The sequence below is a fragment of the Duganella lactea genome (assembly GCF_009857505.1).
Taxonomy (GTDB): Bacteria; Pseudomonadota; Gammaproteobacteria; order Burkholderiales; family Burkholderiaceae_D; genus Rugamonas; species Rugamonas lactea.
In genome coordinates this window covers 111,622-220,168 of record NZ_WWCP01000003.1, presented here as the reverse complement: position 1 = coordinate 220,168, position 108,547 = coordinate 111,622, and the positions used below count along the sequence as shown (strand labels likewise).

Genomic DNA, 108,547 nt, shown 5'->3' with positions numbered 1-108,547 from the left:
GCCGCGGCACCAGCCGCACCAGCCGCACCAGCCGCACCAGCCGCACCAGCGCCGGCGGCGGCACCCGCACCGGCCGCACCAGCCGCACCAGCCGCCGCGCCAACCCCGGCTGCCGCACCAGCACCGCGCAGCGCCTACGCCATTGTGCGGGGCGGTAACGACAGCATGACCGTGTCCGCCACCACGCAGGACATCCGCAACGTCGCGCAACTGCGCCAAAGCCTGAAGCGCGACTTCCTGTGGTTCCGCGACGGCGACAAAACCTATCTGGTCAGCGATCCTTCCTTGCTGGCCCGCATCGACGCGGCGTGGACGCCGGTCAACCGCCTCGACGCGCAGATGAACGAGCAGGGCAAGAAAATCGACGCGCAAGGCAAGATCGTGAACGCCCTCGGCGAGCAGATCAACACTGCCGCCAACCAGTTCAGCAAGCAAGCCGAGCGCGATGTCGCTGTCCAACAGCGCCAGATGGAGCAAGTGGCGCTGGCGCAGCAAAAAGTCGCCCGCCGCATGGAGCTGGCCGCGCGTGACATTGCCGCTGACAACACGCCTGAAAAAGCGCGTGAATTCGCTAAAAAAATGGCGCTTCTGCAAGCGGAAATGGCGCCGTTGCAAAAACAGATGGCCGAGTATCAGCGCGAGCTGTCGGCCAAGACGGCCGAGCTGTACCAACAGCATCAGCCGATGAAAGCGCTGAATCAGAAGATGGTCGAGGCCAGCCGTCCCATGGGCGAGCTGAATGTGCGCATGGGCGAGCTCAGCTTGAAACACACTGACGCCGTGCGCGAAGCGGAGCGCGTGCTGAAATCGCTGATGCAAGAGAGCTTGCAAAACGGCAAAGCCACCCCCGCGCCAACGGCCTAGGCCGGTACACATGGAACGCATGCGCCCCAGGGATCCCCGCCTGCGCGGGGATGACCACGTATAATCATGGGATGCACAATCTTCTTCACAATCTCAACGAGGAACAGCTCGCCGCTGTGACCTTGCCCGCGCAGAGCGCGCTGATTCTGGCCGGCGCCGGCTCTGGTAAAACCCGTGTTCTGACCACCCGTATCGCCTGGCTGATCCAGACCGGCCAGGTGTCGCCTTCCGGCATCCTGGCGGTGACCTTTACCAACAAGGCCTCCAAGGAGATGCTGACCCGCTTGTCGGCGATGCTGCCGATTAACACGCGCGGCATGTGGGTCGGCACCTTCCACGGCTTGTGCAACCGCCTGCTGCGCACCCATCACCGCGACGCCGCGCTGCCGCAAACCTTCCAGATCCTCGATTCGCAGGACCAGCTGTCGGCCATCAAGCGTCTGCTCAAGGCTCAAAACGTGGATGACGAGAAGTTCCCGCCGAAGGACATCATCTACTTCATCAACAACGCGAAAGATTCCGGCCTGCGCGCCGACAAGATCGATCCGTACAACGCGGATGAACGCAAGAAGGTGGAGCTGTACCAGCTCTACGACGACCAATGCCAGCGCGAAGGCGTGGTCGATTTCGCCGAGCTGCTGCTGCGCACCTATGAACTGCTGAGCCGCAACCAGCCGCTGCGCGAACATTACCAGCAGCGCTTCCAGCACATCCTGGTCGATGAGTTCCAGGATACCAATGACCTGCAGTACAAATGGCTGAAACTGATCTCCGGCCAAGGCACGCAGAGCCAAAGCGCGCTGTTCGCGGTCGGCGACGATGACCAGTCGATCTATGCCTTCCGCGGCGCCAACGTCGGCAATATGAGCGCCTTCGAGCGCGAGTTCCACGTCAAGAATCTGATCAAGCTGGAGCAGAACTACCGCTCGCACGGTCACATCCTGGACGCGGCCAACGTGCTGATCGCCAATAACAGCAAGCGCTTGGGCAAGAATCTGCGCACCGACGCCGGTCACGGCGAGCAGGTGCGTGTCTACGAGGCCAACTCCGACCTGTCGGAAGCCGCGTGGATTATCGAAGAGACCAAGAACCTGATCCACGACGGCGCCTCGCGCAGCGAAATCGCCGTGCTGTACCGCTCCAACGCGCAGTCGCGTGTGATCGAGCATGCGCTGTTCTCGGCCGGTATTCCTTACCACGTCTACGGCGGTCTGCGCTACTTCCAGCGCGCCGAGGTCAAGCACGCCATCGCCTATCTGCAACTGATGGACAACCCGCATAACGATTCGGCTTTCCTGCGCGTGGTCAACTTCCCGGCGCGCGGGATCGGCGTGCGTTCGATCGAGACTTTACAGGCGGCCGCCGACCAGTACCGCATTTCGCTGTACGCGGCGGTGCCGCACGTCACCGGTAAGGCCGGCACCTTGCTGGGCGGCTTCGTCAAGCTGATCGAGGGCACGCGCTTTGAAACGCAGCAGATGGCCTTGCCGGAACTGGTGCGCGTGGTGCTGGAGCAATCGACGCTGCTGACCCACTACGCCACCGAGAAGGAAGGCGCCGACCGCATCGAGAATCTGGAGCAGATGGTCAGCGCCGCCACGCAGTTCGTGTCGGAAGAGGGCTACGGCCAGGGCGCGCCGGCGCACCTGGGGCCGCAGGCGCAGGCGGCGTCCGGCGCGGCGGTGATCAACGAGGATGGCTTCGAGATTCTCGACGCCGACGCGCCATTGTCCGCCGTGATGTCGCCGCTGTCGGCCTTCCTGTCGCACGCCTCGCTGGAGGCCGGCGACAACCAGGCCACCATCGGCCAGGAAGCGGTGCAGATGATGACGGTGCACTCGGCCAAGGGGCTGGAGTTCAACAACGTCTTCATCACCGGTCTGGAAGAGGGCTTGTTCCCGCACGAGAGCAGTTCGCGCGAGCACGACGGTGTAGAAGAGGAGCGCCGCCTGATGTACGTGGCGATCACCCGCGCCCGTCAGCGCCTGTACCTGAGCTTCGCGCAGACCCGCATGCTGCACGGCCAGACCCGCTACAACATGAAATCACGCTTCTTTGATGAGTTGCCGGAAGACGCGCTGAAGTGGCTGACGCCGAAAGTCCAGCCGAACTGGTTCGGCGCCAGGAAGTCGGCCTGGGACGAGGCGCCGCTGGTCGGCTCGGACAACGCGCTGGCGCAAAAGATGATCGCCAACAAAGCCATTGGCGCCGGCGCCGGCTGGCGTCTCGGCCAGTCGGTCGCCCACGCCAAGTTTGGCGAGGGCGTGATTGTCAATATCGAGGGGAGCGGCAATAACGCCCGGGCTCAGATCAACTTCGGCGCCGCCGGCATGAAGGTGCTGGACCTGAGCATCGCCAAGCTGGAAAAGCTTTAAGGCTTTTTCAGATCGACGGCCGTCGGCGTCACCGGCGGCGTGCCGAAGATCTGGCGGTAGGCGGCGTACAGCGTGCAGTGCATCAGCACGATCATCAGCAGCATCACGGTGAAGATCCCCGTCACCTCGGCTTGCGCCGAGCTGAACAGGATGACCGGGATCGCGGTCAGTACCTGGAACATCAGGAACAACAGCACCGACGTCATCAGGAACGCCTTGATGTCGCGCGTGACCGTCACCACGCTGTAGAACAGCGCCTTGCCGATCGGCATGCTCTGCCAGTAGATCAGCGGCGCCGCCAGGCAGCTCAGCATCCAGCCGATCATGTACAGCGTCGAGGAAATGAACAGCGCGCCGCGCGAGTTCTCGATCAGGTCCTGGTCCATCGGCATCTGGCGCGTGGCCATTTTCATCAGCACGCCGTCGTCCAGCATCGACAGCACGGCGATCGACAGCAGCATCACCAGCAGATACAGGCCGCCCAGCAACAGCAGCGGCTTGCGCGCCGGCTTGCGGAAGCCGATGAACACCAGATGCGGCATCGCCCGCTTGCCCTGGTCGACATCGGCGCAACCCTGCAGCAGCGCCACTGTGAACAGCGGCGCAAGCACGATCGGCGCCATGCCGCCGATCAGCGGAATGAACAGCGACACCATGCACAGGAACATGCAACTGAAGAACAGGGCCATCAGCGCGCCCGGTTGTTTGCGGAACACCTCCAGGCCCTGCTTGACCCATTGCCAGCCGGCGCGTGCGGGGAGCTTTTCCATCAGAGCAGTCCCGGCGCCGGCGTGGCGATGCGTTGACGCAGAATCCGTTCGAAGTGCCCCGGATCGTGCGGCGTCAGCATTTCCGCCTCGCGCGGACGGTAGAAGTCATACAGGCGCGACAGCCAGAAGCGCAGCGCGCCGGCGCGCAGCATCGCCTGCCAGGCGTGCTGCTCGGCCTCGGTGAACGGCCGCACGGCGTGGTAGGCATCCAGCAGGGCGCGTACACGGGCGTGATCCAGCGCGCCGGTGCCGAGGTCGATGCACCAGTCGTTGACGGTGACGGCGACGTCGAACAGCCAGGCGTCGCAGCCGGCGAAGTAGAAGTCGAAGAAGCCGGTCAGGCGCTCGCCGTCGAACATCACGTTGTTGCGGAACAGGTCGGCGTGTACGGGCCCCACTTGCAACTGCTGGTAGGTCTGGCAGGCGGCGAAGGTTTCCTGGTAGTGCACTTCCGCCTTCAGCAGGTGCGCCTTGTCTTCCGGAATGTAGGGCAGCACCAGCGGCGTGGTTTCATGCCACCACGCCAGGCCGCGCAGGTTGGGCTGGCGCAGCGGGAAGTCGCGGCCGGCCAGATGCATGTTGGCCAGCATGGCGCCGACGGCGGCGCAATGCACCGGCAGCGGCGCCATCTGCGAACTGCCTTCGAGCTTGGTGACGATGGCCGCCGGCTTGCCGTGCAGCGCGCTGACCAGTTCGCCCTGATCGTTGGCGATCGGGGCTGGGACCAATACGCCGCGCTCGGCCAGGTGGCGCATCAGGTTGAGGTAAAACGGCAGTTGTTCAAACGACAGGTTCTCGAAGAGGGTCAGCACGTACTGCTGTACCTGCCCATCGCGCTCGGTCGTCAGAAAGAAGTTGCTGTTCTCGATGCCGGAACTGATGCCTTTGAGCTCAAGCGCTTTGCCGAGCGGAAATTGGGTGATCCACTGGGAGACATCTTCCAGCGATACCGGGGTAAAGACTGCCATGTGCGAGTGTGTTGGTGGGTTGGAGTTTTAACGGGCAGGTGGCGGTGGTGGTGGCGGCACGTTGTCGGTCGCCTCTTCTTCCGCCGCTTTCTTTTTCTTCTGGCCGAGGTCGAATTCCATCACCGTCCATTGCGCGCCGCGCAGCGGGCCGGCGGTGCGGTCGCCGGGCAGGGCGGTGCCGGTCGGCTGCTTGTTGCTCAGGGTGTAGGTGCTGGGCCCGCTTTTGACGGTGGTTTCGACCACATTGCCGCTGTTGTCGCGGCGTTCGGTGATCTGGGTTCCGGACTTTTGCTGTTGCTGCTGTTTGGAGGTGATGGTCACCGCGTCATCCGCGACTTCTTCGATCTTTTCCAGTTTTGGCGGGGCCTGGCCCGGCGTCGACTGGGCCAGCGCCGTGTGGGCGCTCAGGGTCAGGAGCAGGGCAGGCCAGAGAGGAGAGATGCGCTTCATGATATTGCCTTTAACAGAGAAAAAGCCGCGGAATTTTTTGTGTATGATCCATTGTAACACCTGCGATAATGTTGCATTCACGCCTAAGCATCCTCACATCGTACCTATGCAAAATACCCTGTTGTTAGTAGACGGCTCCAGCTATCTTTACCGCGCGTTCCACGCGCTGCCCGACCTGCGCAGCCCGGACGGTCACCCGACCGGCGCCATGCACGGCATGGTCAATATGCTACGCCGTCTGCGCGCCGATTTTCCGGCCGCCTACATCGCCTGCGTCTTCGACGCCAAGGGTAAAACTTTCCGTGATGACATGTATCCGGAGTACAAGGCCACCCGCGCCGCGATGCCGGACGACCTGCGGCTGCAGATCGAGCCGATCCACGAGGCGGTCAAGGCCATGGGCTGGCCGATCCTGATGGTCGACGGCGTGGAGGCGGACGACGTGATCGGCACGCTGTCGGTCGAGGCGGTCAAGGCCGGCATGAACGTGGTGGTGTCCACCGGCGACAAGGATCTGGCGCAACTGGTCAACGACAAGGTCATGCTGATCAACACCATGACCAACGAGAAAATGGACGAGGCCGGCGTGCTGGCCAAGTTCGGCGTGCCGCCGAACCGCATCATCGACTACCTGACCCTGATCGGCGACACCGTCGACAACGTGCCGGGCGTGAACAAGTGCGGCCCGAAGACGGCGCTCAAATGGCTGAGCGCCTACGACTCGCTGGACGGCATCATCGCCAACGCCGATCACATCAGCGGCGCGGTCGGCCAGAACCTGCGCGACGCGCTGGCATGGCTGCCGAAGGGCCGCGAGCTGATCACCGTCAAGCTGGACTGCGACCTCGCCGGCCACATGACGTCGATCAGCGAATCGCTGGTGGCGCGCGAGGAAGACAAGGAGGGCCTGCTGGCCTTCTTCGCCCAATACGGTTTCAAGACCTTGCTGCGCGACCTGGGCGCGGCCGCCGGCGCGCCGGCCTCGACCGTTAAGGTGTCGCTGGACGCGCCGGTGGGCGGCGCCGCATCGATGAATGGCGACCTGTTCGCCGAGCCGGTGATCGCCACCTACGAAACGGTCACCACCGACGAGCAGCTGGACCAGTGGCTGGAGCGCATCAACGCCGCCGAACTGACCGCCGTCGATACCGAAACCACGTCGCTGGAGCCGATGCTGGCGCAACTGGTCGGCATTTCGCTGTCGGTCAAGGCCGGCGAGGCTTGCTATATTCCGGTCGCCCACGCGTATCAGGGGGTGTCGCCGCAGCTGGAGCGCGACCATGTGCTGGCCAAGCTCAAGCCTTGGCTGGAAGACGCCGCCAAGCTGAAAGTCGGCCAGAACCTGAAGTACGACAGCCACATCTTCGCCAACCACGGCGTGTCGCTGCAGGGCATCCATCACGATACGCTGCTGGAATCGTATGTGTTCGAATCGCACCGTTCGCACGATATGGACAGCCTGGCGCTGCGCCACCTGAACCACACCACGATTCCGTTCGTGGACGTGTGCGGCAAGGGCGTCAACATGATCACCTTTGACAAGGTGGAGATCGGCCGCGCCACCGAGTATGCGGCGGAGGATGCCGACATCACGCTGCGCCTGCACCAGAACATGATCGGCGAGGTGGAGAAGGACGAGAAGCTGAACTTCATCTACCGTAACATCGAACTGCCGACCGCCGTGGTGTTGCAGAAGATCGAGCGCAACGGCGTGCAGATCGACGCCGACCTGCTGGCGCGGCAGTCGTCCGAACTGGGCGCGCGCATCGCCGAGCTGGAGGCCAAGGCGCACGAGCTGGCCGAGCAACCGTTCAACCTCGGCTCGCCGAAGCAGATCGGCGAAATCTTCTTCGAGAAGCTGAAACTGCCGGTGGTGAAGAAAACCCCGAGCGGCGCGCCATCCACCGACGAGGAAGTGCTGCAAAAGCTGGCCGAGGACTATCCACTGCCGAAAGTGCTGCTGGAATACCGCAGCCTGTCCAAGCTGAAATCGACCTACACCGACAAGCTGCCGAAGGGCATCAATCCGCAAACCGGCCGCGTGCACACCAACTACGCGCAGGCGGTGGCGGTGACCGGCCGCCTGGCGTCCAACGACCCCAATTTGCAGAACATTCCGATCCGCACCAAGGAAGGCCGCCGCATCCGCGAAGCCTTCGTGGCGCCGGCCGGTTCGCACCTCGTCTCGGCCGACTATTCGCAGATTGAGCTGCGCATCATGGCGCACATCTCGGAAGACGCCAATATGCTGCGCGCCTTCGCCGAAGGGGTGGACATTCACCGCGCCACCGCCGCTGAAATCTTCGGCATCGATCCGCAGGCCGTGGAAAGCGAGCAGCGCCGCTACGCCAAGGTCATCAACTTCGGCCTGATCTATGGCATGAGCGCGTTCGGCCTGGCCGGCAACCTCGGCATCGAGCGCGGCGCGGCGCAGAACTATATCGACCGTTACTTCGCGCGCTTCTCGGGCGTCAAGCAGTACATGGACGACACGCGCCTGCAGGCGAAGGCGCGCGGCTACGTGGAGACGGTGTTCGGCCGCCGCCTGTGGCTGCCGGAGATCAATTCGCCGAACGGTCCGCGCCGCCAGGGCGCCGAGCGGGCCGCGATCAACGCGCCGATGCAGGGCACGGCGGCCGATCTGATCAAGCTGGCCATGATCGCGGTGCAGGACTGGCTGGAGGCCGGGAAGCTGGGCACGCGCATGATCATGCAGGTGCACGACGAACTGGTGCTGGAAGTGCCGGACGCCGAGCTGGAACTGATCAAGCGCAAATTGCCGGAGCTGATGGCCGGCGTGGCGCAATTGAAAGTGCCGCTGATCGCCGAAGTCGGCGTTGGCGCGAACTGGGAGGAAGCACATTGAGTATGTGCTTCCGCACATGAATTCGTCGCTCCCGCCGGCGCGGGAGTGACGGTATCTTACGGAGGATTTCGATGGACGATTTGACGCGTGATGCGGAAAGTTTGCTGGCTAAAACCCCTTTGTCGGACGGCGTCGACCGCCGCGGCTTCCTGAAAACCGCGCTGGGCACCGGCTTTGCCGCCGCCACGCTGCCGGTGATGGCGCAAAACGTCATCAAGACCGACACCGCCGGGCTCACCGCCGGCACCATCCAGATCAACGTCAACGGCCAGAACGTCCCCGTCTACCGCGCCCAGCCGGAAGGCAAGACCAACCTGCCGGTGGTCCTGGTGATCTCGGAAATCTTCGGCGTTCACGAGTACATCGCCGATGTCGCCCGCCGCTTCGCCAAGCAAGGCTACCTGGCGCTGGCGCCGGACCTGTTCATCCGCCAGGGCGACCCGACCAAGGCCGCCTCGATCGCCGACCTGCAGCGCGACATCATCGCCAAGACGCCGGACGCCCAGGTGTTCACCGACCTCGACGCCGTGGTCGACTGGGCCAAGGTCAACGGCGGCAATGGCGACAAGATCGCCATCACCGGTTTCTGCTGGGGCGGCCGCATCACCTGGATGTACGCCGCCCACAATCCATCGATCAAGGCGGGCGTGGCCTGGTATGGCCGCCTGAAAGGGGACCTGAGCGCCAATTTTCCCAGGCACCCAATCGATGTTGCTGGCACTCTGACCGTGCCCGTCCTGGGCCTGTACGGCGCCAAGGACAGCGGCATCCCGCTGGAGACGGTGGAGATGATGAAAGCCGGGCTGGCCAAGGGGCCGAACAAGTCCACCTTTGTCATCTATCCGAACTCCGGCCACGCCTTCCACGCCGACTACCGGCCGAGCTACAACGAGGCCGACGCCAAGGATGGCTGGGGCCGCGCGCTGGCCTGGTTCAAGCAAAACGGGGTGGTGTGAACGGTTTTTAAGCAGAAATGCATGCCGAGGAGTAAAATAACGGCCCGGCAGGCACACGGACGCCTGCCGCTTCAGTATCAGAGGCTATAACATCGATCCCGTACTCGTTTCAATCATACTGGCAACCACACTGGCTGGCGTAGTGAGCATCACTGCGGCGGCCGTGTTGTCGTTTACGTTGCTGTCCAAGGTGGTCGAGCGGATGGTCAGCCTGTCGGTCGGCCTGATGCTGTCGACCTCGCTGCTGCACGCCCTGCCGGAAGCGTTCGAATCGCACGCCAGCCCGCGCCATCTGTTCGCCACCTTGCTGGCGGGACTGCTGGCGTTCTTCCTGCTGGAAAAGCTGGCCATCTTGCGCCATTCGCACCATCACGAGCACGACGGCCACCATCACCATCACGGCCACGACAAGCACGAGGCGGGCAAGGCCGGCTGGATGATTCTGGTCGGCGACGGCATGCACAACTTCACCGACGGCATCCTGATCGCCGCCGCTTTCCTGGCCGATCCGCAACTGGGGCTGATCACCGGCCTGGCCATCATCGCCCACGAAATTCCGCAGGAAATCGGCGACTTCATCGTGCTGCTGAATGCCGGTTTCTCGCGCACGCGGGCGTATGTGTACAACCTGCTGTGCAGCATGTTGTCGATCGCCGGCGGCTTGCTGGGCTACTACATGCTGGACCGCGCCAGCGAATTTATTCCCTACGTGCTGGTGTTCGCCTCGTCCGGCTTCATCTACATCGCCGTCAGCGATCTGATGCCGCAGATGCAGCGCCGCGCCACCTTGCGCGAGTCGGTGCCGCAAGTGCTGCTGATCGCGGCGGGCGTCGCCATCGTCGTGTTCCTGGTCGGCGCCCGCCACTAAGTCAGCAAGTCTCGCTCCGGCGGGTAGGTGATGCGCAGGCCTTCAAGGCCAGCGATGCGATAGCTGATCCTGGTCAAATTGCGGATTGTGGCGCGACTTCGGCACGGTGCGGATGTCCAGCACAAAGTCGATGCCGTTCTGCTGCGGCAGTCCGATAAAGTCCTCGATGGAGCGATTTGAGTGACCGATGGTGCAGACGGTTTCCATGGCGGCATTTTGCCACGCTCATCCCAAGCGCCGCGTGCCGTTGGTGGCGCCTCAACCGCCCGTTGTGATCGCGAGGAGTATGATGGCGTAATGAACTCCAGACTGAAAAAGCAAGCAGAAGCGCTCGCGGCCCTTAACGCCGAGGACCGGGCTCGACTTGACCGGCTTGCCGCGTTGGCGCAACTTGCTGCGGACGAAATTTGGCCGGAGGTTTGGCAGTACGGCTTTGATGGTGCGGAGGAAAGTGTTCAGGCTGATCTGGCGTCAGAGGAGTATTTCAAAGCGAATCCAGGTATCGATAATATTGATGTGATGCAAAAGGCGCGTGTACTGGTGGCCGCTTATGGCAAGCCAAAACGTCAAACCGGATAGCTTGCCGGTTCGCTGGCCACCGCACGCGGAGGCTGCCTACTTGGAGTTGTTGAGAATTCGGATCAAGCGCTGGGCGCGCCATATCCGCAATCTTAGCTGCCGGTCGCCACCGGGCGGTTGGGATCACCCACCCATTCGCTCCACGAGCCGGGGTAGAGCGCGGCGCCCGGCAGGCCGGCGACTTCCAGGGCCAGCAGATTGTGGCAGGCGGTCACGCCGGAGCCGCATTGCATGATGGCTTTCGACGGTTCGTCGAACAACGGCGCGAATTCGGCCTTCAGTTGCGCGGCGTCCTTGAAGCGGCCATCGGGCGTCAGATTGTCTTTGAAGAAGCGGTTTTTGGCGCCCGGAATATGGCCGCCGACCGGATCGATGGTTTCGTTCTCGCCGCGATAGCGGTCGGCCGCGCGCGCATCGACCACCGTGCGTGCGTGCGTCGACAGGTTGGCCAGCACATCGTCCACCGCCACCGTCGACACCAGCGACGCGCGTTCGCTGATCGCGCCCGGTGTGCGGCGCTCGGCGTGCGTCACCATCGGCAGGCCGGCCGCCTGCCAGGCCACTAGGCCGCCATCGAGCACCGCCACCGCCGGATGGCCGACCCAGCGCAGCAGCCACCACAGCCGCGCGGCGAACATGCCGCCGTGGGCATCGTAAGCCACCACTTGCGTATCGTCGTTGATGCCGAAGCCGCGCAGCGTCTCGATCAGGGCCGCGCGTCCCGGCAGCGGGTGACGGCCGAGAAACTTGCCGTCCGCCGCGCTCTTCGCGCCGGACAAGTCCGTATCCACATTGGCAAACTGCGCGCCGGCGATGTGGCCGATGGCAAAGCTGTCGTGCCCCGCGTGCGGATGTATCAGATCATGGCGGCAATCGAGGATGACCCACCGCGGGTCGTCCAGATGTCGGGACAGGGTGGCGGCGTCGATCAGGGTGGTGTGCATGGACGGTTTCCTTATTCCTTATACTTCGCTGGCGATCGGATCGGTGTTCGAAATGGCCTTGCCTTTATCGGTATTGCGGGTATTGTAGAACGTCGCGGCCATGCCGGACAAAAGAATGATGGCGATGCCCGCCCAGCTGTGCCAGTCGAACACATCGCCGAACACCAGCACGCCCCAGATACTGGAGAACACGATGCCGGTGTATTGCAGATTGGCCACCACCAGCGTGTTGCCCAGGCTATAGGCGCGCGTCATGGCGACCTGCGCGCTGGTGGCGCACACGCCGACGGCCAGCAACAGCAAGCCGCTGCGCCAGGAGGTGATGGGATGCCATTCGGGGCCGTTGGCGCCGCCGGTCAGGTACACACCGGCCAGGCCGGCCACCAGGTTCATCACCGTGAAATAGAAGACCACGCGGTTTTCCGGCTCGCCCGCGATGCCCAACTTGCGCACCTGCATATACGCCATCGCCGTCAGCATCGACGAGCCGAGCGCGATCAGCGCCGGCGTCAGCTGGTTGGCGTCGAAGGCCGGGCGCAGCAGCAGCGTGACGCCGACGAAGCTGGCCACCACCGCCACGATCAGCGGCCATTTGACATCGCCCTTGGCGTGCCACCAGCCCATGGCGAACAGCCACACGGCGATCCAGATCGGCGACAGGTAGTTGAGGGTCATCGCCGTGGCCAGCGGCAACTCGCCGATCGAGTAATACCACAGCCACAGCGAAATCACGCCGATGACGCTGCGCCACAGGTGGGCGCCCGGCATCGTCGTGCGGAAGGAGCCGCCCTGCAGCCTGATCATGCCGCCGAGGACGATGACGCCGACCACGCCGCGATACATCACCAGTTCGGAGGTTGAGAACTCGGTGGACGCCAGTTTGACGCAGACCCCCATGACCGCAAACATGAAACTGGCAAACAACATCCAAAGTGACTGCATCGCGCCTGTGCCTTACACGTTAAACTTGCTGCGGTACCACTCGTGGAAATGCTGCATGCCGTCTTCCATTGGTGACTGGTAGGGGCCGCCGTCGTTCTCGCCGCGGTCGAGCAGCGCCTTGCGGCCGGCGTCCATGCGCTGGCCGATCTCGTCGTCCTCGATGCAGGTTTCCATGTAGGCGGCGCGCTCGGCCTCGATGAACTCGCGCTCGAACAGCACGATTTCCTCCGGGTAGTAGAACTCCACCACGTTTTTGGTGCGCTGCGGGCCTTCCGGCCACAGCGTCGAGACGATCAGCACGTGCGGATACCACTCGACCATGATGTTCGGATACAAGGTCAGCCAGATGGCGCCGTACGGTGGCGGCTCGCCGCCACGGAACTTCAGCACCTGCTCTTGCCAGCGCTGGTAAATTTCCGAACCGGATTTCTGCAGGCCCTTGTGCACGCCCACCGTCTGCACGCTGAACTCCTTGCCGAACTCCCAGCGCAGATCGTCGCAGCTGACGAAGTTGCCCAGGCCCGGATGGAATGGCTCGACGTGGTAATCCTCCAGGTAGACCTCGATGAAGGTCTTCCAGTTGTAATTGCACTCGTGCACTTCCACGTGGTCCAGCATGTAGCCGCTGAAATCCAGGTCCTTGGTGACCGACAGCTGGTTCAGCGCTGCCATGACGTTGTAGCCATTCTGCTCGAACAGCAGGCCATTCCAGTTTTGCAACGGGACCTTCGGCAGGTTCAGGCACGGCGTTTCAGGGAAATGCGGCGCGCCGATCAGTTCACCCTTGAGGTCGTACGTCCAGCGGTGCAATGGGCAAACGATATTGTTCGTATTGCCACGGCCGTTGAGCATCAGCGCCTGACGGTGGCGGCAGACGTTGGACACCAGCTCCACCCCCTGCGCGTTACGCACCAGCATACGGCCCTCGTTTTCGGCGGCAAGCGTCGCATAGTCGCCGACATTCGGCACCATCAACTCGTGCCCGACGTAGCGGGGACCAGCCTTGAAAAGTTGCTGCATTTCACGCTGCAGTAGCGTTTCGTCAAAATAGACGTTGACCGGAAGTTGCGCAGTTGGCCGCGCTAATTTGGCGTGGGTACCCAGATCGGACATCCAAACCCCCCTTAATTAAAAATCAAACCAAGAAGAGACAGAATCCGTAAAGACAACCCGCATAACTTGAATGCGTTGAGGTGGTATTTAGGACAGAACCGGCGATTATACCGTGTTTTACTCTCGTGAGGCAGCCCGATCTGCGCGTTTACTGTGCGAAAACTTGCAATTCCTGCATGCTGGTACGGCAAATGGGGACGATTGCGCTAAAATCCAGCGCTGGCCGCTAATGTTCCACGAGATGCGGTGGTTTGCTCTAAAATATCGGGCTACACTGCGCAGGCATTGGATTGTTGTGCCAAAGATAACCGAGTGATTATGTCAAAGAAACTAACTGCCGACGCGACTGCCGCCGCTCCCGTCTCGTTTGAAGAAGCGATGGCGGAACTGGCACAACTGGTTGCACAAATGGAGGCGGGCCAACTGCCGCTGGAAGCGTCGGTGGCCGCCTATGCGCGCGGCACCGAGCTGGTGAAGTTCTGCGCCGTCCAACTGGAAAAAGTCGAATCCCAGGTCAAGGTGCTGGAAGGCGAGATGCTCAAGCCCTTCGTCGCCACCGGCGAGGGCGAACCATGAACGCCGCGTTCGAGGACTGGATGAAAACCGTGCAGGCCGGATCGGAAAACGATTTATCCGGTTTCCTGCCCGCCGCCGATGTGATCCCGTCCAGGCTGCACGAGGCGATGCGCTATGCGCTGCTCGGCGGCGGCAAGCGTGTGCGCCCGCTGCTGGTGTACGCCGCCGGCGCGCTGTTCGGCGCCGACGCCGCCACGTTGAGTCGCGCCGCCGCCGCCGTGGAAATGATCCACGCCTACTCGCTGGTGCATGACGACATGCCCTGCATGGACGACGACGCGCTGCGCCGCGGCAAACCGACCGTGCATGTGGCCTACGACGAGGCGACCGCGCTGCTGGTCGGCGACGCGCTGCAATCGCAGGCCTTCATGGTGCTGTCGCAAGCGGCCGACGTGCCGCCGGCGCGCTTGCTGGCCATGGTGCGCCTGCTGGCCACCGCGTCCGGCTCGGCTGGCATGTGCGGCGGCCAGGCGATCGACCTCGATAGCGTTGGCATCAGTCTCACGCTGGAACAGCTGGAGCAGATGCACCAGTTGAAGACCGGCGCGCTGCTGCGCGCCTCGGTGGTGCTGGGCGCGCTGGCCGGCAAGGATCTGACGGACGACGAATTGGGCGCGCTGAATGTCTACGCGCGCGCCATCGGCCTGGCGTTCCAGGTGGTGGACGATGTGCTCGACGCGACGGCCGATTCGGCCACGCTGGGCAAAACCGCCGGCAAGGACGCCGCCGATAACAAGCCGACCTATGTATCCATTCTGGGTCTGGAACCATCGCGCGCGCTGGCGGAAAAATTGCGGCTCGAAGCGCATGCAGCGCTCGCGTCGTTTGGAGAAAAAGCCCTGCGATTACGCGAACTCGCGGATCTGATCGTGCAGCGGAAGGCATAAATGAACTTGCTCGAAAAAATACATTCCCCGGCCGATGTACGCAAGCTGTCGTACAGCCAACTGACGCCGCTGGCGCATGAACTGCGCGCCTACCTGCTCGACTCCGTGTCCAAGACCGGCGGCCATCTGTCGTCCAATCTGGGCACGGTGGAGCTGACGCTGGCGCTGCACTACGTGTTCAACACGCCGCACGACCGCATCGTCTGGGACGTGGGCCACCAGACCTACTCGCACAAGATCCTCACCGGCCGGCGCGACAAGATGCACACGCTGCGCCAGCTGGGCGGCATTTCGGGCTTCCCGAAACGCGACGAATCGGAATACGACACCTTCGGCACCGCGCACTCGTCGACCTCGATCTCGGCGGCGCTGGGTATGGCGCAGGCGGCCAAGATCAAGGGCGAGCATCGCCACGCCATCGCCGTCATCGGCGACGGCTCGATGACCGCCGGCATGGCGTTCGAGGCGCTGAACAACGCCGGCGTGCAGGAAGACGTGAACCTGCTGGTGATCCTCAACGATAACGACATGTCGATCTCGCCGCCGGTGGGCGCGCTGAATCGCTATCTGGCGCGGCTGATGTCGGGCCAGTTCTACGCCGCCGCCAAGAATGTCGGCAAGTCGGTGCTGCCCGGCCCTGTGCTGGAGCTGGCGAAGAAGCTGGAGGAACACGCCAAGGGCATGGTGGTGCCGGCCACGATGTTCGAGGAATTCGGTTTCAACTACATCGGCCCGATCGACGGCCATGATCTGGATTCGCTGATCCCCACGCTGCAGAACATCAAGAACCTGAAGGGCCCGCAGTTCCTGCACGTGGTGACCAAGAAGGGCCAGGGCTACAAGCTGGCCGAGGCCGAGCCTATCCTGTACCACGGCACCGGCAAGTTCAATCCCGCCGAGGGCATCAAGCCCGCCACCGCGCCTTCCAAGAAAACCTACACCGAAGTGTTCGGCGACTGGCTGTGCGACATGGCGGCCGCCGACCAGAAACTGGTCGGCATCACGCCGGCCATGCGCGAAGGCTCGGGCATGGTGCGCTTCAACCAGGAATACCCTGACCGTTACTTCGACGTCGGCATCGCCGAGCAGCATTCGGTGACCTTCGGCGCCGGCCTGGCCTGCGAAGGCCTGAAGCCGGTGGTGGCGATCTACTCCACCTTCCTGCAGCGCGCCTACGATCAGTTGATCCACGACGTGGCGCTGCAAAACCTCGACGTGACCTTCGCGCTGGACCGCGCGGGCCTGGTGGGCGCCGATGGCGCCACCCATGCCGGCAACTACGATCTGGCCTATCTGCGCTGCATTCCGAACATGGTGGTCATGGCCGCCTCGGACGAAAACGAATGCCGTCAGATGCTGACCACCGGCTACCACTACAACGGGCCGGCGGCGATCCGCTATCCACGCGGCGCCGGTGTTGGCGCGGCCATCCAGCCGGAGCTGACGACGATAGCAATCGGCCAGGGCGAGATCAAGCGCCAGGGCCAGAAGATCGCCATCCTGGCGTTTGGCTCGATGGTGGCGCCGTCGGTGGCCGCCGGCGAGACGCTGAACGCCACTGTCGCCAATATGCGTTTCGTCAAGCCGCTGGATGTGGCGCTGGTGAAGCAGCTGGCGGCCAGCCACGATTACTTCGTGACGGTGGAAGAGGGCTGCATCATGGGTGGTGCTGGCGCGGCCGTGGCGGAAGCGCTGGCGGCGGAAGGCATCGTCAAGCCGGTGCTGATGCTTGGCCTGCCGGACAAATTCATCGACCATGGCGACCCGGCCAAACTGCTGGCCGGCGTGGGGCTGGATGCCGCCGGCATCACCGCCACCATCAAACAGCGCTACCTCGGCGAAGAGCCGCGGCTGGTCGTCAACAACGGCTGATAGGGCTGATTGAGCGCGTCAGCCGCGCTGGCGTTCGTGCTGCCACAGCACGTCGCTGCCGCCGGCGTGACGGTTCAACACGCGCGACAACACAAACAGCAGGTCCGACAGGCGGTTGACATACTGGCGCGGCAGCGCGTGGATGGTCTCCGCCTTGCCCAGCGTGACGATGCTGCGCTCGGCGCGGCGGCACACGGTGCGGCACACATGCGCCTGCGCCGCCGCGCGCGAGCCGGCCGGCAGAATGAATTCCGTCAGCGGCGGCAGCGTGGCGTTGTAGCTTGCCAGCAGCGCGTCCAGCCGCTCGACATGCGCGTCCTTGATCATCTGGAAGCCGGGAATGCACAGCTCTCCGCCCAGATCGAACAGGTCGTGCTGGATGGTGACCAGTTCCTCGCGCAGATCGGCCGGCATGTCTTCGCACAGTAGCAGGCCCAGATGCGAATTCAGTTCATCCACCTCGCCGATGGCGGTGATGCGCGCGCTGTCCTTGTCGGTGCGGCTGCCGTCACCCAGGCCGGTGGTGCCGCCGTCGCCGGTGCGGGTGGCGATTTTCGAAAGTCGGTTGCCCATGTCTTATCCTTGAAGCGCCAGATTGGCGCGGCGTGGGTTGTACGGATCGAAGCCGGGTGTGTTCCAGAAGTTCTGGACGCCCTGTGATTCATACAGGCTGATTTCTTCCGGATACAGCGGAAACAGACCGGCCAGGAAGATGGTGCGGTCCTTCAGTTCGAACTTGATCTGCTCGTTGTTCAGAAACGCTGGACGGTGAACGAAACAGGCGTTCATCGCGCTGTCGCCCGACATCGGCTGCTGCATGGCGAATGACGACTCGTAGCCGAACGGCTTCTGGTTAAAGAACACTTGCGCCAGATAGCCGGCCGCGGTGCCCCACTTGCTGTCGCTGGTGTTCAGCGCGAAGCACAGCTCGGGCTTGCCGTATTGCCAGTCGGGGTGGCTGGCGCTGGACAGGCCCGCAGTGACCGCGGTCAGCATGCCCTTGGCCGGAAAATCCTGGAAATAGTAGATCAGCATGCGCGGCTGGTTCTCCAGCGTGATCTGCGCGATCGTCGCCTCCACGCCAAATCGTTTTTCCAGTGCCAGGAGCCATTCCCGTTCAAACTCTTTGTTCATATTCCGTTCCAGTGTGTGATGTAGCAGCGCTCCGAAGAATACAACAAATCGGCGGCGGATCTCGCCTCGCGACGGCGTTTGTGCTTACAATGGTCACATGAACAACGTTGCGGAGATGGGCGCTCGTCGGGCGCAGGTGGCTGCGGCGCTGCAGCAGGTGCTGCCGGCGCGCGCCGTGCTGTCCGCGCCGGAGGATACGCGGCCGTATGAATGCGACGGCCTGGCCGCCTATCGCCAGTTGCCGATGATCGTGGTGCTGCCCGACAGCGAGGCGCAGGTGCTGGCGGTGCTCAAGGTGTGCCGCGAACTGGGCGTGCCGGTCGTGCCGCGCGGCGCCGGCACCGGCCTGTCCGGCGGCGCGATGCCGATCGCGGCCGGCGTGGTGCTGTCGACCGCGCGCCTGAACCGCATCGTCCGCATGGATGCGTATGCGCGTACGGCGGTGGTGCAGCCGGGCGTGCGCAACCTGGCGATTTCGGAGGCGGCGGCGCCGCATGGCCTGTACTATGCGCCGGACCCGTCGTCGCAGATCGCCTGCACCATCGGCGGCAATGTGGCGGAGAATTCGGGCGGCGTGCATTGCCTCAAATACGGCCTGACCGTGCACAATGTGCTCCGCGTGCGGGTGGCCACCATCGACGGCGAGCTGGTGGAGCTGGGCGGCGAGGCGCTCGACGCGCCGGGGCTGGATTTGCTGTCGGTGTTTATCGGCTCCGAGGGCATGCTCGGCATCGTCACCGAAGTCACGGTCAAGCTGGTGCCCAAGCCGGCCGTCGCGCGCGTGATCATGGCGTCGTTCGACGAGGTGCTAAAGAGCTGTCACGCGGTGGCGGCGCTGATCGCCGCCGGCATCATTCCGGCCGGGCTGGAGATGATGGACCAGACCTCGTCGCGCATGGTGGAGCCGTTCGTCAAGGCCGGCTACGACACCGAGGCCGCCGCCATCCTGCTGTGCGAGGCCGATGGCACCGAGGAGGAAGTGGAAGAGGACATCGCGCGCATGACGGCGGTGTTGAATACGGCGGGCGCGATCGCCATCGCCGTGTCGCGCTCGGAGGCGGAACGGCTGAAGTTCTGGTCCGGCCGCAAGAATGCGTTCCCGGCCGCCGGCCGCATCTCGCCCGACTACTACTGCATGGACGGCACGATTCCGCGCAAGCGGCTGGGGCAGGTGTTGGCCGGTATCGCGGCGATGGAGGCCAAGTACGGCCTGCGCTGCGCCAATGTGTTCCATGCCGGCGATGGGAATTTGCATCCGCTGATCCTGTTCAACGCCAATATCCCGGACGAGTTTCACCGCGCCGAAGCCTTCGGCGCCGAGATCCTGGCGCTGTGCGTGGAAGTGGGCGGCACCATCACCGGCGAGCATGGCGTCGGCATCGAGAAGATCGATTCGATGTGCGTGCAGTTCGCGCCGGCGGAGTTGGAGGCGTTCTTCTCGGTCAAGCGCGGCTTCGATCCGCATGGCTTGCTCAATCCCGACAAGGCGATTCCCACGCTGCACCGCTGTGCCGAATTCGGCAAGCTGCGCGTCAGCGGCGGCGCCTTGCCGTTCCCTCACCTTGAGCGTTTTTGACGATGACCTCCATCGCCGACTTTTCCGACCGCATCCGCGCCGCCAGCGCCGCCCACGCGCCATTGCGCCTGCGCGGCGGCGGCACCAAGGACTGGTATGGCCAGTCGCTGAACGGCGAGGTGCTCGATACGCGCGGCTACAGCGGCATCATCTCCTATGAACCGACGGAGCTGGTGATCACCGCGCGTTGCGGCACGCCGCTGGCGGAGATCGAGGCTTTGCTGGCGCAACACCAGCAGATGCTGGCGTTTGAGCCGCCGCGCTTCGCCGGCGCCACCATCGGCGGCGTGGTGGCGAGCGCGCTGTCCGGCCCGCGCCGTGCCAGCGCCGGCGCGGTGCGCGATTTCGTGCTCGGCGCGGTGTTGATGGACGGTCGCGGGGAGGTGCTGCGCTTCGGCGGCCAGGTGATGAAGAACGTCGCCGGCTACGATGTCTCGCGCCTGCTGGCCGGCTCGCTCGGCACACTGGGCCTGATACTCGAAGTCTCGCTGAAAGTGCTGCCGGTGCCGGTGCGCGAAGCGAGCCTGCGTTTCGACATGAGCGAGATCGACGCACTGTCGCGGCTCAACACGTGGGCCGTGCAACCGCTGCCGGTATCCGCCAGTTGCTGGCATCAGGGTGTGCTGTCGCTGCGGCTGTCGGGCGCGGAGGCGGCGGTGACGGCGGCGCGGCGCCGGCTGGGCGGCGAGGCCGGCGACGACGCCTTGTGGGCGTCGCTGCGCGATCAGACCCACCCTTACTTCAGCGGAGGCGGCTTGTGGCGCATGTCGCTGCCGTCGCACGCCAGCGCGATCATTTTGCGCGGCGAACAACTGATCGAGTGGGGCGGCGCGCAGCGCTGGCTGAAGACCGATGACGCCGCGCAGGTGGACAGCATCCGCCGCACGGTGGCGGCGAGCGGCGGCCACGCGACGCTGTTCCGTGGCGGCGACAAGGGCGTGGGCGTATTTCATCCGCTGGCGCCGGCGGTGGCGAAGATCCATGCGCGCTTGAAGCAATCGTTCGATCCCGCCGGGATCTTCAATCCGGGGCGCATGTATGCAAACTAATCTGGCCGATTTCATCAAGCACACGCCCGAAGGCGAGGAGGCTGAGGCGATCCTGCGCGCCTGCGTGCATTGCGGCTTTTGCACGGCCACCTGTCCGACCTATCAGCTGCTGGGCGACGAACTGGATGGCCCGCGCGGCCGCATCTATCTGATCAAACAGGTGCTGGAAGGCTCGGCGGTCTCGGCCAGCACGCAGCTGCATCTGGACCGCTGCCTGACCTGTCGCAACTGCGAGACCACTTGCCCGTCCGGCGTGCGCTATGCACGGCTGGCCGATATCGGCCGCAAGGTGGTGGAGCAGCGCGTGGCGCGGCCGCTGGCGGAGCGCGTCAAGCGCAAGCTGCTGATCGAGGGGCTGACGCGCAAGACGGTGTTCGCCGCCGCGCTGCGCGTCGGGCAGATTTTCCGGCCGCTGCTGTCGCCCGCGTTGCAGGACAAGATCCCGCGCCGGCAGAACGCCGGCGCCTGGCCCGCGCGCGCGCATGCGCGCAAGATGCTGGCGCTGGAAGGTTGCGCGCAGCCGGCCATGGCGCCCAACATCAACGCCGCCACCGCACGTGTGCTCGACGCGCTGGGCGTGCAGCTGATCGTCGCGCCCAGGGCCGGCTGCTGCGGCGCGCTGCGGCATCATATGAACCAGCAGGAGGCGGCACTGGACGACATGCGCCGCAACATCGACGCGTGGTGGTCCTACGTGGAGAGCGGCGAGGTGGAGGCGATCGTCATGACCGCCTCGGGCTGCGGCGCGACGGTGAAGGAGTACGGCCATCTGCTGGCGCGCGATCCGGCCTACGCCGCCAAGGCGGAGCGGATCGCGGCGCTGACGCGCGACCTCAGTGAAATCATGCCGCAGTTCGAGCAGACGTTGGCGGAGCGCGCGCGGCCCGCCGTGGAAGGGCGGGTGGCATATCACCCGCCATGCACGCTGCAACACGGCCAGCAGATTCGCGGCAAAGTCGAAGGCGTGCTGCGCGCCGCCGGCATCGACGTGGTGCTGTGCGCCGACAGCCATCTGTGTTGCGGCTCGGCCGGCAGCTACTCGCTGCTGCAACCGGAGCTGTCGCTGCAACTGCGCGACCGCAAGCTGGAAAACCTGCGCGACACCGGCGCGGCGACCATCGTCTCGGCCAACGTCGGCTGCACCGCGCATCTGCAGTCGGGAACCGACACACCGGTGCTGCACTGGATAGAACTGATCGACCGCGCGCTACACTGACGCCAGCTCGTTGTGCAGGCTGACGATCGGTGGCAGGGCGGCGGCGGCCTGCCATACCGGCGCCGTGACAAAGCCCTCCACCCACGCCAGTACATCATGCGCCGGCATCGGCCGCGCGATGCCATAGCCCTGCACCAGATCGCAACCGAGGCGCATCAGCATCGCGCCATGCTCGATGGTTTCCACGCCCTCGGCGATCACGCCGCGGCCGAACGAGCGCGCCAGGCCGATCACCGCGCTGACCAGGTGCAGGTCGTCGCGGTCCACCAGCATGTTGCGCACGAAGCTCTGGTCGATCTTCAGCACGTCCGCCGGCAAGCGCTTGAGGTAGGACATCGACGAATAGCCGGTGCCGAAATCGTCCAGCGCAAAACTGATGCCCAGCGCCTGGCAATTGAGCATGATGCCGCGCACGTGGGCGATGTCGCTCAGCGCCGACGACTCCAGTATCTCCAGCTCCAGCCTGTGCGGCGGCACGTCGGGGAACTCGGCCAGGATCGCGGTGAGCCGCTCGACGAAATCGTGACGCTGGAAATGGCGCGCCGCGATGTTCACGCTGATCACCCAGTCAACGTCGAAGGCGCGCCACGACTGCAACTGCCGCAGCGCCTCGCGCAGCACCCATTCGCCGATATCGATAATGACGTCGGTGTGCTCGACGATGGGCAGGAACTCCATCGGCCCGACCACGCCGCGCGTCGGATGGTTCCAGCGCAGCAGCGCCTCCATGCCGACGATGCGGCCCTTGCGCATATCCAGCTTGGGCTGATAGTACAGCAGCAGCTCATTGCCGCGCACCGCGTTGCGCACCTCGGTGCGGCGGTTGTGGTGCGTGCGCACCTGTTCATCCAGGTCGGCGTCAAAGAAATGATGGCGATTGCGGCCGGTGATCTTGGCCTGGTACAGCGCCTGATCGGCGTGGCGCAGCAGGCTGTCGGCGCTGATGTCGTTGCCGGTGTAGACGGCGATGCCGACGCTGGCCGACATGCTCACCGCCTTGCCGTCGCAGAGGTAGTCGCGCGCCAGCGCGGCCATCAGCCGGCCCATCGCGTACTCGATGGCGGCGCGGTCGTTCAGCTCCGGCAGCAGCAGCACGAATTCGTCGCCGCCCAGGCGCGCCACGTAGTGACGCTGGCCGGCGAAGTCGTGCAGACGGCTGGCGGCCTGCTTGAGGATCTCGTCGCCCACCGCCTGGCCCAGGGTCTGGTTCACATGCTGGAAGTGGTCAAGGTCGAACAGGCACACGGCCAGCAGATGGCCGTGCTGCCGCGCGCGTTCCACCTCCTGCTCGAAACGCTGGGCCAGCGCGGCGCGGTTGGGCAGGCCGGTGAGAATATCGTGGTTGCTCTGCCACGAAATCTGCTGCATCAGCTGGCGGCGTTCGGTCAGGTCGCGGAACACCAGCACCGCGCCTTGCACCTTGCCCCCCGGCGTGCGGATGGCGTTGGCGGTGTACTCCACGGTGCAGGTCTGGCCCAGGCTGTTGCGCAGGCTCTGGTTGCCGGCCTTGACCGCTTCGCCGCCGGCATAAATCTGCTTCATCGCCTTCAAGAGCGCGTGCTGGCCGAAGTTATTCGCCAGCACAAACACCTGATGCAGCTCCATGCCGCGCGCGCGCTCCTCGGGCCAGCCGGTCAGCTGCTGCGCCACGTCGTTGATGGTGTCGATCTTGCCATGCAAATCGCTGGTGATGACGGCGTCGCCGATGGATGCCAGCGTCACCTCGATGCGGTCCTTCTCCACCTGCAGTTGCTGTTGGGCGAGCAGGGTGCGCGTCAGCTGCGCGCTCAGATCGTTCTGGCTTTGCTGCAGCTTATGCACCAGCGCCTGCACCCGCTGCGCCATGTGGTTGAAGGTGGTGGCCAGCACGCGCGCCTCCAGCGTGCCGCCGACCGGCAGGCGCACGGCGTGCTCGCCGCGTTGAAAGCGGTTGGTGGCGTCGGTCACGCGGCGCAGCATGCGCTGGTTGGCGAAGATCAGCCAGCCCAGCATGAGGTAGATAATGCCGACGTTGACCGCCGAGATCAACGCCTGCTGACGCACGTTGCGCCACACGCCGTTGAGCGGCTGCACCGGCTCGAAGCGCAAGGCCAGCCTGGCGTGGTTGAGGTCGACGGTGCGCTGGATGACGGCGAGCGGCGCGATTTGCGGGAACCACGCCGGGTACTGCTGCCCGGCGGGCCGGTCGCGCAGCGCTTCGAGATGGTCGCCGCCGTAGTCGAGCCGGGCGGCGATCAGGTCGGCGTTGAGCAGCAGCGCGCCGGCCAGGGCGGCGTTCAGGCTGGCGCGGTCCGGCGCCGCCAGCAGCGGCGTCAGCGTCTTGCGCAAATGCGCGGCCAGTTCGCCGGCATCGTGTTGATAGCGGGCGTTGGCGCAGGCGGTCTCGGCCTCCAGCATCAGATGGTAGCGCACGCTCACCACCATCGCGATGATCAGGAACACGGGCACAAACAACCTGGAGTATGTTCCCATGCGCAGCCAGGGCGACAGGATTTTTCCCATTAAGGACATAGCGACGGATTCGATTAGCAATGGCTGAAGGCCATTATTACCGAAAAGTTAACCGAAGGCATGTTTTTTAAAAAGCGTTTACGCTATTTAACCTTTGTGCTGGACATTCTGTTGCCGAAATCACTCAGCCAATAGCTTTTCGATATCGGCGATCAGCGCCTCCGGCTTGGTCGCAGGGGCGTAGCGGTTGTAGACGGTGCCGTTCTTGCGGATCAGGAACTTGGTGAAGTTCCATTTGATGCGCTCGGTGCCGAGGATGCCCGGCGCGTCCCGCTTGAGTTTCTGGAACAACGGATGGGCATGCTCGCCATTGACGTCGATCTTGGCGAACAGCGGGAAGCTGACGCCGTAGTTCTTTTCGCAGAAGGCGCCGATCTCGCCGGCGTCGCCCGGCTCCTGCGCGCCGAACTGGTTGCAGGGGAAGCCCAGCACCTCCACGCCGCGCTCGCGGAACTGCTGGTAGACCGCCTCCAGCCCCTGGTACTGCGGCGTGAAGCCGCACTTGCTGGCGGTGTTGACGATCAGCAGCACCTTGCCCCTGTACCGGGCCAGGCTGACCGGTTGGCCGTCGAGGCGGTCGGCGGCGATATCGAAAATAGTGTTCATCAGATCAGTCCCAAATGTGTGGTGCCGGCGGCCAGGTCGCGCTGCTGCGCGGCTTTGCCCTCCAGCTTGATGGCCAGGCGCAGGTCGTTGACCGAGTCGGCGTTGCGCAGCGCGTCCTCGTAGGTAATCAGGTCGGCCTCGTGCAGGTCGAACAGCGACTGGTCGAAGGTCTGCATGCCCAGCTCGCGAGATTTCTTCATCAGCTCCTTGATCTCGTGCACCTGGCCCTTGAAGATCAGGTCGGAGATCAGCGGCGAGTTCAGCAGAATTTCGATGGCGACCACGCGGCCCTTGTCGTCCTTCTTCGGAATCAGCCGCTGCGAAATCATGCCCTTGAGGTTCAGTGACAGGTCCATCAGCAACTGCTGGCGGCGCTCCTCGGGGAAGAAGTTGATGATGCGATCGAGCGCCTGGTTGGCGCTGTTGGCGTGCAGCGTGGCCAGGCACAGGTGGCCGGTCTCGGCGAAGGCGATCGCGTGGTCCATGGTGGCGCGGTCGCGGATCTCGCCGATCTGGATCACATCCGGCGCCTGGCGCAGCGTGTTCTTCAGCGCGGTCTCCCAGTCGTCGGTGTCGACGCCGACCTCGCGCTGGGTGACGATGCAGTTGTGGTGCGGGTGGACATACTCGACCGGGTCCTCGATGGTGATGATGTGGCCGTAGCTGTGCTCGTTGCGGTGGCCGACCATGGCCGCCAGCGTGGTCGACTTGCCGGAGCCGGTGGCGCCGACCATGATCACCAGGCCGCGCTTGGCCATCACCACGTCCTTGAGCACCGCCGGCAGGCCGAGGTCCGCCAGTTTCGGGATCTCCGAGGTGATGGTGCGCACCACCATGCCGACCGAGCTCATCTGCACAAACGCCGACACGCGGAAGCGGCCGATATCGCCGGGGCTGATGGCGAAGTTGGCCTCCTTGGTCTGCTCGAAGCCGGCGGCCTGCTTGTCGCTCATGATGGCGCGCGCCAGATCGAGCGTATGGGACGCGGTCAGCACCTGCGACGACACCGGCGTCAGCTTGCCATCGATCTTGATCGCCGGCGGGAAGCCGGCGGTGATGAACAAGTCCGAGCCCTGCCTGGCCAGCATCAGGCGCAGCAGGTCGAACATGAATTTAGAAGCCTGATCGCGTTCCATCGTGAGTCCTTAAGTACGGTGTCAGGTCTGACATTCGCACACGGGCTCAACTGCTCCGCAGTTGAGCCCGTGTGCGAATGTCAGACCTGACACCGGGTTTTTAGCCGGGGAAGTTGTCCGGTGATTTGGCGGCGGCGCGGGCGACGCTGCCGCTGATGAGGTTGCGGCGGACCAGGTCGGTCAGGTTCTGGTCCAGCGTCTGCATGCCGACGCTGCTGCCGGTCTGGATCGCCGAGTACATCTGCGCCACCTTCGCTTCGCGGATCAGGTTGCGGATCGCCGGCGTCGCCACCATGATTTCGTGCGCCGCCACGCGGCCCATGCCGTCCTTGGTTTTCAGCAGCGTTTGCGAGATCACCGCCTGCAGCGATTCGGACAGCATCGCCCGCACCATTTCCTTTTCATCGGCCGGGAACACGTCGACGATGCGGTCGATGGTTTTCGCCGCCGACGAGGTGTGCAGCGTGCCGAACACCAGGTGGCCGGTCTCGGCCGCCGACAGGGCCAGACGGATGGTTTCCAGGTCGCGCAGCTCGCCGACCAGGATGCAATCCGGATCTTCGCGCAGCGCCGAACGCAGCGCGTTGTTGAACGACAGCGTGTGCGGTCCCACTTCGCGCTGGTTGATCAGGCATTTCTTGGATTCGTGGACGAACTCAATCGGGTCCTCGATGGTCAGGATGTGGCCGTATTCGTTTTCGTTGAGGTGGTTGACCATCGCCGCCAGCGTTGTCGATTTGCCCGAGCCGGTCGGCCCGGTCACCAGCACCAGCCCGCGTGGCTTCAGCGCGAATTCGGCGAAGATCTTCGGCGCCTTCAGGTCTTCCAGGCTGAGGATGGTCGATGGAATCGTCCGCAGCACCGCCGAGGCGCCGCGCTCCTGGTTGTAGGCGTTGACCCGGAAACGCGCCAGGCCGGGAATGGCGAACGAGAAGTCGATCTCCAGCATTTCCTCGTAGAGCTTGCGCTGGCTGTCGTTCATGATGTCATAGATCATGCCGTGCACATCCTTGTGCGCCAGCGGCGGCAGATTGATGCGCCGCACGTCGCCATGCACCCGTATCATCGGCGGCAGGCCGGCCGACAGGTGCAGGTCCGACGCCTGGCTCTTGACCGAGAATGCGAGTAATTCTGAGATGTCCATTTATAATCCCTGTGCCCACCGCCCTAGGTGGTCTGTGATAACGACCTTACTCGATGATTATGTCCCCGATCCGCCAGAACTTGCAAGCCGTCACCGCCACAATTGTTGCCGCCACTCAAGAATCGGGACGCGCCCCGGATGCCGTGCGTTTGCTGGCCGTGTCCAAGACCTTCGGCCCGGAGGCGGTGCTGGCGGCGGTGGCGGCCGGCCAGCGCGCCTTCGGCGAGAATTATCTGCAGGAGGGGCTGGACAAGATCCGCGCCGTGCGGCAGGCCGGCGCCCCGGCGCTGGCGTGGCATTTCATCGGCCCGATCCAGAGCAACAAGACGCGCCCGATCGCCGAGCATTTCGATTGGGTGCACACGGTCGAGCGCGAGAAGATCGCGCAGCGGCTGTCCGAGCAGCGGCCGGCCGGCATGGCGCCGCTGCAGATTTGTCTGCAGGTGAATATCAGCGGCGAGGCCAGCAAGAGTGGCGTCGCGCCGGACGCGGTGGCGGCGTTGGCCCATCAGGTCGCCGCGCTGCCGCGACTGACCTTGCGCGGCCTGATGGCGATCCCCGAGCCGGCCGTCGAGTTTGAACAGCAGCGCGCGGCCTTTGCCCGCCTGCGCGTTTTATATGAGCAATTGCGGGCCGACGGCTTGGCGCTCGATACGCTGTCGATGGGCATGTCGGCCGACCTGCGGGCAGCGGTGTTTGAGGGCGCCACCATGGTGCGCGTCGGCAGCGCGATTTTTGGCGCACGAAACTACAACAAGGTTTGACAATGAACATTGCATTTATCGGCGGCGGCAATATGGCCGCGGCCCTGATCGCGGGGCTGGCCAACAAACTGACGGCCGGGGCCAACATCCATGTGGCCGATCCGAACGCGGCGGCGCTGGCGCGTCTCCAGCAACAATATGGCGTGAGCACGGCGGCGGCGGCCGACGCGGCGCTCGCCGATGCCGATGTGATCGTGCTGGCGGTCAAGCCGCAAAGCATGCGCGAGGTGGCGGCGCAGCTGCTGCCGTTCCTCACCGCTGCCAGGCAGCCACTGATCGTCTCGATCGCCGCCGGCATCCGTGGCGCCGACCTGTCGCGCTGGCTGGGCGGCTATGGCGCCATCGTGCGCTGCATGCCGAACACGCCGGCGCTGATCGGCAAGGGCATCACCGGCATGGTGGCGATGCCGGGCGTGAGCGCGGCGCAGCGCCAGACGGCGGACGCTATCCTGTGCGCCGTCGGCCCCACCGTGTGGCTGGACGATGAGCGCAAGATCGACGCCGTGACGGCGGTGTCCGGCAGCGGCCCGGCCTATGTGTTTTATTTCATCGAGGCGATGCAGCGCGCGGCCGAGGAAATGGGCCTGAGCGCTGAGCAGGGCAAGCAGTTGGCGCTGGCCACCTTCACCGGCGCCGCTGAGCTGGCGCAGCAGTCGAACGAGCCGGTGTCGCTATTGCGCGAGCGCGTCACCTCCAAGGGCGGCACCACTTACGCGGCGCTGACCAGCATGGAGGCCAGCGGCGTCCAGGGCGCCATCATCGCCGCCATGAAAGCCGCCGCCGCGCGCGGCCAGGAACTCGGCGACCAGCTCGGCGCCGCCTGAGCGTAAGCTGCTATTTGCGGGAGATCAGCACACCCAGCAGCAGGCCGGCGGTGGCGCCAATGGTGATGGCTTTCCACGGATTGTCGTGCACAAAGGTGTCGACGCTGTCGGCCGCCTCGCGGCTGTGGGCCAGGATGCTGTCCTCCAGCTTGCGCAGGTCGCTGATGGCGGTGCGCAGCGTGTCGTCGAAGCGGGCGCGGGCGTCGGAGGCGGTGACGCTGACCTCGTCGGCGCTGTCCTCCAGCCATTGTTCGGCGTCGTTGATGGAGCTGCGCAGTCCGTTGACCAGCTTGTCGCGGGTGTTGGCGATGGCGGCCTGGGTGTCGGCAATGTCGGTATGGCTCATGGTGACCTCGTCAATGATGTGTCGGTTGATTCGACAGTATCGGCGAAGTCGCCGCTTGTTGGGCGCGCAATTGCATCCGGTGGATTTAACGCAGCGCGTAGTCCAGCGCCACGCCGGCAAACACCGCGCCGCCCAGCCAGTTGTTGTGGCGGAAGGCGTAGAAGCACGGATCACGCTGGCGGTGGCGGATCAGCGTGTAGTGGTAGCAGGCCATGCCCGCCGCCACCGCCAGACCGGCGACAAACCACCGGCGCAGCCCCATCTGCCAGCCGCACACCAGCAAGATCGCCAGATGCATGGCGTAGCAGAACATGATGATGGCCACGTCGTAGCGGCCGAAGGTGATGGCCGAGGTCTTGATGCCGATCTTCAGGTCGTCGTCGCGGTCGACCATCGCGTATTCGGTGTCGTAGGCCAGGGTCCAGAACACATTGCCGAGCAGCAGCAGCCAGGCCACCGGCGGCACCTGGTTCTGGATGGCGGCGAACGCCATCGGGATGCCGAAGCCGAAGGCGATCCCCAGATAGGCCTGCGGGATCGCGAAGAAGCGCTTGAAGTAGGGATAGGTGCCGGCCAGGATCGCCGCCACCACCGACAGCTGCCTGGTCAGCGTGTTGAGCGGCAGGACCAGGCAGAACGCGAGCAGCGTCAGCACCACGGCGATCGCCACCGCTTCCTTGCCGCTGACGCGGCCGCTGGTGATGGGACGGTTGGCCGTGCGTTTGACGAACTTGTCGATGTCCTGGTCGGCGTAGTCGTTGATCGCGCAGCCGGCCGAGCGCATCAGGAAGGTGCCAAGAATGAAGATCAGCAGCAGACGCCAGTCCGGCACGCCGTCGGCGGCGATCCACAGCGCATACAGCGTCGGCCACAGCAGCAGCACGGTGCCGATCGGTTTGTCGAGGCGGATCAGACGGAGGTAGAGCGCCAGCTTGGTCATAGGTCGGTTCGGGTCACGGGAAAGCGGGGATTATCGCAAATCCCGGGCCCGGGTGTCATGCGTCGGCGCGCAGCGGGGTGATGCCGGGCAGCTCGCACTCGGCCACCACCTCGCACACGGCATCAATGGCCGCCTTGCGGGTGAAGCTTTTGCGCCACACGATGACCACCCGGCGCGACGGCGCCGGCGCCTCGAACGGCCTGAATTGCAACATGCCATCGTTGGCGTTCAGGTCCGGCACCGAGGCGCGCGGCAGCACGGTCAGGCCGATGCCGCTGGCCACCATGTGACGGATGGTTTCCAGCGACGAGCCCTCGAAGGTGCGCTGCATGCCGTTGCCGGGCGTGGAGAAGCGCGCCATCTCGGGGCACACTTCCAGCACCTGGTCGCGGAAGCAGTGGCCGTTACCCAGCAACAGCATGTTCTCGGTCTTGAGGTCGTCGGCGGGGATGCTCTTGCGTTGGCTCCACGGATGCGCCGCCGGCATGGCGACCACGAACGGCTCGTCATACAGCACCTGCATGGCCATGCCGTGTTCCGGCAGCGGCAACGCCATGATGGCCGCGTCCAGCTCGCCCTGGCGCAGCATCTCCAACAGCTTGACGGTGAAGTTTTCCTGCAGGATCAGCGGCATCTGCGGCACTTTGTCGATCATGCCCTTGACCAGCGGCGGCAGCAGGTAGGGGCCGATGGTGTAGATCACGCCCAGGCGCAGTTGGCCGGCCAGCGGGTCTTTGTTCTGCTTGGCCAATTCCTTGATGGCGGCGGTTTGTTCGAGCACGCGCTCGGCCTGGGCGACGATCTGCGCGCCCAGCGGGGTGACGGAGATTTCGGCGCCGCCCCGTTCAAACAGGACCACGCCCAGTTCATCTTCCAGTTTCTTGATGGCGACCGACAGCGTCGGCTGGGCGACGTAACAGGCCTCCGCCGCATGGCCGAAGTGTTTCGCTCTTGCAACGGCGACAATGTATTTCAGTTCGGTCAGTGTCATGAATGTATTTGAGCACAGGCGATGCTGGTATGCAATAAAGGAACGCCAAGATGAGCTATTGTAGCGGAATGCTGTCGATATAATGCAGCGTATCCGGAAACAAATAAAGAAAGTCCCCATGCCCCAATTTGAAGACAAGATCTGCACGCGCGCCGCGCTGGCCGCGCGCGTGGCGGCGCTGCCGAAGCCGGTGGTGCTGACCAACGGCGTATTCGACATCCTGCACCGCGGCCACGTCACCTACCTGGCGCAGGCGCGCGCGCTGGGCGCCTCGCTGGTGGTGGCGGCCAACACCGACGCCTCGGTCAAACGGCTGGGCAAGGGCGACGACCGCCCGCTCAACAGCTGCGCCGACCGCATGGCGGTGCTGGCCGCGCTGGAGTCGGTCAGCCTGGTGGTCGAGTTCGACGAGGACACCGCGCTGGCAGTGGTACAGCAGGCGCGGCCCGAGATCTACGCCAAGGGCGGCGACTACCAGATGGACGCCATCCCCGAAGGCCAGGCGGTATTGGCCTACGGCGGCGAGGCGGTCGCCATCGACTTTGAGCACGACCGTTCGACCACCAAGCTGCTGGCCCGCGTCCGCTCCTTCAAATGAGGATCATCCTGATCCTGGTGGCGGTGCTGGCGTTCCTGCTGGCGCTATGGGGGCCGCCGCTGATGGTGGCGCGCCACTACTGGCTGCGCGGCAATCCCTGGGCCTTCCGCAACCTGCGCTTCGTGCTGCCGGCGCAACTGCTGGCGGCGGTGGTGCTGGCGTTCGCGGCCGAAGTCCACGGCATGCCGAACCCGGCCGCCGTGATGGCCGGCTGCACCATGCTGGTCGGCCTGCTGGGCGCCGGCCTGCTGGCGCTGCTGGCCATCTGGGGCGCCCGCCGCTGAACCTGGTGTCAAACCCCGGTGTCAAACCCCGGTGTCAGGTCTGACATTCGCACACGGGCTCTGCTTTGACGTTACACTGACGGGCATGACTTCGACCGAAATCGATCTGCGCAGTTATGACACGCCGTTCTCGGACGTGCACGACTTCGCCCAGATGGTGCTGCCGCTGCGCGGCAAGCTGACGCTGGACATCAACGGCCACGGCGCGGTGCTGCATCCGCTGCGCGCGGGCTTCATCGCGCCAGGGCTGGTGCACAAGCAATTCTCCGACGCGCCCAACGCCTCACTGATCCTGGATTTCGACCTCGGCGCGGTGTCGCCGCGGACGGCCGGCCTGCTGGCGCAGCGCCCGTTTTTATCGGTGAGCGCGGCCACCGCCAAGCTGATCGACTTCATGAGCATGCTGCAAGGTCAGGGTGCGGCCAGCGCGGCCGTGCTGGCCAACTGGGCGCCGCTGCTGCTGGAATCGCTGACCAGCCAGCCGATACGGCCGGCATCGCGGTTGCAGGCGGCGCTGACGCGCTTTGAGGCGCAGCCCGGCTATCCGTGGAATACCGAGCGCATGGCGGCGGTGGCGTGCCTGAGCGTCAGCCGTCTGCACCGCGTGTTCCGCGAACAGCTGGACAGCACGCCGCAAGCGTGGCTGAGCGCCATGCGCCTGCGTTATGTCTGCCGCCAACTGGTGGAGTCGTCGCTGCCGATCGCGCAGCTGGCCACGCAAGCCGGCTATGCCGACCAGAGTGCGCTGACGCACGCCATGCGGCGCGCGATGGACATCACGCCGCTGGCCTACCGACAGCAGAATCAGACAACAATCCGCTAGTCCCGCACAATCCCCGCATCATTTGCCGCGCCACAATAGGCTTCGAAAGGAGAGTCTATGTGGTATGGCATTGTATGCGGCCTGATGGCCGGAGCATTCTGGGGCACGATTTTTGTGATGCCGCGCTGGCTGGCGGCGTTCTCGCCGATAGAACTGGCGCTGGCGCGTTACCTGGCCTACGGATTGATCACCTTGCTATTGCTGGCGCCGCGCCTCGGTCGCCTGCTGCGACGGCTGACCCGCGATGACTACAAGGTGCTGCTGCGGCACGCGTTGGCGGGCAATCTCGTCTACTACGTGCTGCTGTCGACCGGCGTGCAACTGGCGGGCGTGGCGGCGGCCTCGCTGATTATCGGCCTGCTGCCGCTGAGTGTGACCTTGCTGGGACGGCGTGAGCACGGCGCTTTGCCGTTGCGTCAACTGGCGTGGCCGTTGGGGCTGGTGGCGGCGGGCATCGTCTGCATCAATATCGACGTGTTCACCGATGCGCGTGGCGTCTCGCTGCCGTGGACCAGGGTGGCGCTGGGCATGCTGTGCGCGCTTGGCGCGCTGCTGTGCTGGACCTGGTACGCGGTCGACAATGCGCGCTTCCTCCAGCGCAATCCACAGTTCACAGGCGCCGAATGGTCGGGGCTATACGGCCTCGGCACGGGCGTGGTGGCCTTGCCGCTGGGCGCGGTGATGTGGGCGCTGGGCGGTGTCGGCGATCCGGCGCGCGACTGGCTGCGTTTCTGGACCGTGGTGACGCTGGTGGCGCTGGGGGCCTCGGTGATCGGCAACCAGCTGTGGAATATCGCCAGCCGGCGCGTGCCGGTGACGCTGGCCGGCCAGCTGTTGCTATTCGAAACCTTGTTCGGCCTGCTGTACGGGTTTATTTACCAGCGTCAAATGCCGCGTCCGCTGGAGTGGACGGCGATGGTGTTGCTGATCGCCGGGGTGGCCGGCGCGGTGTGGCTGCACGCGCGCCCGCCCACGGCAACGCTTCAAACGCCGCCGGCGTAGCCGTTCTGGCGCCAGGCCTCGAACACCACCACGGCGACGGTGTTGGACAGATTCATGCTGCGGTTATCCGGGCGCATCGGCAGGCGGATGCGTTGCGCCGGCGGAAAGCTCTCGCGCAGCGCCAGCGGCAGGCCGGCGGTCTCCGAGCCGAACACGAACACGTCGCCCGGCTGGAAGCTGGCCTGCGCAAACGGTGACGAGCCGTGCGTGGTCATGGCGTACATGCGCGATGGCTCGGGCTGGGCCTCGGCCAGAAACGCCGCCCAATCTTTGTGCACTTTCATACGCGCATATTCATGGTAGTCGAGTCCTGCGCGCTTGAGCTTGGCGTCGTCCAGCGGGAAGCCCAGCGGTTCGATCAGATGTAGCTGCGCGCCGGTGTTGGCGCACAGGCGGATGACGTTGCCGGTGTTCGGCGGGATTTCTGGGTGGACCAGGACGACGTGGAACATTTTTCTTCCTTGTTAAAATCAATGCGGCGGTGTGCGGGCGAAGACCAGGTTGCTGACCCGCGCGGCGCCGTGGCGTTTCAGCGTTGCCGCCAGTTCGTTCAGTGTGCGGCCGCTGGTCATGACGTCGTCGACGACGCCGATGTGGCGGCCGGTCACCAGCGCCGCGTCCGCTATCGCGAAGGCGCCGGCGATGTTGGCCTGGCGCTCGGCGGGCGTGACGCTGCTCTGGGCGGCGGTGTCGCGCACCCGCTGCACCAGCCGGGCGTGCAGCGCGATGTCCAGGCCGCGTGCCAGCGGCCGGGCGATTTCCAGCGCCTGGTTGTAGCCGCGCTCGGCCAGCCTGCGCGGCCCCAGCGGCACCGGGCAGAGCAGGGCCGGCAGGGCGACGCCTTGCTGGCGCAGCACGGCGTCGCGCAGCAGGCGGGCGCACAGCGGGGCCAGCGCCAGGCGGTGGCCGAATTTCAGTTGCAGCACCAGTTGGTCGACCGGCAACACGTAGTCGGCGGCGACCAGTGTGCGCTCGAAGGCCGGCGGGTGGCGCAGGCAGACGCCGCATAGCGGCCCGGCCGCCGGCCCCGTCTCGCCGGGGGGCGCGCCACTCGGCAGCGGATTCGCACAGCAAACGCAGCGGGCGATGGCGGCGGCGGGGCCGAAAAACTGCGCCTCGCAGCCGGCGCACAGCGCCTCGCTGCTGTCGCCGCCGCACAGGGCGCAGGCGTTCGGCAGCAGCCGGTCCAGCAGCGCGCGGCCCCAGCGGGCCGCCATCAGCTTGCCTTGCATGCCACGCCTCCCCTGTGAAAACCTGCCCGGCCCCCGTCGCGAACGCGTGCAACCATGTACACTGCCGACATTATCGCATTACAACGACCTATCTTCATGCAAGTCCCTGCCCACCCGCCGAAACTGAGCGCGCCGATCGACCTGGAGCGCGTCCGTCAGCTGTTTTCCCGCCCCGAGCGTATCGCGCCGGCCGATTTCCTGCGCCGTGAAATATCATCGCGCATGTTCGATCGCCTGGAATTGATTAAAATAGCGCCTTCGCGCGTTTTGGACGCCGGCTGCGGCGCCGGCGCCGATCTGCCCCTGTTGCAAAAGTCCTATCCCGCCGCCCAGATCGTGGGCCTGGACGCCGCCGACGCCATGTTGCGCGCCGCGCACGCGCCGGGCGCCAGGCCGTCGTCGCTGAATCACTTGCTGAGCAAGCTGCTGCCGTCGAAGAGCGGCATCGACCTGCTGTGCGGCGATTTCGCCGATTTGCCGCTGGGACCGAACTCCCTGGATTTGATCTGGTCCAATCTGGCGCTGCACTGGCATCCGCAGCCGGACCGCGTGTTCGCCGAGTGGCGCCGCGTGCTGCGCGTGAACAGCCTGCTGATGTTTTCCTGCTTCGGCCCGGATTCGCTGCGCGAACTGCGCGCGGCCTTCGCCGAAGCCGATCTGGCGCCGCATGTGTTGCCCTTCGTCGACATGCACGACTTCGGCGATCAACTGGTCGAAGCCGGCTTTTCGACCCCGGTGCTGGACATGGAAACCATCACGGTGACCTACGACACGCCGCAAGCGTTGTTGTCCGACGTGCGCGCGCTGGGCGGCAATCCGCTGACCACATTGCGTCGCAGCATGATGGGCAAGGCGGCTTGGCGACGCATGCTGGACACGCTGGAAAGCGGCCGCCGCGGCGACGGCAAACTGGGGCTGACCTTTGAGGTTATCTACGGTCACGCCTTCCGTCCGGCGCCGAAGGTCACCGCTAGCGGCGAGGCGATCATCCGCTTCGATCCGCCGCGCAAGTCGCGCTGAGGCGGGTTTCATGTTGCCATGCGGCGTAGAGCCGTATGGCAACAACAATAGTTTATTGCTTGATGTGCCACGTTTTTGTTCTATATAATCAATCACTAACTTTGCCGTCATGGCAAACACGGGTTACATCGAGTACGAACAAGCAGTTGAATTAAGCAGAATCACGCGCCGGCCATGCCGGTGCGATGTGGTTGTTTAAGGAGCGTCGCCGGTTCAGTTCACCGATAGCCGGTAAGACGTTAAAAAAATATATTTTTAATTTCTTGGGCAGTTGGGGAAAACATGACATATGCGAAGCGACTTCAAGCGTTGGTGCCGGGGCTGGCCATGTTGGCAGCCGGCATGCCGGCGTGGGCAGCTGACACCGCAACCGGGACCTACACCGCCGCGACGGGCGGCACCGGCGGACCCACCGACCGTGCATTAAACCTGCAACCTCCCGCCACCGAAATCGCCGCCCAAGTCTACGACCTGCACAACTGGATGATGGTGGTGTGCCTGGTCATCTTCGTGGCCGTGTTCGGGGTCATGTTCTACTCCATCTTCAAGCACCGCAAGTCGCTCGGCCACAAGCCGGCCACCTTCCATGAATCCACCGCCGTCGAGGTGGCCTGGACCATCGTGCCCTTCCTGATCGTCATCGGCATGGCGCTGCCCGCCACCCGCACCGTGGTCGGCATGAAGGACACCACCAACGCCGACATCACCATCAAGGTCACCGGCATGCAGTGGAAGTGGGGCTACGATTACCTGAAGGGCGAGGGCGAGGGCATCAGTTTCCTGTCCAACCTGTCGACCCCGCGGGCGCAGGTCGGCGCGCCGGGCTTCCAGCCGACCGAGGCGCGCGGCGACAACTACCTGATGGAAGTCGACAACGAGGTGGTGGTGCCGGTCAAGCGCAAGATCCGCCTGATCACCACCGCCAACGACGTCATCCATTCGTGGTCGATCCCGGCCTTCGCCGTCAAGCAGGATGCGATTCCGGGCTTCGTGCGCGACACCTGGTTCAAGTCCGAGCACACCGGCACCTTCCGCGGCTACTGCTCGGAGCTGTGCGGCAAGGAGCACGCCTTCATGCCGATCGTGGTGCGGGTGGTCAGCGACGACGAGTACAAGGTCTGGGTCGACACCAAGAAAAAAGAAATGGCGGCGCTGGCCGATGATCCGACCAAGACCTGGACCATCGACGAGCTGAAGACCAAGGGCGAAAAAGTTTACAGCACCAACTGCGTGGCCTGCCACCAGGCCAACGGCCGCGGCACGCCGGGCATGTTCGCCTCGCTGGACGGCTCGCCGGTGGTCAACGGTCCGAAAGCGGAACAAATCAACGTGCTGCTGCACGGTAAGAAGAGTGGGAAATATCCCACCGAGATGCCAGGCTGGAAACAACTGTCGGATACGGATATCGCGGCTGTCATTACTTACACCCGCAATAGCTGGACGAACAAAGCCGAGGAAAACATCGTTCAACCAGCCGAAGTCGTGGCTGCACGTAAGTAATCAGGAGCGTTACAGATGAGCACTACTACTTTGGATCACGGTCACGATCACGACCACGCCCATGACCACCCGCATGGCCCGGCGCGCTGGCTGTTCGCCACCAACCACAAGGATATTGGCACGCTGTACCTGTGGTTCTCCTTCATCATGCTGCTGTCCGGCGGCGTGCTGGCGCTGATGATACGCACCGAGCTGTTCAAGCCCGGCCTGCAATTCTTCCAGCCCGAGTTCTTCAACCAGCTGACCACCATGCACGGTCTGGTGATGGTGTTCGGCGCCATCATGCCGGCCTTCGTCGGCTTCGCCAACTGGATGATCCCGCTGCAGATCGGCGCCTCCGACATGGCGTTCGCGCGCATGAACAACTTCTCGTTCTGGCTGCTGCCGCCGGCCGCGATCCTGCTGGCCACGTCGTTCCTGGTGCCGGGTGGCGCCACCGCCGCCGGCTGGACGCTGTACGCGCCGCTGTCGACGCAGATGGGGCCGGGCATGGACATGGCCATCTTCGCCATGCACCTGATGGGCGCCTCGTCGATCATGGGCTCGATCAACATCATCGTCACCATCCTCAATATGCGCGCGCCGGGCATGACCCTGATGAAGATGCCGATGTTCTGCTGGACCTGGCTGATCACCGCCTACCTGCTGATCGCCGTGATGCCGGTGCTGGCCGGCGCCATCACCATGACGCTGACCGACCGCCACTTCGGCACCACCTTCTTCAACGCCGCCGCCGGCGGCGACCCGGTGATGTACCAGCACATCTTCTGGTTCTTCGGCCACCCCGAGGTGTACATCATGATTTTGCCGGCGTTCGGCATCGTCTCGCAGATCCTGCCGGCGTTCGCCCGCAAGCAGCTGTTCGGCTACGCCTCGATGGTGTACGCCACCGCCTCGATCGCGATCCTGTCGTTCATCGTCTGGGCCCACCACATGTTCACCACCGGCATGCCGGTGACCTCGCAGCTGTTCTTCATGTACGCGACGATGCTGATCGCGGTGCCGACCGGCGTCAAGGTGTTCAACTGGATCGCCACCATGTGGCGCGGTTCGATGACGTTTGAAACGCCGATGCTGTTCGCGGTCGGCTTCATCTTCGTGTTCACCATCGGCGGCTTCACCGGCCTGATCCTGGCGGTGACGCCGATCGACATCCAGCTGCAGGACACCTACTACGTGGTGGCGCACTTCCACTACGTGCTGGTGGCCGGCTCGCTGTTCGCGCTGTTCGCCGGCTTCTACTACTGGTCGCCGAAGTGGACCGGCCACATGTATAACGAGCTGATGGGCAAGATCCACTTCTGGGCCTCGTTGATCACCTTCAACATCACCTTCTTCCCGATGCACTTCCTCGGCCTGGCCGGCATGCCGCGCCGCTACGCCGACTACTCGGCGCAGTTCACCGATTTCAATATGGTCGCCTCGATCGGCGCCTTCGGTTTCGGCCTGTCGCAGGTGTTCTTCCTGTTCTTCGTGATCCTGCCGACGATTCGCGGCGGCAAACAAGCCGACGCCAAGCCGTGGGAAGGCGCCGAGGGCCTGGAGTGGACCGTGCCGTCGCCGGCGCCGTTCCACACGTTCGAAACGCCACCGCAGTTCAAATAATCATGGCTGAACAAAAAAAGCCGAACAACCTGCGCACCGCCCTGATCCTGGGCGGGCTGGCGGTGTTCTTTTTCGCCTCGGTGTTCGTCAAGCGTATCTGGCTGAGCTGAGATGACCGAGAACCGCAAGCTGCTGGGCAAGCTGATCGTCATCGCCACGGTGATGTTCGGCTTCGCCTACGCGCTGAACCCGTTCTACCGCCAGATCTGCGAAGCGCTGGGGCTGAACGTACTGACGCAGAAGGACGGCGTGGTCGCCTACGACAAGAACACCCAGGTCGACACCAGCCGCACCGTCACCATCGAGTTCGACGGCAACGCCCAGGGACCATGGCGCTTTCGTCCGACGCAGGCCAGCATGACGGTCCACCCCGGCGAGCTGAACACGGTGATGTACGAGGTGGTCAACACGCAAAAGCGCGCGATGAACGCGCAGGCCATACCGAGTTACGCGCCGCAGAACGCGACGCCGTATTTCATGAAGGTGGAGTGCTTCTGCTTCCAGCAGCAAACGCTGAAGGCCAGCGAGGCGCGGCAGATGCCGGTGGTGTTCTACATCGACCCGAAACTGCCGCCGGAGGTCAAGACCATCACGCTGTCGTACACCTTCTTTGAGATTGGTGGCGGCCTGGTTAAATCGGCGGCGGTGCAGTGATGGCGGACAAACCCGGCTTCCTGTACTCGTTGAAGGCCGTGCTGTGGTCGTTTGTCGGCCTGCGCCGCAAGCGCGATTTCGATGCCGACGACCGGCAAGGTTTCAACCCGGTCCACGTCATCATCGCCGCCTTGCTGGCGGTGGCCGTGTTCATCGGGGTACTGATAACAATCGTCAAATTTGTAGTAGCCACACAGTGAATAGGGAGATGAAGATGAGTTCAACAGGATCGCATGGCGGCGCCGCGCCGTACTACTTTGTGCCCGGACCGTCGCGCTGGCCGCTGCTGGCCGGCCTGTCGCTGCTGGTGACCATGATCGGTGCCTCGGCGTGGGTCAACGATGTGTCCTGGGGGCCGGCCGCCAACGGCATCGGCATCCTCGGCACGCTGACGGTGCTGTATTTCTGGTTCGGCGACGCCATCAGGGAATCCGAGGGCGGCCTGTACAGTCAGCGCATCGACCACTCCTACCGCTGGTCGATGGGCTGGTTCATCTTCTCCGAGGTGATGTTCTTCGGCGCCTTCTTCGGCGCGCTGTTCTACGCGCGCACCATCACGCTGCCGTGGCTGGGCGACCTCGACCACAAATTCATCTGGCCGGACTTCGCCGCGCAATGGGCCGGCGCCAGCCCGGCCGGCACGGTGGAAGAGTTCAAGACCATGGGCCCGTTCCCGATCCCGACCATTAACACCGCGCTGCTGCTGACCTCGGGTGTGACGCTGACCATCGCCCACCACGCGCTGCGCGCCGGCCACCGCGCGCAGACGGCGTTCTGGCTGTTCGCCACGGTGCTGCTGGGAGCCACCTTCATGGGCTTCCAGGGTTATGAGTACTACCACGCTTACACCGAGCTGAACCTGAAGCTGACCTCGGGCATCTACGGTTCCACCTTCTTCATGCTGACGGGATTCCACGGGTTCCACGTGACGATGGGGGCGATCATGCTGTCGGTGGTGCTGTACCGCGTGCTCAAGGGCCATTTCACGCCGGAGCACCACTTCGCGTTCGAGGGCGCGGCCTGGTACTGGCACTTCGTCGACGTGGTCTGGCTGGGCCTGTACGTGGTGGTGTACTGGCTGTAAGTCGCAGTGCAGGACAAGCCGCACTCCGGTGCGGTTTTTTTTTATCCGTTGCGGATGCCGGTCGGGTGGATGTACCCTAGCTGGTAGGCGAGCAGGATCAGCAGGAACAGGGTGATCGACAGCGCCACGCGCACCGCCAGCGCCCGCACCGTGTTGTTGCTGCGGCCCTTGTCGCGCATCAGGAAGAAGAAGGCCGCCCCCAAACTGCCGATGATCAGCATGAAGGCGATGGCGACGGCAATTTTCATGGCAGGTGGGCGTGTCGACTTTGATTGAGGTTCCATTGTAATGGTGTTCCGCTTTAAATTGATTCCTTTCGTGGCCACGCTGCTGGTGGTGGCCCTGGGTGTACAGCTCGGCAACTGGCAGTCGCGCCGGGCCGAGCAGAAGACCGCCCTGCAGGACAAATTGTCCCAGGGCGCCCACGCAACGCCGTTGGTGCTGGACGGTGCGCCGCTGGCGGCGGACACTGTCGCCTGGCGCCGCGTGACGGTCAGCGGCGTGTTCGTGCGCGACTGGCCGGTGTATCTCGATAACCGTCCGTATCAGGGCCGGGCCGGATTCTATTTGCTGATGCCGTTTAAAATAGCGGGATCGACGATGCACGTGCTGGTGGCGCGCGGCTGGCTGCCGCGCGATCCGCAGGTGCGCGACAAGCTGCCGGCCTACGCCACGCCGGACGGGGTGGTGACGCTGCAGGGCGTGGCGCGGCACAACGCCGGCCATGTGATGGAGCTGGGCGCGGCGCCGCCGCTGGCGCCCAACGCCATCGTGCAGAACGCCGATCCGCTGCAACTGGCCAGGGACAGCGGCCTGACCATGCAGCCGTTCGTGGTGGAGCAGGGCGCGCCGGCGCAACCGGCCGGCGACGACGCGCAACTGGTGCGTGACTGGCCGGCGCCGTCGCTGGGCGTGGAAAAACATCAGGGCTATGCCTTCCAGTGGTACGCACTGTCGGCGATGGCCGTCATCTTTTTTGTCGTGAACGGATTCAGACGTGGAAAAACCAAATAAACCGGGCCGCGGCCGCTGGAAGTTGCTGGGTGTGCTGGCGGTCTGCGCGGCGCCGCTGCTCGCCTCGTACTTCATGTATTACGTCGTCAAGCCGCAGGGCGGGCAAACCAATTACGGCACGCTGATCGATCCGCGTGCTCATCCGATTCCGGCCATGGCCAGCACCACGCTGGACGGCAAGCCGGCGCGGCTGGAGGATTACCAGGGCAAGTGGATCATGCTGAAGGTCGGCCCATCCGATTGCGCCGCCGACTGCCAGGACCAGCTGTTCGCCATGCGCCAGCTGCGCACCATGCAGGGCAAGGAGGCCGACCGCATCGAGCGGGTGTGGCTGATCACCGACGACCAGCCGCTGGACACCATGCTGCTGCGGGTGAACGACGGCACCCACATGCTGCGCGCGCCGGCCGCCGCGCTGGCGCAGTGGCTGCCGCTGGAGCCGGGCGGGGCGGACCGCGCGTCCGACCATGTGTACCTGATCGACCCGCTGGGCAATCTGATGATGCGCTTCCCGACAGGCGCGGTGTCCAGTGACGTGGACAAGGTCAAGCGGGTGCACAAGGACATCGCGAAATTGTTGAAGGCTTCCGCCATAGGTTAACCGTATCATGCATCTGACTCTTGCTCAAATGGCCATCACGGCGCTGCTGATCGCGCTGCTGCCGGCCGCCATCGTCTGGACCTCGTCCGACGTCAACAAGTACCGCAAGCTGGTGTGGGTGTGCGTGTTCATCACCTTCGACCTGATCGTGTTCGGCGCCTTCACCCGCCTGACCGATTCCGGCCTGGGCTGCCCGGACTGGCCGGGCTGCTATGGCGCCGCCAATCCCTTCATCGCCCATGAACAGATCGTCGCGGCCGAGGCGCTGATGCCGCATGGCCCGGTCACCGTGTTCAAGGCCTGGGTCGAGATGATCCACCGCTACCTGGCCATGACCATCGGCGTGTTGATCGTGGCGATGATGGCGCAGGCCTGGTATCAGTGGCGCAAGTCCGGCGGCACGCGCGCCGAGTACGCGCCGTGGATGCCGACCGCGCTGTTCTTCTTCGTCTGCCTGCAGGGCGCGTTCGGCGCGTGGACGGTGACGCTGAAGCTGCAGCCGGTCATCGTCACCATGCATCTGCTGCTGGGCATGGGCCTGCTGGCGATGCTGGTGTGGTACGGCGGCCGTCAGAACCATCTGATCGCGCCGCGCACGGTGGTCAGCGCGGCGCCGCCGGCGATGCGCAAGATCCGCCTGCTGGCGGTGCTGGCGGCGGCGATCCTGCTGGCGCAGCTGGCGCTGGGCGGCTGGGTCAGCACCAATTACGCGACGCTGGCCTGCACCGATTTCCCGCTGTGTAACGGCAAGGTGATCCCGGAGATGGACTTCGCGCATGGCTTCGCGCTGTGGCGCGAGCTGGGCAAGACGGCGGCCGGCCACTATCTGCCATTCTCGGCGCTGACGGCGATCCACTGGGTGCACCGCAATTTCGGTTTCCTCGTGGCGCTCGTGGCCGGCTATGCCGTGTGGCGCGCCTGGGGTCACGACGCCTTGCATAAAACCGCGCGCAATATCGCGCTGGTGCTGGGCGCGCAGATCGTTACCGGGCTGGCGACCATCTACCTGAGCTTCCCGCTGACCATCGCCGTGCTGCACAACGCCGGCGCGGCGCTGCTCGTGTTGTTGCTGACCATGTTAAACTACAAGGCTAAGTACCAGTACGACATTGCAAAAAAGGCAGCATCGGGCTCTGCCCATCCTCCGGCGTCGACGGTACGGCATTGATTAAGTTTCCCTCATGACCACGCAAACCGTAACCACCAAATACCAGAGCCGCGCCGCGCAATTTTGGGCGCTGACCAAGCCGCGCGTCACCATGATGGCGGTGTTCGTCGCCATCATCGGCATGTTCCTCGGCACGGCCGACGGCGTGCCGGCGCTGGATCTGGTGCTGTATGCGACGGTCGGCATCTGGCTGCTGACCGGGGCGGCGTTCGCGGTCAACTGTCTGGCCGAGCGCGAGATCGACGCGCGCATGGCGCGCACGGCGCGCCGTCCCATGGCGCTGGGCAACATCACGGTCGGACAGACGGTGGTGTTTGCGCTGGTGCTCGGCGGCGCCGGCATGTGGGTGCTGTACAGCCTGGTCAATCCGCTGACCATGTGGCTGACCTTTGTGACCTTCCTCGGCTACGCCATCATCTACACGATGATTCTGAAGCCGGCCACGCCGCAGAACATCGTCATCGGCGGTCTGTCGGGCGCGATGCCGCCGGCCCTGGGCTGGGCGGCGGTGGCCAACGACGTGCCGATGGAGGCGTGGCTGCTGGTGATGATCATCTTCGTCTGGACGCCGCCGCACTTCTGGGCGCTGGCGCTGTACCGCCGCGACGACTACGCCAGGTCGGGCTTGCCGATGCTGCCGGTCACGCACGGCATGCAGTTCACGCAGTTTCATGTCTGGTTGTATTCGATCGCGCTGGCGGCGACCACGCTGCTGCCGTATGCGGTGCAGATGAGCGGCCTGATCTATCTGATCAGCGCGGTGATCCTGAACGCCATCTTCCTGCGCCACTCGTGGAAAATCTACCGCCACTACACCGACCTGATCGCCCGCAAAGCCTTCGCCTGGTCGATCATGTACCTTGGCCTGCTGTTCCTCGCCCTGCTGGTTGACCACTACTTTAAAATCTAGTCGGGGATAGAGCCAAGCCGGCAACCAGTTCAACTGAAAGACCACTCTCGATGAAAAAAGTTCTCGCGCTCGCGCTGATCGCTGTTTCCCTGCTGGCCGCCTGCGGCGAGAAAAAGGCCGAGGCGCCCAAGCTGACCTTCCAGAGCACCGACCTGACCGGCGCCGCCTTCGCCAGGGACTTCGCGCTGACCGATCACCACGGCAAACCGCGCACCATGGCCGATTTCAAGGGCAAGGTGGTGGTCATGTTCTTCGGCTATACCCAGTGCCCGGACGTCTGCCCCACCACCATGGCCGAAATGTCGGAGGTGATGAAGCAGCTCGGCCCGCAAGCCGACCAGGTGCAGGTGCTGTTCGTCACCGTCGATCCGGAGCGCGACACGCGGCAACTGCTGGCCGAGTACGTGCCGGCCTTCGACCAGCGCTTCCTCGGCCTCTACGGCACCGCTGACCAGACCGCCGCCGTCGGCAAGGAATTCAAAGTGGTCTACAACAAGGTGCCGGGCAGCACCAAGGACAACTATTCGATCGACCACACCGCCGCCAGCTACGTGTTCGACAAGCAAGGCAAGCTGCGCCTGCTGCTGCGTCCCGGCCAGGGCACCGGGCCGGCCGTGCACGACATCAAGCTGCTGCTGTCCTGAGTGCGCATGAAACAGCGCTTCCAGCCCTTCACCCGCCTGGCCGCCGTCATCCTGCTGGTGATCGGTTGCCTGGTCGTGCTGCGGCCGTTCCTGGCGGCGATCCTGTTCGCCGCCGCCATCACCATCTCCAGCTGGCCGTTGTACCTGCGCCTGCTCGACAAGCTGAACAACCGCCGCACCATCGCCGCGCTGGTGATGAGCGTCGGCCTGACGTTGCTGATCATCGTCCCGCTGACGCTGGTCACCTGGAATATCGCCGACAACGCCACCTCGTATTACGATCAGATCAAGGCCGGCCTCGGCAGCGGCACGCTGAACGCGCCGACCTGGATACGCGATATCCCGCTGGTGGGCGAGGCCATCGAAACCTATGTGAACACGCTGCTGCACAGCCGTGACGAACTGCTGGACGCCGCCCGCAACCTGCTGGAACCGGGACGCCGTCTGCTGCTGGGCGGCGGCATCGTGCTGGGCTCGGGCGTGGCGCAGGTGAGCCTGGCGGTGTTCGTCAGCTTCTTCCTGTACCGCGACGGCCACGCCATCGTCTACGCGCTGGCCTCCGCCATGGACAAGCTGATCGGCGAACCCAGCGTCATCGTCGCCGACACCGTCAGCCGCACCGTGCGCGGCGTGATGTACGGCATCCTCGGCACCGCGCTGGCGCAGGCGGTGGTGGCCGCCATCGGCTTCCTGATCGCCGGCGTGCCGGCGGTGACGCTGATGTCGGTGGCCACCTTCCTGTTCTCGCTGATCCCGGTCGGCCCGCCGCTGATCTGGGGCGGCGCCGTCATCTGGCTGTTCAACCACGGCGAGACCGGCTGGGCCATTTTCATGTTCTTCTGGGGCATGTTCGTCATCAGCGGCGTTGACAACGTGATCAAGCCGCTGCTGATCTCGCGCGGCTCCAGCCTGCCGTTCGCGCTGGTGCTGCTGGGGGTGATGGGCGGCGTGCTGGCGTTCGGCTTTGTCGGCCTGTTCATCGGCCCGACGCTGCTGGCCGTCGGCCTCGGCCTGCTGCGCAAGTGGACCGGCGACGAACTCAAAAGTTAATCAGCCTGGCCGCCAGCTCGGCATCCAGATGCCGTTCAAAGATGCGCTTCAGCGTGCCATCCTCGCGCATGGCGCGGATGGTCTGGCCGAAGCGCGCCGCCTGCGCGTCGTCGACATGCTGGCGTGACAGGATCAGGCCGCCGACCAGCACCTCGCGCGGCGGCGCCCAGTCCATGATCTTGTAGGTGCCCGCCAGTTGCTGCTGCTGGATCAGCGGATACCAGCCGGCGCTGAGCGCCATGACCGCCTGCACCCGCTTCAGCTTGAACAGCCGCAGCAGCGCCGCATAGTCGGGCGCCTCGTACACCCGTCCCTGCGCGCGCAACTGGTCCAGCCAGGCCTCGTAGGCTTTGCCGTGGCGGAAGGATTTGATGACGCCGATCTTGCTGTGGCCGTCGGCCAGGAAATCCGCCATGCTGCGCGCGCCAATCTCCTGATGCAGCAGCACGTAGTTGCGCTCGGCGAGGTAGGGGATGACGTGGACGATTTTCTCGCGCTCCGGTGTCGACATCGCCGACACGGACATATCGAGACTGCCGCCCTTGAGGCCGGCCCAGATGCGCACCCGCGAGTCGGTCGACGGCGCGATGGTGCAGCCCATGCGGCGCGCCACCTCGTCGACCACGTCCTTGTCGATGCCGGTCCAGCGGCCGTCGCCGGCTTTGTAGTAGAGCGCACCATACTCATAGAAGGCGCTGCGCAGCGGGCCGCAATCGGCGCGCGCCGTTGCAGTCAGACACAGCAGGATGGCGCTGAGGATAAGACGGGCTAGCATTGGTGTCCCCCTGGCGCCTCGGGGGACGCCTTTAATCAAGGTCGGCGTTATCCTCGGTGTCATCCTTGGGGATGACCTTGACCAGCAGGATGCGCGGACCATTCATTTTCTTGGCGACGATATCGAAACCGCGGAAGCTGATGCGTTGGCCCTGTTTCGGGATATCGCCCAGTTTCAGCATAATCAGGCCGCCCACCGATTCTACCTCTTCCAGGCCCAGTTCTTCATTTTCTATATCGATGCCCAGCGTGCGCTCCAGCGAGAAGATCGGCAGGCTGGCCTTGCCGATCAGCGTGCCGTCCGGCTGCTTGAGCCAGTCGTTCTCGTTGAGGCGGAACTCGTCGTGGATCTCGCCGACCATGGCGCCGAGCAGATTGTCCAGCGTGATGAAGCCGACCGGGCGCTTGCCTTTCTCGCCGATCAGCGCGAAGTGCGGCGCGCCGTCGCGGAAGCGGCGGAACTGCTCCAGCGCCGGCGTGCGGGCGGAAATCGTCTCCACCGGACGCAGGAAGGGCAGCAAGTCGTTGATCGGGCGGCCGGACTGCATGGCGAAGAACAGGTCTTTCAGATGCACCACGCCGAGTACGGTTTCGCCATCCTTGTCGTAGTAGGGATAGCGGCTGAAGCGGTTGCGCAGCATGGTGTCGAGGTTGACGCTGAGCGAGCGGCCGGCGTGCAGGCTGATCACCTCGTTGATCGGGCGCATCAGGTCCGACACCGACAGGTCGCTGAAGTCCAGCGAATGGGCCAGGATGTTGCGCTCGTCCTGGTTGAATTTTTCGCCGGGCTGGCTGGTGCGCAGGATCAGCTTCAGTTCCTCGACCGAGTAATGGCTGTCGTGCCCGCCTTTACCGGCCAGGCCCGCCGCCCGCAGCACCATGTTGGCGCTGGCGTTGAGCAGGTAGATGAACGGGTACATCAGCCAGTAGAAGCCGTACAAGGGCAGCGCGCTCCACAGGCCGACCACTTCCGGCATGCGGATCGCCAGCGATTTCGGCGCCAGTTCGCCGACCACGATATGCAGGAAGGAAATCACGCCGAAGGCGAACACAAACGCGATGCCGTGGATCAGCTCGGGCGAGGTGACGCCGATGGCGTGCAGTAGCGGCGCCAACAGGCTGGCGAAGGCCGGCTCGCCGACCCAGCCCAGGCCCAGCGAGGCCAGCGTGATACCGAGCTGGCAAGCGGACAGGTAGGCGTCCAGCTCGCCGTGGACCTTGCCGAGGATGCGCCCCTTTAATCCTTGTGTCTTGGCGATGGCGCGGACCCGCGTTTTTCGCAGAGTGACGATGCCGAATTCGGCAGCGACGAAGAAACCGTTCAAAGCAACCAACAACAGGGCGAGAACGACAAGCAGGACGTTTTGCATAGGGGCCGAGCGGCAGGATTGCGTAGTTGAAACCACCATCTTAAACGACTGCGCGATAATTTGCGTAAATTGGAGCGCCTTTACCAGCGTATAGTTAGTGACTTTATTAATGCTGTTACCTTGTATTCGATGATTTTTCGACGATTTTTGATACTGGTTTCATTTTTCGCATGCGCCAGCCCGGCTTGGGCGGTACCCGAGCCAGAAATTGCCGGTCAATTGGAGGCCATGGCGGCGGAAGATCAGGCGCTGCGGGCCCGCTGGACCCGTGATGCGCCGGAAATCCGGGCCGAGGTTCATCGTCTGGACGCGGCGCATGAGGCAGCGCTGCTCGACATCATTCGCCGCAAAGGCTGGCCGGACATCGCCATGGTCGGCAAGCCAGCCGCGCAGGCGGCGTGGCTGGTGGCGCAGCACGGCACGCCTGAATTCCTGAAGCTGTGTTTGCCATACATGAAGGCAGCAGCGGATCGCGGCCAGATGCCGCAATGGGCATTTGCGCTTAGCGTCGACCGGGATTTGATGTACGACGGCAAGCCGCAACGCTATGGCAGCCAGTTCCAGACCGGTAAGGACGGTAAGCCCCACATGTACCCGGTGGAGGACGAGGCGCATCTGGATGAGCGCCGTGCCCAGGTTGGCCTGGAGCCGATTGCAGAGTATCAGGCCTTGATGTCGAAGTAGCCTCGGTCTCACTTTTGTTACGGCAAAAAATTTGCGTGGTGCGGTCGATGATCTACGGACGGAGCGGCGCTTGGCGGCGCTGCCGGTGCAGCCGCCGGAGACGGAGCGCGGCGATTGCCTGGTCGCGCCGCAGCGCCGCGCGCCGTGGGAAGCGCGGGACAGCCTGCGGCGCGGGAGCGTGCACGAATGCACGGCCGGCGCTTAGCGTATCGGATTGAGCAACGCCGGTTGGCCGAACTCCACCAGCCTGGCGTTCGATTTGCTGAAATACCCGGTCCAGAAGCTGTGCAGTGACTGCATGGTTTTCGGGTCACGGTAGCTCTTGCTGTGGTTGGCGTCTTCCACCAGCAGACCGGCGCCCATGACATAGACGCGCGCGCCGCCGAAGTCGGCCAGCAGGCGGTTGTCTTCGACCGCGCGCAACTCCTTGGCCGGCACCACATTGCGCACCGACCGTCCCTGCTCGGCGTAGAAGTTGGCGACCGAGGAATTTTCCAGCATGTCGGAGACGATCAGCACCACCTTGTCCGGCACGGCAGATTGCTTGATGACGCTGGAAATTGCCTTCAGGCTGGCATAGATGTCCGACTTGGCGATGTTGCCGCTGGTGCCTTGGTAGGCCGCGCGCAACGCTTGGCCCACCACTTGCGCGGCTTGCTGCGGCTGGCGCTGCTGGCACAGGTCCAGCTTGGCTAGCACCGGCTTGGCAATATCGTTACGCACTTCGCCCGGCAGCAAGGCGTCGAGCTTGCCCGAAGCCAGCAGGTCGGTATAGTGGCCCTGGGTGTAGGCCGAGAACACGACGATGCTGAAGCGATTGCCTGCGACCAGGAAAGGTTTGATGTGATTAGCCACCGCCTGTTGCAGCGCCGGACTCAGGGGCGTGGTCTGGTCGATCACCACCAGTAATTCGCGCGCGGTATTCGGCAGCGGCGGCAATTGCTTGTCCTGGCAGCTGCGCACCGCGTCGGTATTGCCGGCCAGCGCCGCACCCGCGATGCAAAGTTGCAGTAGCAGAGCGCTCCATTTCACAGCAGATCCTCCAGCTCGGCATTGCGTGCCTGGCGTGCTTTCTCTTCCTTATGCTGCTTGAGCGCGACGACCACCTGCTCGTGCAATTCCGGTGCCAGGCTGTTCAGCAAGGCCAGTTTGGCTTGCTTGTCCTCGCCCATGGCGTTCAGTTGCGACACGATATCGGCGGCGCCAGGCGCGGCCGCTGGCGCGGTGACGGTGACAGGCGCCGGGGCAGGCGTCGGTGCGGCTGGCGCCTCCTGCCGCTTGAAGGTTGCCGCGTGGTCGCGCTCATGTTGACGCTCGGCCTGGTCTGCCACACGGGTTTCCTGCACGTAGTCGCGGAAGGTCTTGCTCAAGTGCTTGCCCGAGGTGCCGACGTTGATGTTCTTGGCCATGATGCGCTGCTGCAGAACGGCCAGGCGCGCCTGTGCGGTATCGGCCACGCGGCGATAGGCTTCGCGCACCGCGCTATAGCTGGAGTAGCGCCCGCCGCCGATGTCGCGGTAAGCTTCCGCGCTGTTCTGGCCGGCAAAGCCCCAGCGGTAGCCGAAGATCACGCCCAGCAACTGCAGGAAGACAAACACAAAGGCCAGCACGATGAAGGTGGCCCAGCCACCGTGGCGGTCGATATCGGCCTCATCGCTGGCGACCTTTTTGTCGGCGTTGTGGTCCGATGCGGCATCGGCATCGGGCAGGCGCAGGCTGGTTTTGCTCATGTCCAGGCTGTCGGTCGCGGCCTGGTTGCCGCTGTCGATCTGCTGACTGGCCTGGGTGACGCGCGCCACCAGTTCTTTTTCCAGCACCTGGCCGCGCACGTAGGTGGCGGCGCCGGCGATCAGCAGCACGATGATCAGCGTGGACACCGACACCACATAAGTGGCATGCGTGCCCACACGGTTGCACAGCTGAGTGTACGGTGGCAGGTCGTCGTCGGCGCTTTGCGGACGGGCCAGCGGGATGGTGCCGGTGGTCAGCTTGAACTCGCATTTGTCGGCCACCCATTCGCGGCGCGCGTTCTTGATGCGGCCGGATTTGTACAGCTCATGGCCGGCAAAGTGAGTGAACGCCACCAAAATCACCGAGATCAGGAAGGCAATGCCGTAGGCGCCGGTTTGTTGCAGGTTCTCGCTGGCGCCGGGAATGGTGTATCCGGCCAGCACGTAGGAGAAGCCCAGTGCCTCGACAAACACCATTGACACCGTCAGCAGCCAGATCCAGCCGGGCGTGTTGCGGCGGCCATTGTCGCCGGCCTTGGTCAGATAGGTGACTTTCTCGTTGAAGTCGTGTTCATCCTGCACGTGGACGAAATTCTTGTACTCCTGGCACAGCGTGCGCTCGCCGGTGTACCAGCCCGGATGCGCCACGTCCACGCTGGCGTCGCGCGACAGGCTGGCGATGCGGCCGAGCAGCGGGAAATTGACCCAGGTGTTGAACCACCACCATTTCAGTTGTTGCCACAAGGTCGCCACGACGACCAGTGCCAGCATGACGCTGACGATGCTCCAGGCCAGCGCCGGATAGGTGGAGATAAATTCCTTCATGAGCACATCCTTTTATTTTTGATTGATGGTAGGTTTGAAGTCGGCCGACATCAGACGCGCGTTGTGCCAATACACCAGGCTGCCCTTGCGGGCGGCCGTGCCGCCGTCAGCGCTGAACACCACGTCGACGCAGGACAGGCCGCCTTTGCCGTTCAGGAACAGGCGGTACAGCAAGCCCCTGTCGCCGAGGTAGGTGTTGACCTCCGGCGTCAGCGACAGCGCCGGTGTGGCGGTGGCGCTGCGGGCCGGGTTGTAATTGGTGTAGACCTTGAACTCCGGCAGGTTGGCGGCGGCGCCGTCGCCGGACAGCACGGCCACCTTGTTCAGCACGACCAGGTGGCCGTTCACCTGGTCGGCCCAGGTTTTACCGTAGAGGCCAGGCAGGTATTCGGCGGTGCGATAGGTCTTGCCGTCGGACAGGGACTTGACACCATGCGCCGCGCGCGGCCGGTCGCGCGAGCAATCGGCGATGACCGGCGGCTCATCCGCGTAGGCGTTGCTGATCAGCGAAAAACCGGTGCGGTTTCTGGCGACCATCTGGCCGATATCGGCCGCGCCGCTGGCCATCATCGGGCGTCCGCCGAAGTCGATGCCGTTGGCCGGTGCCGGCGTGCTGCCGCTGGCCACGGCGGCGGTCGAAGCCGATGGTGACGGCGTCGATGCTGGCGCGGCCTTGCCGCCGGGCTTGGACGCGGCCTGCTTGCCTGCTTGCCGTTTGGTGGTCGCCGGTGCGGCGACGCTGGCTGCGGCCATCACGGGTGCTGCCTGGGTCTCGCCCGGACGGTAGAACTCGTAGCGCGGCTTGCGTTCGGCGAGGAAGCGGTTGAAGGCCTCCGCATCGGCGACCTCGACGATTTCAACCCGGCGGTTCTGTGCCCGCCCCCCTTCCGTGTTGTTGTCGGCGATCGGATAGGCTTCGCCGGCGCCCTGGAAATACAGCGATTCCTGCGCGATACCGCGCTTTTCCATGTAGGCCGCGACCGCGCGCGCGCGCCGCTCCGACAAGTCGGCGTTCAGGCGCGAACTGCCGGTGTCGTCGGTATGGCCGATCAGCAGGATCTTGCGCTTGCTGACCTGGTCGATGTAGTCGGCCTTCTCTTTTGGATCGGCAATATTGTTGGCGCGCAGACGGGTGTTGTAGGAATCGGCAATCGCCGAGAAGTAGCGCTGTGCCTGTTCGGTCAGCTGATCCGAATTGGTTTCAAAATGCCCGCCGCGTCCTGGCTGGTCGCGCACTTCCACCACCATGCCGACCGCGCTCTTCTGGATGGCTTCGGCGTTCGGATTGTTTTTCAGACTGCTGTCGGCGATCACTTGTCCGCTGGCGCTGACAGTGGAGGTTTGCAGTTGCAGGTCGTACTGTTTGGCGATCTTGGAGAGGGCGCAGCGGCGGTCATCCATGTCTTTCCCGATCAGTCCGCCAATGGTGGCGCCGGCCAGCGCGCCGACGATGCGGGCGCGGTCCGAGTGTTGGACCTGATTGGCCAGAATGACGCCGGCAAGCGCCCCGGCAAAGATCCCGATATTGCGCGCGTTGTTGGCGCACGGATCGTCGCTGGCGAAAGTTTCCTTGAACGACGGCTGGCCGGTACGCGGATCGGTGGCGCAGGCGCTGATCAAAGTGGTGCAGACGGCGACCGTCAGAAATTTAACGGCAAACCGGGCGGGCAGCAGGCCCGCAACAGACTGGGTATGAGCGGCTTTCAAGGGGATCTCGCTGGAGGATGGTCGGGAGGGTGCGTTGGGAAACGGTTAAAATTGTTGCTTTAAATAAATATTTTCGCATATTTTAATGAGGGTGATTCTCACCAAAAGTCACTAAGCATGAGATTGCATTCCACCCCGGTCGAGATGGAATGCCATTAATTTTAGGTCGGGTATTACGCCCGGATTTGAGCTGGTGCAGAGTAACCGGAGATTAATCGTGCGAGATCTGCGAGAACAGGCCGCTGTGCACTTCGGTGAGGATGGCTTCGATGGCCGGGTGGGTGATCTTGCGGGCGTTGGAGATGGCGTAGAAGTGTTCGCGCAGTTCCGGCGCGTCGCCGACCAGCACGGCGCCGAACTGGTCTTCGATGTCCGGCGCCAGCGCCGAGGGCGCGAAGAACAGACCCAGGCCATTGCGGCCGAAGGTGTTGAGCATGGCGTTGTCTTCGAACTCGGCGACGATTTCCGGCCACACCTTGCGTTCCAGCAGCCAGGCGTCGATGCGCCCGCGCAGCGCGTTGTTGCGGGTCGGCAGCAGCAGCGGCGCCCCTTGCAGACTAGCGGGAAAGTTGCGGCGGTACTTGCGCGCCAGCTTAGGCGCGCCGAACAGTTTCATGTCGCTTTCGCCCAGCAGGTGGCTGAACACCTTCAGGCTGCCGCCGGCGCGCACCGTGCGGTCAGTCAACACCACGTCCAGCTTGCCCAGCGCCAGATCGGCCAGCAGGTTTTCAAACTCATCCTCCATGCACACCAGGTGCACCCGCGTGTCCATCTGCTGGGTCGCTTGCAGCAGGCGGAAGGCGATCAGCTTCGGCAACGAATCGGAGATGCCGACCGCCAGCCGCATTTTTCCGGTCTCCGCCTCGTCCAGCGCTTCCTGTAGCTGATCGCCCAACGGAAAAATCTGTTCGCAATAGCTGAGCGCGAGACGGCCCGCCTCGGTCGGCACCAGCCGCCGTCCCTGTGGTTCGAGCAACTGCTTGCCGATCGATTTTTCCAGCGAGGCGATCTGCATGCTGATGGTCTGCACCGCCAGTCCCAGCCGCTCGGCGGCGCGCGTGACGCCGCCTTCGCGCGCCACCATCCAGAAGAAATACAAGTGTCTAAAGTTGAGTCCGCTGTTTTTCATGGTTCGGTTTTTGCGAAGCAATACTTCGATTATCTTCTATTTTTCAATTCAATGGTTTTCTTTACACTGCATGCCATCGATTTATAACAACGAAAGCATGGGATGCAACACTTCAGAATTTCTTTCATCGTCAGCTTGCTCTGCCTCGGCTTGTCCGCGTGGTGGGGCTACGAACTGGCGGGCGTCGGCGGCGCGCTATCGGCCTTTGGGATTGCCTTGATCCTGGCGGCGATGGAGGTCTCGCTGTCGTTCGACAACGCGGTGGTCAACGCCTCCGTGCTGAAGAACTGGGATGAGTACTGGCAGAAACTGTTCCTCGGCGTCGGCATCATCATCGCGGTGTTCGGCATGCGGCTGGTGTTCCCGCTGGTGATTGTGGCGGTGGCCGCCGATCTCAGCATTGCCGAGGTGTGGACGCTGGCGCTGAACGATCCAAAGACGTACTCGACGCACCTGACCAATCACCACGCGGAAGTGGCGGCCTTCGGTGGCATGTTCCTGCTGCTGGTGTTCCTGAACTTCCTGCTCGATGAAGACAAGGAAGTGCACTGGCTCGGCAACTTCGAGAAGAAACTTGGCTCGCTGGGCAAGGTCTCATCGATCTCGGTGATGATCGCCATCGGCGTGCTGCTCGGCTGTATGGGGCTGGTGCAGGAAGGCCAGAAACTGGTGGTGCTGATTTCCGGCCTGTGGGGCATCCTGATCTACGTCGGTGTCGATAGCATCAGCAGTCTGCTGGAAAAGGAAGAGGAGGGCGGCGGCAATGTCGGCGACCTGGTCAAGCGTGGCGGTATCGGCGGCTTCCTGTACCTGGAAGTGCTGGACGCTTCGTTCAGCTTCGACGGCGTGATTGGCGCGTTCGCGATCACCACCGACGTCGTGATCATCATGCTGGGCCTGGCGATCGGCGCGATGTTTGTCCGCTCGATGACGATTTACCTGGTGAAGAAAGGCACGCTGGATCAGTTCCTGTATCTGGAGCACGGCGCCCACTACGCGATCGGTATTTTGGCCGCGATCATGTTGGCCAGCATGAAGTTCCATGTGCCGGAGATCTTCACCGGCCTGATTGGTGTGGCGTTCATCGCGGCGTCGGTGTGGTCGTCGGTGCGTCACCGCCGCAAGCACGAGGCGCTGGCCGTCACGGCCTAAAGAATTCGGCGGGCCGTTTATTACGGACAACGGCTCGCCGCCTGTGGTACCAAGTCCGGTTTTCATTTAAGGAGCAACAAAATGGCAATCAGTCTGCAAAAAGGTGGTAACGTCAATCTGAGCAAGGAAGCTCCGGGCCTGACGAAAATCGTGGTGGGTCTGGGCTGGGATGTGCGCAGCACCGACGGCAGCCCGTTCGATCTGGACGGCTCGGCCTTCCTGCTGAAGGTGGATGGCAAAGTGCGCAATGACAGCGACTTCATCTTCTACAACAACCTGAAGTCGGCCGACCAGTCGGTGGCGCACTCGGGCGACAACCGCACCGGCGACGGCGCCGGCGACGACGAAACCGTCACCATCGACCTGACCAAGGTGCCGGCCGATGTCGACCGCATCGCCATCTGCGCCACCATCCACGAGGGCGACGCGCGCCGCCAGAATTTCGGCATGGTGCAGAAGGCTTTCATCCGCACCGTCAACGGCGCCAGCAACGCCGAGATCGCCCGCTACGACCTGTCGGAAGACAGCTCGACCGAGTCGGCCATGATCTTCGGCGAGGTGTACCGCAACAATGGCGACTGGAAGTTCAAGGCCGTCGGCCAGGGCTTCAAGGGCGGCCTCGGTCCGCTGGCCGGCTCGTTCGGCGTCGGCGTTTAATTCCTGAAGGACGCAGTCATCATGCCTGTATTTACGATCACCGGCGACTTCGATCCCTTCCTGCATGTGGCGATGCGCCAGGGCGAAAAAATCTATTGCGAATCGAACGCGATGGTGATGATGGAAGAGGCGCTTGAGCTGAAGGGCAAGATGACCGGCGGCATTGGCGCCGCGCTGATGCGGCGCTTCGCCAACGGCGAGTCCTTCTTCCAGCAGCACATCGAGGCGGTGCGCGGCGACGGCGATTGCCTGCTGGCGCCAACCCTGCCGGGCGCGCTGCAGATTCTCGACGTCGGCCAACACCAGTACATGCTGAGCGATGGCTGCTTCGTCGCCGCCACCGCCAGCGTTGAGCTGAAGGTGCGCACGCAGAACGTCGGCAACGCGCTGTTCGCGCAAAGCGGCGGCTTCTTCATCACCGAGACCAGCGGCGTGGGGCAGGTGGCGGTGTCCGGCTTTGGCGGCATCTCCGAACTGGAGGTGACGCCGGGCCGCGACGTCATCATCGACAACGCGCACGTGGTGGCCTGGGACAGCCGGCTGCGCTACGACATTTCAATGACCACGGGCGGCGGCGGTGGCTTCCTGCGCAATCTGGTGAACAGCCAGACCAGCGGCGAAGGCATGGTGCTGCGTTTTTCGGGCCAGGGCAAGGTGCTGATCTGCTCGCGCAACAGCGCGGCGTTGCAGTCCTTCCTGATGCGCCAGCCCGCACAGTAAAGAACAGGAGCAAGCATGTCAGTTAATTTGAGCAAGGGCCAGAAGATCTCTCTGGAAAAAGAAGCCGGTGGCGCGCTCGGGCGCGTCACCATGGGGCTGGGCTGGGACGCGGTCAAGACCAAGGGCTTCCTCGGCTTCGGTTCCAAGACCGAAGCGGTCGATCTGGACGCCTCGTGCGTGCTGTTCGACGAGGGGCACCGTCCGGTGGACGTGATCTTCTTCCGCCAGCTGCGCAGCAAGGACGGCAGCGTGGTGCACAGCGGCGACAACCGCACCGGCGCCGGCGATGGCGACGATGAGCAGATCAACGTCGACCTGAACGCGGTGCCGTCGAACATCAAGAGTCTGGTGTTCACGGTCAACAGCTTCACCGGCCAGACCTTCGCGCAGGTGGAGAACGCCTATTGCCGCCTGCTGGACGCCGCGAGCGGCCGGGAAGTGGCGCGTTTCAACCTGTCGGTGCAGGGACCGCACTCGGCGCAGATCATGGCCAAGCTGTACCGCCACAATGGCGAATGGAAGATGCACGCCATCGGCGAAAACGGCAATGGCCGCACGTTTGACGACTTGCTGCCGCAAATCGCCACTCACCTCTAACTATAAATTTCAGCTGTAGTCTTTGGGCGGAGCACTGTACCGGCAGTGCTCCGTTTTTTTTCGTCTAGAACGAATGGCGCACGCCGAGACTCAGCATGGTGGTGCGGGCGTCGATGTTTTGGCCGGCGCCGGAGAACAGTGGCACTTCCTGCGTGCCCAGCGGGATCAGGATCGCGCCCGGTCCGCCGGACAGCGGCAGCGGCGTGGCGCTCGACACCACCGTCTTGCCGCGGCTATCCTTGATGCCGCCAGCCCGCAGGTACAGCGCGGTGCGCTTGGAGAAGTTATAGTCCACGCCCAGCATCAAGCCGCGATCCTTGCCCTCGGTGTAATTGGTGAAGCGGGTGTCGAGGAAGATGGCGCTCAGGTCGAACGCGCCGATCGGATGCTTGAGGGTCGCGGTCCAGGTGCGCACTTCCGGATCGGTGTTGCCGCGCAGCGCGAACTTGGCGTTGTGGCCGGCCACGGCGATCGAGGTGCCGATGCCGGGGAAGGTGTATTTCACCGCGCCCATGTAGGAGGTGAATTTCTCGCCGAAGAACAGCGGCACCAGGGTGGTGCCCGACACCACGCCGATCGGCACGTTGTCGAAGTTGTTGCGGTGGTAGGAGGCCAGCGCCACCAGGGACTCGGTGCGGTAGGCCAGCATGGCGCCGGCCGCCTTGCCGCGGCCGCTCGCGGTTTCCGTGCCGGCCGTCTGGCCGCCGACGATCTGGCCGGTGGCGGCGGTGGCGACCGGCGTCGACGACGTGGCCGTCGAGCGCGCCGCGCTGATGCCGGTGCCGATGCCGGCGTTGGTGGCGTAGGAGACGATGGCGGTGATCGGGCCTTGCTTGATGGCGTAGCTGATCTGGTTGTCCTGCCAGGTCTGCACGGTGTTGACCACCAGGCCGGCGCTGAACAGGTCGGTCGAGCCGACCGCTTCCGGCGTCACCAGATAGTAGGAGATCAGCATCGGGCTGGCCTGGCGGCCCATCTTGATTTCGCCGCCCGGCGTGGTCAGGCCCACATAGGCCTGGCGGCCGAACAGACGGTTGTCGTTGGCCAGGCCGCCGTTGTCGATGGTCAAGCCGCCTTCCAGCACGAACAGGCCGCGCCAGCCGTCACCGAGGTCTTCCACGCCCTTGAAACCGATATTGCTCTGGCGCGTATGCGACGGCGTGATGCGCTGGGTGATGGTCTTCGGCGCGGCGACGCTGTTGGGCACCGGCGTGGTGCCGCTGACACCGAACAGCGTGCCCTGCACATTGCCCTGGCTTTTCTCGACGCGGTCGAAACCGACGTCCAGTGTGCCGTAAATGGTGACGGAGGATTGGGCGGCGGCTTGGCCGGCGAACAGGGCGAGTGCGGTCGCGCACGCGACGGATACGGCGGTTCTCTTCATGTGGTTGGTCTCCGATTTTATGGTTGTACTCGGTAGTTGGACTCTATAGCAGTTGCCTGAAAAAGGCACGAGTGTTCAGATCGTTCGTGGTGGGAATAACACACTTGCAAAAGCGTATGCTGCAGTGCCCGGCGCCCGCCCGCCGCGCTGCCAATCCGGCTATAATGTTTCCATGGAAAAACTGAAAGACTTCTCGCAGATCGTCGCCCAGGCGGCGCGCGGCGAACTGGTGTTCCCCACCAGCGTCAACGCGGCGCTGCGCCTGCAGCTGGCGCTGGCCGATCCCGAGTGCGAGATGGATGAGGTGATCCGCAAGGTGCTGGGCGAGCCGCTGCTGGCGGCGCGCACCGTGGCGCTGGCCAACGCGGCGGTGTTCAACCGCGGCGGCATGCCGGTCACCAGCGTGCGCGCGGCGGTGCAGCGTATCGGCTACCGCAATCTGTACACGATGGCGGCGGCGATGGTGGTGCGCCAGTTCGGCGCCCGCCTGCACGACCCGCGGCTGCGCGCCCAGGCCGACCAGCTGTGGCGCCACACGGCGCACGTGGCGGCGCTGGCCCACGTGATCGGCCGGCGGCTCAGTGAAACCGATCCCGACACCGCGCTGTTCGCCGGCATCGTGCATGAAGCCGGCGGCTTCTACCTGCTGTCGCGCGCCGACGAGATGCCCGGCTTGCTCGACGATCCGGCCGGCTGGATGGGCGCGGCGCAGGAAATCATTTCCCGCGAGATGATGAAGAAGCTCTGCATTCCCGAACCGGTCAGCCAGGCCATCGTCTCGCTGCGTGGCGCCACGTTGATGCCGCCGCCGCGCGGCCTGCGCGACACGCTGCTGATCGCCAAGCGCCTGGCGCCGATCGCCTCGCCGTTCGCGCCGGAGCAGCACAATCCGTCGTTGGCCGGCTTCATCGACGATAATGCCTTGCTCGACCAGATCCTGCTGGAATCCGCCGCCGAGGCCGCCTCTATGAGCGCCGCGCTGCTGGTTTGAGCCGCTTATTTGTGGCAAAAATGATGTTAAAGACATACCGCGCGCCAAGTCTGGCAATATGCACATCGTTTTGCGCCGCAATGCGTGTATCCTAATCGTCGTCATACAACAGTTAAACCGTCATGAATCAGTCCGTACCAATGCCGCTTGCCGCCGTGCCCGCCCCAGTGCCCAAAAAGAAGCACCGCAACCTCGCCCAGGGTGTGGTCGAGAGCTTTACCGGCAGCATCCAGGCCGGCACGCTGAAGCCGGGCGAGAAGTTGCCGACCGAGTCCGTCATCATGGAAATGCACGGCGTCAGCCGCACCGTGGTGCGCGAGGCGATCTCGCACCTGCAGGCCGCCGGCCTGGTGCAGACTCGCCACGGCATCGGCACCTTTGTGCTGGCGCCGCAACCGGCCAACATCTTCGCCGCCGACACCATCCGCACCATCGGCGACGTGCTGGCGATCCTGGAGTTGCGCATCAGCCTGGAGACCGAGGCCGCCTGGCTGGCCGCCAGCCGCCGCAGCGACGAGCAGGTGACGGCGATGGACGCCGCGCTCAAACGCATCGTCGCCGCGCCCAACCGCGCGGTGGCGGTGGAGTCCGACAAGGCCTTCCACCTGCTGATCGCGCAGGCCACCGGCAACCGTTATTTCATCGACATTCTCAGCGACCTGGGCAACACCATCATCCCGCGCGCGCGCCTCGATTCCGAGCATCTGGCGCACGACGAGCCGAAGGCCTACCAGGAGCGCGTCAACCGCGAGCATGACGATATCTACCACGCCATCCTGCGCAAGGACGCCGAGGCGGCCCGCGCCGCCATGCGCACCCACCTCAGCAACAGCCGCGAACGCCTGCGACGCGCTCAGCTGGAGGTCGGCGCCTAAGGGCAGGGGCTGAATGGACTGAACGGGCTGAAACGCCACACGGCGGCCGGCGATGGACGCGAATGCGTGAAATCGCTTGCATCGCATCGGATCTGGTTGTACGATGTCATACAACACAGCGCGAGAGCGTTTCCTCACCCCACCAGACGTCAATATTTGGAGACTGTAATGCAACCGAACGACCTGAAAAAAATCCTTTCCTCCGGCCTGCTGTCCTTCCCGATCACCGACTTCGACGCCGAAGGCAACTTCCGCAAGTCGACCTACATTGAACGTCTGGAATGGCTGGCTCCCTACGGCGCCAGCGCGCTGTTCGCCGCCGGCGGCACCGGCGAGTTCTTCTCGCTGACCCCACAGGAATACCCGGAAATCATCAAGACCGCCGTCGACACCTGCCGCGGCCAAGTGCCGATCCTGGCCGGCGTCGGTGGTCCGACCCGCGTTGCCGCCGCTTACGCCAAGGAAGCCGAAAAAGCCGGCGCCCAAGGCCTGCTGCTGCTGCCGCACTACCTGACCGAAGCGTCGCAAGACGGCCTGATCGAACACGTGGCCGAGGTCTGCAAGGCCACCAACCTGGGCGTGGTGGTGTACAACCGCGCCAACTGCCGCCTGAGCCCGACCTCGCTGGCGATCCTGGCCGACCGTTGCCCTAACCTGATCGGCTTCAAGGACGGCATCGGCGACATCGAACTGATGGTCTCGATCTGGCGCAAGCTGGGCGACCGCTTCAGCTACCTGGGCGGCCTGCCAACGGCGGAAGTGTACGCGGCGGCCTACAAGGCGCTGGGCACCCCGGTGTACTCGTCGGCGGTGTTCAACTTCATGCCGAAACTGGCGATGGACTTCTACCACGCCGTCGCGGCCGACAACCACGCCGAACAGAATCGCATAATCGACGAGTTCTTCCTGCCTTATTTGGACATCCGCAACCGCAAGGCCGGCTACGCCGTGTCGATCGTCAAGGCCGGCGCCAAGCTGGCGGGCTACGATGCCGGTCCGGTGCGCGCACCGCTGACCGACCTGAATGCCGAAGAAATGGACATGCTGCACAAACTGATGCTCAAGCAAGGCGCCCAGTAATCGTTTAAGCTAACGGGTAAGCAAAATCAAAGCGCGGCTTCGTCCGCGCTTTTCACACATTAAGGAGTCAATATGCAAGTAGCAGGCGAAATGATCATCGGCCGCAGCGCGGTACTGGGTAAAGAAGGCAGCGTCAAGGCGGTCGATCCTTCCCGCAACGTTGAAATCGAACCGGCGTTCGGTCTGGCCGGCGCCGCCGACCTGCAACGCGCTGTCGAGCTGGCCAACGCCGCGTTCGACGTGTACCGCGAAACCGGCCTGGAAGCGCGCGCCAAATTCCTGGAAACCATCGCCGACCGCATCATGGATCTGGGCCCGACCCTGATCGAACGCGCGATGCAGGAAACCGGCCTGCCGCAAGCCCGTCTCGAAGGCGAGCGCGGCCGTACTTGCACCCAGCTGCGCCTGTTCGCGAAAGTCGTGCGCGACGGCCGTTTCCAGACCGCGACGCTGGACAGCGCGCTGCCGGACCGCGCGCCGGCCCCGCGTCCTGACCTGCGCCTGCGCAAGATCGGCCTGGGCCCGGTCGCCGTGTTCGGCGCCTCGAACTTCCCGCTGGCGTTCTCGGTGGCCGGCGGCGACACCGCCTCGGCACTGGCGGCCGGCTGCCCGGTCATCGTTAAAGCCCACTCGGCTCACCTGGGCACCTCGGAACTGGTCGGCAAAGCCGTGGCCAAAGCCGTGGAAGAATGCAATCTGCCGGAAGGCGTGTTCTCGATGCTGATCGGCTCGGGCCAGACCATCGGCCAGAACCTCGTCGCCCACCCTTACATCAAGGCCGTTGGCTTCACCGGCTCGCGCGCCGGCGGCGTGGCGCTGATGCACACCGCCGCCGCCCGCAAGGAACCGATCCCGGTGTATGCGGAGATGAGCTCGATCAACCCGGTGTTCCTGCTGCCAGGCGCGCTGGATAATCCGAAACTGCCGCAGGCGTTCGCCGATTCGCTGACGCTGGGCGCAGGCCAGTTCTGCACCAACCCTGGCCTGCTGATCGGCCTGAAGTCGGACAAGCTGCAAGCCTTCGTCGACGCGGCCGCCGGCACCGTCGGCGCCAAGCCGGCGCAAACCATGCTGACCCCGGGCATCCACAAGGCCTACACCAGCGGCGTCAAGGGCCTGGCGGGCGTGGATGGCGTGAAACAGGTGGCCATCGGCCAGGCCGGCGATCTGCCGTGCGGCGCGCAAGCGTTCCTGTACCAGGTTGACGCCAAGCGCTTCCTGACCGACCCGGCGCTGGAAGGCGAAATCTTTGGCCCAACCTCGCTGCTGGTGGTGGCCGACAACGAAGCGGAACTGCTGGCCGTGGCCGAGCACCTGGAAGGCCAGCTGACCGGCGCCGTGCACGCCACCGCCGACGACAAGGCGCTGGCCACCAAGCTGCTGCCGATCCTGGAACGCAAGGTCGGCCGTATCCTGTTCAACGGCTTCGGCACCGGCGTGGAAGTGGCGCACGCCATGGTCCACGGCGGTCCGTTCCCGTCGACCTCGGACAGCCGCACCACCTCGGTGGGCGCGTCGGCGATCGACCGTTTCCTGCGTCCGGTGTCCTACCAGGACGTGCCCGCCTACCTGCTGCCTGAGTCGCTGCAGGACGCCAACCCACAGCAGATCCCGCGCGTCGTCAACGGCGATCTGGTATGGAACGCCTAAGATGGAACGCATAAGCGGCGTTTCCTGCACGGTCGGCGAAAGTCCAACCTGGAGCGCCGCCGACAACGCCTGGTTCTGGGTCGATATCCCGGCCAGGCGCGTGTGGCGCATGGATGGCGCCAGCGGCGCCACCCGCTATTGGGACAACGCGGAAATGGTCGCCTGCGTGGCGGCCAAGTCCGGCGGCGGCCTGATCGCGGGCATGGAAACCGGCCTGTTCAGCCTGACGCTGGACGCGGAACCGTCCGCCAGCGCGTTCAAGCTGGCGGCGCCGGCGTCCGGTCTGGGCGACGGGATGCGCTTCAATGACGGTCGTTGCGACCGTCAGGGGCGCTTCTGGGCCGGCACCATGTTCATGGACATGAGCGCGGCGCGCGCGGTCGGCCAGCTGTATCGCTATGACGCGCAGCGCGGCATTTCGGCGCCGTTCGTGTCCGAACTGTTGACGCAGAACGGCACGGCGTTCTCGCCGGACGGCCGCACCATGTACCTGTCGGATTCGCATCCGCAGCGGCGCATGGTGTGGGCCTTCGATTACGACATCGCCGATGGCGTGCCGAGCAACCGCCGCGTGTTCGCCGATATGAGCAGCCACACCGGCCGTCCCGACGGCGCCGCCGTCGATGCCGACGGCTGCTACTGGATCTGCGCCAACGACGGCGGCTGCCTGCTGCGCTTCACGCCGGACGGCAAGCTGGACCGCCGCCTCGATGTGCCAATGCTCAAGCCCTCGATGTGCGCCTTCGGCGGCAAGGATCTCGATACGCTGCTGGTCACCTCCATCGTCTCCGGCAAGCCGGAGGATGCGGAGTGGGGCGGGGCGGTGCTGCTGTTGCGGCCGGGCGTACAAGGCGTTGCCGAAACGCCGTTCGGCGCCTGATCATGGGGTGGATACTATCGCGGTGTCTGCCCTTTTTGTTTGCGGCCTTGCTGGCCGCCTGCGCGACGGGGCCGCGCGACTACACCAATCCTGTGATTCACGCCGACTATTCGGACCCGGACGTGATCCGCGTCGGCGCGACCTATTATCTGGTTTCCTCCAGTTTCAACAACGCGCCGGGACTGCCGCTGCTGCAATCACCGGACATGGTCAACTGGACCCTGGTCGGCCATGCGCTGCCGCAACTGGTGCCGGCGGCGGTCTTCGCCACGCCGCAGCATGGCAAGGGCGTGTGGGCGCCGTGCCTGCGCTACCACGACGGCAAATTCTGGATTTTCTATCCCGATCCGGATTTCGGCATCTATGTGATGACCGCCACGGACTTCGCCGGGCCATGGAGCGCGCCGCGTCTGCTGGCCGCCGGCAAGGGGCTGATCGATCCGACGCCGCTGTGGGACGACGACGGCCAGGCCTACCTGCTGCACGCATGGGCCAGGAGCCGTGCCGGCTTCGCCAATGTGCTGACCCTGCGCCGCATGGCGCCGGACGCCAGTCGTTTGCTGGACGACCAGGGCACGGTCATCATCGACGGTAACAAATTGCCGAAGTACACCACGCTGGAAGGACCGAAATTCTACAAGCGCGACGGCTACTACTATGTGTTCGCGCCCGCCGGCGGCGTGGAAACCGGCTGGCAGTCGGTGTTCCGCTCGCGCAGCATCGGTGGCCCGTATGAGGACCGCATCGTGCTGACGCAGGGCGCCTCGCCGGTGAATGGCCCGCATCAGGGCGCATGGGTACAGACGCCGCAGGGCGAGGACTGGTTCATCCACTTCCAGGACAAGCGTGCCTATGGCCGCGTCGTGCATTTGCAGCCGATGGTGTGGCGCGACGGCTGGCCGCTGATCGGCAAGGATGTCGGCCAGACCGCCGGCGTGCCGGTGGCGCGCTATCGCCTGCCTGTGGCCGGGCAGCCCGCCGCCGCGCCGCCCACCAGCGATGAGTTCAACGGCGACGCGCTCGGCCTGCAATGGCAGTGGAACGCCAACTGGCAACCGGCGTGGTACGCGCTGGGGGAGGGGCGGCTGCGGCTGTTTGGCCAGCCGCGCGGCGGCAACCTGTGGGACGTGCCGTCGCTGTTGCTGCAAAAGCTGCCGGCGGAGGCGTTCACGGTGACGGCCAAGGTCGATGCGTCCGGTCTTGCCGAGAGCGGTGTCGCCGGCCTGGTCATGTATGGTTCCGACTATGCCTGGCTGGGCACGCGCCGCAGCGACGGCCGCACGGCGCTGGCGCTGGTGAGCTGCTACAAGGCGGACGCCAATTGCCACGAGCAGCAGGAGGCTGGCGTCGAGCTGCCGTCGCCGCGGGTGTGGCTGCGCATGCAGGTGCTGGCCGGCGGCGTGACGCAGTTCTCGTACAGCGTGGACGGCGCCAAGTACACGCCGATCGGCGCGCAGTTCACGGCCAGGATGGGCCGCTGGGTCGGCGCACAGATGGGGCTGTTTAGCGCCGGCAACGGCGGTCACGCCGATATCGACTATTTCCGCGTCAGCCCCTGATCCGTTTGGTTTAAATCAAACGGACATCACAAACCCGTGCAGTAAAATGGCCCTCACCATAGGGAGGTGCGCCATGAAGACCATGATGCTGAGTTTGTCGTGCGAGATTGATGACTTTCTCACGGCCGTCGCTTGCGAGCGGGGGATCACCAAGGCCGAGGCCATGCAGGGCGCGGTTGCGTTGCTGAAGATCGCTTACGACCAAAAGCACCGCGGCGACGGTTCATCGCTGGGGCTGGTGCGCCGCATGCCGGACAATTCCCTTGAAGCGGTTGGCGTGGTCACCGGGGTGTGATGGGGGGCGGCTGATCGAAGCGCGGCGCCGTAAGGCCGTGCCGCGCCCGATCAGCATGTCGCCTGTCAGGCGGACAGCGTGGTGTTATGCACCGTGTCGCCGATGGTGACGTTGTTCAGCGTCAGTCCTTTGACGTTGTAGAGGAACCACGGTGCCTCGGTGTTGACCGGCGTGCCGAAATCGCAGTCGGTGATGGTCACGTCGGTGACCGGCACCACCGGCGGCATCGGGCCGGCGCCGTTGTAGTCCGAGGCCACCGGGCCTAGAATCACAATCGCCTGATAGCACGACACCAGCTTGCCGTCCTTGGTCTTCACATTGCCGGTGCGGATGTTGGAGATCTGGATATTGCTGACCACCGGCGGACGGGTCCGCACGTTGTCGCTGATCGGCGTGTAGTCACAATCGAAGGTGACGATGGCGCCGGCGGCGGTGGCCACGGTCTTCGACTGAATCGGCGAGCCCGGCAGCGAAGCGTAGAACGACGGCGTGGTCTGCACGCCATTCGGCACCGTGCAATCGCGCACGTAGAAGTTGCGCAGATAGCCGCCGCGATTCAGGTTGGTCTTCATGCGGATCGCGGTGTTCAGCGGATTGGTTTTCCAGTTGGCGTTTTCAAACACCAGCTTTTGCGCAAACACGTTCTGGATGCCGCCGGCCATCTCGCTGCCCAGCGTCACGCCGCCGTGGCCGCTGTGCATGATGCAGTTCTGGATCACAATGTTCTGCGACGGGCCGTACTGCGTATCGAGGTCCTTGCCGGCCTTGATGGCGATGCAGTCGTCGCCGGTGTCGAAGGTGCAGCCCTCCACCAGCACGTGGTCGCACGCCTCCGGATCGAAGCCGTCGCTGTTGGGGCCGTGGCTGTGGGCATGCACATTGCGGATCACCAGATTGCGGCAGTGGACCGGGTGGTGCATCCAGAAAGGCGTCTGGACCACATGGTAGCCTTCCAGCAGCACATTGGTGCAGCCGATAATCTGGATCATCGGCGGACGCAGATAGTGGCCGACGCCGAATACACGTTTGGACAGCGCCACGCCGGCTTCCGACAGCGCCGGCAGGTATTGCGCGTCCGCGCGCCAGCGCTCGCCTTCGCCCTGGATCAGCACGCGTTCCGCCTCGGTCAGCGCAGGCGCCACCATCGACAGCGATGTCGCGTTCAGCGGATTGACGGTGTTCTCCGACATCTTGCCGGCCTTGAAGTTGGGCGTGGTGCCCTGGCCGACCGAGTTGATGGTTTTCTGTTTGCCCTTCCAGGTCCACCAGCAGTCGCCCTGGTCGTTGAACGGCAGGCCGCCCTGGCCATCCAGCGTCGCGGTCCAGTCCTCGCCGGTCAGCGCGATGTTGTTCTGGCCGTAGGCGTACACCATCGGCGAGTAGTTCAGGCAGTCGTTGCTCTGCCAGCGCGAGATGGTCAGCTTGCCGTGCTTGCCACAGTCGATGTCGCCGTACTTGGCGTAATCGGCCGGGTTGTGCGAGAAGTAGACGTGGGCGTTTTTCGCCAGGTGCACGTGGACGTTCGACAGCAGCACCATCGGGCCGGCGACGAACCAGTTACCCGCCGGGATCACCACGCGGCCGCCGCCGGCGTCGTGGCAGGCCTTGATCGCGGCCTTGATGGCGGCGTAGTTGTCGAACGCGCCGGCGGCCGGGGTGTTGATGTCGTCCTGCTCCTCGTGCGAGATCCAGGCCTTGGCCTTGGTCAGCTGGCACGGCTTGGCGCCGAACTTGGTGATGTTGAAGTCCTGCTTGCGGAACTTCAGCGGTTTGGAGACGTGGTCAATAATGGCCTGGGCCTGCAGCCACGGATCGGGCGCGGTGGCCGCCATCGCTGGAAGACTGAGCGAAATTCCCGCCGCTGGCAGGGCTTTCATCAGGTTGCGGCGCTGGTTGTTGAAGGTCATGCTGTATTCCTTATTCGTCCGAGTTGTTGAATTCACCGAGGAAGATATCGACCGGTGAAGGTGGTTGCGTATAGCCGAGATCCTTGACGGGATCGATGCCGGCGGCGACAAGGTTTTTCCAGTAGTCGTCCGAGTTGTACTGCGCCGGACGGTAGGAGATGCTGCCTTTCTTGTTCCAGTCATGCCATGGTTGCTGGCGGTTGATGTGCGGGCCGATGCGCGAATTGAGCACCACCATCTTGCCCACCGCTTCCAGCGAGCTGCGGGCGATGGTGCCGGTTGGCGCCTGGTAGACATTCACCGCGCCGTAGGTGCAGCGGTAGCCTTCCACCGCGAGCGGCGCATAGGGCGTGCAGCGCGAGCCGGAGAACCACTGGCGCAGCAGGTAAAAGTCGCCGTTCTTCTTGCCCTCGTGCGTGAAGCGCACCTGGTCGAACACGAAGCCGTAGCGGGTCTTCACATGCGTGTTCGGTGCGGCGGCATAGGACACGCCACGGTCGCCCAGCGTGCGCACCTCGCTCTGGTGGAAGTAGGCGGTGCTGTCGCCGAAAATGAAGTCGACATCGCCTTCGATGTAAGACTTGTTGAAGAAGCTGCGCACCGTGCTGCCCACCTGCGGCGACTTCAGGAACAGCGTGTCCTGAAAGCCGATCAGGCGAACGTTCTCGAACTGCGCCTTGTCCACGCCGTCCACGCTCAGCGCCAGCGCCTGATGATGGATGTTGTTGATGTTGGGGAGCGACTCGGCGCGGGCGTTGCCGGTGTCCTTGTTGTAGCCGTTCTCGAAGGTCAGGTTGCGCGCCTGGAAGCCGTTGTTTTTGGCCCAGACGGTTTGCGTGCCGAAGGTGCCGATCTGCGCACGCTCCCTGACGCTGGCGAACATGGCCTGGATCGTCGCCGGCGCGCGGGTGAACTGCGCGCCGTGCGCGGCCGCATAGGCGGCGCCGGTCATCGACGCTTCCAGCCTGGCGGTGATGCGGGTGGCCGCGGCGTCCTTGCCTTCGCCGTACAGCGTGATCGGCGCCGCCTCGGAGGGCAGGTAGACCAGTTCCGCATACACGCCGGGCTTCAGCAGCACATACAGCCGCTTGGCGGGTTGCGCGGCGCTGTCCAGCACCGCGCGGTTGACGGCTTCCTGTACGCTGTTAAAGGTGCGCACGCCGTCGGCCGTCGCCGTCTTGTCGACGATATAGTCCGGCGTGAACGCGGCGCCTTTCGCCAGCGGATCGGCCAGCGGGTCCCATGGATCGATGCGTTCCTTGCCGGCTTCGCCCACGTACTTCAGCACTTCGCTATATGAAAACTGCTTCGCCTGCTCGGGCGTGAGTTGCGGCCGCGGGCTGGCGGCGGCGACCGGGAAGGGCGCGAAGCGGTTGGCGCAGGCGGCGGGGTCGTTGATGCTGACGTTGCGCTGCTCGACCCGCACCGGGTGCTGTTCGTCGTAGCCTTCCACCACCACCCGTCCCGGCGTGACGCTGTGCACATCATCAAAGCGGATGTTGGTGAAGACCGGCAGCAGCGAGCCCCTGGCTTTCTTGTCATAGCGGCCGCTGATATCGATCGGCGTTTTGACGTCGCGCAGGCACACGTTGCGATAGCTGATCTGGTCCACCACGCCGCCGCGCGAGACGTCGCTCTTGATGCGCAGGCCGGAGGTGGTGCCGTCCATGCTCAGGTCCTCGACCAGCACGCGGCGCACGCCGCCATTGGTCTCGCTGCCGATGGACATGCCATGGCCGCTGTAGAAGCGGTTGTGCAGGATGGAGATGTTTTCGGTCGGCCCGTTGTTGCCGGCCTTGATGGCGACGTTGTCGTCGCCGGTGCGGATATGGCTGTAGGCGATGGTGACGTTGCGCGACGAGATCGGATCGATGCCGTCGGTGTTGCGCGCGTCCGCCGGCGTGTCGATGCGCACGCCCCACGCGGTGAAGCCGTCCACCCGGTTCAGCGTAACGTGGAAGTTGGGCGAATTGCGCAGCGTGATCTTGTGCAGCGTGATGTCGCTGGCGTTGGTGATTTCGAGCAGGCGCGGCACGTTCTGGCGCGCGTCTTCCTTTTGCGCGCGGCGGGCGAGCTGCCACCACGATTCGCTGCCGCCGTCGATCACGCGGCCGCCCTGGCCGTCGATCACGCCCTCGCCATAGATGCCGCTGCCTTTGACGTTGTCGAGGGTGATGAAAGGCTTGCAGCCGCGTCCCTGTTTGTCGATGGTGCCGCAAGTGCCGGCGCCGCGGTCATACAGTTTGGGATTGATGCTGGCTCGTAGCGTGGCGCCGCTGTCGAGCAGCAGGCTGACACCGCTGCGCAAGGTCAGCGGGCCGGCGACGAAGCCGCCCGCCGATAGCCGCACCGCCTGGCCGCGCTGGCAGCCGTCGATGGCGGTCTGGATGCGCGCGGTATCGTCCGCGCCCGCGCCGGTCGCCAGCACGGTGCAGGACGGCGGCGGCGCCGGCTCGTTGACGGTGCGGCTGTCCTGGGTATGTGCCGCGCCGGTGGCCAGCAACACTGCCAGGCCGACGGAATAGCGGTAGGTCATCACTGCTCGTTCTCCGGTTTGAATTGGCCGGCCGTTTCCGGCACGGCGCGTTTGAGCTCTTCCATGACCATTCGCGAGAAGTAGGCGGCGCCCTTGGCGCCAAGGTGGGTGCGGTCGAAGGCGGTTTTGGCGGCGCCGGCCACTTCCACCTTGCCGGCGGCGGCCGGCTCGCCGTAGCCGTCCGGACGCGGCACCATGGCCAGCGTATCGGCCTGGTCCTGGCCCATGGCCTGGACGGCGGCGTAGCTGTCGGCGTTCAGGTCCAGCAGCGGCGTGTGCTGCGCGGCGGCGGTGGCGCGCACCACGTCGGCCCACGGCGCCAGGTTGTTTTCGAGCACGCCGGCCTTGAAGGTGCGACGCGTCAGCGGCGTTACCAGCACCGGCACGCCACCGAGCGCCTGCACTTCCTGCGCGTAGCGCGTCATATTGACGGGGAATTCGGTTTGCAGGTCGGTCGAGCGGCCAGGTTTACCCGGCTGATCGTTGTGGCCGAACTGGATCAGCACATAGGTTTTGCGGTAGGCATCGGCGCCGCGTAGCAGGCCCTCCACCTCGGCCCATCGGCCTTCTGCGCGGAAGCTGGCGGAGCTGCGGCCGCCCTTGGCGAGATTGATGCAGGTATTGGCGCGGTTGACGCGCGCGCAAAAGGCGTCGCCGTAGCCGCTGTTGCTGGCCATGGTCGAATCGCCGACCAGGATGAAGCGTACCGGTTTCTCGGCCGCTTGGGTGGCGCCGGCAAACAAGGCCAGCGCGGTGCTCAGGGAAAGTAGAAATTTCATGAAACTATCCTAAAAAAAGGGCGCCGGCCGCGATGCGGTCCGGCGCCCGATACTCAGGCGGCGTGACGCGGTTTATGCCGCCACGCTTTCATCAGAACGTGTAGGTTGCACGCACGTTGTAGGAGCGGCCGATCGGGCTGGCGGCGCTGCTCAGGTAACCGAAGGTATACCCGCTGTGGTTGGTCGCAGGCGGTTCGGCGTTGAACAGGTTGGTGATGCCGGCGGTGATCTGCACGTTCTTGAAGCCGTTGTAAGTGGTGGTCACGTTCCACAGCTTGTACGAGTTGATGTCGCGCCAGTATTGCTTGGCCACCAGGTTCTGGTCGGTGTACTTCGAGTTGTAGTTCTGGGTCAGCGTGCTGTTCCAGTTACCCGAGGCCCAGTTCAGACGCAGCGTGTGCTTCCAGCGGTAGGTGATGATCGGGAAGCTCGACGTGGTGCCGTTGCTGGCCACGCCGAACTGGCCGATGTTGGACACGAACGGGCTGCCGTCGAACAGCTGGTTGTCGAACTGCGTCAGGTAGGTGCCGTCCAGATTCACGCGGAAGGTGCCATACGAGGTTTTCGGGAACACGTAGGACGCGGAAACGTCGATACCGGCCGCCTTCTGGCCACCCAGGTTCATGGTGGTGTTGTTCAGGTAGTTCAGCGTGCCGTCGGCGTTACGCACGAAATAGGCGGCGTACTTGACCGGATCCAGGAAGTACACTTGCTCCGGCAGGTTGGCCAGCATGTCAGTCATGCGGATGTTCCAGTAGTCCAGCGACAGCGTGGCGTCCTTGAACGGTTCCATCACCACACCGAGCGTGTAGCCTTTCGATTTTTCCGGTTTCAGGCCGGCGTTGGAGCCGGTCTGTTTTGGCAGCTGCACGTTGCAGACATTGGCCGCGACCTGGCCGGCCACTGGCGTGCCGGTGCCGGCCACGCCTGGCGTGCCGCCAGGGCACAGCAGCGGGTCATCCCATTTGGCGGCGGTCAGGCCGGTGGCGCCGGGCAGGCGGTAGCCGTAGGCGTCGAACAGCGTCGGCGCGCGGAAGCCGGTGTTGGCCGAGCCGCGGAACATCAGTTGCTTGGCCGGTTCCCAGCGGAAGCTGATCTTCGGATTGACGGTGGTGCCGAAGTCGTTGAAATGGTCGGCGCGCACGGCGCCGTTCAGTTCCAGCGTCTTGGTGACCGGTGCGTTGATCTCGGCGAACAGTGCCGCCACGTTGCGCTGGCCTTCGCCGTGCGATGGGCTGGTGTTGGCGTAGGTGACGTCCGAGACGATGGCCAGCTTGGTGTCTTCGGTGGTGTCGCGGTGCAGGTCGGCGCCGACCGCCAGGGCCAGTGAGCCGCCCGACAGTTCCATCAGCGCCTTGCTGGCGGTGAAGTCGACGCCGGTGAAGGTCGATTTCGACGTGCGGTTCTTGGCGCCGTCGACGCCGATCGAAGCCAGGTAGGCCTTGCCGTCGGCGTCCTGCAGGCCGAACGGGTTGAGCTTGCCGTTTTTCAGGCCGTCGATCAGGCCCTGGCCGATCACGTAACCGGAGTCGTAGTAGTTGTCGCGGTTAGAGATACCGATCACCAGGCCGGCCTTGTAGTCCCAGCCGCCGATGATGCCTTCGTCGGTGACGGCGACGCGCTGGTTCAGCTGCACGTCCTTGGTGGTGGCGGCGCCCAGATCGGCCACCGCCCAGGTCACGGTCAGCGGCGCGTTGTTCAGGCCGGCCACGGCGGGGACGCCGCCGCTGCCACCCGGATACCATTTGCTGGTCGACGGCAGGATCGGCGCCACGCCCTTGACGGCCAGCGCGTTGGTTGGGTTGCGGGTAGCCTTGATGAATTCCTCGCCGCGCGAGTAATCGATGCTGACGGTGTGGTCTTCGCTCAGTTTCAACGTGCCGCGGGCGTAGAAGGTCACCTGCTGGTTGGCGTACAGCGCGTTGCCGTACTCGTTGTTGTCGATGACGCAGGTGCCTTTCTGGCCGGCGATCGAGTAGGGCGCCAGGCAGCCGCGGGTACCATAAGGGTTCTGCGCGGTTTTGTTGGTCGGCGTGGTGAAGTTGGCCGGGGTGGCGTTGCCGCCGGTGCCCAGGGTCGGCGCGCGGCCCAGTTGCGTCAGTTTGTCGACCGAGCTCAGGTAGGCGCGGTCAGAGGCGGCCAGCGCGGTGCGCTGGTGGGCGTCGACGGTGGCGTAGACGTTCCAGCCATCGGTTTGCAGGTTGCCCTTGCCCCAGGTGGCGGTCACGCGCTGCTCGTCGCCGCCGCCTTTTTTCTCCGGCTGCACCGCTTGCGCGGTCAGTTGCAGGCCGTCGAACTGGGTCTTGGTGATGAAGTTGACCACGCCGCCGATGGCGTCCGAGCCGTAGATCGAGGAGGCGCCGTCGCGCAGCACCTCGACGCGCGCGATCGCGCTCATCGGGATCACGTCCAGGTTGGCGTAGCCGTCGGCGATGGCCTCGTTGGCCAGGCGGCGGCCGTTCAGCAGCACCAGGGTACGGTTCACGCCCAGGCCGCGCAGATTGATGTTGGTGCCCGAGCCGGCGTTGGACGGCGCCAGCGAGGCCGATTGCGGCAGCGCCATCATGAAGTCGGCCAGCGTGGTCATGCCCTGCTTGACCATGTCCTCGGCCTTGATGCTGGTGACCGGCAACGATGCCTCGTTGGCGACGCGTTTGATGCTCGAACCGGTCACTTCGACACGGGTCATGTTGGCATCGTCGGATTGCGCGGATGCCTGATTGGTCAACGCCAGCACGGCCAGGCTAATCGCCGACAGCAGCAGGCGTGGTTGGGCGGAACGGTGCTTCACCGGATACTGGGACTTCATGGTACGTCTCCTTCGTCTCTTGAATAAAGTTATACGCAGCGCTGGCGTGCGGTTTGCGTGATTGGAGCACCTCGCGTACTCCGTGCCGCTGTGACGAGGGCCGCTTTGTGCAGACAAAGGGCGGCCGAGGTCGAGCCGGTCGATAACTTGATTGTTTTTTCTTTATTGTCGCGGACCGGCATCGAGGCCGGCCCTGCGTTGCTGCCTATCCTTTCTAGCCGCGCGAGAACGTGCGGGTGACGCGTTCGAGGTGGGCGCGCATGGCCTTGCGCGCCGCCGCCGGATCGTGGGCGGCGATCGCCTCCAGGATGCGGCGGTGGTCCTTCAGCGTTTCCTGACGCAGTTCCTCGGTCTGGAAGTGTTCCTTGAGCTTGTGCCACAGGCGGCCGCGCTGGTCCCACAGATAGTTCAGCGATCCGACCAGCGCGCTGTTGCCGGTGGCGCGCGCGATGGCCAGGTGGAAGTTGCGGTCGGCCTGCTCGTTGCTGGCGTAATGGTCGTGGTTGGTTTCCATCTCGATCACCGCCTGCATGATGGCGTCGATGGCGCTGTCGGTGGCCACGCGGGCGGCGATGGCGGCGATCTCGGATTCGATCAGGCGGCGCGCCGACAGCACCTCGAACGGGCCGGGGCCGGCTTCGGCCAGATCGCTGACCGGCGGCTCGGGCACTTCGCTGACATACACGCCGGAACCGCCGCGCACTTCGATCACGCCGCCCAGTTCCAGCGCGATCAGCGCCTCGCGCAGCGAGGCGCGGCTGACGCTGAGTTTGGTGGCGAGGTCGCGCTCCGACGGCAGGCGCTCGCCGGCGGCGATGTGTTCGTTGCGGATGAGTTCCTGAATGCGGTCCGCCACCACGCGATACAGGCGCGGCTCGTGGGCGGTATCGCCGGCGAATGGGACGGGTTTTTTCAGCATGATGTCTCGTATAATTTTCGTGGCTATTGGTTTGCCATCTGGTCAGGCCATTCTAAGGTGGTCAGACCAAATGTGCAATGTGGACTAGCCAAATTAATCGTAAACTGGCATACTCGATTCATGGAGCAGCCCCCTGGCACCGATGTTTACAGACGCAAACCCCAGTAAACATGCGGTTTTCAGGCTGTGGCGTGCAGACCACAACCTGAAGTCGGCCGACCTATAACAGAAGTGGTCAGACCACTTTAAGAGACCAAAAAACAACGTAGGAATTCTAGATGACAACTCCGACGAGCGCCAACCATACGCCGCGCTACATCCTCATGCACGACAACGATAATGTCGCGATTGTCGTCAACGACGGCGGCCTGCCGGCCGGCGCCGTGTTTCCGAATGGTTTGACCCTGCTGGAAGCGATCCCGCAAGGCCACAAGGTGGCGCTGCGCGACCTGAAGTCCGGCGACCGCGTGATCCGTTACAACGTGACCATCGGCTTTGCCACGCACGACCTGCCGGCCGGCAGCTGGCTGGCCGAGCACAATGTCGCGATGCCGGCCGCGCGCGAGCTGGACGGCCTGCCGATCGCCACCGTCAAGCCGCCGCCAATGGAGCCGCTGGACGGCTACACCTTCCAGGGCTATCGCAATCCGGACGGCAGCGTTGGCACGCGCAACATCCTGGCCATCACCACCACCGTGCAGTGCGTGTCGGGCGTGGTGGAATTCGCCGTCGAGCGCATCAAGCAAGAACTGCTGCCGAAATACCCCAACGTCGACGACGTGGTGGGCCTGGAGCACACCTACGGCTGCGGCGTGGCGATCGATGCGCCGGGCGCGCCGATTCCGATCCGCACCATCCGCAATATCGCGCTCAATCCGAACTTCGGCGGCCAGGCCATGGTGGTCAGCCTGGGCTGCGAGAAGCTGCAGCCGACGCGCCTGTTCCCGAAAGGCTCGATCCCGATCCAGAACGCCGGCGGCGCCGATCCGGGCCTGGTCTGTCTGCAGGACGCGCAGCACGTCGGCTTCATGTCGATGATCGAATCGATCATGAAGCAGGCCGAGAAAAACCTCGCTGAGCTGAACAAGCGCCAGCGCGAAACCGTGCCGGCCTCGGAGCTGGTGGTGGGCGTGCAATGTGGCGGCAGCGACGCCTTCTCCGGCGTCACCGCGAATCCTGCGGTGGGCTTTGCCACCGACCTGCTGGTGCGCGCCGGCGCCACCGTGATGTTCTCGGAAGTGACCGAAGTGCGCGACGGCATCGACCAACTGACCTCGCGCGCAACCACGCCGGAAGTGGCCGACGCCATGATCCGCGAGATGGCCTGGTACGACGAATACCTGACCCGCGGTGGCGTTGACCGCAGCGCTAACACCACGCCGGGCAACAAGAAGGGCGGTTTGTCGAACATCGTCGAGAAGGCCATGGGCTCGATCGTCAAGTCGGGCAGCGCGCCGATTTCGGGCGTGCTGTCGCCAGGCGAGAAGCTGACGCAGAAAGGCCTGATCTACGCCGCCACGCCGGCCAGCGATTTCATTTGCGGCACACTGCAACTGGCGGCCGGCATGAACGTGCATATTTTCACCACCGGTCGCGGCACGCCCTACGGCCTGGCCGAGGTGCCGGTGATTAAAGTCGCCACCCGCAACGATCTGGCCAACCGCTGGCACGATCTGATGGACATCAACGCCGGCCGCATCGCCAGCGGCGAGGCCACCATCGCGGAAGTGGGCTGGGAGATGTTCCACATGCTGCTCGATGTCGCCAGCGGCAAGGAAACCTGGGCAGAAAAATGGAAGCTGCATAACGCGCTCGTTCTGTTCAATCCGGCCCCAGTGACGTAAGCTCAAGATAATCAACAACGGAGATAACATGAGCAAGCCATTCAAACGACTGCTGCTGACCGGCGCCGCCGGCGGCCTCGGTAAAGTTCTGCGCGACCACATCAAGCCTTGGGCGGATGTGGTGGTGCTGTCGGATATCGCCGACATGGGCGAAGCGCGCGAGGGCGAGGAAATCGTCCAGTGCGACCTGGCCGACAAGGCCGCCGTCATGCGGATGATGGAAGGCGTGGACGCGGTGCTGCACTTCGGCGGCATCTCGACCGAGAACACCTTTGAAAACATCATGCACGCCAATATCCTGGGCACCGCCAACGTCTACGAGGCGGCGCACAAGCAAGGCGTCAAACGCATCGTGTTCGCCAGCTCGAACCACACGGTGGGTTTTTACCGCAACACCGACTACATCGATGCCACCGCGCCGACCCGTCCGGATTCGTTCTACGGCGTCAGCAAATGCTTCGGCGAGCAGTTGGCCAGCTACTACTGGGACCGCACCGGCCTGGAAACCGTGAGCCTGCGCATCGGCTCCTCGTTCCCGGAACCGAAGGACCGCCGCATGATGGTCACGTGGCTGAGCTACGACGACCTGGTGGAAGCGCTGCGCCGTTCGCTGTTCGCCACGCGCGTCGGCTTCACCGTGTTATTCGGCATGTCCAACAACGACGTGGCCTGGTGGGACAACAGCAAGGCGTCGCACCTGGGCTACAAGCCGAAAGACAGCTCGTCGCAGTTCGACCACCTGTTCCCGGACAGCGGCGACTACCCGGACAAGAACGCCACGGTGACCTACCACGGCGGCGCGTTCGCGCTGGCCGAAATGCGCTACAAGGATTGAGACGCCAGTTCGTCTATCCACCGCATGAACACGCGCAGCCTGGCGCTGACGTGACGATTCTGCGGATAGGCGAGATATAAAGGCATGGGGGCGAGCTGCCACTCTTCGAACAGGGGAGTGAGCTCGCCCTTTTTTACATGCGGCCCCGCCATGTAGCGCGGTGCGCACAACACGCCCATGCCGGCCACGCCGGCGGCGACATAGGCATTGCCGTCGTCCGCCGCGACGACGTAGCGGCCGTTAACTTCCACCTCTTCCTCCCCGCGCCGCAATTTGATCGGCGCGATGCTGCCGCTGCTCGAACGCAGATAGCCGACGATGTGGTGCGGTTCCTGATCCAGTTCGGCCGGATGCGCCGGCGTGCCGTGCGCGCGCAGATAGTCCGGCGCCGCGTAGACGCCCAGCCGCAGGTCCGCCACGCGCCGCGCCACCAGCGACGGCACGGTGATTTCACCGCCGCGAATCACGCAATCGACGTTCTCGCCGATGACATCCACATTGCGGTCGCTGACACCCATGACGATCTGAATGTCCGGATAGCGTTGATGGAAACCGGGTAGCGCTGGCATCAGGATCAGGCGCGCGAACGGGCTGGGGACGTCGATGCGCAGGCGGCCGCGCGGCGCCGCCAGGTCGCCGGCCAGCACGTCGTCCGCATCCTGCAGGTCACCCAGCAGGCGAGCCACGCGGTCGTAGTAGGCCGCGCCTTCGGGCGTCACCTTCACCTGGCGCGTGGTGCGGTGGAGGAGCTTGACCTGCAAGCGCGCTTCCAGTTGCCGCACCAGTTGCGATACGGTGGTCTTGCTCATGTGCAGCGTCTGCGCGGCCTTGGTGAAGCTGCCGGCTTCCACTACGCGCACGAAGGCCAGCAGGGTGTCGAATCGGTCCATGGGATTGTGCGGGAATGGCAAACAGTCATTGTACGTCTTGCGCGTTGATCGGGCGGCGCAGGCCTTTTAAAGTGGCCGCATCACTTCAAAAAGGACTTCACCATGACTGTACGCGACGTTGTTTTTCCACCGGGCCGCCAGGCGCTGTATGAGCGCAACCGTTATTCGCCGGCGATTCGTTCCAATGGCCTGCTGTTTGTCTCCGGCCAGGTGGGCAGCCGGCCGGATGGTTCGCCGGAACCCGAGCTGGAAGCGCAGGTGCGGCTGGCGTTCCAGAACCTGAACGCGATCCTGGCGGAGGCGGGCCTGACCTTCGATGATGTGATCGACGTGACCGTGTTTATGGTCGATCCTGCCAATATCTTCGAGAGCGCATGGCCCATCGTGCAGGAGTTCTGGGGTGAGGCGCCGCATCCCACGCTGACCGGCGTGGGCGTCACCTGGCTGTACGGCTTCGACTTCGAGATCAAAGTGATCGCGGCTTTGAAGGACTGAAAGTATCTGGCGGCGTGCCGTGGCCGGAGAAGCGGCTGCGGTACTGTCCCGGACTGACGCCCAACTGGCGCTGGAATACGCGCCGCAGATTCTGCTCTTCCACATAGCCGGTGTTGGCCGCGATGGTTTTCAGCGGCAGCGTGGTCTTTTCCAGCGCGCGGCAGGCGGCTTCCAGCCGCATCGCTTCTACCATCTTTGCCGGTGTGCGTCCCAGTTGGCTGGCGTAGCTGCGGGCGAAGGTACGTGGCGTCATGCCGGCTTGTTCGGCCAGCCGCTCGACCGTCAGGATTTCATGCAGGTTGGCCGCGACCCAGGTGTGCAGCTCGTCGAAGCGACCGCCTTCCCGTGATTGCGCCGCTAGCGGCACGCTGAATTGCGATTGGCCGCCGGAGCGTTTGATGAACATCACCATCTGCCGCGCGGTCTCGATGGCCACGTGATGGCCGTAATCTTCCTCGATCAGCGCCAACGCTAGGTCGATGCCGGCGCTAACGCCGGCCGAGGTCCATACCGAACCATCCTTGACGAAGATTTTGTCGGCGTCGATGTCGATTTTCGGGTGGAGCTTCCGTAGACGGTCCGCCCATTCCCAATGCGTTGCGGCGCGCTTGCCTTGCAGTTGTCCGGCTGCCGCCAGCAGGAAGGCGCCGGTGCACACGGAGCACAGCCTGCGGACGCGGGGTGCCTGCTTGACGATCCAGTTGACCAGCGCCGGCGGCGCATAGAATTCCTGTCCCTTGCAGCCGCCCGGCGCTATCAGGGTGTCGATCGGCAGCGCATTCAGCGAAGCGATGGAGGCCGTCATCACAGCCAGGCCCGCGCTGGTGGTGATCAGGCCACCGTCTGCGGAAGCGACGACGATTTCATACAGCGGCTCGGCCTCGCTGCTGTGACGCTTGCTGGCGGTCGCCAGTGCCTGCAACGGACCGCTCAGGTCCAGCAGGTTCATGTCGTCGTAGGCCAGCAGGACAACGCGCAGGGTCGGGTGGGCATTCATCGATAGGAAGGATACTCGAATTCCAGCGCGACGAGGAAGGCGGTGCGATGCCCATAGCGCCGCGCAATGCCTTCCAGCGTGCGGTTCAGCGCTTGTCCGGGCAGGCCGGCAATCGGCGGCAGCACCTGTGGTGCGTCGGCGCCGGCTTGCGTGTAATCGGCCAGGAAGACCAGGCCAGAGCGGGAGACTACCGGAGCGGCGCTGTCGGCAACCGTGTACACCTTGCTGCGCTTGGAGCGCGCCCAGGCATCCGCCGTGAAGGCCAGTGTGATCTCGTCCAGGTTCGGTGTCAGTGCCACGCCGATGCGGTCCGGCGCGTGGAACCATTGATTGGTATAGGCGGTGATATAGGCGCCGAGATTGACGCCCAGCCGTGGCTGGAATACATCGCTATCGTGTTTGCTGCTCCAGTCGCTGACGCCGATTTCGCGCGCGACCGACGCTGCGCGCTCATGGCCGGCGATGGCCTCGACCAGCGCGAGCGCGGTCGGCATGGCGGCGCTGACGCCGGCGCTGGAGATCACGCGGCTGTCGGCGATATAACGCACGTTGGTCAGCCATTCGGTATCCGGATAGTGTTCTTTGCGATAGGCGCCGGTGGCCCAGTGGGCGGTGGCGCGGCGGCCTTTGAACAAGCCGGCGTTGGCCACCACCAGCGCGCCATCGCAAATGCTGACGATGGTCGCGCCCTTGGCGCTTTGCGCCGCGATCCACGCCACCAGCGCGCTGTCATCCGGCTAGCCGACGGCGGACACGATGACGTAATCGGCGCCATCGGGGAAGCGGCGGTCAAATCCCGCGATGGTGTCCTGCGGCTGGATGCGCAATGCGGGCCGCATGGTCAATACGCCGTCCTGCGTGGCCACCGCCAGCACTTGCGCCGCGCCGGAGCGCGCCAGCACGCCGTAGGGAATAGCAAAGTCAGTCAGCTCGGTGCCGGCGTTGTAGCCGACGACCGCGATGACCGGCTGGGCGCGGCCATGCGGGTTCTGATAGTTGGGAATCTCGCCAGCGGTGGCGAGGCGGCAGAGTAAAAGGAGGGGGAGGAGTCGTCGCATGCGGCCATTATCGGCCGCCGGCTGTGCGGCGGAATGACATAAAACAGTCAATTCCCGCCACGTCGTCAGAGCCAGTAATGCGCCGTTAGCACCAAGGCGTTATAGATCGCATGGACCAGCATCGGCGCCAGCAGGGTTTTGCTGCGTTCATAGGTCCATGCGGTGCACAGGCCGAGGATGAACACCGGCAGCATCGATAGCGGCGGGTGCACCACCGCGAAGATGGCGGCGCTCATCAGCATTGCCTGCGGCGCGTTCATCGAGCGCCGCAAGCCGCCGTAGATCAAGCCGCGGAAGATGAATTCTTCGCACAGCGGCGCCGCCACCACGACCAGCGCGAAGAGCCACAGGCTGCCGCCTTTCAGCGTCGGCGCGGACTTCAGCACTTCGGTCCACAGCGACGAATGCTGCAGGGCGATCAGGTAGGCGACGCCGCACGCGCAGGCGACGGCGGCGCCGATGGCGGCGGTGCGCAGCGAGAGCCCCAGGCTGGTGCCGCGCAGGATCACCGGTACGCCGGCCGCCTTGCTGCGCCAGTACATCAGCCGCATCAGCAGGTACACCGTCAGCCCGGAAAGGCCGAAGGCGATGGTGACGCGTTGCGGAGTGACCGTGGGCGCCGTGAGCAGTACCAGCGCTTGCAGGATGAAAAAGGTGGTGGCGGCGATCAGGCCGTCCGCCGCCGATACGCGCGCCGGCGGCGCGGCGGCGGGATCGAGCAGGTAGGGCAGGGCGTCGCGCGCCTTCTGCCAAAGCGCCAGCGCCATCGAGGCGGTCAGCACCATCACCACCAGCTTCTGCGACCACACGCTGGTGTAGATGCAGTAGGTGTAGAAGCTAGCCAGCAGCATGTACAGGTACACGTAGGTCGGCCGCACGCGGTTGCGCGTGTCCACCGCCAGCGGGTCGCAGGCGAATACGCCCAGCGAGACCGCGATCATCGAGTAGATCGGAATGCCGGCCACCACCAGCAGGACCAGCGCCAGCATATGCCATTCAAACCGCTCGGTGTACCAGGCGGTGATACCCAGCACCACGACGGGATAGGCCATGGTCAGCACGCCCCACAGTTTGGCCTTTTCCTTCAACGCGCTTTCGATCGAGCGCGGCACCGTGTACAGCAGCCACAGGACGTTGCCTTCGTTGTTCAGTGTCTGGAAGGCAGACAGCATCAGCACGTAGACGCCGAGACCGAAGGCGATCGAGGCCGCCAGCGTGTGGTGCTCGCCCAGCTCCTCCAGGCTATTGAGCTTGCCGTTGAAGACCATCTGGCTGACGATGATGATGATCGGTAGCAGCAGCGTCTGGAACAGGAAGTTGCGGTCGCGGCTCAGCAAGCGTAGCTCGCGCCGCTGCAGCGGCGTCAGGATGGCGCCGACCGCGTTCGACAGCAGCGCCAGCGGCGTGCGCGACGCGGCCGCGCCGGCCAGCGCAGGCGGCCGGACGGGCCCGCGTGCGCTTTCGCGCGCGCCGGAATTGACCACGCCATGGCGCAACTGGTAGCGCAGCAGCGCCATGCCGGCCCACATCAGCAGCGCCACCTGCGCCAGCAGCAGCGCCACCAGCACCGCGCATTGCGAGGCCTCGCGCGCCTGCAGCGCCTGCAGCGTCAGGCCGGGCGGGGTCCAGTTGAACCACGATGGAAACGTGCGCGCCCAGTTCATCACGAAGCCATTCGCGGCCGGCATGCCGAGCGCCATGACGAAGTAAATCAGCGGCAGGTTGAGCAAACCAGTCAGCGCCTGCAGGTTGCGCAACTGCGACCCGGGTAGCCACATGCGCAGGCCGGTGTCGGCCAGCGTGTAGAGCAGCGCCGCAGGCATCAGCAGCAGTACGGTCGCCAACAGCGCGATCGGCAGCGCAAACCAGGCGTGGCCGGAGTAAAAGGCGATCACGCCGTAGGCCGGTAGCAGCGCGAACCAGCCGGGGAGGTTGCTGACGCTGCGTTCCAGCACCCGGCCCCACAGCAGTACGCCGCGCTCGACCGGCAACGTCACCAGCCATTCCAGATCCCAGTCCGGCTGCGCCATTTCCTTGCTCCCCAACGGCATCAGCACGGCGAGCAGGAACAGCACGGAGACTTCCATCGTCAGACCGTGCATCAGTGGTGACGCGAAGGGCGCGGTGAGCAGTTCCTCGGTCGCCGTGTGCATGTCGTTGTGGTGCTCGCCCTGTTTGTCGATGTAGCGGCATTCGCTGGCCGGGTCGAGGTGGCACTGCATGTTCAGCACCGCGTTGTTGGCCATGCCGGCGAACGACACGCACATCACCACCATCATCATCAGCGACAGTATCCACAGGCTACTGCGCTTGCCGCCGGTGGTGTCGCGCGCCTTCTTCCGTTTGAAGCGGAACAGGTTATTGAACAGCACATTGCGCTGGCGCGTCAGGCGCATGCGCGTCATCAGCCAGATGGTGCGCAGCGCGGTCATTGCGCCGTCTCTTCCGCCGCTTCGCCGGTGATCTTCAGGAATACGTCTTCCAGTGAGCCGGTGGCCGAGGCGTCGGCGCGGATTTGGTCCAGCGTGCCGGTGGCCACCAGGTCGCCGCGATGGATGATGCCGACCCGGTCGCACAGCCTTTCTGCCATGTCCAGCAGGTGGGTCGAGACAAAGATGGTGACGCCGCGCGCGGCCGCCGCCAGCAGGCGCTCCTGCACCTCGCGCGAGGCGCGCGGATCGAGGCCGTTGATCGGCTCATCGAGGATCAGCACCGCCGGATCGTGAATCAGCGCGCAGGCCAGGCCGAGGCGCTTCTTCATGCCCAGTGAGTAGTTGACGGCGTAATCCTCGCCCGCTTCGTCCAGGCCGAATTCGGTCAGCAACCGCGCGCCGCGCCGCGCCGCCTCGGCGCGCGAAAAGCCGTGCATCTCGCCGACGAATTGCAGGATCTCGCGGCCGCGCAGGTAGTCGTAGAAGACCGGTGTGTCGGGCAGGTAGCCGACGCGCCGTTTCACTTCGGCCGGCTCGGTGTGGCAATCGAGGCCGTCGATCAACACCTGGCCGCCGCTGGGCACCAGAATGCCCATCATCATGCGGATGGTGGTGGTCTTGCCGGCGCCGTTGGGGCCGAGGAAGCCGAACACTTCGCCGCGCCGCACGGTCAGCGTCAGCGGTTTGACGGCGTGGAAGCTGCCGTAGACTTTGGACAGGCCTTGAAACTCGATCATGAGGGACACCGGCAATGTTGTGAAATTATCACGCCATCATAACACCGCCGGCGCGCCTACTCCCTGGGATAGAGACTCATGCCGAAACGCTCGGTGCGCGGCATCCAGTTGCCGGTGATGTCGGCCGAGGCCAGCACGCGCTCGGCGCGGCCGATCAGCAGCGCGCGCGGCACCATGCCGATGTAGCGCGAGTCTTCGCTGTTGTCGCGGTTATCGCCCAACATCATGTACTGGCCGGGCGGCACCACGATCGGGCCGAAATCGCGGCGCGCCTGCAACTGCGGCAGGAACTGTACGGCGTGACGGGCATCGCCCAGCTGTTCATCGACGCGCACGGTGGCCAGGTCGCCGACGCCGCGAATGTTCTCGGTGCCATGGCCGAGCGCCGTGTAGCCGGCCGGCTGGCCGTTGATGCGCAGCTGCTCGTTATGCATCTCGACGCGGTCGCCGGGCAGGGCGATCACGCGCTTGATCAGCCGCATGCCATTGACCGGCGAGGAAAACGTGACGATGTCGCCGCGCTGCGGCTCGCCGGTCGGGCTGATGACGATGTCGGTCAGCGGCACTTTGACGTTGTAGGCCAGGCGGTTGACGAACACCACGTCGCCCTCCAGCAGGTTGGGATGCATGGAGGCCGACGGAATCGGATTCCAGTCGGCGACCGCTGTGCGGAAGATGCCGAACAGCGCCAGGAACATCAGGAAGCTTTTGTTGGTGCGCAGCCAGTTCATCATGATCAGGTTTCCGGTAAGTGGTTTTCACGCCTGTTGGCGTGTATCCATAGTGTGGTCAGATTCTTAACCACGGCTTAGCGGCGGAGCTGCTAGTGCGCGCTTTTCTGCACCAGCGCGCTGCCGGCACCATGGCGGCGGGCTTCGCTGACGGCGCTCACCGTGCCGTCGGGATGGAACACCAGCGCGTTGGCGGCGCCGATTTCTTCTGGCGTCTTGCTCCAGCGCTGGCCGGTTTTTTCCAGCGCCCTGGCCTGCGCGCTGTCCGGGAAGCCCGGTTCCACATCGGTGACCATGCCGTTGCGTTCCGACAGTCGCGGCGCGTTCAGCGCATCGGGCATCGACATGCCCAAGTCGACGTAGTTGAAGATGGTCTGCAGCACGGTGGTGATGATGGTCGCGCCACCGGGGCTGCCAATCGAGAAGGCCGGCTTGCCGTTCTTGAAGGCGAGAGTCGGCGCCATGCTGCTGCGCGGCCGCTTGCCGGCTTCCGGCACGTTCGGCGCCGGGCCGGAAAAGTCGAAGTCGGTCATCTCGTTATTCAGCAGGAAGCCGTAGCCCGGCACCACGATGCCGCTGCCGCCCCAGGATTCAATCGTGTAGGTGTAGGAGACGATGTTGCCGTCCTGGTCGGACACGGTCAGGTGGGTGGTGTGCGCGCCTTCCGCGATGAGCTTGTTGGCGTTGGGACGCAGCGGCACGCTGACGTCGTTCTGGAATGGATACGGATCACCGGCCGGCGCGTGTGTGCTGGCTTGCGAGGGATTGATCAGCTCGCGGCGCCGCGCCGCGTATTCCTTGCTCAGCAGGCCGGCCACCGGCGCCTCCACATATTCGGGATCGGCCAGATAGGCGTTGCGGTCGGCGAAGGCGAGGCGGCTCGCTTCCAGATACAGATGCTCGGCGCGGGCGCGCGGCATGGATTTGAGGTCGTAGCCTTCGAGGATGTTGAGCGCCTGCGCCACGGCGATGCCGCCGCTGCTCGGCAAGGGCATGCCGTACAGGTCGTAGCCGCGATAGGTGCTGTGCACCGGCTGGCGCAGGCGCGCTTCGTAGTTGGACAAATCGGCCAGCGTGATGGCGCCGCCGTTGCGGTTGACCGCGTCGACCAGCGCGCGCGCCATCGGGCCGGTGTAGAACACCTTGACGCCGCCGGCCGCCAGTGCGCGGTAGGCCTTGGCCAGGTCCGGATTGCGCAGCGTGGTGCCGGCGGCGATGGCCTTGCCATTCTTCAGATACAGCGCGGCGGTGGCGGGAAATTGCGCGAACTTGGTTTCGTTCTCCCGCAGCAGGCGCGAGAAATTATCGTTGACCTTGAAGCCCTTGCTGGCGACATCGATGGCCGGCGCCAGCACCTGTCTGAAGGACATCGAGCCGTAGCGGTCCAGCGCCTCGTGCCAGCCACGCACCGTGCCCGGCACGCCGACCGAGCGGCCGCTGGCGACCACCTGGTCGAAGTCCATCTCCTTGCCGTTCTGCAGAAACACGCTCGGCGTGACGCTGGCCGGCGCCGTTTCGCGGTGGTCAATGGCGATCACGCGCTTGTCCTTGGCCAGGTAGATCACCATGAAACCGCCGCCGCCGATGCCGCAGCTGAACGGATCGGTCACGCCCAGCGTGGCGGCCGCCGCCACCGCCGCATCGACCGCGTTGCCGCCCTGGTTCAAGATGGTCATGGCGGCCCGCGAGGCCGGTTCGCTGATGGTGGCCACGGCGCCGCCGGTGCCGGTGGCGACCGGGGTCTTGGCGGCGGCGGGCAGTGCCAGGGAGAGGATGATGGAGGAGACGAGAACGGTGCGTGCGGTGGCGGTCATGGGCAAGGTTCAAGGTGGGTTAATGTTGCTCACCTTTAAGCTTACCCGATAATCCGGCGGCGCCTCGGTTTTTGCCGGCAACGCTTTCGGCTCGTAACCGGCCAGTGTGAACGTCAGCCCGGCGCGCTGGACGGTGGCGACGCCATTCGGCATATTGTCCGACAGCACGAAGCTGCTGACCGTGCCGTCCGCTTGGTGCAGCGTGAAGCTGAAGCTGATGTAGCCAGCCCAGACGCACACCGAGCCGGCGCGGCAGCGGCTGTCGTTGACGCGCTCCAGCCGCACCAGCGGCGCGGCCTGGGCGACGCCGGCCATGCCGCCGGCGGCGGCCGGGCCGATGGTCGCGCTGGCGCCCGGGGTCAGCACATAGATGGTGGTGAACGGCGCCGGCGGCGGGCGGACTTTGTTGGCGGAGCCACAGGCATGCAGCGCGGCCATGACGGCCACGAGCAAAGGCAGCACGAATAGCTGCCGTAATATTGTTTTTTTCATGGTGAGCCTCTTGCTTCAATTTAAGGCAAGCTTAGCAAAAAGACCATGCGCGCGGCGCACGAACGGCACGCAGTCAGCGCTAGCGCAAACAGGTGGTAAAAAAAATGCCGCCGGCGCAGGCGCCGGCGGCATTCCGGGAGGGCGAAGATGGCTTACACGTAGGCGGCCAGCGCGCCCTTCATTTTTTTCAGCGCCGCCGCTTCGATCTGGCGGATACGCTCGGCCGATACGCCGAACTCATCTGCCAGCGTGTGCAGCGTGGCGCCGGAACCGTCGTCGTTGGCCAGCCAGCGCGCTTCGATGATGCGGCGCGAACGTGGGTCCAGCTTGCCAAGCGCTTCTTCCAGGCCTTGCGACTGCAGGCGGGTCACCTGTTCGGCTTCCAGCACGCGGGTCGGCTCCGAGGCTTCGGACGACAGGTAGGCGATGGGCGCGAACTTGTCGTCTTCGTCATCGGTCGGCGATTCCAGCGCGATGTCACGGCCGCTCAGGCGCGTTTCCATCTCGATCACTTCCTCGCGCTTGACGTCCAGCGTCTTGGCCAGTTGGTCGATCTGGGTCGGCGTCATCGCGTCCAGCCCGGTCTTGTGGCTGCGCAGGTTGAAGAACAGCTTGCGCTGGGCCTTGGTGGTGGCCACTTTGACCAGGCGCCAGTTCTTCAGGATGTATTCATGCATCTCGGCCTTGATCCAGTGCATCGCATAGGACACCAGGCGCACGCCCTGATCCGGGTCGAAACGCTTGACCGCCTTCATCAGGCCGATATTGCCTTCCTGGATCAGGTCGCCATGCGGCAGGCCATAACCCAGATAACCGCGCGCAATCGACACCACCAGGCGCAGGTGGGACATCACCAGACGCTCGGCGGCGCCCAGGTCGGCTTGTTCCTTGAGGCGTTTGGCCAGGGAAATTTCTTCGTCGTGCGTCAGCATCGGCAGGCGATTGACGGCCGAAATGTAGGCATCCAGGTTGCCCAGGCTGCCACTAAACCCGAGTCCCAGAGCACTGTTTTTCGCAGGTACCACGGACATCATAGTCATTTTCGTTTCCTTCGCTTGAAGATTGCTTATGAGCACTCATGTACTCTCTGGTACATATATTAGCACTCTCTGTCGATGAGTGCCAATCACCCTAAATTAATGGACCTGATAGTAAAAACACTATCGGGAGTCCCGTTATGTTTAGGATGCGTGATGGATCTTAGGAGCGGCTTAACGATGAAAATTAGCGTAGACGCGCGCGCGGACGCGGTCCGTGCGCGGACGCACGGACCGGCAACGGCATGCTTAGCTCAGGCGGGCGGTATGGCGGCGGACCGACAGGCGGGCGCCGATCAGGCCGAGCGAGGCGGACAGCAGCAGCAGCGCGACCAGCATCAGCGGTTGTAGCGGCGTCAGCTGGAATTCCGACGCGTACAGTCTGGCGAATTCGGCGATCGCGGTGTTCAGCGGGCCGAGCGCCAGCGTCACCGCGCCCAGCGCCAGCGCGCCGGCGCACAGGCCCAGCAGCGCGCCGGTGTAGTAAAACGGCCGGTGGATGAAGCTGTCCGTGGCGCCGATCAGCTTGGAGACCAGGATTTCCTCGCGCTGGGTCAGCACCTGCAGGCGGATGGTGTTGAAGATCACCGCCACCACCACCGTGCCCAGCGTGGCCGCCAGCAGCAGCAGCGCCAGGCGCAGAATGTTGATCAGCGCGGCCAGGCGCTTGACCCAGGCCGAATCGACCTGCACCGTGTCGACGCCCGGCAGCGTGCGGATCTGCTCGGCCAACTGGTCGACGTCGCCGCCGGCCTGGGCGTTGCGGAAGGCGTCCAGCTTCAGCACATAGCTGTCCGGCAGCGGGTTGTCGCCCAGCGTGGCCAGCACGTCGGCCAGGCCGTTTTTGTCTTTCAGGCTGTCCAGCGCCTTTTCGCGCGGCGTGAAGATGATCTTGGCCTGCTTGTCGTGCACCGTCTGGCGCAACTGCACCGCCAGTGCCTCGGCCTGCTCGCGCGGCGTGTCCTGCTTGAGGAACACCGAGATTTCCGGATCGACCGACAGCGTTTCCGACATCGGCCGCACATTGTCCAGCAGGGTCACGCCCATGAAGGGCAGGGCCAGCGCGATCGCCACCACTAATATATTGAACAGGAAGCCGCCCGGCGAGCGGCGCAGATGCACCAGCGCCGCGGCCATGGCGTAGCGGTGTTGGCGGAACCAGTACGTCATGCCGCCACCTCCAGTTGGCCGTGGTTCAGATGGATGACGCGCGCGGCGGCGTCCAGCATCACCTCGTCGTGGCTGGAAATCAGGCAGGTCACGCCGACCGAGTTGAAGGCTTTCAGCGCCTCCAATACTTTGTTGGCGCTGGCGCGGTCCAGGTTGGCGGTCGGCTCGTCGGCCAGAATGACTTGCGGGCGGTTGACGATGGCGCGCGCGATCGACACGCGCTGCTGCTCGCCGCCTGACAGGGCCAGCGGTTCGGCGCCGGCGCGGTCGCCAAGGCCGACTTTGTCCAGCGCCGCGCGGGCGCGCTGCTCGGCCTGCGTCTTGGAGGCGCCGGTCACCAGCAGCGGCAGCATGACGTTGGCCAGCACGCTGCGGTCGGTCAGCAGCCGTTGTTGTTGAAAGATCAGGCCGAGGTTGCGCCGCAGGAAGGGCACGGCCACCGGTTTGATGCGGGAAATATCCTGGCCGTTGACGATCACCTGGCCGCTGCTGGGGCGTTCCATGGCGGCGATCATCTTCATCAGCGTGGACTTGCCGGCGCCGGAGGGGCCGGCCAGGAACACCAGTTCGCCTTTTTCAATGGTGAAGGAGATGCCGCGCAGCGCCGTCACATCGGATGTGTATTGTTTGGAGACGTTGCGGAATTCGATCATGGCGGTCGGGAGATTATCCAAGCAGGGCTTCTACAAATTCGGCGGCCACAAACGGCTGCAGGTCGTCGATTTTCTCGCCCACGCCGATGAAGTACACCGGCACCGGACGCACGCGCGCGATCGCCGCCAGCACGCCGCCCTTGGCCGTGCCATCGAGCTTGGTGATCACCAGGCCGGTCAGCTTGAGGGCGTCGTCGAAGGCTTTGACTTGCGCCAGCGCATTTTGCCCGGTATTACCGTCGATCACCAGCAGTGTTTCGTGCGGTGCGCCCTCCATGCCCTTGCCGAGGACGCGCTGGACCTTTTTCAGTTCCTCCATCAGGTGCAGCTGGGTCGGCAGGCGGCCGGCGGTGTCGACCATGACGACGTCGAGCCCCTTGGCCTTGCCGGACTGCACGGCGTCGAACGCCACGGCGGCCGGGTCGCCCGAGGCCTGCGAGATCACGGTGATGTTGTTGCGCTGGCCCCAGACCATCAGCTGCTCGCGGGCGGCGGCGCGGAAGGTGTCGCCGGCGGCCAGCAGCACCGACTGGCCGTGCGTCTGCATGTGCTTGGCCAGCTTGCCGATGGTGGTGGTCTTGCCGGCGCCGTTGACGCCGGCGATCATCATCACGGTCGGCGTGTGGCGGCCCAGCTCAAACGGCCGTTCCAGCGGCGTCAGCAGTTCGAGCAGCAGTTGTTTCAGCGCGGCCTTGACGGCGGCGGCGTCGAGCAGCTTGTCTTCCTTGACCCGGCGCTTGAGCGTGTCGAGCAGATAGGTGGTGGCGTCGACGCCGGCGTCGGACATCAGCAGCGCCGCCTCCAGCTCGTCGTACAGCGCGTCGTCGATCTTGGCGCCGACGAACAGCACCGACAGGTTGTTGGAGGTTTTTGCCAGGCCGGCTTTCAGGCGCGCCATCCACGATTGCTTTTTCTCCGCCGGTTCTTCGATCGGCAGCAGTTCGGCCAGCTCGGGCGATGGGGCGACGGACGGGGCGGGCGTGGGGGCGACGGCAGGGGTCGCGGGCGCTTCGGGAGCGACAGGTTTTTTCTTGAAGAAGCTAAACATGGATCAGTGTTTGGGGGTGCTGGCCAGCACGGGAATGGGTTTATTTTACCAGAGCCCTGAGGCGACCAGCGTCAGCCGACCGCCAGCGCCGCGTGGCGTGCGCGCCAGGCGGCGATGGCGCCGGCCACGTCGGCCAGTCCGAACACCCGCACATACGGCGGGCGGCGGCGTTTCAGCGCGGCGTTGCCGCCGCCGGCCCACAGCTCGGCGGCGCCCGCCAGCCGGACCTGCAGCTCGGCCAGGCCGTCGAGCACCTGGCGCGGATTCATCGCCACCGAGAACGACAGCGCGATGATATCGACCCGTTGCACGCGCGCGGCGTCGACGATGTCCAACAGCGGCGTCTGCACGCCCAGCGAAATGCAGTGCGCGCCTTCGGCCACACACATGGCCTCGGCCATCAGCAGGCCCAGGCCGTGGCGTTCCTGCGGTAGCGTGGTCAGCAGGATGCGCGGCGCGTTGACGTGGTTGCCGTTGGCCTGTGGCATGGCGAAGATGGCGCTGCGCATCACCACTGTCAGCGACTCGGTATATAGATGCTCTTCAAACGTGGCCAATTGGCCGCTGGCCCAGGCGTCGCCCACCAGCGTGGTCAGCGGGCCCACCAGTTCAGTGACGAAACTCTTCAGCCCCATCATCAGCAGTGCCTGCGACAGCTTGCGGCGCAGCGCTTCCATTTGGTGGCTCTTGCACAAGTCCAGATAGCCTTGCAGTTCCGGTGCTGGCGCCGCCGGGTCCTGGCCGCTGCCGGCCGCCTTGCCGCTCAGCGCCTGCAGTTCGGCGGCGCTGTACTGGATCACTTTGCCCGGACGGAAGCCGAGGTCGATCAGCCGCTTCACCAGCCGCAGCTTGTGTACCTGTTCGATGGGGTAGACGCGCTCGCCGTTGGGATCGCGTAAAGGCCGGGGGAAGTCGTAGCGGCGCTCCCACACGCGCAGCGTCTCCTTGGCCACGCCAGTGTCGCGCTCGACGTCGCTGATAGTGCTGGGCACGGTTTGTGAGGGAACGGTGTTGGTCATGAGCTAGTGGTGGCACGGGGTGGGGTGCGACGGCGACCTGCATTCTACATTCGTTTTTAGCCTGAAAGTACCGCCTGTCGGCGCTGGGGTGCGCGCCACCGCCCATCTCGCGCGAGCTTGTCCAAGACACATTCTTGGCATGGAGAACTATTTAGTGCAAACGCTTTTTAAAGCCATCGTTGTCGTGGACAAAAATGTTTCCGTTGCGTGCCAACAGGGTGTGCCAATGTCGCGTCAGCGCCGCCGCGCGGCTTGAGGTGAATCAATTTCATGCACCAATTAGGTGCGGCTGTGCAAGAATTTGCACTATTTTGTCTCCTCAATACAACAGGTAGCAATTTCTTACAAATCGGTGATGCCCTGCAACTTTTCGCGCTTTGGACAAAATTTACTACATAAATAAAGCTGCAATACTAGGAGCAAAGTTGGTTTCGGGCCTGTTTGGCGGGATAAAACCGCCGAACAAAGTCCGGAGTTGTTAGCTTAATACCATTCGGTCGAGGCGAACATGGTGCGGCTTCAGTATAAAATGGCGTCACGAATAGCAATGTAGCTATTTTTACTTGGTCCAACGAAGAAGCGGTACATCCGTGTTCATCGTGCGGGAAAACACTGTTGGTACGCTTGATCGGCAGGAAATATTGCGATGCGGTAAAATACCGCTGCTTTGAAAAACAGACGGGCATCGAGACTGTTCAGTATGAATGGTTTTACACTTGTCGAAATTTCCGGGCATCAGTACATTGCCGCGTCCTGCGCTCCATGAGGGCGCTGTGATCAAGCCGGCGTAGATTCATCGGCCGCATCGAGTGACGCAGTTCCATCGCGGACTGCACTGTGGCAGCTGGGGAGTTTGCCCTCACGCACAAATGGCATCAGCCGGGCAGCATCGAACACGCCGTACTACTGGCTTATTTTTACAGCAACACAACTGAAGGAAACACGTAATGAAAAAATCCCTTATCGCTATCGCCGTACTGGCAGCAACCAGCTCCGCAGCTTTCGCTCAATCGAACGTCACCATCTACGGCATCCTGGATGCTGGCATCGTTGCTGACCGCGGCGGCAAAGACGGCAATGTCACCCAGCTGAACAGCGGCGCCGCCTCGGCATCGCGTATCGGCTTCAAAGGCACCGAAGATCTGGGCGGTGGTCTGAACGCGATCTTCAAACTGGAAACCGGCGCGAAAATCGACAAAGGCACCCTGGACAACGACAACAACCGTCTGTTCAACCGTGAAGCCTATGTTGGTCTGTCGTCGAAAACCGCTGGTACCCTGACCCTGGGCCGTCAGTACACCCCGTACTACGAAACCCTGCGTGACGTTGGCGATCCATTCGCCATGGGCATGGCTGGTACCGCTAAAAACCTGTTCCCAGTTGCCAGCTTCATGACCCGCAACGACAACGCCGTTGTCTACAAAACCCCTGACCTGGCTGGTTTCACCGGTAGCGTTTCGTACAGCCTGGGCGAAGTTGCTGGCGACGCATCGGCAACCCGTCAAGTTGGCGGCGCGCTGGCCTACAAAAACGGCCCGCTGAACGTTGCTGTTGCTTACAACATGAAAAACAACGACACCTCGACGCTGAAAACCGCTGGCGTGGGCCACAACACCCTGATCGCTGCTAACTACGACTTCCAAGTGGTTAAAGTGTTCGGCGCCTACAGCAAAGATTCCGGCCTGAACAGCGCTCCGCTGAACAGCACCGCGACCGCCTTCAGCACCGTGCCATTCGTTGCTTCGCAAGACAGCACCGACGCCCTGATCGGCGTCAGCGCACCAGTTGGCACCGCCGGCACCGTGACCGCGTCGTACATCAACAAGAACGACAAAGAAGTCTTCAACCGTGACGCTTCGCAATGGGCAATCGGCTACAACTACGCGCTGTCGAAACGCACCAGCACCTACGTTGCTTACGCTAAAATCAAAAACAAAAACGGCGCAGGCTACACCGTTGGTAACAACACCGACGCCGGCACCGGCGACAAAGCCTTCAACGTGGGCGTAAAACACTCGTTCTAATCTCTGACTAGTCAGGTTTAGATACTTCAACGGCTGCCTTGTGCAGCCGTTGTTCTTTTCTGAAAGCGGTAATGATGAAGATGACACGACGCGTGGTTGTTGCCGGCGCCATTCTGCTGGCGTCGTGCGCCGTACTGGCGGCGCCGAAGAAGAGTGCGCCGAGCAAGCCCGGCGCGCTGCCGCGCTACGGCATGCTGGTGTATTCGGATTTGTGCATTCACCCGGACAGCGGGGAGTTCGGTGGCCAGCGCATCACGCTGCAGCGCTTTGCCGAAGTCGATACCGTCTTGTATGAATATACCGCCGGCGGCTTGAGCTGGCCGGTAGTGGCCCACGACGTGACCATCGATCCGCGCGGCCAGCAGTTTTATTTCACGGTGCAGCCGCCCGACGAGGACGAGCGCACCGTCAACGCCAAAGTGGTGGATGGCGGCAGGGCCATTGTGCTCGACGGTGGCTACTGCGGCGATGACTCGCTGCCGATGCGCCTGCCGCTGGTGACGGACTATGGTCGCAAGGCCAGCGCCTGCCGCGCTTGTCCGGCGCCGAAAACCCCGCCGGAACAACCGCATGAAGAGGAGAAGCCGCTGCAGGACAGCGGCTCCAGCCGCACCGCCGGCCTATGATTTGGCCGCGGCGGCGTGGTTGCGGATGGTTTCCAGCGTCGCGCCCGGCGTGATCAGGTTGCCGTCGTAGCGCAGCTCGATCACCGCCGGCAGATGCTTTTCGCGCGTGTGGCTCAGCGCGCGCCGCAGCGCCGGCGCGAACTGCGCCGTCTCCGTCACCACCTCGCCGGCGCCGCCGTAGGCCACGGCCAGCGCGGCAAAGTCCGGATTGTGCAGCGTGGTGCCGGACACCCGGCCCGGATACTCGCGCTCCTGGTGCATGCGGATGGTGCCGAACATCGCGTTGTTGAACACGATGATGATGACGCCGGCCTGATACTGCACCGCCGTGGCCAGCTCCTGGCCGTTCATCAGGTATTCGCCGTCGCCGGCGAAGGTGATCACCGTGCGCGACGGATCGATGATCTTGGCCGCCACGCCGGCCGGTACGCTGTAGCCCATGGCGCCGCTGGTCGGCGCCAGTTGGGTGCGCATGCCGCCGTAGCGGTGGAAGCGGTGCGCCCAGGTCGCATAATTGCCGGCGCCATTGGTGATGATGACGTCGTGCGGCGCCAGCTGTTCAATCTGTTGCATCACCTGCCACAAGTCCAGCGGCGCCTTGCCGTCCTGGAAGATGGCCGGCTGCTGTTGCCACGCCACGTACTCGGCGCGCGCCGCTGCCACGCTGCCCATCCAGGCCGACGCCGCCACCGGCGGCATCGCCGCCAGCATCGCCGCCACCTGCGGCATGCCGCTGTTGATCATCACTTCGGCCTGGTAGACGCTGCCCAGTTCCTCGGCATCCGCGTGCACATGGATCAGGCGCTGCGCCGGCACCGGCGCTTGCAGGATGGCGTAGCCGCTGGTGGTCATCTCGCCCAGGCGCGGGCCGATGGCCAGGATCACATCGGCCTCGCGCACGCGCGCCGCCAGTTTCGGATTGATGCCGATGCCGACGTCGCCGATGTAATGCGGGTGGTCATTGTCCAGCAGATCCTGGAAGCGGAAGGCGCAGGACACCGGCAAGTGGTTGGCTTCGGCAAAGCGCTGGATGTCGGCGCAGGCCGGTTCGTTCCAGCCGCCGCCGCCCAGCAGGACCAGCGGTCGTCGCGCCGTCGCCAGCATGGCGCGCACGGTGGCGATCTGTGCGTCGGTGGGGGCGGCCTGCACCGGCTGGTAGCGGCGCGTGTCGGCCGTCACCGCACGGGTGGTCAGCATGTCCTCTGGCAGCGCCAGCACCACCGGGCCGGGCCGGCCGCTGGTGGCGATCTGGAAGGCGCGCGCGATATATTCCGGAATGCGGTCGGCGCGGTCGATCTGCGTCACCCACTTGGCCATCTGGCCATACATGCGGCGGTAGTCGATTTCCTGGAACGCTTCGCGGTCGATGAAGTCGCTGCCGACCTGGCCGATGAACAAAATCATCGGGGTCGAGTCCTGGAACGCGGTGTGCACGCCGATCGAGGCATTGGTGGCGCCCGGCCCGCGGGTGACGAAGCAGATGCCCGGCTGGCCGGTCATCTTGCCGTAGGCGTCGGCCATGAAGGCGGCGCCGCCTTCCTGGCGGTTGATGATGAAGCGGATGTCGGAGTCGTGCAGGGCGTCGAGCACGTCCAGATAGCTTTCGCCGGGGACGCCGAAAGCGGTGTCCACGCCGTGGATCTTCAGGGCATCGACCAGGATCTGGCCGCCGGAGCGGGATGGTTGCGTCATTATTGTGGGCCTCGTGGGTGAATTATCAGAGCATTCTACGGCGGTGGCGCGGGGGCGGCTTTTGGAATGGCGACACCAAATTTCAGATTTGCCGGCGCGGACTGGTACAATAGCGCCCGAAGCAAGCCAGACAGCCGCTGGTCAGTGCGTAAGGCCTGACGGGAGGAAGGTCCGGACTCCATAGAGCGGGGTGACGGTTAACGGCCGTCCGCTGAAAGCCTCTCACGAGGTATAAGGCGAGGAATAGGGCCACAGAGACGAGCGTATTAAGTTACGGTGAAACGCGGTAACCTCCACCTGGTGCAATTCCAAATAGGCACGCGATGATGTGGCTCGCGGAGCGTGCGGGTAGGAAGCTTGAGCGCTGGAGTAATCCAGCGCCTAGAGGAATGGCTGTCATAGCGCGGGTTCGCCTGCGCCGTAACAAAATCCGGCCTATCGGCTTGCTTCAACTAATAACGATTGTTCGCGGCGGACGCGGAACCGGGCGCACGCCGCGCAGGGGACTTTCCGCCGATGAAAAAATACATCCTCGCCCTGGACCAGGGCACGACCAGTTCGCGCGCCATCCTGTTCGACCATCAGGGCCGCATTTGCGGTTGCGCGGCGCAGGAATTCCCCCAACATTTTCCGCATCCCGGCTGGGTCGAGCACGACCCGCAAGATATCTGGCGCAGTCAGCTCGTGGTGGCGCGCAAGGTGCTGGCGGATCAGCATGTCGACGCCCGCGACGTGCTGGCGATCGGCGTGACCAACCAGCGCGAGACCACCGTGCTGTGGGACCGCCAGACCGGCGAGCCGATCGCGCCGGCCATCGTCTGGCAGGACCGCCGCACCGCCGATATCTGCGACGCCCTGCGCGCCGACGGCAAGGCCAAAAAAATCGCCGACATCTCCGGGCTGGAACTGGACGCCTACTTCTCCGCCACCAAGCTCAAATGGCTGCTGGACCAGGTGCCCGGCGCGCGCGCCAAGGCCGAGCAAGGCGAGCTGGCGTTCGGCACGGTCGATAGCTGGCTGGTGTACCAGCTGACCGGTCAGCACGTCACGGACGTCAGCAACGCGGCGCGCACCATGCTGTTCAACATCCATCTGATGCGCTGGGATTACGACCTGCTGCGCCTGTTCGGCATCCCGGAACAGCTGCTGCCGCAGATCGTCTCGTCCAGCGAGGAGGTGGGCACTACCCATCCCGGCCTGTTCGGCGCGGCGATCCCGGTGGCCGGCATCGCCGGCGACCAGCAGGCGGCCACGTTCGGCCAGGCCTGCCATCAGCCCGGCATGGTCAAGAACACCTATGGCACCGGCTGCTTTATGCTGATGCATCTGGGGCAGCATCCGGTGGCCTCGCACAACCGTCTGCTCACCACGGTGGGCTGGCGGGTGGACGGCGTCACCGATTACCTGCTGGAGGGCAGCGTGTTCATGGGCGGGGCCACGGTGCAGTGGCTGCGCGACGGGCTGGGCATCATCCGCTCCTCGGCCGACGTGGAGGCGCTGGCGGCCAGCGTGTCCGACAGCGATGGCGTGTTCATGGTGCCGGCGTTTGTCGGCCTGGGCGCGCCGCATTGGGACGCGTATGCGCGCGGCGCGCTGTTCGGCCTGAGCCGTGGCAGCACACGCGCCCACATCGCCCGCGCCGCGCTGGAAGCGATCGCCTACCAGAGCGCCGAGCTGATGCTGGCCATGCAGCGGGATGCCGCCGCCTCGCACCGCCCGGTGCCGCTGGTCGAGGTGCGCGCCGACGGCGGCGCCGCCCGCAACGATCTGCTGATGCAGTTCCAGGCCGATTTGCTGGGCGTGCCGGTGGTGCGCCCGCGAGTCACCGAAACCACCGCGCTGGGCGCCGCTTACCTGGCCGGTCTGGCGGTCGGCTTCTGGGACAGCCAGGAAGAAATCGCCGCCCAATGGACCTGCGAACGCCGCTTCGAGCCGTCGATGTCGGCCGAACGTCGCGCCGAACTGCTGCACCAATGGTCACGCGCCGTGGAACGCTCAAAAGCCTGGCAGGCGTGAGGTTGGCAAGGCGTATAATGGCCGTCGAAAATCCGTTGTGCGGTGCAAAATTTGTATAGACAAGTTATCTGTTTTGCTTGCCGATAAATTAATTGTTGTGGTTGTTTTGTGAAGCTTCCTCACCCGCGTCAGGGCGCTGCTGATGCGAATCTCCGGTATTTCTCCGCGGTTCCCCCCCCAATCTTGTGTTGTTGTCTATTTACTACTGCAATGTTGGCGGTTTGCAACTTTATGCATCTAGATCAATTTTTTTAAATGACCAAGTTCTGCCCAAAACACATGGGTATAGATGAGGTGACACCTTCACAAACTTTGCTAAGTGCTTAATTTATCGAATTATTTTATTTCTAGCCGGCTTCAACGAATCGCGCTAAGTCCTTAATTTCATTACTAAAATCGCTGTTTCGATTGGCTGAAAGCGCTTGACCGCTATTCTGGCATCCTCTAAAGTGGGCACCTGTGTGAAAAAGTGTCTTTTTGTGGGAAATTTTGCCTGACTTAGCGGACAGGGAAGATGAAAACAATGGTCATGGCTTCATGCTCCGCTAACTACTGAGGTCAAAAGGTAATCACGTGTTTCAAGGCGCGTCCGCAATCAATCTCGATGCCAAAGGCAGGATGTCTATCCCGGCCAAGCATCGTGACGCGCTGTCGATCCAATGCGAAGGCCGCCTCACCCTGACGCGCCATCCCGACGGCTGCGTCATGCTGTTCCCCCGTCCCGTGTGGGAGCAACACCGTCAACAGATCACCGCCTGGCCCCTGCAGGCACGCGCCTGGCAGCGCATCTTCCTCGGCTACGCCACCGACGTCGACATGGACACCGCCGGCCGCATCCTTATCTCGCCCGAACTGCGCGCCGCCGTCGGTCTGGAAAAAGAGGTCATGATGATGGGCATGGGCTCGCACTTCGAGATCTGGGACGCCGCCAAGATGGCGGAAAAAGAGCAGCAGGCCCTGGATGCCGGCACCCCTGAAGCACTTGCCAATTTCTCCTTCTAAGGCCCCCTCATGACCACGACAACGGTGCCTGAATTCCAGCATCGCACGGTGCTGCTAGACGAAGCGGTCGATGCGCTGGCGCTGGCTGGCGCGCGCGCCAACGGCGTGTTCGTCGACGGCACCTTCGGCCGCGGCGGCCACTCGCGCCTGATCCTGTCCCGGCTCGGCGCGCAGGCGCGCCTGATCGCCTTCGACAAGGACCCGCAGGCCATCGCCACCGCCGCACAAATCAAGGACCCGCGCTTCACCATCGTCCACGACAGCTTCGCCACCATGCGCGCCGCGCTGGCGGCCGAGGGCGTGGACAAGGTGGATGGCATTTTGCTCGACCTGGGCATCTCGTCGCCGCAGGTGGACGACGCCGCGCGCGGCTTCAGTTTCCGTAACGACGGCCCGCTCGACATGCGCATGGACACCACGCGCGGCATGTCGGCGGCGGCCTGGCTGGCCATCGAAAACGAACAGACACTGGAAAAGGTGATAAAGGAATATGGGGAAGAACGGTTTGCTTTTCAGATTGCAAAGGCGATTGTTGCTCGCAGGGCAGTCGAGCCAATTTCAACCACACGACAGCTTGCCGGCATCGTGGCAGGCGCGGTCAAGACTCGGGAGAAGGGCAAGGACCCGGCCACCCGCACCTTTCAGGCTATCCGGATTTTCATCAATAAAGAGCTTGAAGACCTTGAAGTCGGTTTGAACCAGGCCTACGACAGTCTGGCGCCGGGCGGCATTATCGCCATCATCAGCTTCCACTCGCTGGAAGACCGCATGGTGAAGCGCTTTTTCGCGTCCAAGGCCAATGTCGAGCAGCCGGACCGCCGCCTGCCGATCCGCGCGGTCGACCTGCCGCAGCCGGAACTCAAGCTGCTGTCGAAGATGAAGCCATCGGACCGCGAGATCGATGAGAACCCGCGCGCCCGTTCGGCGGTGATGCGCGTGGCCCGCCGCCTGCCGATTCCGGAGGAGGCGGCATGAGCGGCAAGATCAATCTGGTGCTGGCGACGTTGCTGGTTGGCTGCGGTCTGTCGCTGGTCAACGCGCAATACCAGGCGCGCCATCTGTTCATCGAACTTGAACGCGCGCAGTCGCAGGCGCGCCAGCTGGATATCGAATGGGCGCAGCTGCAGCTGGATCAATCGACGCTGGGCAAGCACGCCCGCATCGAGGAGATCGCGCGCCGTGATCTGAATATGACGCCGCTGACGGCGGCGCGCACGCAGTACCTGACGCCGGAGCACGCAAAATGAGCCGCGGCAGCAATGTGAACACTTCGCGCGTGGCCGCCTCGAAAGGCGTGGCCTTCTCCAAGAGCCCGGTATTGGCGGTGCGTCTGCCAACCTGGCGTTCGCGCGTAGTGCTGTTCGTATTGTTCGCCGCCTTTGCCGCGCTGGCCGCGCGCGCGCTATGGCTGCAAGGCTTGTCGACCCAGTTCCTGCAGAAGCAGGGCGAGGCGCGTTACGCCCGCACGCTGACGCTGCCGGCCACGCGCGGCAAGATCACCGATCGCGATGGCCAGGTGCTGGCGTCGTCGGTGCCGGTCAAGGCCATCTGGGCCAACCCGGACGAGGTGCAGGACGGGCCGCCGGAAAAACTCAAACAACTGGCCAGGCTGCTCGATATGAGCAGTGCCGAACTGCAGAAAAAACTCAATTCCGACCGCAGCTTCGTGTTCCTCAAGCGCCAGGTCGAACTCGATGTGGCCGAGCAAATCGCCAAGCTGGGTATTCAGGGCCTGGGCTCGGAGCGCGAGTACAAGCGCTTCTATCCGCAGGGCGAGGTCACCACCCACGTGGTGGGCTTTACCAATCTGGAAGACGTGGGCCAGGAGGCGATGGAGCTGGCGCAGCAAAAGACGCTGGTCGGCCAGCCGGGTACCCGCCGCGTGATCCGTGATCGTCTGGGCCACATCGTCGAGGATATCGGTTCGATCCGTGAGCCGCACGATGGCAAGGATCTGACGCTGTCGATCGACAGCAAGATCCAGTACATCGCCTTCACCCAGATCAAGGACGCGGTGGAGAAATTCAAGGCCAAGGCCGGCGCCGCCGTGGTGCTGGACGTGCACACCGGCGAGGTGCTGGCGCTGGCCAACTGGCCGAGCTACAACCCGAACGACCGCTCCAAGCTGACCGGCGAGCAGCTGCGCAACCGCGTGATGACCGATACCTTCGAGCCGGGATCGTCGATGAAGCCGTTCCCGGTCGTCATGGCGCTGGACGCGAAGAAGATCACGCCGCATACCATGTTCGATACCGGCAACGGCTCGATGGTCATCGGCGACCGGGTGATCCATGACACGCATCCGCATTACATGATTGACGTGCAGACCATCATTCAGAAATCGTCCAACATCGGCACCACCAAGATCGCCTTCGGCATGCCGGCGCAGGATCTGTGGGAGATGTTCACCAAGCTCGGTTTCGGCCAGCAGCCGAAATGGGGCTTCCCCGGCGCGGTGGCGGGCCGCGTGCGTCCGTATAAATCGTGGCGTCCGATCGAACACGCCAACATGAGTTTCGGTCAGGGTATCGCGGTGTCGCTGATCCAGCTGGCGCGCGCCTATATGGTGTTGGCGCGCGATGGCGACATTATCCCGCTGTCGTTCCAGAAGGTGCACGAGGCGCCGCACGGCACCCAGGTGATCAGCCCTAAAACCGCCGCCGAGATGCGCGAAATGCTGGAGATGGTGACACTGCCGGGCGGCTCCGCCGTCAAGGCGCAGGTGCCTGGCTACCGCGTCGGCGGCAAGACCGGTACGGCGCAGAAATTCATCGGCGGCCGCTACTCGCACACCAAATATGTCGCCAACTTCGTCGGCATGGCGCCGATGTCGGACCCGCGCTTCATTATCGCCGTCATGATCGACGAGCCAGGCGGCCCCGTGACCTACGGTGGCGACGTGGCCGGTCCGGTGTTCTCGGCGCTGGCCGCACAGGCGCTGCGCGCCAAGAATATCGCGCCGGACTCGGACCTTACCCATATCATCATTCCTGAATCCGCAGCACAGGGGAACATGTGACGACTTCTACTTTCGACCCGTTGGCTATCGCAGCCGCAATCCGCAAGCTGGCGCCGGGCGCGCATCTGGCTTCGGATTCGCGTCGCGTGAAGCTGGGCGATGTGTTCTTTGCTTTCGCACCCGTCGCCGGTGAAACCGCCGACGGACGTAACTTTATCGACGGCGCCATCGAGCAGGGCGCCGCGCTGGTGGTGCTCGACCCGGCCGCCTTCACCTGGAACGACAATTGGACCGTGCCTTACCTGACGGTCGAGAACCTGAAGAAGAACGCCGGCGCGATCGCGCACGCTTTCTATGAGCAGCCCGATGCCGGCATGTTCACCGTCGGCGTCACCGGCACCAACGGCAAGACCTCCAGCGCCGTGTGGTTGGGCCAGGCCCTGTCGCGCGGCGGCGAAGCGGCCGCCGTGATCGGCACGCTGGGCGTGGGCGTATTCAAGCCGCGCGGCGAAGTGGAATACGACGTCACCGGCTACACCACGCCGGACGCGGTGCTGCTGGCGCGTTCGCTGGCCGGCCTGCGTGACAAGGGCGCGATGTCGCTGGCGATTGAAGTGTCGTCGATCGGCCTGGAACAGGGCCGGGTATCCGGCATGCACTTCGATGTGGCGCTGTTCACCAACCTGACCCGCGATCACCTGGACTATCATGGCACCATGGAGGCCTACGAGGCGGCCAAGGTCAAGCTGTTCGACTGGCAGGGCCTGAAAACCGCCGTCGTCAATCTGGACGATCCGGCCGGCGTGCGCATCATCGACCATCTGAAAGCGAAACCCGCGCCGCTGGCCGGCGCGATCCCGATGATCGGCTACACGCTGCACGACGCCAGCGCGCGTCCGGATATCGACGGCGTGATGATGCTGCGCGCCAGCCAACTGCGCGCCGGCCGCAATGGCGGTACGGAATTCCATCTGGAGTGCCCGCTGGGCGTGGCGCAAGTGCGCACGCAGCTGGTGGGCGCCTTCAACATCAGCAACGCGCTGGGCGTGATGGGCGCGGTGCTGGCCAAGGGACTGGACCTGCGTGCCGCCATCGAGGCGGTGGAAGCGCTGCAGCCGGCACCGGGCCGCATGCAGCAAGTGGGCGGCCAGGATGCGCCGCTGATCGTCATCGACTACGCACACACCCCGGACGCGCTGGAAAAAACCCTGGCCGCGCTGCGTCCTGTGGCCAATGACCGCGGCGGCCAGCTGTGGTGTGTGTTCGGCTGCGGCGGCGACCGCGATCCGGGCAAGCGTCCGCAGATGGGCAAGATCGCGCAGGCGGCGGACCATGTGCTGGTCACCAGCGACAATCCGCGCAGCGAGGAACCGCACGCCATCATCGAGCAGATCCTGGCCGGCATGGACCGGAATAATCCGGCATCGACGGTGCAGGCGCTGGACGACCGCGCCGGCGCCATTCTGTTGGCGATCAAGCACGCGGCCAAGCCGGACGTGATCCTGCTGGCAGGTAAAGGCCACGAGCCGTATCAGGAAATCAAGGGCAAGAAGCTGCCATTCTCGGACGCCGATCACGCGCAACTTGCGCTGTCGGCGCGTTTAACCATGATGAGGACGAATTAATGCGCGCAGCGGTCGCACAAATTCTGCCTTCTCTGACCGGCGCACGCTTGGTGAACGCCGGCGCGCGGTCGCTCGACCTCGCGTTTGATAGCGTGTCCACCGACAGCCGTAGTGTTGCCGCCGGCGCGCTGTTTGTCGCCCTGCGCGGTGAAGTATTCGACGCCCACAACTTCCTGCCGCAAGTGGCGGAGAAGGGCGTTGCCGCGGTCGTTGTGGAAGAAGTGCCGGAGGGCTTCAGCGAATCGTACAACATCGCAGCCATCGTTGTCCCGAATACGCTGGTGGCACTGGGCCAGATCGCCAACTGGTGGCGCAAGCAGTTCAGCATTCCGGTCATCGGCGTCACCGGCAGCAATGGCAAGACCACGGTGAAAGAAATGATCGCCGCGATTCTGGCCGCCGCCCATGGCGAAGAAGGCCGCCTGGCCACGCGCGGCAACCTGAATAACGAAATCGGCGTGCCGTTGACGCTGTTCCGCATGGAAGCGCGGCAGCAGGCCGCCGTGATCGAGATGGGCATGAACCATCCGGGCGAAATCGGCCGGCTGGCCGTTATCGCCGGCGCGAACATCGCCATGGTCAACAACGCCCAGCGCGAGCATCAGGAGTTCATGCACACGGTGGAAGCGGTGGCGCGCGAAAACGGCGCGGTGCTGTCGGCGCTGCCGACCGACGGCGTGGCCGTGTTCCCGCATGGCGACGAGTTCACGCCGATCTGGGAAGAACTGTCCGCCGGCCGCCGCATGCTGCGTTTTGGCCTGAGCAAGGATGCGGAAGTGAGCTGCACTTTCCGCGCCAACGATTTCGATAGCGAGATGTTCATCACCATCAGCGAAAGCGAAGGCGATGTGTGCCAGTTCTTCGTGCGGCTGCAAGCCGCCGGCGAACACAATGTGCGTAATGCGCTGGCCGCCGTGGCGTGCACCTATGCCGCTGGCGTGCCGATCGAGCAGATCAAGCTGGGTCTCGATACCTTCGCCCCGGTCAGCGGCCGCCTGCAAAAGAAACAAGCCGCCAACGGCGCGGTGGTGATCGACGATACCTATAACGCCAATCCGGATTCGGTGCGCGCCGCCATCGATGTACTGTCGAAAGCCGCCGCGCCGCGCGTGCTGGTATTGGGCGACATGGGCGAAGTCGGCACGCAGGGCCGCGAGTTCCATGAAGAGGTAGGCGCGTATGCGCAACAGAAGGGCATCGATACGGTGCTGGTAACAGGCGAACTGGCAGCTTTCGTCGCAACTGCGATCAAAGGCGCCAAGGTTCGTCATTTTGAAAACTTTGGCGATTTGCTGTCCGCTGTCGAAGCGGCGGTATCGCCTGATGCAACTGTATTAATCAAGGGCTCCCGTTTCATGAAGATGGAGCGGGTCGTGCAGCATTTGATTGGGTCGCAACAAGCTAACAAGGAAAGTCACTAATCATGCTGCTCTGGCTCGCACAATTATTCCAGGAAGACTTCGGGTTCCTCCGCGTCTTCAACTTCATCACCTTCCGCGCGGTGTTCGCCACCGCGACGGCGCTGTTCATCGGCCTGGCCGCGGGCCCGTTCGTGATCCGCAAGCTGACGGCGATGAAGTACGGCCAGGCCGTGCGCACCGATGGCCCGCAGACCCACCTGAAAAAACACGGCACGCCGACCATGGGCGGTGTGCTGATTCTGCTGTCGATCGCGTTTTCCACGCTGCTGTGGTGCGACCTGTCGAACCGTCTGATCTGGCCGGTGCTGATCGTGACGCTGGGCTTCGGCGCGGTGGGCTGGGTGGATGACTATCGCAAGGTGGTGTACCAGGACCCGGAGGGCATGCGCTCGCGCGAGAAATATTTCTGGCAGTCGCTGGTCGGTATCGCCGCCGCGCTGTACTTGGCGTTCTCGGTGTCGGCGCCCAATACCAGCAAGGTGTTCGAGTTGTTCTTCGCCTGGGTACAGTCGGGCTTCTCGATGGACCTGCCACCGAAGGCGGACTTGATTGTGCCGTTCTTTAAAACCATCAGCTATCCGCTGGGCGTGTGGGGTTTCATCGCGTTGACCTACTGTGTCATCGTAGGTACGTCCAACGCCGTTAACTTCACCGATGGCCTGGATGGCCTGGCGATCATGCCGACGATTATGGTGGGCTCGGCCCTCGGCCTGTTCGCTTACCTGACCGGCAGCGTGACGTATGCGAAGTATCTGTTCATTCCGCACATTCCCGGCGCGGGCGAGCTGATTATCTTCTGCGGCGCGCTGGCTGGCGCGGGCCTGGCCTTCCTGTGGTTTAACAGCCATCCGGCGCAGGTGTTCATGGGCGACGTTGGCGCGCTGGCGCTGGGCGGCGCGCTGGGCACCATCGCGGTGATTGTGCGGCAGGAGATTGTGTTGTTCATCATGGGCGGCATCTTCGTCGCGGAGACGGTGTCGGTGATGATTCAGGTGACGTGGTTCAAGTACACCAAGAAGCGTTATGGCGTCGGTCGCCGGGTGTTTCTGATGGCGCCACTGCATCATCACTTTGAACAAAAAGGCTGGAAAGAGACCCAGGTCGTCGTGCGTTTCTGGATTATCACGATGATTCTGGTACTGGTTGGACTCTCCACGTTGAAGCTGCGCTAATGATCTACGAAGGCAAAAACGCACTGGTATTGGGGCTGGGTGAATCCGGCCTGGCGATGGCGTTGTGGCTCGCCCGCAGCGGCGCGCGCGTGCGCGTTGCCGATACGCGTGAGGTGCCGGATCGTTTGCCAGCGTTGCAGGCCGCCGTGCCGTCGGCGGAATTCGTCGCCGGCCCGTTCGGCGCGTCGCTGCTGGAGGGGATGGATTTTGTGGCCGTTAGCCCTGGCCTGGCGCCCAACCGCGAGCTGGCGCAGATTGCGCCGGCCGCCGCTGCCGCCGGCATCGAGGTGTGGGGCGAGATCGAACTGTTCGCGCAGGCGCTGGAAGCGCTGAAGGCGGAACGGGGCTACACGCCGAAAATCATCGCCATCACCGGCACCAACGGCAAGACGACCGTGACCACGCTGGTCGGCCAGCTGTGCGAGCGCGCCGGCAAGAGCGTGCGCGTCGCCGGCAACATCAGCCCCGCCGCGCTGGACGTGCTGCGCGAAGTGCTGGACGGTGACGCTTTGCCGGAAGTCTGGGTGTTGGAACTGTCGTCCTTCCAGCTGCAAACCACCTTCACGCTGGAAGCCGACACGGCGACTGTGCTGAACGTTACGCAGGACCATCTGGACTGGCACGGCGACATGCCATCCTACGCCGCCGCCAAACACCGCATTTTCGCCGCCAGCACGGTGCGCGTGTTGAACCGCGACGATGCCACCACCATGCGCATGGCCGGCGCCAACGGCCATAACGTCACCTTCGGCACCGACGCGCCAACCCTGCGCGACGACCTTGGCCTGAACAACGAGCGCGGCGTGCTGTGGCTGGCCACCGCCATTCCGGCCGAAGAGGAGGGCGAACCGAAGAAACGCAAGAAGAACGATCCGCCACCGCCGCCGGTGGAATGCGTGGTCAAGAATCTGATGCCGGCGGACGCGCTGCAAATTCGCGGCGTCCACAACGCCGCCAACGCGCTGGCCGCGCTGGCCCTGTGCCGCGCCATCGATCTGCCACTGGCGCCGCTGCTGCACGGCCTGCGCGAATATCGCGGCCAGCCGCACCGCGTGGAGCTGGTCAGCGCCATCAATGACGTTGAATATTACGACGACAGTAAAGGCACCAACGTTGGCGCCACCGTGGCTGCGCTGAATGGCCTGGGCAAGGCATTCACCGGCCACCATCAGCGTCTGGTCGTCATTATGGGCGGTGACGGCAAAGGCCAGGACTTCGCGCCGCTGGCCGAACCGACCGCGCAATACGCGCGCGCCGTACTGCTGATCGGTCGCGACGCGCCGCGGATCCGTG

Annotated in this window: 103 protein-coding genes and 1 other RNA gene (1 of these 104 cut by a window edge); 58 read left to right on the top strand and 46 right to left on the bottom strand. The window is 64.3% G+C overall.

Annotated features, from left to right (window positions below):
• Nucleotides 1–165: 165 nt before the first annotated feature.
• Together GTP44_RS05590 and GTP44_RS05585 are read left to right on the top strand one after the other, a co-directional pair.
• Nucleotides 166–864 carry a hypothetical protein gene (locus GTP44_RS05590; RefSeq protein WP_161018651.1) on the top strand — a complete coding sequence of 233 codons (699 nt, stop codon included), beginning with the start codon at nucleotides 166–168 and terminating at the stop codon, nucleotides 862–864.
• Between the two features lie 71 nt (nucleotides 865–935).
• Entirely contained in the window at nucleotides 936–3,239 is a 2,304-nt protein-coding gene (locus tag GTP44_RS05585) for a UvrD-helicase domain-containing protein (RefSeq protein ID WP_161018650.1), read from the top strand.
• On the opposite strand, the gene GTP44_RS05580 is transcribed toward GTP44_RS05585, so the two are convergent.
• The 3 genes from GTP44_RS05580 to GTP44_RS05570 are packed head-to-tail and all read right to left on the bottom strand — an operon-like array spanning nucleotide 3,236 to nucleotide 5,427.
• Nucleotides 3,236–4,009: a BPSS1780 family membrane protein gene (locus tag GTP44_RS05580; RefSeq protein ID WP_160989572.1), complete on the bottom strand. Its 774-nt coding sequence runs from the start codon at nucleotides 4,007–4,009 to the stop codon at nucleotides 3,236–3,238. The two genes, GTP44_RS05585 and GTP44_RS05580, sit on opposite strands and share 4 nt — an antisense overlap.
• The gene (locus GTP44_RS05575) at nucleotides 4,009–4,977 is read right to left on the bottom strand and encodes a homoserine kinase (protein WP_161018649.1); all 969 of its coding nucleotides are present in this window, start codon (nucleotides 4,975–4,977) and stop codon (nucleotides 4,009–4,011) included. The genes GTP44_RS05580 and GTP44_RS05575 overlap by 1 nt, the downstream gene beginning before the upstream one ends.
• Before the next feature lie 27 nt (nucleotides 4,978–5,004).
• Nucleotides 5,005–5,427, bottom strand: a complete 423-nt coding sequence (locus tag GTP44_RS05570; RefSeq protein ID WP_160989570.1) for a hypothetical protein — start codon at nucleotides 5,425–5,427, stop codon at nucleotides 5,005–5,007.
• A 106-nt stretch (nucleotides 5,428–5,533) separates the two neighbouring features.
• Between GTP44_RS05570 and polA the strand changes: the two genes are divergently transcribed.
• The 3 genes from polA to GTP44_RS05555 all read left to right on the top strand — a co-directional run bounded on the left by polA (nucleotide 5,534) and on the right by GTP44_RS05555 (nucleotide 10,117).
• Nucleotides 5,534–8,293 carry a DNA polymerase I gene (gene polA / locus GTP44_RS05565; RefSeq protein WP_161018648.1) on the top strand — a complete coding sequence of 920 codons (2,760 nt, stop codon included), beginning with the start codon at nucleotides 5,534–5,536 and terminating at the stop codon, nucleotides 8,291–8,293.
• A 71-nt stretch (nucleotides 8,294–8,364) separates the two neighbouring features.
• A complete protein-coding gene (locus tag GTP44_RS05560; RefSeq protein WP_161018647.1) occupies nucleotides 8,365–9,249 on the top strand; it encodes a dienelactone hydrolase family protein in 885 nt (294 codons plus the stop codon).
• A gap of 163 nt (nucleotides 9,250–9,412) precedes the next feature.
• A complete protein-coding gene (locus GTP44_RS05555) occupies nucleotides 9,413–10,117 on the top strand; it encodes a ZIP family metal transporter (protein WP_371867152.1) in 705 nt (234 codons plus the stop codon).
• Between the two features lie 42 nt (nucleotides 10,118–10,159).
• Here the strand turns inward: GTP44_RS05555 and GTP44_RS05550 are convergent, their stop codons facing one another.
• The gene (locus tag GTP44_RS05550) at nucleotides 10,160–10,324 is read right to left on the bottom strand and encodes a DUF488 family protein (protein WP_161018646.1); all 165 of its coding nucleotides are present in this window, start codon (nucleotides 10,322–10,324) and stop codon (nucleotides 10,160–10,162) included.
• 90 nt (nucleotides 10,325–10,414) lie between these two features.
• Between GTP44_RS05550 and GTP44_RS05545 the strand changes: the two genes are divergently transcribed.
• The gene (locus tag GTP44_RS05545; protein WP_161018645.1) at nucleotides 10,415–10,696 is read left to right on the top strand and encodes a hypothetical protein; all 282 of its coding nucleotides are present in this window, start codon (nucleotides 10,415–10,417) and stop codon (nucleotides 10,694–10,696) included.
• Nucleotides 10,697–10,788: 92 nt separating this feature from the next.
• Here the strand turns inward: GTP44_RS05545 and GTP44_RS05540 are convergent, their stop codons facing one another.
• The 3 genes from GTP44_RS05540 to GTP44_RS05530 are packed head-to-tail and all read right to left on the bottom strand — an operon-like array spanning nucleotide 10,789 to nucleotide 13,695.
• Entirely contained in the window at nucleotides 10,789–11,640 is an 852-nt protein-coding gene (locus GTP44_RS05540; protein ID WP_161018644.1) for a sulfurtransferase, read from the bottom strand.
• Nucleotides 11,641–11,658: 18 nt separating this feature from the next.
• On the bottom strand, nucleotides 11,659–12,582 hold the full coding sequence (locus GTP44_RS05535) for a DMT family transporter (protein ID WP_161018643.1): 924 nt from the start codon (nucleotides 12,580–12,582) through the stop codon (nucleotides 11,659–11,661).
• A 12-nt stretch (nucleotides 12,583–12,594) separates the two neighbouring features.
• A complete protein-coding gene (locus tag GTP44_RS05530) occupies nucleotides 12,595–13,695 on the bottom strand; it encodes an aromatic ring-hydroxylating oxygenase subunit alpha (protein ID WP_161018642.1) in 1,101 nt (366 codons plus the stop codon).
• Nucleotides 13,696–14,013: 318 nt separating this feature from the next.
• On the opposite strand from GTP44_RS05530, the gene GTP44_RS05525 reads away from it, so the two are divergent.
• From GTP44_RS05525 to dxs, 3 genes are read left to right on the top strand one after another with little or no spacing between them, the layout of a single operon-like run.
• Nucleotides 14,014–14,271 (top strand): exodeoxyribonuclease VII small subunit, encoded by a 258-nt coding sequence (locus tag GTP44_RS05525; RefSeq protein ID WP_160989562.1) that lies wholly within the window; start codon nucleotides 14,014–14,016, stop codon nucleotides 14,269–14,271.
• Nucleotides 14,268–15,158, top strand: a complete 891-nt coding sequence (locus GTP44_RS05520) for a polyprenyl synthetase family protein (protein ID WP_161018641.1) — start codon at nucleotides 14,268–14,270, stop codon at nucleotides 15,156–15,158. The genes GTP44_RS05525 and GTP44_RS05520 overlap by 4 nt, the downstream gene beginning before the upstream one ends.
• Entirely contained in the window at nucleotides 15,159–17,030 is a 1,872-nt protein-coding gene (gene dxs, locus GTP44_RS05515; protein WP_161018640.1) for a 1-deoxy-D-xylulose-5-phosphate synthase, read from the top strand. It abuts the gene before it with no gap.
• 18 nt (nucleotides 17,031–17,048) lie between these two features.
• Here the strand turns inward: dxs and GTP44_RS05510 are convergent, their stop codons facing one another.
• Nucleotides 17,049–17,603 (bottom strand): cob(I)yrinic acid a,c-diamide adenosyltransferase, encoded by a 555-nt coding sequence (locus GTP44_RS05510; protein ID WP_161018639.1) that lies wholly within the window; start codon nucleotides 17,601–17,603, stop codon nucleotides 17,049–17,051.
• Nucleotides 17,604–17,606: 3 nt separating this feature from the next.
• On the bottom strand, nucleotides 17,607–18,164 hold the full coding sequence (locus tag GTP44_RS05505) for a suppressor of fused domain protein (protein ID WP_161018638.1): 558 nt from the start codon (nucleotides 18,162–18,164) through the stop codon (nucleotides 17,607–17,609).
• 97 nt (nucleotides 18,165–18,261) lie between these two features.
• Here GTP44_RS05505 and GTP44_RS05500 point away from each other — a divergent pair, with 97 nt between their 5' ends.
• Genes GTP44_RS05500 through glcF form a run of 3 tightly spaced genes read left to right on the top strand, consistent with a single transcriptional unit; the run spans nucleotide 18,262 to nucleotide 22,005 of the window.
• Nucleotides 18,262–19,740, top strand: coding sequence for an FAD-linked oxidase C-terminal domain-containing protein (locus tag GTP44_RS05500; protein ID WP_161018637.1), 1,479 nt, complete (start codon nucleotides 18,262–18,264; stop codon nucleotides 19,738–19,740).
• 2 nt (nucleotides 19,741–19,742) lie between these two features.
• Complete coding sequence (gene glcE, locus GTP44_RS05495; protein ID WP_161018665.1) at nucleotides 19,743–20,789, top strand: glycolate oxidase subunit GlcE; 1,047 nt, start codon at nucleotides 19,743–19,745, stop codon at nucleotides 20,787–20,789.
• The gene (glcF, locus tag GTP44_RS05490; protein WP_161018636.1) at nucleotides 20,779–22,005 is read left to right on the top strand and encodes a glycolate oxidase subunit GlcF; all 1,227 of its coding nucleotides are present in this window, start codon (nucleotides 20,779–20,781) and stop codon (nucleotides 22,003–22,005) included. Before glcE ends, glcF begins: the two co-directional genes overlap by 11 nt.
• Here the strand turns inward: glcF and GTP44_RS05485 are convergent.
• The 4 genes from GTP44_RS05485 to GTP44_RS05470 all read right to left on the bottom strand — a co-directional run bounded on the left by GTP44_RS05485 (nucleotide 21,997) and on the right by GTP44_RS05470 (nucleotide 27,402).
• Complete coding sequence (locus GTP44_RS05485) at nucleotides 21,997–24,447, bottom strand: putative bifunctional diguanylate cyclase/phosphodiesterase (RefSeq protein ID WP_371867151.1); 2,451 nt, start codon at nucleotides 24,445–24,447, stop codon at nucleotides 21,997–21,999. The two genes, glcF and GTP44_RS05485, sit on opposite strands and share 9 nt — an antisense overlap.
• Nucleotides 24,448–24,636: 189 nt before the next feature.
• Entirely contained in the window at nucleotides 24,637–25,122 is a 486-nt protein-coding gene (locus GTP44_RS05480; RefSeq protein ID WP_161018634.1) for a glutathione peroxidase, read from the bottom strand.
• Nucleotides 25,122–26,258 carry a PilT/PilU family type 4a pilus ATPase gene (locus tag GTP44_RS05475; protein ID WP_161018633.1) on the bottom strand — a complete coding sequence of 379 codons (1,137 nt, stop codon included), beginning with the start codon at nucleotides 26,256–26,258 and terminating at the stop codon, nucleotides 25,122–25,124. The genes GTP44_RS05480 and GTP44_RS05475 overlap by 1 nt, the downstream gene beginning before the upstream one ends.
• 100 nt (nucleotides 26,259–26,358) lie before the next feature.
• Nucleotides 26,359–27,402, bottom strand: a complete 1,044-nt coding sequence (locus GTP44_RS05470; protein WP_161018632.1) for a type IV pilus twitching motility protein PilT — start codon at nucleotides 27,400–27,402, stop codon at nucleotides 26,359–26,361.
• Nucleotides 27,403–27,461: 59 nt separating this feature from the next.
• Here GTP44_RS05470 and GTP44_RS05465 point away from each other — a divergent pair, with 59 nt between their 5' ends.
• Complete coding sequence (locus GTP44_RS05465) at nucleotides 27,462–28,166, top strand: YggS family pyridoxal phosphate-dependent enzyme (RefSeq protein WP_160989698.1); 705 nt, start codon at nucleotides 27,462–27,464, stop codon at nucleotides 28,164–28,166.
• Between the two features lie 2 nt (nucleotides 28,167–28,168).
• Nucleotides 28,169–28,990 (top strand): pyrroline-5-carboxylate reductase, encoded by an 822-nt coding sequence (proC, locus tag GTP44_RS05460; protein WP_161018631.1) that lies wholly within the window; start codon nucleotides 28,169–28,171, stop codon nucleotides 28,988–28,990.
• Between the two features lie 10 nt (nucleotides 28,991–29,000).
• Here proC and GTP44_RS05455 read toward each other — a convergent pair whose 3' ends face one another.
• From GTP44_RS05455 to GTP44_RS05445, 3 genes are all read right to left on the bottom strand, one after another.
• On the bottom strand, nucleotides 29,001–29,336 hold the full coding sequence (locus GTP44_RS05455; protein WP_161018630.1) for an ElaB/YgaM/YqjD family protein: 336 nt from the start codon (nucleotides 29,334–29,336) through the stop codon (nucleotides 29,001–29,003).
• 85 nt (nucleotides 29,337–29,421) lie between these two features.
• The gene (gene ubiA / locus GTP44_RS05450) at nucleotides 29,422–30,276 is read right to left on the bottom strand and encodes a 4-hydroxybenzoate octaprenyltransferase (RefSeq protein ID WP_161018629.1); all 855 of its coding nucleotides are present in this window, start codon (nucleotides 30,274–30,276) and stop codon (nucleotides 29,422–29,424) included.
• A gap of 55 nt (nucleotides 30,277–30,331) precedes the next feature.
• Nucleotides 30,332–31,267 carry a hydrogen peroxide-inducible genes activator gene (locus GTP44_RS05445; protein WP_160989549.1) on the bottom strand — a complete coding sequence of 312 codons (936 nt, stop codon included), beginning with the start codon at nucleotides 31,265–31,267 and terminating at the stop codon, nucleotides 30,332–30,334.
• A gap of 118 nt (nucleotides 31,268–31,385) precedes the next feature.
• On the opposite strand from GTP44_RS05445, the gene rfaE2 reads away from it, so the two are divergent.
• The 4 genes from rfaE2 to GTP44_RS05425 all read left to right on the top strand — a co-directional run bounded on the left by rfaE2 (nucleotide 31,386) and on the right by GTP44_RS05425 (nucleotide 33,974).
• Nucleotides 31,386–31,865: a D-glycero-beta-D-manno-heptose 1-phosphate adenylyltransferase gene (rfaE2, locus tag GTP44_RS05440; RefSeq protein WP_161018628.1), complete on the top strand. Its 480-nt coding sequence runs from the start codon at nucleotides 31,386–31,388 to the stop codon at nucleotides 31,863–31,865.
• Nucleotides 31,862–32,149, top strand: coding sequence for a hypothetical protein (locus tag GTP44_RS05435; protein WP_160989547.1), 288 nt, complete (start codon nucleotides 31,862–31,864; stop codon nucleotides 32,147–32,149). The genes rfaE2 and GTP44_RS05435 overlap by 4 nt, the downstream gene beginning before the upstream one ends.
• 85 nt (nucleotides 32,150–32,234) lie before the next feature.
• On the top strand, nucleotides 32,235–32,972 hold the full coding sequence (locus GTP44_RS05430; RefSeq protein WP_161018627.1) for an AraC family transcriptional regulator: 738 nt from the start codon (nucleotides 32,235–32,237) through the stop codon (nucleotides 32,970–32,972).
• A gap of 57 nt (nucleotides 32,973–33,029) precedes the next feature.
• Nucleotides 33,030–33,974 (top strand): DMT family transporter, encoded by a 945-nt coding sequence (locus tag GTP44_RS05425; protein WP_161018626.1) that lies wholly within the window; start codon nucleotides 33,030–33,032, stop codon nucleotides 33,972–33,974.
• Here the strand turns inward: GTP44_RS05425 and trmL are convergent.
• Together trmL and GTP44_RS05415 are read right to left on the bottom strand one after the other, a co-directional pair.
• Complete coding sequence (trmL, locus tag GTP44_RS05420; protein WP_161018625.1) at nucleotides 33,956–34,426, bottom strand: tRNA (uridine(34)/cytosine(34)/5-carboxymethylaminomethyluridine(34)-2'-O)-methyltransferase TrmL; 471 nt, start codon at nucleotides 34,424–34,426, stop codon at nucleotides 33,956–33,958. The two genes, GTP44_RS05425 and trmL, sit on opposite strands and share 19 nt — an antisense overlap.
• An 18-nt stretch (nucleotides 34,427–34,444) precedes the next feature.
• Entirely contained in the window at nucleotides 34,445–35,206 is a 762-nt protein-coding gene (locus tag GTP44_RS05415) for a ComF family protein (protein ID WP_161018624.1), read from the bottom strand.
• A gap of 96 nt (nucleotides 35,207–35,302) precedes the next feature.
• Here GTP44_RS05415 and GTP44_RS05410 point away from each other — a divergent pair, with 96 nt between their 5' ends.
• The 7 genes from GTP44_RS05410 (at nucleotide 35,303) to GTP44_RS05385 (ending at nucleotide 41,069) form a co-directional block, all read left to right on the top strand.
• Complete coding sequence (locus GTP44_RS05410) at nucleotides 35,303–36,226, top strand: methyltransferase domain-containing protein (protein WP_160989542.1); 924 nt, start codon at nucleotides 35,303–35,305, stop codon at nucleotides 36,224–36,226.
• Nucleotides 36,227–36,508: 282 nt separating this feature from the next.
• Nucleotides 36,509–37,726: a cytochrome c oxidase subunit II gene (gene coxB, locus GTP44_RS05405; protein WP_161018623.1), complete on the top strand. Its 1,218-nt coding sequence runs from the start codon at nucleotides 36,509–36,511 to the stop codon at nucleotides 37,724–37,726.
• A gap of 15 nt (nucleotides 37,727–37,741) precedes the next feature.
• Nucleotides 37,742–39,331 carry a cytochrome c oxidase subunit I gene (ctaD, locus tag GTP44_RS05400; RefSeq protein ID WP_160989540.1) on the top strand — a complete coding sequence of 530 codons (1,590 nt, stop codon included), beginning with the start codon at nucleotides 37,742–37,744 and terminating at the stop codon, nucleotides 39,329–39,331.
• Between the two features lie 2 nt (nucleotides 39,332–39,333).
• Nucleotides 39,334–39,441, top strand: a complete 108-nt coding sequence (locus GTP44_RS27410) for a cytochrome oxidase small assembly protein (RefSeq protein WP_229256364.1) — start codon at nucleotides 39,334–39,336, stop codon at nucleotides 39,439–39,441.
• A gap of 1 nt (nucleotide 39,442) precedes the next feature.
• Nucleotides 39,443–39,985, top strand: coding sequence for a cytochrome c oxidase assembly protein (locus GTP44_RS05395; protein ID WP_161018622.1), 543 nt, complete (start codon nucleotides 39,443–39,445; stop codon nucleotides 39,983–39,985).
• Nucleotides 39,985–40,185: a DUF2970 domain-containing protein gene (locus GTP44_RS05390; protein WP_160989538.1), complete on the top strand. Its 201-nt coding sequence runs from the start codon at nucleotides 39,985–39,987 to the stop codon at nucleotides 40,183–40,185. The genes GTP44_RS05395 and GTP44_RS05390 overlap by 1 nt, the downstream gene beginning before the upstream one ends.
• Nucleotides 40,186–40,193: 8 nt before the next feature.
• Entirely contained in the window at nucleotides 40,194–41,069 is an 876-nt protein-coding gene (locus tag GTP44_RS05385) for a cytochrome c oxidase subunit 3 (protein WP_202423990.1), read from the top strand.
• Nucleotides 41,070–41,110: 41 nt separating this feature from the next.
• Here the strand turns inward: GTP44_RS05385 and GTP44_RS05380 are convergent, their stop codons facing one another.
• The gene (locus tag GTP44_RS05380; RefSeq protein WP_161018620.1) at nucleotides 41,111–41,317 is read right to left on the bottom strand and encodes a twin transmembrane helix small protein; all 207 of its coding nucleotides are present in this window, start codon (nucleotides 41,315–41,317) and stop codon (nucleotides 41,111–41,113) included.
• A gap of 34 nt (nucleotides 41,318–41,351) precedes the next feature.
• On the opposite strand from GTP44_RS05380, the gene GTP44_RS05375 reads away from it, so the two are divergent.
• Genes GTP44_RS05375 through GTP44_RS05350 form a run of 6 tightly spaced genes read left to right on the top strand, consistent with a single transcriptional unit; the run spans nucleotide 41,352 to nucleotide 46,456 of the window.
• The gene (locus GTP44_RS05375) at nucleotides 41,352–42,083 is read left to right on the top strand and encodes an SURF1 family protein (protein WP_161018663.1); all 732 of its coding nucleotides are present in this window, start codon (nucleotides 41,352–41,354) and stop codon (nucleotides 42,081–42,083) included.
• Nucleotides 42,067–42,684 carry an SCO family protein gene (locus GTP44_RS05370; protein WP_371867149.1) on the top strand — a complete coding sequence of 206 codons (618 nt, stop codon included), beginning with the start codon at nucleotides 42,067–42,069 and terminating at the stop codon, nucleotides 42,682–42,684. The genes GTP44_RS05375 and GTP44_RS05370 overlap by 17 nt, the downstream gene beginning before the upstream one ends.
• A 7-nt stretch (nucleotides 42,685–42,691) precedes the next feature.
• The gene (locus GTP44_RS05365) at nucleotides 42,692–43,852 is read left to right on the top strand and encodes a COX15/CtaA family protein (RefSeq protein ID WP_229256793.1); all 1,161 of its coding nucleotides are present in this window, start codon (nucleotides 42,692–42,694) and stop codon (nucleotides 43,850–43,852) included.
• Nucleotides 43,853–43,865: 13 nt separating this feature from the next.
• The gene (gene cyoE / locus GTP44_RS05360) at nucleotides 43,866–44,762 is read left to right on the top strand and encodes a heme o synthase (RefSeq protein ID WP_161018619.1); all 897 of its coding nucleotides are present in this window, start codon (nucleotides 43,866–43,868) and stop codon (nucleotides 44,760–44,762) included.
• Nucleotides 44,763–44,812: 50 nt separating this feature from the next.
• Nucleotides 44,813–45,406 carry an SCO family protein gene (locus tag GTP44_RS05355; RefSeq protein WP_161018618.1) on the top strand — a complete coding sequence of 198 codons (594 nt, stop codon included), beginning with the start codon at nucleotides 44,813–44,815 and terminating at the stop codon, nucleotides 45,404–45,406.
• A 6-nt stretch (nucleotides 45,407–45,412) separates the two neighbouring features.
• Entirely contained in the window at nucleotides 45,413–46,456 is a 1,044-nt protein-coding gene (locus GTP44_RS05350) for an AI-2E family transporter (protein WP_161018617.1), read from the top strand.
• Here the strand turns inward: GTP44_RS05350 and GTP44_RS05345 are convergent.
• Nucleotides 46,446–47,231: a substrate-binding periplasmic protein gene (locus GTP44_RS05345; RefSeq protein WP_161018616.1), complete on the bottom strand. Its 786-nt coding sequence runs from the start codon at nucleotides 47,229–47,231 to the stop codon at nucleotides 46,446–46,448. The two genes, GTP44_RS05350 and GTP44_RS05345, sit on opposite strands and share 11 nt — an antisense overlap.
• 31 nt (nucleotides 47,232–47,262) lie before the next feature.
• The gene (locus GTP44_RS05340; RefSeq protein ID WP_160989531.1) at nucleotides 47,263–48,600 is read right to left on the bottom strand and encodes a hemolysin family protein; all 1,338 of its coding nucleotides are present in this window, start codon (nucleotides 48,598–48,600) and stop codon (nucleotides 47,263–47,265) included.
• A 129-nt stretch (nucleotides 48,601–48,729) separates the two neighbouring features.
• On the opposite strand from GTP44_RS05340, the gene GTP44_RS05335 reads away from it, so the two are divergent.
• Nucleotides 48,730–49,284, top strand: coding sequence for a DUF6624 domain-containing protein (locus tag GTP44_RS05335; protein ID WP_308494313.1), 555 nt, complete (start codon nucleotides 48,730–48,732; stop codon nucleotides 49,282–49,284).
• Between the two features lie 201 nt (nucleotides 49,285–49,485).
• On the opposite strand, the gene GTP44_RS05330 is transcribed toward GTP44_RS05335, so the two are convergent.
• From GTP44_RS05330 to nhaR, 4 genes are all read right to left on the bottom strand, one after another.
• Nucleotides 49,486–50,316: a hypothetical protein gene (locus tag GTP44_RS05330; protein ID WP_161018614.1), complete on the bottom strand. Its 831-nt coding sequence runs from the start codon at nucleotides 50,314–50,316 to the stop codon at nucleotides 49,486–49,488.
• Nucleotides 50,313–51,839: a hypothetical protein gene (locus GTP44_RS05325; protein WP_161018613.1), complete on the bottom strand. Its 1,527-nt coding sequence runs from the start codon at nucleotides 51,837–51,839 to the stop codon at nucleotides 50,313–50,315. The genes GTP44_RS05330 and GTP44_RS05325 overlap by 4 nt, the downstream gene beginning before the upstream one ends.
• 12 nt (nucleotides 51,840–51,851) lie before the next feature.
• Nucleotides 51,852–53,546 (bottom strand): OmpA family protein, encoded by a 1,695-nt coding sequence (locus GTP44_RS05320; protein ID WP_161018612.1) that lies wholly within the window; start codon nucleotides 53,544–53,546, stop codon nucleotides 51,852–51,854.
• A 211-nt stretch (nucleotides 53,547–53,757) separates the two neighbouring features.
• Entirely contained in the window at nucleotides 53,758–54,675 is a 918-nt protein-coding gene (nhaR, locus tag GTP44_RS05315; protein ID WP_161018611.1) for a transcriptional activator NhaR, read from the bottom strand.
• A 102-nt stretch (nucleotides 54,676–54,777) separates the two neighbouring features.
• On the opposite strand from nhaR, the gene GTP44_RS05310 reads away from it, so the two are divergent.
• From GTP44_RS05310 to GTP44_RS05295, 4 genes are all read left to right on the top strand, one after another.
• A complete protein-coding gene (locus tag GTP44_RS05310; RefSeq protein ID WP_160989528.1) occupies nucleotides 54,778–55,827 on the top strand; it encodes a DUF475 domain-containing protein in 1,050 nt (349 codons plus the stop codon).
• An 81-nt stretch (nucleotides 55,828–55,908) separates the two neighbouring features.
• A complete protein-coding gene (locus GTP44_RS05305; protein ID WP_161018610.1) occupies nucleotides 55,909–56,484 on the top strand; it encodes a TerD family protein in 576 nt (191 codons plus the stop codon).
• A gap of 21 nt (nucleotides 56,485–56,505) precedes the next feature.
• A complete protein-coding gene (locus tag GTP44_RS05300) occupies nucleotides 56,506–57,204 on the top strand; it encodes a TIGR00266 family protein (protein WP_161018609.1) in 699 nt (232 codons plus the stop codon).
• Between the two features lie 15 nt (nucleotides 57,205–57,219).
• On the top strand, nucleotides 57,220–57,801 hold the full coding sequence (locus GTP44_RS05295) for a TerD family protein (RefSeq protein ID WP_160989525.1): 582 nt from the start codon (nucleotides 57,220–57,222) through the stop codon (nucleotides 57,799–57,801).
• A 64-nt stretch (nucleotides 57,802–57,865) separates the two neighbouring features.
• Here GTP44_RS05295 and GTP44_RS05290 read toward each other — a convergent pair whose 3' ends face one another.
• On the bottom strand, nucleotides 57,866–59,185 hold the full coding sequence (locus tag GTP44_RS05290) for a porin (RefSeq protein WP_160989524.1): 1,320 nt from the start codon (nucleotides 59,183–59,185) through the stop codon (nucleotides 57,866–57,868).
• A gap of 172 nt (nucleotides 59,186–59,357) precedes the next feature.
• Between GTP44_RS05290 and GTP44_RS05285 the strand changes: the two genes are divergently transcribed.
• The 7 genes from GTP44_RS05285 to GTP44_RS05255 all read left to right on the top strand — a co-directional run bounded on the left by GTP44_RS05285 (nucleotide 59,358) and on the right by GTP44_RS05255 (nucleotide 66,515).
• On the top strand, nucleotides 59,358–60,176 hold the full coding sequence (locus GTP44_RS05285) for an HDOD domain-containing protein (protein WP_161018608.1): 819 nt from the start codon (nucleotides 59,358–59,360) through the stop codon (nucleotides 60,174–60,176).
• Between the two features lie 122 nt (nucleotides 60,177–60,298).
• Nucleotides 60,299–61,051, top strand: coding sequence for a FadR/GntR family transcriptional regulator (locus GTP44_RS05280; protein WP_161018607.1), 753 nt, complete (start codon nucleotides 60,299–60,301; stop codon nucleotides 61,049–61,051).
• Nucleotides 61,052–61,219: 168 nt separating this feature from the next.
• Nucleotides 61,220–62,131 carry a 5-dehydro-4-deoxyglucarate dehydratase gene (kdgD, locus tag GTP44_RS05275; RefSeq protein WP_161018606.1) on the top strand — a complete coding sequence of 304 codons (912 nt, stop codon included), beginning with the start codon at nucleotides 61,220–61,222 and terminating at the stop codon, nucleotides 62,129–62,131.
• Between the two features lie 72 nt (nucleotides 62,132–62,203).
• Nucleotides 62,204–63,781 (top strand): aldehyde dehydrogenase (NADP(+)), encoded by a 1,578-nt coding sequence (locus GTP44_RS05270; protein ID WP_160989520.1) that lies wholly within the window; start codon nucleotides 62,204–62,206, stop codon nucleotides 63,779–63,781.
• Nucleotide 63,782: 1 nt separating this feature from the next.
• A complete protein-coding gene (locus tag GTP44_RS05265) occupies nucleotides 63,783–64,661 on the top strand; it encodes an SMP-30/gluconolactonase/LRE family protein (protein ID WP_161018605.1) in 879 nt (292 codons plus the stop codon).
• 2 nt (nucleotides 64,662–64,663) lie between these two features.
• Nucleotides 64,664–66,220: a glycoside hydrolase family 43 protein gene (locus GTP44_RS05260; protein WP_161018604.1), complete on the top strand. Its 1,557-nt coding sequence runs from the start codon at nucleotides 64,664–64,666 to the stop codon at nucleotides 66,218–66,220.
• A gap of 73 nt (nucleotides 66,221–66,293) precedes the next feature.
• Entirely contained in the window at nucleotides 66,294–66,515 is a 222-nt protein-coding gene (locus GTP44_RS05255; protein WP_160989517.1) for a hypothetical protein, read from the top strand.
• 65 nt (nucleotides 66,516–66,580) lie between these two features.
• Here the strand turns inward: GTP44_RS05255 and GTP44_RS05250 are convergent, their stop codons facing one another.
• The 5 genes from GTP44_RS05250 to GTP44_RS05230 all read right to left on the bottom strand — a co-directional run bounded on the left by GTP44_RS05250 (nucleotide 66,581) and on the right by GTP44_RS05230 (nucleotide 75,465).
• Entirely contained in the window at nucleotides 66,581–68,422 is a 1,842-nt protein-coding gene (locus GTP44_RS05250; RefSeq protein WP_161018603.1) for a glycoside hydrolase family 28 protein, read from the bottom strand.
• 10 nt (nucleotides 68,423–68,432) lie between these two features.
• A complete protein-coding gene (locus GTP44_RS05245) occupies nucleotides 68,433–70,958 on the bottom strand; it encodes a pectinesterase family protein (protein WP_161018602.1) in 2,526 nt (841 codons plus the stop codon).
• Entirely contained in the window at nucleotides 70,958–71,737 is a 780-nt protein-coding gene (locus GTP44_RS05240; RefSeq protein WP_161018601.1) for a rhamnogalacturonan acetylesterase, read from the bottom strand. Before GTP44_RS05240 ends, GTP44_RS05245 begins: the two co-directional genes overlap by 1 nt.
• A gap of 91 nt (nucleotides 71,738–71,828) precedes the next feature.
• Entirely contained in the window at nucleotides 71,829–74,546 is a 2,718-nt protein-coding gene (locus tag GTP44_RS05235; RefSeq protein ID WP_161018600.1) for a TonB-dependent receptor plug domain-containing protein, read from the bottom strand.
• 214 nt (nucleotides 74,547–74,760) lie between these two features.
• Complete coding sequence (locus GTP44_RS05230) at nucleotides 74,761–75,465, bottom strand: FadR/GntR family transcriptional regulator (RefSeq protein WP_160989512.1); 705 nt, start codon at nucleotides 75,463–75,465, stop codon at nucleotides 74,761–74,763.
• Between the two features lie 278 nt (nucleotides 75,466–75,743).
• Here GTP44_RS05230 and garD point away from each other — a divergent pair, with 278 nt between their 5' ends.
• Nucleotides 75,744–77,309, top strand: coding sequence for a galactarate dehydratase (garD, locus tag GTP44_RS05225; RefSeq protein ID WP_161018599.1), 1,566 nt, complete (start codon nucleotides 75,744–75,746; stop codon nucleotides 77,307–77,309).
• Nucleotides 77,310–77,337: 28 nt separating this feature from the next.
• The gene (locus GTP44_RS05220) at nucleotides 77,338–78,144 is read left to right on the top strand and encodes an NAD-dependent epimerase/dehydratase family protein (RefSeq protein ID WP_161018598.1); all 807 of its coding nucleotides are present in this window, start codon (nucleotides 77,338–77,340) and stop codon (nucleotides 78,142–78,144) included.
• Here the strand turns inward: GTP44_RS05220 and GTP44_RS05215 are convergent.
• Nucleotides 78,132–79,034, bottom strand: a complete 903-nt coding sequence (locus GTP44_RS05215) for a LysR family transcriptional regulator (RefSeq protein WP_161018597.1) — start codon at nucleotides 79,032–79,034, stop codon at nucleotides 78,132–78,134. The genes GTP44_RS05220 and GTP44_RS05215 overlap by 13 nt on opposite strands.
• A 102-nt stretch (nucleotides 79,035–79,136) precedes the next feature.
• Between GTP44_RS05215 and GTP44_RS05210 the strand changes: the two genes are divergently transcribed.
• Complete coding sequence (locus GTP44_RS05210) at nucleotides 79,137–79,529, top strand: RidA family protein (RefSeq protein WP_161018596.1); 393 nt, start codon at nucleotides 79,137–79,139, stop codon at nucleotides 79,527–79,529.
• On the opposite strand, the gene GTP44_RS05205 is transcribed toward GTP44_RS05210, so the two are convergent.
• The 13 genes from GTP44_RS05205 to GTP44_RS05150 form a co-directional block, all read right to left on the bottom strand.
• Nucleotides 79,501–80,526 (bottom strand): GlxA family transcriptional regulator, encoded by a 1,026-nt coding sequence (locus GTP44_RS05205; RefSeq protein WP_161018595.1) that lies wholly within the window; start codon nucleotides 80,524–80,526, stop codon nucleotides 79,501–79,503. The genes GTP44_RS05210 and GTP44_RS05205 overlap by 29 nt on opposite strands.
• A complete protein-coding gene (locus GTP44_RS05200; RefSeq protein ID WP_371867148.1) occupies nucleotides 80,523–81,245 on the bottom strand; it encodes a DJ-1/PfpI family protein in 723 nt (240 codons plus the stop codon). The genes GTP44_RS05205 and GTP44_RS05200 overlap by 4 nt, the downstream gene beginning before the upstream one ends.
• 18 nt (nucleotides 81,246–81,263) lie before the next feature.
• Nucleotides 81,264–81,584: a hypothetical protein gene (locus tag GTP44_RS27405; RefSeq protein ID WP_229256792.1), complete on the bottom strand. Its 321-nt coding sequence runs from the start codon at nucleotides 81,582–81,584 to the stop codon at nucleotides 81,264–81,266.
• A gap of 65 nt (nucleotides 81,585–81,649) precedes the next feature.
• The gene (locus GTP44_RS05195) at nucleotides 81,650–84,016 is read right to left on the bottom strand and encodes a CPBP family intramembrane glutamic endopeptidase (protein ID WP_161018594.1); all 2,367 of its coding nucleotides are present in this window, start codon (nucleotides 84,014–84,016) and stop codon (nucleotides 81,650–81,652) included.
• Nucleotides 84,013–84,753 carry an ABC transporter ATP-binding protein gene (locus GTP44_RS05190; protein WP_161018593.1) on the bottom strand — a complete coding sequence of 247 codons (741 nt, stop codon included), beginning with the start codon at nucleotides 84,751–84,753 and terminating at the stop codon, nucleotides 84,013–84,015. The genes GTP44_RS05195 and GTP44_RS05190 overlap by 4 nt, the downstream gene beginning before the upstream one ends.
• 56 nt (nucleotides 84,754–84,809) lie before the next feature.
• Nucleotides 84,810–85,487: a signal peptidase I gene (gene lepB, locus GTP44_RS05185; protein WP_160989505.1), complete on the bottom strand. Its 678-nt coding sequence runs from the start codon at nucleotides 85,485–85,487 to the stop codon at nucleotides 84,810–84,812.
• An 89-nt stretch (nucleotides 85,488–85,576) separates the two neighbouring features.
• Nucleotides 85,577–87,298, bottom strand: a complete 1,722-nt coding sequence (ggt, locus tag GTP44_RS05180; RefSeq protein ID WP_161018592.1) for a gamma-glutamyltransferase — start codon at nucleotides 87,296–87,298, stop codon at nucleotides 85,577–85,579.
• Between the two features lie 9 nt (nucleotides 87,299–87,307).
• Nucleotides 87,308–87,760, bottom strand: coding sequence for a hypothetical protein (locus tag GTP44_RS05175; protein WP_371867147.1), 453 nt, complete (start codon nucleotides 87,758–87,760; stop codon nucleotides 87,308–87,310).
• A 182-nt stretch (nucleotides 87,761–87,942) separates the two neighbouring features.
• Nucleotides 87,943–88,830 (bottom strand): RNA polymerase sigma factor RpoH, encoded by an 888-nt coding sequence (rpoH, locus tag GTP44_RS05170; RefSeq protein ID WP_371867146.1) that lies wholly within the window; start codon nucleotides 88,828–88,830, stop codon nucleotides 87,943–87,945.
• A gap of 246 nt (nucleotides 88,831–89,076) precedes the next feature.
• Nucleotides 89,077–89,997: a permease-like cell division protein FtsX gene (gene ftsX / locus GTP44_RS05165; protein ID WP_161018590.1), complete on the bottom strand. Its 921-nt coding sequence runs from the start codon at nucleotides 89,995–89,997 to the stop codon at nucleotides 89,077–89,079.
• Nucleotides 89,994–90,650 (bottom strand): cell division ATP-binding protein FtsE, encoded by a 657-nt coding sequence (locus GTP44_RS05160; RefSeq protein WP_161018661.1) that lies wholly within the window; start codon nucleotides 90,648–90,650, stop codon nucleotides 89,994–89,996. Before GTP44_RS05160 ends, ftsX begins: the two co-directional genes overlap by 4 nt.
• Nucleotides 90,651–90,663: 13 nt before the next feature.
• Nucleotides 90,664–91,698 (bottom strand): signal recognition particle-docking protein FtsY, encoded by a 1,035-nt coding sequence (ftsY, locus tag GTP44_RS05155; protein ID WP_161018589.1) that lies wholly within the window; start codon nucleotides 91,696–91,698, stop codon nucleotides 90,664–90,666.
• Between the two features lie 71 nt (nucleotides 91,699–91,769).
• Nucleotides 91,770–92,717 carry a MerR family transcriptional regulator gene (locus tag GTP44_RS05150; RefSeq protein ID WP_161018588.1) on the bottom strand — a complete coding sequence of 316 codons (948 nt, stop codon included), beginning with the start codon at nucleotides 92,715–92,717 and terminating at the stop codon, nucleotides 91,770–91,772.
• 947 nt (nucleotides 92,718–93,664) lie between these two features.
• Here GTP44_RS05150 and GTP44_RS05145 point away from each other — a divergent pair.
• Both GTP44_RS05145 and GTP44_RS05140 read left to right on the top strand, forming a co-directional pair.
• Entirely contained in the window at nucleotides 93,665–94,741 is a 1,077-nt protein-coding gene (locus tag GTP44_RS05145) for a porin (protein WP_160989499.1), read from the top strand.
• Between the two features lie 71 nt (nucleotides 94,742–94,812).
• Entirely contained in the window at nucleotides 94,813–95,367 is a 555-nt protein-coding gene (locus GTP44_RS05140; RefSeq protein ID WP_229256791.1) for a hypothetical protein, read from the top strand.
• Here the strand turns inward: GTP44_RS05140 and GTP44_RS05135 are convergent.
• Nucleotides 95,362–97,059, bottom strand: coding sequence for a thiamine pyrophosphate-binding protein (locus tag GTP44_RS05135; protein WP_161018587.1), 1,698 nt, complete (start codon nucleotides 97,057–97,059; stop codon nucleotides 95,362–95,364). The two genes, GTP44_RS05140 and GTP44_RS05135, sit on opposite strands and share 6 nt — an antisense overlap.
• Nucleotides 97,060–97,177: 118 nt before the next feature.
• Here GTP44_RS05135 and rnpB point away from each other — a divergent pair.
• The 10 genes from rnpB to murD form a co-directional block, all read left to right on the top strand.
• An RNA gene (gene rnpB / locus GTP44_RS05130) (RNase P RNA component class A) lies at nucleotides 97,178–97,513 on the top strand.
• A gap of 62 nt (nucleotides 97,514–97,575) precedes the next feature.
• Entirely contained in the window at nucleotides 97,576–99,075 is a 1,500-nt protein-coding gene (glpK, locus tag GTP44_RS05125) for a glycerol kinase GlpK (RefSeq protein WP_161018586.1), read from the top strand.
• Nucleotides 99,076–99,648: 573 nt separating this feature from the next.
• Nucleotides 99,649–100,077: a division/cell wall cluster transcriptional repressor MraZ gene (gene mraZ, locus GTP44_RS05120; protein ID WP_160989496.1), complete on the top strand. Its 429-nt coding sequence runs from the start codon at nucleotides 99,649–99,651 to the stop codon at nucleotides 100,075–100,077.
• Between the two features lie 9 nt (nucleotides 100,078–100,086).
• Nucleotides 100,087–101,052, top strand: a complete 966-nt coding sequence (gene rsmH / locus GTP44_RS05115; protein ID WP_160989495.1) for a 16S rRNA (cytosine(1402)-N(4))-methyltransferase RsmH — start codon at nucleotides 100,087–100,089, stop codon at nucleotides 101,050–101,052.
• Nucleotides 101,049–101,324: a cell division protein FtsL gene (ftsL, locus tag GTP44_RS05110; RefSeq protein ID WP_160989494.1), complete on the top strand. Its 276-nt coding sequence runs from the start codon at nucleotides 101,049–101,051 to the stop codon at nucleotides 101,322–101,324. Before rsmH ends, ftsL begins: the two co-directional genes overlap by 4 nt.
• Nucleotides 101,321–103,096 carry a peptidoglycan D,D-transpeptidase FtsI family protein gene (locus GTP44_RS05105; protein ID WP_161018585.1) on the top strand — a complete coding sequence of 592 codons (1,776 nt, stop codon included), beginning with the start codon at nucleotides 101,321–101,323 and terminating at the stop codon, nucleotides 103,094–103,096. The genes ftsL and GTP44_RS05105 overlap by 4 nt, the downstream gene beginning before the upstream one ends.
• Nucleotides 103,093–104,661 carry a UDP-N-acetylmuramoyl-L-alanyl-D-glutamate--2,6-diaminopimelate ligase gene (locus tag GTP44_RS05100; RefSeq protein ID WP_161018584.1) on the top strand — a complete coding sequence of 523 codons (1,569 nt, stop codon included), beginning with the start codon at nucleotides 103,093–103,095 and terminating at the stop codon, nucleotides 104,659–104,661. Before GTP44_RS05105 ends, GTP44_RS05100 begins: the two co-directional genes overlap by 4 nt.
• Complete coding sequence (locus GTP44_RS05095; protein WP_161018583.1) at nucleotides 104,661–106,082, top strand: UDP-N-acetylmuramoyl-tripeptide--D-alanyl-D-alanine ligase; 1,422 nt, start codon at nucleotides 104,661–104,663, stop codon at nucleotides 106,080–106,082. The genes GTP44_RS05100 and GTP44_RS05095 overlap by 1 nt, the downstream gene beginning before the upstream one ends.
• A gap of 2 nt (nucleotides 106,083–106,084) precedes the next feature.
• Nucleotides 106,085–107,254, top strand: coding sequence for a phospho-N-acetylmuramoyl-pentapeptide-transferase (gene mraY / locus GTP44_RS05090; protein ID WP_160989490.1), 1,170 nt, complete (start codon nucleotides 106,085–106,087; stop codon nucleotides 107,252–107,254).
• On the top strand, nucleotides 107,254–108,547 hold the 5' portion of the coding sequence (gene murD / locus GTP44_RS05085) for a UDP-N-acetylmuramoyl-L-alanine--D-glutamate ligase (RefSeq protein WP_161018582.1). Its footprint extends 215 nt past the window's final position; 1,294 of the gene's 1,509 nt are visible here — the first part of the coding sequence; it begins with the start codon at nucleotides 107,254–107,256; its stop codon lies beyond the right edge, outside the window. Before mraY ends, murD begins: the two co-directional genes overlap by 1 nt.

Bases quoted from the DNA above. Each gene is read 5' to 3' on its own strand.
- GTP44_RS05590 (WP_161018651.1), top strand. From the start codon at position 166: ATGACCGTGTCCGCCACCACGCAGGACATCCGCAACGTCGCGCAACTG.
- GTP44_RS05585 (WP_161018650.1), top strand. From the start codon at position 936: ATGCACAATCTTCTTCACAATCTCAACGAGGAACAGCTCGCCGCTGTG.
- GTP44_RS05580 (WP_160989572.1), bottom strand. From the start codon at position 4,009: ATGGAAAAGCTCCCCGCACGCGCCGGCTGGCAATGGGTCAAGCAGGGC.
- GTP44_RS05575 (WP_161018649.1), bottom strand. From the start codon at position 4,977: ATGGCAGTCTTTACCCCGGTATCGCTGGAAGATGTCTCCCAGTGGATC.
- GTP44_RS05570 (WP_160989570.1), bottom strand. From the start codon at position 5,427: ATGAAGCGCATCTCTCCTCTCTGGCCTGCCCTGCTCCTGACCCTGAGC.
- polA (WP_161018648.1), top strand. From the start codon at position 5,534: ATGCAAAATACCCTGTTGTTAGTAGACGGCTCCAGCTATCTTTACCGC.
- GTP44_RS05560 (WP_161018647.1), top strand. From the start codon at position 8,365: ATGGACGATTTGACGCGTGATGCGGAAAGTTTGCTGGCTAAAACCCCT.
- GTP44_RS05550 (WP_161018646.1), bottom strand. From the start codon at position 10,324: ATGGAAACCGTCTGCACCATCGGTCACTCAAATCGCTCCATCGAGGAC.
- GTP44_RS05545 (WP_161018645.1), top strand. From the start codon at position 10,415: ATGAACTCCAGACTGAAAAAGCAAGCAGAAGCGCTCGCGGCCCTTAAC.
- GTP44_RS05540 (WP_161018644.1), bottom strand. From the start codon at position 11,640: ATGCACACCACCCTGATCGACGCCGCCACCCTGTCCCGACATCTGGAC.
- GTP44_RS05535 (WP_161018643.1), bottom strand. From the start codon at position 12,582: ATGCAGTCACTTTGGATGTTGTTTGCCAGTTTCATGTTTGCGGTCATG.
- GTP44_RS05530 (WP_161018642.1), bottom strand. From the start codon at position 13,695: ATGTCCGATCTGGGTACCCACGCCAAATTAGCGCGGCCAACTGCGCAA.
- GTP44_RS05525 (WP_160989562.1), top strand. From the start codon at position 14,014: ATGTCAAAGAAACTAACTGCCGACGCGACTGCCGCCGCTCCCGTCTCG.
- GTP44_RS05520 (WP_161018641.1), top strand. From the start codon at position 14,268: ATGAACGCCGCGTTCGAGGACTGGATGAAAACCGTGCAGGCCGGATCG.
- dxs (WP_161018640.1), top strand. From the start codon at position 15,159: ATGAACTTGCTCGAAAAAATACATTCCCCGGCCGATGTACGCAAGCTG.
- GTP44_RS05510 (WP_161018639.1), bottom strand. From the start codon at position 17,603: ATGGGCAACCGACTTTCGAAAATCGCCACCCGCACCGGCGACGGCGGC.
- GTP44_RS05505 (WP_161018638.1), bottom strand. From the start codon at position 18,164: ATGAACAAAGAGTTTGAACGGGAATGGCTCCTGGCACTGGAAAAACGA.
- GTP44_RS05500 (WP_161018637.1), top strand. From the start codon at position 18,262: ATGAACAACGTTGCGGAGATGGGCGCTCGTCGGGCGCAGGTGGCTGCG.
- glcE (WP_161018665.1), top strand. From the start codon at position 19,743: ATGACCTCCATCGCCGACTTTTCCGACCGCATCCGCGCCGCCAGCGCC.
- glcF (WP_161018636.1), top strand. From the start codon at position 20,779: ATGCAAACTAATCTGGCCGATTTCATCAAGCACACGCCCGAAGGCGAG.
- GTP44_RS05480 (WP_161018634.1), bottom strand. From the start codon at position 25,122: ATGAACACTATTTTCGATATCGCCGCCGACCGCCTCGACGGCCAACCG.
- GTP44_RS05475 (WP_161018633.1), bottom strand. From the start codon at position 26,258: ATGGAACGCGATCAGGCTTCTAAATTCATGTTCGACCTGCTGCGCCTG.
- GTP44_RS05470 (WP_161018632.1), bottom strand. From the start codon at position 27,402: ATGGACATCTCAGAATTACTCGCATTCTCGGTCAAGAGCCAGGCGTCG.
- GTP44_RS05465 (WP_160989698.1), top strand. From the start codon at position 27,462: ATGTCCCCGATCCGCCAGAACTTGCAAGCCGTCACCGCCACAATTGTT.
- proC (WP_161018631.1), top strand. From the start codon at position 28,169: ATGAACATTGCATTTATCGGCGGCGGCAATATGGCCGCGGCCCTGATC.
- GTP44_RS05455 (WP_161018630.1), bottom strand. From the start codon at position 29,336: ATGAGCCATACCGACATTGCCGACACCCAGGCCGCCATCGCCAACACC.
- ubiA (WP_161018629.1), bottom strand. From the start codon at position 30,276: ATGACCAAGCTGGCGCTCTACCTCCGTCTGATCCGCCTCGACAAACCG.
- GTP44_RS05445 (WP_160989549.1), bottom strand. From the start codon at position 31,267: ATGACACTGACCGAACTGAAATACATTGTCGCCGTTGCAAGAGCGAAA.
- rfaE2 (WP_161018628.1), top strand. From the start codon at position 31,386: ATGCCCCAATTTGAAGACAAGATCTGCACGCGCGCCGCGCTGGCCGCG.
- GTP44_RS05435 (WP_160989547.1), top strand. From the start codon at position 31,862: ATGAGGATCATCCTGATCCTGGTGGCGGTGCTGGCGTTCCTGCTGGCG.
- GTP44_RS05430 (WP_161018627.1), top strand. From the start codon at position 32,235: ATGACTTCGACCGAAATCGATCTGCGCAGTTATGACACGCCGTTCTCG.
- GTP44_RS05425 (WP_161018626.1), top strand. From the start codon at position 33,030: ATGTGGTATGGCATTGTATGCGGCCTGATGGCCGGAGCATTCTGGGGC.
- trmL (WP_161018625.1), bottom strand. From the start codon at position 34,426: ATGTTCCACGTCGTCCTGGTCCACCCAGAAATCCCGCCGAACACCGGC.
- GTP44_RS05415 (WP_161018624.1), bottom strand. From the start codon at position 35,206: ATGCAAGGCAAGCTGATGGCGGCCCGCTGGGGCCGCGCGCTGCTGGAC.
- GTP44_RS05410 (WP_160989542.1), top strand. From the start codon at position 35,303: ATGCAAGTCCCTGCCCACCCGCCGAAACTGAGCGCGCCGATCGACCTG.
- coxB (WP_161018623.1), top strand. From the start codon at position 36,509: ATGACATATGCGAAGCGACTTCAAGCGTTGGTGCCGGGGCTGGCCATG.
- ctaD (WP_160989540.1), top strand. From the start codon at position 37,742: ATGAGCACTACTACTTTGGATCACGGTCACGATCACGACCACGCCCAT.
- GTP44_RS27410 (WP_229256364.1), top strand. From the start codon at position 39,334: ATGGCTGAACAAAAAAAGCCGAACAACCTGCGCACCGCCCTGATCCTG.
- GTP44_RS05395 (WP_161018622.1), top strand. From the start codon at position 39,443: ATGACCGAGAACCGCAAGCTGCTGGGCAAGCTGATCGTCATCGCCACG.
- GTP44_RS05390 (WP_160989538.1), top strand. From the start codon at position 39,985: ATGGCGGACAAACCCGGCTTCCTGTACTCGTTGAAGGCCGTGCTGTGG.
- GTP44_RS05385 (WP_202423990.1), top strand. From the start codon at position 40,194: ATGAAGATGAGTTCAACAGGATCGCATGGCGGCGCCGCGCCGTACTAC.
- GTP44_RS05380 (WP_161018620.1), bottom strand. From the start codon at position 41,317: ATGAAAATTGCCGTCGCCATCGCCTTCATGCTGATCATCGGCAGTTTG.
- GTP44_RS05365 (WP_229256793.1), top strand. From the start codon at position 42,692: ATGCATCTGACTCTTGCTCAAATGGCCATCACGGCGCTGCTGATCGCG.
- cyoE (WP_161018619.1), top strand. From the start codon at position 43,866: ATGACCACGCAAACCGTAACCACCAAATACCAGAGCCGCGCCGCGCAA.
- GTP44_RS05355 (WP_161018618.1), top strand. From the start codon at position 44,813: ATGAAAAAAGTTCTCGCGCTCGCGCTGATCGCTGTTTCCCTGCTGGCC.
- GTP44_RS05350 (WP_161018617.1), top strand. From the start codon at position 45,413: ATGAAACAGCGCTTCCAGCCCTTCACCCGCCTGGCCGCCGTCATCCTG.
- GTP44_RS05345 (WP_161018616.1), bottom strand. From the start codon at position 47,231: ATGCTAGCCCGTCTTATCCTCAGCGCCATCCTGCTGTGTCTGACTGCA.
- GTP44_RS05340 (WP_160989531.1), bottom strand. From the start codon at position 48,600: ATGCAAAACGTCCTGCTTGTCGTTCTCGCCCTGTTGTTGGTTGCTTTG.
- GTP44_RS05335 (WP_308494313.1), top strand. From the start codon at position 48,730: ATGATTTTTCGACGATTTTTGATACTGGTTTCATTTTTCGCATGCGCC.
- GTP44_RS05325 (WP_161018613.1), bottom strand. From the start codon at position 51,839: ATGAAGGAATTTATCTCCACCTATCCGGCGCTGGCCTGGAGCATCGTC.
- nhaR (WP_161018611.1), bottom strand. From the start codon at position 54,675: ATGAAAAACAGCGGACTCAACTTTAGACACTTGTATTTCTTCTGGATG.
- GTP44_RS05310 (WP_160989528.1), top strand. From the start codon at position 54,778: ATGCAACACTTCAGAATTTCTTTCATCGTCAGCTTGCTCTGCCTCGGC.
- GTP44_RS05305 (WP_161018610.1), top strand. From the start codon at position 55,909: ATGGCAATCAGTCTGCAAAAAGGTGGTAACGTCAATCTGAGCAAGGAA.
- GTP44_RS05300 (WP_161018609.1), top strand. From the start codon at position 56,506: ATGCCTGTATTTACGATCACCGGCGACTTCGATCCCTTCCTGCATGTG.
- GTP44_RS05295 (WP_160989525.1), top strand. From the start codon at position 57,220: ATGTCAGTTAATTTGAGCAAGGGCCAGAAGATCTCTCTGGAAAAAGAA.
- GTP44_RS05290 (WP_160989524.1), bottom strand. From the start codon at position 59,185: ATGAAGAGAACCGCCGTATCCGTCGCGTGCGCGACCGCACTCGCCCTG.
- GTP44_RS05285 (WP_161018608.1), top strand. From the start codon at position 59,358: ATGGAAAAACTGAAAGACTTCTCGCAGATCGTCGCCCAGGCGGCGCGC.
- GTP44_RS05280 (WP_161018607.1), top strand. From the start codon at position 60,299: ATGAATCAGTCCGTACCAATGCCGCTTGCCGCCGTGCCCGCCCCAGTG.
- kdgD (WP_161018606.1), top strand. From the start codon at position 61,220: ATGCAACCGAACGACCTGAAAAAAATCCTTTCCTCCGGCCTGCTGTCC.
- GTP44_RS05270 (WP_160989520.1), top strand. From the start codon at position 62,204: ATGCAAGTAGCAGGCGAAATGATCATCGGCCGCAGCGCGGTACTGGGT.
- GTP44_RS05265 (WP_161018605.1), top strand. From the start codon at position 63,783: ATGGAACGCATAAGCGGCGTTTCCTGCACGGTCGGCGAAAGTCCAACC.
- GTP44_RS05260 (WP_161018604.1), top strand. From the start codon at position 64,664: ATGGGGTGGATACTATCGCGGTGTCTGCCCTTTTTGTTTGCGGCCTTG.
- GTP44_RS05255 (WP_160989517.1), top strand. From the start codon at position 66,294: ATGAAGACCATGATGCTGAGTTTGTCGTGCGAGATTGATGACTTTCTC.
- GTP44_RS05250 (WP_161018603.1), bottom strand. From the start codon at position 68,422: ATGACCTTCAACAACCAGCGCCGCAACCTGATGAAAGCCCTGCCAGCG.
- GTP44_RS05245 (WP_161018602.1), bottom strand. From the start codon at position 70,958: ATGACCTACCGCTATTCCGTCGGCCTGGCAGTGTTGCTGGCCACCGGC.
- GTP44_RS05240 (WP_161018601.1), bottom strand. From the start codon at position 71,737: ATGAAATTTCTACTTTCCCTGAGCACCGCGCTGGCCTTGTTTGCCGGC.
- GTP44_RS05235 (WP_161018600.1), bottom strand. From the start codon at position 74,546: ATGAAGTCCCAGTATCCGGTGAAGCACCGTTCCGCCCAACCACGCCTG.
- GTP44_RS05230 (WP_160989512.1), bottom strand. From the start codon at position 75,465: ATGCTGAAAAAACCCGTCCCATTCGCCGGCGATACCGCCCACGAGCCG.
- garD (WP_161018599.1), top strand. From the start codon at position 75,744: ATGACAACTCCGACGAGCGCCAACCATACGCCGCGCTACATCCTCATG.
- GTP44_RS05220 (WP_161018598.1), top strand. From the start codon at position 77,338: ATGAGCAAGCCATTCAAACGACTGCTGCTGACCGGCGCCGCCGGCGGC.
- GTP44_RS05215 (WP_161018597.1), bottom strand. From the start codon at position 79,034: ATGGACCGATTCGACACCCTGCTGGCCTTCGTGCGCGTAGTGGAAGCC.
- GTP44_RS05210 (WP_161018596.1), top strand. From the start codon at position 79,137: ATGACTGTACGCGACGTTGTTTTTCCACCGGGCCGCCAGGCGCTGTAT.
- GTP44_RS05205 (WP_161018595.1), bottom strand. From the start codon at position 80,526: ATGAATGCCCACCCGACCCTGCGCGTTGTCCTGCTGGCCTACGACGAC.
- GTP44_RS27405 (WP_229256792.1), bottom strand. From the start codon at position 81,584: ATGCGACGACTCCTCCCCCTCCTTTTACTCTGCCGCCTCGCCACCGCT.
- GTP44_RS05195 (WP_161018594.1), bottom strand. From the start codon at position 84,016: ATGACCGCGCTGCGCACCATCTGGCTGATGACGCGCATGCGCCTGACG.
- GTP44_RS05190 (WP_161018593.1), bottom strand. From the start codon at position 84,753: ATGATCGAGTTTCAAGGCCTGTCCAAAGTCTACGGCAGCTTCCACGCC.
- lepB (WP_160989505.1), bottom strand. From the start codon at position 85,487: ATGATGAACTGGCTGCGCACCAACAAAAGCTTCCTGATGTTCCTGGCG.
- ggt (WP_161018592.1), bottom strand. From the start codon at position 87,298: ATGACCGCCACCGCACGCACCGTTCTCGTCTCCTCCATCATCCTCTCC.
- rpoH (WP_371867146.1), bottom strand. From the start codon at position 88,830: ATGACTATGATGTCCGTGGTACCTGCGAAAAACAGTGCTCTGGGACTC.
- ftsX (WP_161018590.1), bottom strand. From the start codon at position 89,997: ATGACGTACTGGTTCCGCCAACACCGCTACGCCATGGCCGCGGCGCTG.
- GTP44_RS05160 (WP_161018661.1), bottom strand. From the start codon at position 90,650: ATGATCGAATTCCGCAACGTCTCCAAACAATACACATCCGATGTGACG.
- ftsY (WP_161018589.1), bottom strand. From the start codon at position 91,698: ATGTTTAGCTTCTTCAAGAAAAAACCTGTCGCTCCCGAAGCGCCCGCG.
- GTP44_RS05150 (WP_161018588.1), bottom strand. From the start codon at position 92,717: ATGACCAACACCGTTCCCTCACAAACCGTGCCCAGCACTATCAGCGAC.
- GTP44_RS05145 (WP_160989499.1), top strand. From the start codon at position 93,665: ATGAAAAAATCCCTTATCGCTATCGCCGTACTGGCAGCAACCAGCTCC.
- GTP44_RS05140 (WP_229256791.1), top strand. From the start codon at position 94,813: ATGATGAAGATGACACGACGCGTGGTTGTTGCCGGCGCCATTCTGCTG.
- GTP44_RS05135 (WP_161018587.1), bottom strand. From the start codon at position 97,059: ATGACGCAACCATCCCGCTCCGGCGGCCAGATCCTGGTCGATGCCCTG.
- glpK (WP_161018586.1), top strand. From the start codon at position 97,576: ATGAAAAAATACATCCTCGCCCTGGACCAGGGCACGACCAGTTCGCGC.
- rsmH (WP_160989495.1), top strand. From the start codon at position 100,087: ATGACCACGACAACGGTGCCTGAATTCCAGCATCGCACGGTGCTGCTA.
- ftsL (WP_160989494.1), top strand. From the start codon at position 101,049: ATGAGCGGCAAGATCAATCTGGTGCTGGCGACGTTGCTGGTTGGCTGC.
- GTP44_RS05105 (WP_161018585.1), top strand. From the start codon at position 101,321: ATGAGCCGCGGCAGCAATGTGAACACTTCGCGCGTGGCCGCCTCGAAA.
- GTP44_RS05095 (WP_161018583.1), top strand. From the start codon at position 104,661: ATGCGCGCAGCGGTCGCACAAATTCTGCCTTCTCTGACCGGCGCACGC.
- mraY (WP_160989490.1), top strand. From the start codon at position 106,085: ATGCTGCTCTGGCTCGCACAATTATTCCAGGAAGACTTCGGGTTCCTC.